The 111,235-nt window shown below is 65.4% G+C and carries 110 protein-coding genes and 1 tRNA gene (1 of these 111 cut by a window edge); 63 read left to right on the top strand and 48 right to left on the bottom strand.

The genetic code is table 11. The features are described from left to right. The 3 genes in view from NDN16_RS16950 to lipB are tightly spaced (at most 19 nt apart) and all read right to left on the bottom strand, a layout consistent with a single transcriptional unit that may run on beyond the window. On the bottom strand, window positions 1-523 hold the 5' portion of the coding sequence (locus tag NDN16_RS16950; protein ID WP_251114649.1) for a cytochrome b/b6 domain-containing protein. It extends 290 nt beyond the left edge of the window; the window shows 523 of its 813 coding nt (coding positions 1-523); its start codon is at window positions 521-523; its stop codon lies beyond the left edge, outside the window. A 19-nt stretch (window positions 524-542) separates the two neighbouring features. Then, the gene (locus tag NDN16_RS16945; RefSeq protein ID WP_251114648.1) at window positions 543-983 is read right to left on the bottom strand and encodes a YaiI/YqxD family protein; all 441 of its coding nucleotides are present in this window, start codon (window positions 981-983) and stop codon (window positions 543-545) included. After that, window positions 980-1,717, bottom strand: a complete 738-nt coding sequence (gene lipB / locus NDN16_RS16940) for a lipoyl(octanoyl) transferase LipB (RefSeq protein WP_251114647.1) — start codon at window positions 1,715-1,717, stop codon at window positions 980-982. Before lipB ends, NDN16_RS16945 begins: the two co-directional genes overlap by 4 nt. Window positions 1,718-1,880: 163 nt before the next feature. Here lipB and NDN16_RS16935 point away from each other — a divergent pair. After that, window positions 1,881-1,965, top strand: a tRNA-Leu gene (locus NDN16_RS16935). A gap of 188 nt (window positions 1,966-2,153) precedes the next feature. After that, a complete protein-coding gene (locus tag NDN16_RS16930; protein ID WP_251114646.1) occupies window positions 2,154-3,614 on the top strand; it encodes a PAS domain-containing protein in 1,461 nt (486 codons plus the stop codon). 3 nt (window positions 3,615-3,617) lie between these two features. Here the strand turns inward: NDN16_RS16930 and NDN16_RS16925 are convergent, their stop codons facing one another. From NDN16_RS16925 to NDN16_RS16915, 3 genes are all read right to left on the bottom strand, one after another. Further along, window positions 3,618-3,917, bottom strand: coding sequence for a DUF982 domain-containing protein (locus tag NDN16_RS16925; protein ID WP_251114645.1), 300 nt, complete (start codon window positions 3,915-3,917; stop codon window positions 3,618-3,620). Window positions 3,918-4,011: 94 nt separating this feature from the next. Continuing rightward, window positions 4,012-4,713 (bottom strand): anti-sigma factor, encoded by a 702-nt coding sequence (locus tag NDN16_RS16920; protein ID WP_251114644.1) that lies wholly within the window; start codon window positions 4,711-4,713, stop codon window positions 4,012-4,014. Further along, window positions 4,710-5,270, bottom strand: a complete 561-nt coding sequence (locus NDN16_RS16915; protein ID WP_251114643.1) for a sigma-70 family RNA polymerase sigma factor — start codon at window positions 5,268-5,270, stop codon at window positions 4,710-4,712. Before NDN16_RS16915 ends, NDN16_RS16920 begins: the two co-directional genes overlap by 4 nt. Before the next feature lie 245 nt (window positions 5,271-5,515). Between NDN16_RS16915 and NDN16_RS16910 the strand changes: the two genes are divergently transcribed. Further along, window positions 5,516-6,037 carry a fasciclin domain-containing protein gene (locus NDN16_RS16910; protein WP_251114675.1) on the top strand — a complete coding sequence of 174 codons (522 nt, stop codon included), beginning with the start codon at window positions 5,516-5,518 and terminating at the stop codon, window positions 6,035-6,037. Between the two features lie 41 nt (window positions 6,038-6,078). On the opposite strand, the gene NDN16_RS16905 is transcribed toward NDN16_RS16910, so the two are convergent. Continuing rightward, on the bottom strand, window positions 6,079-6,468 hold the full coding sequence (locus NDN16_RS16905; protein WP_251114642.1) for a hypothetical protein: 390 nt from the start codon (window positions 6,466-6,468) through the stop codon (window positions 6,079-6,081). 177 nt (window positions 6,469-6,645) lie between these two features. Between NDN16_RS16905 and NDN16_RS16900 the strand changes: the two genes are divergently transcribed. Beyond that, complete coding sequence (locus NDN16_RS16900; RefSeq protein WP_143190113.1) at window positions 6,646-6,807, top strand: Thivi_2564 family membrane protein; 162 nt, start codon at window positions 6,646-6,648, stop codon at window positions 6,805-6,807. A gap of 39 nt (window positions 6,808-6,846) precedes the next feature. Here NDN16_RS16900 and NDN16_RS16895 read toward each other — a convergent pair whose 3' ends face one another. Next, window positions 6,847-7,848, bottom strand: a complete 1,002-nt coding sequence (locus tag NDN16_RS16895) for a 4-hydroxyproline epimerase (protein ID WP_251114641.1) — start codon at window positions 7,846-7,848, stop codon at window positions 6,847-6,849. Window positions 7,849-7,852: 4 nt separating this feature from the next. Then, window positions 7,853-9,124, bottom strand: a complete 1,272-nt coding sequence (locus NDN16_RS16890; RefSeq protein WP_251114640.1) for an NAD(P)/FAD-dependent oxidoreductase — start codon at window positions 9,122-9,124, stop codon at window positions 7,853-7,855. A gap of 159 nt (window positions 9,125-9,283) precedes the next feature. Here NDN16_RS16890 and NDN16_RS21130 point away from each other — a divergent pair, with 159 nt between their 5' ends. The 4 genes from NDN16_RS21130 (at window position 9,284) to NDN16_RS16870 (ending at window position 13,884) form a co-directional block, all read left to right on the top strand. Then, a complete protein-coding gene (locus tag NDN16_RS21130; RefSeq protein ID WP_251114639.1) occupies window positions 9,284-10,630 on the top strand; it encodes a methylmalonyl-CoA mutase family protein in 1,347 nt (448 codons plus the stop codon). Beyond that, window positions 10,627-12,789, top strand: a complete 2,163-nt coding sequence (scpA, locus tag NDN16_RS16880) for a methylmalonyl-CoA mutase (protein ID WP_251114638.1) — start codon at window positions 10,627-10,629, stop codon at window positions 12,787-12,789. The genes NDN16_RS21130 and scpA overlap by 4 nt, the downstream gene beginning before the upstream one ends. Window positions 12,790-12,854: 65 nt before the next feature. Next, window positions 12,855-13,067, top strand: coding sequence for a hypothetical protein (locus NDN16_RS16875; protein WP_251114637.1), 213 nt, complete (start codon window positions 12,855-12,857; stop codon window positions 13,065-13,067). Window position 13,068: 1 nt separating this feature from the next. Beyond that, the gene (locus NDN16_RS16870; RefSeq protein ID WP_251114636.1) at window positions 13,069-13,884 is read left to right on the top strand and encodes a nucleotidyl transferase AbiEii/AbiGii toxin family protein; all 816 of its coding nucleotides are present in this window, start codon (window positions 13,069-13,071) and stop codon (window positions 13,882-13,884) included. Between the two features lie 12 nt (window positions 13,885-13,896). Here NDN16_RS16870 and cysG read toward each other — a convergent pair whose 3' ends face one another. After that, a complete protein-coding gene (cysG, locus tag NDN16_RS16865; protein ID WP_251114635.1) occupies window positions 13,897-15,396 on the bottom strand; it encodes a siroheme synthase CysG in 1,500 nt (499 codons plus the stop codon). A gap of 286 nt (window positions 15,397-15,682) precedes the next feature. On the opposite strand from cysG, the gene NDN16_RS16860 reads away from it, so the two are divergent. From NDN16_RS16860 to NDN16_RS16845, 4 genes are read left to right on the top strand one after another with little or no spacing between them, the layout of a single operon-like run. Continuing rightward, a complete protein-coding gene (locus NDN16_RS16860) occupies window positions 15,683-16,549 on the top strand; it encodes a siderophore ABC transporter substrate-binding protein (protein WP_285292792.1) in 867 nt (288 codons plus the stop codon). 45 nt (window positions 16,550-16,594) lie between these two features. Next, window positions 16,595-17,563, top strand: coding sequence for an ABC transporter permease (locus tag NDN16_RS16855; RefSeq protein ID WP_251114634.1), 969 nt, complete (start codon window positions 16,595-16,597; stop codon window positions 17,561-17,563). 46 nt (window positions 17,564-17,609) lie between these two features. Further along, window positions 17,610-18,530: an iron chelate uptake ABC transporter family permease subunit gene (locus NDN16_RS16850; protein WP_251114673.1), complete on the top strand. Its 921-nt coding sequence runs from the start codon at window positions 17,610-17,612 to the stop codon at window positions 18,528-18,530. Then, window positions 18,527-19,285 carry an iron ABC transporter ATP-binding protein gene (locus tag NDN16_RS16845; protein ID WP_251114633.1) on the top strand — a complete coding sequence of 253 codons (759 nt, stop codon included), beginning with the start codon at window positions 18,527-18,529 and terminating at the stop codon, window positions 19,283-19,285. Before NDN16_RS16850 ends, NDN16_RS16845 begins: the two co-directional genes overlap by 4 nt. Before the next feature lie 13 nt (window positions 19,286-19,298). On the opposite strand, the gene NDN16_RS16840 is transcribed toward NDN16_RS16845, so the two are convergent. From NDN16_RS16840 to NDN16_RS16830, 3 genes are read right to left on the bottom strand one after another with little or no spacing between them, the layout of a single operon-like run. Beyond that, the gene (locus tag NDN16_RS16840) at window positions 19,299-20,045 is read right to left on the bottom strand and encodes an SDR family NAD(P)-dependent oxidoreductase (RefSeq protein ID WP_251114632.1); all 747 of its coding nucleotides are present in this window, start codon (window positions 20,043-20,045) and stop codon (window positions 19,299-19,301) included. A gap of 49 nt (window positions 20,046-20,094) precedes the next feature. Further along, window positions 20,095-21,090, bottom strand: coding sequence for a GntR family transcriptional regulator (locus NDN16_RS16835; protein ID WP_251114631.1), 996 nt, complete (start codon window positions 21,088-21,090; stop codon window positions 20,095-20,097). A 4-nt stretch (window positions 21,091-21,094) separates the two neighbouring features. Continuing rightward, window positions 21,095-22,633, bottom strand: a complete 1,539-nt coding sequence (locus tag NDN16_RS16830) for a UxaA family hydrolase (protein WP_251114630.1) — start codon at window positions 22,631-22,633, stop codon at window positions 21,095-21,097. A gap of 234 nt (window positions 22,634-22,867) precedes the next feature. On the opposite strand from NDN16_RS16830, the gene NDN16_RS16825 reads away from it, so the two are divergent. From NDN16_RS16825 to NDN16_RS16795, 7 genes are all read left to right on the top strand, one after another. After that, window positions 22,868-23,551 carry an amino acid ABC transporter permease gene (locus NDN16_RS16825; protein ID WP_251114629.1) on the top strand — a complete coding sequence of 228 codons (684 nt, stop codon included), beginning with the start codon at window positions 22,868-22,870 and terminating at the stop codon, window positions 23,549-23,551. A 16-nt stretch (window positions 23,552-23,567) separates the two neighbouring features. Further along, window positions 23,568-24,218: an amino acid ABC transporter permease gene (locus NDN16_RS16820; protein ID WP_251114672.1), complete on the top strand. Its 651-nt coding sequence runs from the start codon at window positions 23,568-23,570 to the stop codon at window positions 24,216-24,218. 3 nt (window positions 24,219-24,221) lie between these two features. Next, window positions 24,222-24,998 (top strand): amino acid ABC transporter ATP-binding protein, encoded by a 777-nt coding sequence (locus tag NDN16_RS16815; protein WP_285292777.1) that lies wholly within the window; start codon window positions 24,222-24,224, stop codon window positions 24,996-24,998. Window positions 24,999-25,047: 49 nt separating this feature from the next. After that, on the top strand, window positions 25,048-25,848 hold the full coding sequence (locus NDN16_RS16810; protein ID WP_251114628.1) for a transporter substrate-binding domain-containing protein: 801 nt from the start codon (window positions 25,048-25,050) through the stop codon (window positions 25,846-25,848). 112 nt (window positions 25,849-25,960) lie between these two features. After that, window positions 25,961-26,890 (top strand): dihydrodipicolinate synthase family protein, encoded by a 930-nt coding sequence (locus NDN16_RS16805; RefSeq protein WP_251114627.1) that lies wholly within the window; start codon window positions 25,961-25,963, stop codon window positions 26,888-26,890. Between the two features lie 97 nt (window positions 26,891-26,987). Next, complete coding sequence (locus NDN16_RS16800; protein ID WP_251114626.1) at window positions 26,988-27,836, top strand: fumarylacetoacetate hydrolase family protein; 849 nt, start codon at window positions 26,988-26,990, stop codon at window positions 27,834-27,836. Beyond that, window positions 27,829-29,001, top strand: a complete 1,173-nt coding sequence (locus tag NDN16_RS16795) for a fumarylacetoacetate hydrolase family protein (RefSeq protein ID WP_251114625.1) — start codon at window positions 27,829-27,831, stop codon at window positions 28,999-29,001. The genes NDN16_RS16800 and NDN16_RS16795 overlap by 8 nt, the downstream gene beginning before the upstream one ends. 42 nt (window positions 29,002-29,043) lie before the next feature. Here the strand turns inward: NDN16_RS16795 and NDN16_RS16790 are convergent, their stop codons facing one another. Next, a complete protein-coding gene (locus NDN16_RS16790; protein ID WP_251114624.1) occupies window positions 29,044-29,604 on the bottom strand; it encodes a polysaccharide biosynthesis/export family protein in 561 nt (186 codons plus the stop codon). Between the two features lie 65 nt (window positions 29,605-29,669). Further along, window positions 29,670-29,879 (bottom strand): DUF2842 domain-containing protein, encoded by a 210-nt coding sequence (locus NDN16_RS16785; RefSeq protein ID WP_251114623.1) that lies wholly within the window; start codon window positions 29,877-29,879, stop codon window positions 29,670-29,672. Between the two features lie 140 nt (window positions 29,880-30,019). Here NDN16_RS16785 and NDN16_RS16780 point away from each other — a divergent pair, with 140 nt between their 5' ends. Then, complete coding sequence (locus tag NDN16_RS16780; RefSeq protein WP_251114622.1) at window positions 30,020-31,117, top strand: COX15/CtaA family protein; 1,098 nt, start codon at window positions 30,020-30,022, stop codon at window positions 31,115-31,117. Here the strand turns inward: NDN16_RS16780 and argC are convergent, their stop codons facing one another. The 5 genes from argC to NDN16_RS16755 form a co-directional block, all read right to left on the bottom strand. Beyond that, window positions 31,118-32,038, bottom strand: coding sequence for an N-acetyl-gamma-glutamyl-phosphate reductase (gene argC, locus NDN16_RS16775; protein WP_251114621.1), 921 nt, complete (start codon window positions 32,036-32,038; stop codon window positions 31,118-31,120). It lies immediately after the preceding gene. Continuing rightward, window positions 32,035-33,012, bottom strand: coding sequence for an agmatinase (gene speB, locus NDN16_RS16770; RefSeq protein ID WP_251114620.1), 978 nt, complete (start codon window positions 33,010-33,012; stop codon window positions 32,035-32,037). The genes argC and speB overlap by 4 nt, the downstream gene beginning before the upstream one ends. 81 nt (window positions 33,013-33,093) lie before the next feature. Beyond that, the gene (gene rpsI, locus NDN16_RS16765; RefSeq protein WP_251114619.1) at window positions 33,094-33,567 is read right to left on the bottom strand and encodes a 30S ribosomal protein S9; all 474 of its coding nucleotides are present in this window, start codon (window positions 33,565-33,567) and stop codon (window positions 33,094-33,096) included. Then, complete coding sequence (rplM, locus tag NDN16_RS16760) at window positions 33,567-34,031, bottom strand: 50S ribosomal protein L13 (protein ID WP_039196146.1); 465 nt, start codon at window positions 34,029-34,031, stop codon at window positions 33,567-33,569. Before rplM ends, rpsI begins: the two co-directional genes overlap by 1 nt. Window positions 34,032-34,256: 225 nt before the next feature. Further along, window positions 34,257-35,300, bottom strand: coding sequence for an SOUL family heme-binding protein (locus tag NDN16_RS16755; RefSeq protein ID WP_251114618.1), 1,044 nt, complete (start codon window positions 35,298-35,300; stop codon window positions 34,257-34,259). 234 nt (window positions 35,301-35,534) lie between these two features. Here NDN16_RS16755 and NDN16_RS16750 point away from each other — a divergent pair, with 234 nt between their 5' ends. Beyond that, window positions 35,535-36,359 carry a polyphosphate kinase 2 family protein gene (locus NDN16_RS16750; RefSeq protein ID WP_251114617.1) on the top strand — a complete coding sequence of 275 codons (825 nt, stop codon included), beginning with the start codon at window positions 35,535-35,537 and terminating at the stop codon, window positions 36,357-36,359. A gap of 39 nt (window positions 36,360-36,398) precedes the next feature. Here the strand turns inward: NDN16_RS16750 and metC are convergent, their stop codons facing one another. Continuing rightward, window positions 36,399-37,580, bottom strand: a complete 1,182-nt coding sequence (gene metC, locus NDN16_RS16745; RefSeq protein WP_251114616.1) for a cystathionine beta-lyase — start codon at window positions 37,578-37,580, stop codon at window positions 36,399-36,401. Window positions 37,581-37,776: 196 nt separating this feature from the next. Here metC and NDN16_RS16740 point away from each other — a divergent pair, with 196 nt between their 5' ends. The 5 genes from NDN16_RS16740 (at window position 37,777) to NDN16_RS16720 (ending at window position 43,796) form a co-directional block, all read left to right on the top strand. Beyond that, the gene (locus NDN16_RS16740; RefSeq protein ID WP_251114615.1) at window positions 37,777-38,796 is read left to right on the top strand and encodes an amino acid ABC transporter substrate-binding protein; all 1,020 of its coding nucleotides are present in this window, start codon (window positions 37,777-37,779) and stop codon (window positions 38,794-38,796) included. A gap of 79 nt (window positions 38,797-38,875) precedes the next feature. Next, window positions 38,876-40,066 (top strand): amino acid ABC transporter permease, encoded by a 1,191-nt coding sequence (locus tag NDN16_RS16735; protein WP_251114614.1) that lies wholly within the window; start codon window positions 38,876-38,878, stop codon window positions 40,064-40,066. Between the two features lie 56 nt (window positions 40,067-40,122). Next, the gene (locus tag NDN16_RS16730) at window positions 40,123-41,622 is read left to right on the top strand and encodes an amino acid ABC transporter permease (protein WP_251114613.1); all 1,500 of its coding nucleotides are present in this window, start codon (window positions 40,123-40,125) and stop codon (window positions 41,620-41,622) included. A 70-nt stretch (window positions 41,623-41,692) separates the two neighbouring features. Continuing rightward, the gene (locus tag NDN16_RS16725) at window positions 41,693-42,466 is read left to right on the top strand and encodes an amino acid ABC transporter ATP-binding protein (protein WP_251114612.1); all 774 of its coding nucleotides are present in this window, start codon (window positions 41,693-41,695) and stop codon (window positions 42,464-42,466) included. A gap of 139 nt (window positions 42,467-42,605) precedes the next feature. Beyond that, window positions 42,606-43,796, top strand: a complete 1,191-nt coding sequence (locus tag NDN16_RS16720) for an AI-2E family transporter (protein WP_251114611.1) — start codon at window positions 42,606-42,608, stop codon at window positions 43,794-43,796. A gap of 30 nt (window positions 43,797-43,826) precedes the next feature. Here the strand turns inward: NDN16_RS16720 and NDN16_RS21125 are convergent, their stop codons facing one another. From NDN16_RS21125 to NDN16_RS16705, 3 genes are all read right to left on the bottom strand, one after another. Then, complete coding sequence (locus tag NDN16_RS21125; RefSeq protein ID WP_251114610.1) at window positions 43,827-45,611, bottom strand: OmpA family protein; 1,785 nt, start codon at window positions 45,609-45,611, stop codon at window positions 43,827-43,829. Window positions 45,612-45,708: 97 nt separating this feature from the next. After that, on the bottom strand, window positions 45,709-46,881 hold the full coding sequence (locus NDN16_RS16710) for an FAD-dependent oxidoreductase (protein WP_251114609.1): 1,173 nt from the start codon (window positions 46,879-46,881) through the stop codon (window positions 45,709-45,711). Between the two features lie 4 nt (window positions 46,882-46,885). Beyond that, complete coding sequence (locus tag NDN16_RS16705; RefSeq protein ID WP_251114608.1) at window positions 46,886-47,140, bottom strand: zinc-finger domain-containing protein; 255 nt, start codon at window positions 47,138-47,140, stop codon at window positions 46,886-46,888. Window positions 47,141-47,287: 147 nt separating this feature from the next. Between NDN16_RS16705 and NDN16_RS16700 the strand changes: the two genes are divergently transcribed. The 4 genes from NDN16_RS16700 to NDN16_RS16685 all read left to right on the top strand — a co-directional run bounded on the left by NDN16_RS16700 (window position 47,288) and on the right by NDN16_RS16685 (window position 49,378). Continuing rightward, window positions 47,288-48,073, top strand: coding sequence for an alpha/beta fold hydrolase (locus tag NDN16_RS16700; RefSeq protein ID WP_251114607.1), 786 nt, complete (start codon window positions 47,288-47,290; stop codon window positions 48,071-48,073). Window positions 48,074-48,151: 78 nt separating this feature from the next. Beyond that, window positions 48,152-48,988: a serine O-acetyltransferase gene (cysE, locus tag NDN16_RS16695; RefSeq protein ID WP_251114606.1), complete on the top strand. Its 837-nt coding sequence runs from the start codon at window positions 48,152-48,154 to the stop codon at window positions 48,986-48,988. 41 nt (window positions 48,989-49,029) lie between these two features. Beyond that, window positions 49,030-49,245 (top strand): DUF3126 family protein, encoded by a 216-nt coding sequence (locus NDN16_RS16690; RefSeq protein ID WP_251114605.1) that lies wholly within the window; start codon window positions 49,030-49,032, stop codon window positions 49,243-49,245. Window positions 49,246-49,252: 7 nt separating this feature from the next. After that, window positions 49,253-49,378: a DUF3126 family protein gene (locus NDN16_RS16685; protein ID WP_435301118.1), complete on the top strand. Its 126-nt coding sequence runs from the start codon at window positions 49,253-49,255 to the stop codon at window positions 49,376-49,378. 75 nt (window positions 49,379-49,453) lie between these two features. Here the strand turns inward: NDN16_RS16685 and NDN16_RS16680 are convergent, their stop codons facing one another. Next, a complete protein-coding gene (locus NDN16_RS16680) occupies window positions 49,454-50,053 on the bottom strand; it encodes a transglutaminase-like cysteine peptidase (protein ID WP_435301117.1) in 600 nt (199 codons plus the stop codon). Window positions 50,054-50,516: 463 nt separating this feature from the next. Between NDN16_RS16680 and NDN16_RS16675 the strand changes: the two genes are divergently transcribed. After that, window positions 50,517-51,245 carry a rhomboid family intramembrane serine protease gene (locus NDN16_RS16675; protein WP_251114603.1) on the top strand — a complete coding sequence of 243 codons (729 nt, stop codon included), beginning with the start codon at window positions 50,517-50,519 and terminating at the stop codon, window positions 51,243-51,245. Between the two features lie 71 nt (window positions 51,246-51,316). Next, window positions 51,317-51,754 (top strand): CBS domain-containing protein, encoded by a 438-nt coding sequence (locus tag NDN16_RS16670; RefSeq protein WP_251114602.1) that lies wholly within the window; start codon window positions 51,317-51,319, stop codon window positions 51,752-51,754. Between the two features lie 6 nt (window positions 51,755-51,760). On the opposite strand, the gene NDN16_RS16665 is transcribed toward NDN16_RS16670, so the two are convergent. From NDN16_RS16665 to NDN16_RS16630, 8 genes are all read right to left on the bottom strand, one after another. Beyond that, the gene (locus NDN16_RS16665; protein ID WP_251114601.1) at window positions 51,761-52,699 is read right to left on the bottom strand and encodes a patatin-like phospholipase family protein; all 939 of its coding nucleotides are present in this window, start codon (window positions 52,697-52,699) and stop codon (window positions 51,761-51,763) included. A gap of 86 nt (window positions 52,700-52,785) precedes the next feature. Beyond that, window positions 52,786-53,664: an SMP-30/gluconolactonase/LRE family protein gene (locus NDN16_RS16660; protein WP_251114600.1), complete on the bottom strand. Its 879-nt coding sequence runs from the start codon at window positions 53,662-53,664 to the stop codon at window positions 52,786-52,788. 34 nt (window positions 53,665-53,698) lie between these two features. Continuing rightward, window positions 53,699-54,652 (bottom strand): 3-keto-5-aminohexanoate cleavage protein, encoded by a 954-nt coding sequence (locus tag NDN16_RS16655; protein WP_251114599.1) that lies wholly within the window; start codon window positions 54,650-54,652, stop codon window positions 53,699-53,701. A 25-nt stretch (window positions 54,653-54,677) separates the two neighbouring features. After that, window positions 54,678-55,625, bottom strand: a complete 948-nt coding sequence (locus NDN16_RS16650; RefSeq protein WP_251114598.1) for a 3-hydroxyacyl-CoA dehydrogenase — start codon at window positions 55,623-55,625, stop codon at window positions 54,678-54,680. After that, complete coding sequence (locus NDN16_RS16645) at window positions 55,625-56,410, bottom strand: SDR family oxidoreductase (protein WP_251114597.1); 786 nt, start codon at window positions 56,408-56,410, stop codon at window positions 55,625-55,627. The genes NDN16_RS16650 and NDN16_RS16645 overlap by 1 nt, the downstream gene beginning before the upstream one ends. A gap of 4 nt (window positions 56,411-56,414) precedes the next feature. Then, a complete protein-coding gene (locus tag NDN16_RS16640) occupies window positions 56,415-58,508 on the bottom strand; it encodes an ABC transporter permease (RefSeq protein WP_251114596.1) in 2,094 nt (697 codons plus the stop codon). Further along, entirely contained in the window at window positions 58,505-60,055 is a 1,551-nt protein-coding gene (locus NDN16_RS16635; protein WP_251114595.1) for a sugar ABC transporter ATP-binding protein, read from the bottom strand. Before NDN16_RS16635 ends, NDN16_RS16640 begins: the two co-directional genes overlap by 4 nt. After that, entirely contained in the window at window positions 60,052-61,143 is a 1,092-nt protein-coding gene (locus NDN16_RS16630; protein ID WP_353050225.1) for a sugar ABC transporter substrate-binding protein, read from the bottom strand. Before NDN16_RS16630 ends, NDN16_RS16635 begins: the two co-directional genes overlap by 4 nt. 180 nt (window positions 61,144-61,323) lie before the next feature. Here NDN16_RS16630 and NDN16_RS16625 point away from each other — a divergent pair, with 180 nt between their 5' ends. Beyond that, complete coding sequence (locus tag NDN16_RS16625; protein WP_251114593.1) at window positions 61,324-61,986, top strand: GntR family transcriptional regulator; 663 nt, start codon at window positions 61,324-61,326, stop codon at window positions 61,984-61,986. 21 nt (window positions 61,987-62,007) lie between these two features. Here NDN16_RS16625 and hisI read toward each other — a convergent pair whose 3' ends face one another. Next, complete coding sequence (hisI, locus tag NDN16_RS16620; RefSeq protein ID WP_353050224.1) at window positions 62,008-62,406, bottom strand: phosphoribosyl-AMP cyclohydrolase; 399 nt, start codon at window positions 62,404-62,406, stop codon at window positions 62,008-62,010. Then, window positions 62,403-63,023, bottom strand: coding sequence for a GTP cyclohydrolase I FolE (gene folE, locus NDN16_RS16615; RefSeq protein WP_251114592.1), 621 nt, complete (start codon window positions 63,021-63,023; stop codon window positions 62,403-62,405). Before folE ends, hisI begins: the two co-directional genes overlap by 4 nt. Window positions 63,024-63,153: 130 nt before the next feature. Between folE and NDN16_RS16610 the strand changes: the two genes are divergently transcribed. The 3 genes from NDN16_RS16610 to thrS all read left to right on the top strand — a co-directional run bounded on the left by NDN16_RS16610 (window position 63,154) and on the right by thrS (window position 65,970). After that, on the top strand, window positions 63,154-63,594 hold the full coding sequence (locus NDN16_RS16610; RefSeq protein WP_251114591.1) for an iron-sulfur cluster assembly scaffold protein: 441 nt from the start codon (window positions 63,154-63,156) through the stop codon (window positions 63,592-63,594). A gap of 3 nt (window positions 63,595-63,597) precedes the next feature. Next, window positions 63,598-63,888: a membrane protein insertion efficiency factor YidD gene (gene yidD / locus NDN16_RS16605; RefSeq protein ID WP_251114590.1), complete on the top strand. Its 291-nt coding sequence runs from the start codon at window positions 63,598-63,600 to the stop codon at window positions 63,886-63,888. Between the two features lie 117 nt (window positions 63,889-64,005). Beyond that, window positions 64,006-65,970, top strand: a complete 1,965-nt coding sequence (gene thrS / locus NDN16_RS16600; protein WP_251114589.1) for a threonine--tRNA ligase — start codon at window positions 64,006-64,008, stop codon at window positions 65,968-65,970. Between the two features lie 18 nt (window positions 65,971-65,988). On the opposite strand, the gene NDN16_RS16595 is transcribed toward thrS, so the two are convergent. Together NDN16_RS16595 and NDN16_RS16590 are read right to left on the bottom strand one after the other, a co-directional pair. After that, the gene (locus NDN16_RS16595) at window positions 65,989-67,161 is read right to left on the bottom strand and encodes a winged helix-turn-helix domain-containing protein (protein ID WP_251114588.1); all 1,173 of its coding nucleotides are present in this window, start codon (window positions 67,159-67,161) and stop codon (window positions 65,989-65,991) included. A gap of 10 nt (window positions 67,162-67,171) precedes the next feature. Beyond that, entirely contained in the window at window positions 67,172-68,350 is a 1,179-nt protein-coding gene (locus NDN16_RS16590; protein WP_251114587.1) for a hypothetical protein, read from the bottom strand. A 149-nt stretch (window positions 68,351-68,499) separates the two neighbouring features. Between NDN16_RS16590 and NDN16_RS16585 the strand changes: the two genes are divergently transcribed. The 4 genes from NDN16_RS16585 (at window position 68,500) to NDN16_RS16570 (ending at window position 70,499) form a co-directional block, all read left to right on the top strand. Then, window positions 68,500-69,069, top strand: a complete 570-nt coding sequence (locus NDN16_RS16585) for a nitroreductase family protein (protein WP_251114586.1) — start codon at window positions 68,500-68,502, stop codon at window positions 69,067-69,069. A 5-nt stretch (window positions 69,070-69,074) separates the two neighbouring features. Then, the gene (locus NDN16_RS16580) at window positions 69,075-69,695 is read left to right on the top strand and encodes a flavin reductase family protein (RefSeq protein ID WP_251114585.1); all 621 of its coding nucleotides are present in this window, start codon (window positions 69,075-69,077) and stop codon (window positions 69,693-69,695) included. Window positions 69,696-69,844: 149 nt separating this feature from the next. Then, the gene (locus NDN16_RS16575; RefSeq protein WP_251114584.1) at window positions 69,845-70,093 is read left to right on the top strand and encodes a DUF4160 domain-containing protein; all 249 of its coding nucleotides are present in this window, start codon (window positions 69,845-69,847) and stop codon (window positions 70,091-70,093) included. Beyond that, window positions 70,080-70,499, top strand: coding sequence for a DUF2442 domain-containing protein (locus tag NDN16_RS16570; RefSeq protein ID WP_251114583.1), 420 nt, complete (start codon window positions 70,080-70,082; stop codon window positions 70,497-70,499). The genes NDN16_RS16575 and NDN16_RS16570 overlap by 14 nt, the downstream gene beginning before the upstream one ends. A 41-nt stretch (window positions 70,500-70,540) precedes the next feature. Here NDN16_RS16570 and NDN16_RS16565 read toward each other — a convergent pair whose 3' ends face one another. Both NDN16_RS16565 and NDN16_RS16560 read right to left on the bottom strand, forming a co-directional pair. After that, complete coding sequence (locus tag NDN16_RS16565) at window positions 70,541-71,302, bottom strand: NAD kinase (RefSeq protein WP_251114669.1); 762 nt, start codon at window positions 71,300-71,302, stop codon at window positions 70,541-70,543. Between the two features lie 59 nt (window positions 71,303-71,361). Beyond that, entirely contained in the window at window positions 71,362-71,979 is a 618-nt protein-coding gene (locus NDN16_RS16560; protein WP_251114668.1) for an alpha/beta hydrolase, read from the bottom strand. Between the two features lie 123 nt (window positions 71,980-72,102). On the opposite strand from NDN16_RS16560, the gene NDN16_RS16555 reads away from it, so the two are divergent. The 7 genes from NDN16_RS16555 to NDN16_RS16525 all read left to right on the top strand — a co-directional run bounded on the left by NDN16_RS16555 (window position 72,103) and on the right by NDN16_RS16525 (window position 79,669). Further along, window positions 72,103-73,023 carry a LysR family transcriptional regulator gene (locus tag NDN16_RS16555; RefSeq protein ID WP_251114582.1) on the top strand — a complete coding sequence of 307 codons (921 nt, stop codon included), beginning with the start codon at window positions 72,103-72,105 and terminating at the stop codon, window positions 73,021-73,023. An 87-nt stretch (window positions 73,024-73,110) separates the two neighbouring features. Next, window positions 73,111-73,596 carry a formate dehydrogenase subunit gamma gene (locus NDN16_RS16550; protein WP_251114581.1) on the top strand — a complete coding sequence of 162 codons (486 nt, stop codon included), beginning with the start codon at window positions 73,111-73,113 and terminating at the stop codon, window positions 73,594-73,596. Then, window positions 73,593-75,185, top strand: coding sequence for a formate dehydrogenase beta subunit (locus NDN16_RS16545; protein WP_251114580.1), 1,593 nt, complete (start codon window positions 73,593-73,595; stop codon window positions 75,183-75,185). Before NDN16_RS16550 ends, NDN16_RS16545 begins: the two co-directional genes overlap by 4 nt. Before the next feature lie 20 nt (window positions 75,186-75,205). Continuing rightward, window positions 75,206-78,082, top strand: coding sequence for a formate dehydrogenase subunit alpha (gene fdhF, locus NDN16_RS16540; protein ID WP_251114579.1), 2,877 nt, complete (start codon window positions 75,206-75,208; stop codon window positions 78,080-78,082). Next, window positions 78,079-78,384, top strand: a complete 306-nt coding sequence (locus tag NDN16_RS16535) for a formate dehydrogenase subunit delta (RefSeq protein WP_251114578.1) — start codon at window positions 78,079-78,081, stop codon at window positions 78,382-78,384. The genes fdhF and NDN16_RS16535 overlap by 4 nt, the downstream gene beginning before the upstream one ends. 74 nt (window positions 78,385-78,458) lie before the next feature. After that, the gene (locus tag NDN16_RS16530; RefSeq protein ID WP_251114577.1) at window positions 78,459-78,716 is read left to right on the top strand and encodes a hypothetical protein; all 258 of its coding nucleotides are present in this window, start codon (window positions 78,459-78,461) and stop codon (window positions 78,714-78,716) included. Window positions 78,717-78,904: 188 nt separating this feature from the next. Then, on the top strand, window positions 78,905-79,669 hold the full coding sequence (locus tag NDN16_RS16525; RefSeq protein WP_251114576.1) for a Crp/Fnr family transcriptional regulator: 765 nt from the start codon (window positions 78,905-78,907) through the stop codon (window positions 79,667-79,669). A gap of 37 nt (window positions 79,670-79,706) precedes the next feature. On the opposite strand, the gene ilvD is transcribed toward NDN16_RS16525, so the two are convergent. Continuing rightward, a complete protein-coding gene (gene ilvD / locus NDN16_RS16520; RefSeq protein WP_251114575.1) occupies window positions 79,707-81,536 on the bottom strand; it encodes a dihydroxy-acid dehydratase in 1,830 nt (609 codons plus the stop codon). 239 nt (window positions 81,537-81,775) lie between these two features. On the opposite strand from ilvD, the gene NDN16_RS16515 reads away from it, so the two are divergent. Next, on the top strand, window positions 81,776-84,469 hold the full coding sequence (locus NDN16_RS16515; protein WP_285292773.1) for an HAD-IC family P-type ATPase: 2,694 nt from the start codon (window positions 81,776-81,778) through the stop codon (window positions 84,467-84,469). A 29-nt stretch (window positions 84,470-84,498) separates the two neighbouring features. Next, complete coding sequence (locus NDN16_RS16510) at window positions 84,499-85,347, top strand: universal stress protein (RefSeq protein ID WP_251114574.1); 849 nt, start codon at window positions 84,499-84,501, stop codon at window positions 85,345-85,347. 15 nt (window positions 85,348-85,362) lie between these two features. Here the strand turns inward: NDN16_RS16510 and NDN16_RS16505 are convergent, their stop codons facing one another. Beyond that, entirely contained in the window at window positions 85,363-85,923 is a 561-nt protein-coding gene (locus NDN16_RS16505) for a hypothetical protein (protein ID WP_251114573.1), read from the bottom strand. Between the two features lie 347 nt (window positions 85,924-86,270). Here NDN16_RS16505 and NDN16_RS16500 point away from each other — a divergent pair, with 347 nt between their 5' ends. The 6 genes from NDN16_RS16500 to NDN16_RS16475 all read left to right on the top strand — a co-directional run bounded on the left by NDN16_RS16500 (window position 86,271) and on the right by NDN16_RS16475 (window position 97,080). After that, on the top strand, window positions 86,271-87,827 hold the full coding sequence (locus tag NDN16_RS16500; RefSeq protein ID WP_251114572.1) for a phospholipase D family protein: 1,557 nt from the start codon (window positions 86,271-86,273) through the stop codon (window positions 87,825-87,827). A 137-nt stretch (window positions 87,828-87,964) separates the two neighbouring features. Beyond that, entirely contained in the window at window positions 87,965-91,648 is a 3,684-nt protein-coding gene (gene putA, locus NDN16_RS16495; RefSeq protein WP_435301116.1) for a trifunctional transcriptional regulator/proline dehydrogenase/L-glutamate gamma-semialdehyde dehydrogenase, read from the top strand. A 4-nt stretch (window positions 91,649-91,652) separates the two neighbouring features. Beyond that, window positions 91,653-93,023, top strand: coding sequence for an FAD-binding oxidoreductase (locus tag NDN16_RS16490; RefSeq protein WP_251114570.1), 1,371 nt, complete (start codon window positions 91,653-91,655; stop codon window positions 93,021-93,023). A gap of 83 nt (window positions 93,024-93,106) precedes the next feature. Next, on the top strand, window positions 93,107-94,540 hold the full coding sequence (locus NDN16_RS16485) for a mannose-1-phosphate guanylyltransferase/mannose-6-phosphate isomerase (protein WP_251114569.1): 1,434 nt from the start codon (window positions 93,107-93,109) through the stop codon (window positions 94,538-94,540). A 5-nt stretch (window positions 94,541-94,545) separates the two neighbouring features. Further along, the gene (locus NDN16_RS16480) at window positions 94,546-95,952 is read left to right on the top strand and encodes a phosphomannomutase (protein WP_251114568.1); all 1,407 of its coding nucleotides are present in this window, start codon (window positions 94,546-94,548) and stop codon (window positions 95,950-95,952) included. 51 nt (window positions 95,953-96,003) lie between these two features. Further along, window positions 96,004-97,080, top strand: a complete 1,077-nt coding sequence (locus NDN16_RS16475) for an acyltransferase family protein (RefSeq protein WP_251114567.1) — start codon at window positions 96,004-96,006, stop codon at window positions 97,078-97,080. On the opposite strand, the gene NDN16_RS16470 is transcribed toward NDN16_RS16475, so the two are convergent. Next, window positions 97,070-97,222, bottom strand: a complete 153-nt coding sequence (locus NDN16_RS16470) for a hypothetical protein (RefSeq protein ID WP_251114566.1) — start codon at window positions 97,220-97,222, stop codon at window positions 97,070-97,072. The genes NDN16_RS16475 and NDN16_RS16470 overlap by 11 nt on opposite strands. Window positions 97,223-97,324: 102 nt before the next feature. Between NDN16_RS16470 and NDN16_RS16465 the strand changes: the two genes are divergently transcribed. Continuing rightward, the gene (locus NDN16_RS16465) at window positions 97,325-98,179 is read left to right on the top strand and encodes a sugar phosphate isomerase/epimerase family protein (protein WP_251114565.1); all 855 of its coding nucleotides are present in this window, start codon (window positions 97,325-97,327) and stop codon (window positions 98,177-98,179) included. On the opposite strand, the gene NDN16_RS16460 is transcribed toward NDN16_RS16465, so the two are convergent. The 3 genes from NDN16_RS16460 to NDN16_RS16450 are packed head-to-tail and all read right to left on the bottom strand — an operon-like array spanning window position 98,180 to window position 101,172. Further along, window positions 98,180-98,911, bottom strand: coding sequence for an SDR family oxidoreductase (locus NDN16_RS16460; protein WP_251114564.1), 732 nt, complete (start codon window positions 98,909-98,911; stop codon window positions 98,180-98,182). 45 nt (window positions 98,912-98,956) lie between these two features. Beyond that, window positions 98,957-100,117: a Gfo/Idh/MocA family protein gene (locus NDN16_RS16455; protein ID WP_251114563.1), complete on the bottom strand. Its 1,161-nt coding sequence runs from the start codon at window positions 100,115-100,117 to the stop codon at window positions 98,957-98,959. Next, window positions 100,114-101,172: a sugar phosphate isomerase/epimerase family protein gene (locus NDN16_RS16450; RefSeq protein ID WP_251114562.1), complete on the bottom strand. Its 1,059-nt coding sequence runs from the start codon at window positions 101,170-101,172 to the stop codon at window positions 100,114-100,116. Before NDN16_RS16450 ends, NDN16_RS16455 begins: the two co-directional genes overlap by 4 nt. Before the next feature lie 133 nt (window positions 101,173-101,305). Here NDN16_RS16450 and NDN16_RS16445 point away from each other — a divergent pair, with 133 nt between their 5' ends. The 5 genes from NDN16_RS16445 (at window position 101,306) to NDN16_RS16425 (ending at window position 106,868) form a co-directional block, all read left to right on the top strand. Next, window positions 101,306-102,340: a LacI family DNA-binding transcriptional regulator gene (locus NDN16_RS16445; RefSeq protein ID WP_251114561.1), complete on the top strand. Its 1,035-nt coding sequence runs from the start codon at window positions 101,306-101,308 to the stop codon at window positions 102,338-102,340. Window positions 102,341-102,445: 105 nt separating this feature from the next. Continuing rightward, window positions 102,446-103,420 (top strand): substrate-binding domain-containing protein, encoded by a 975-nt coding sequence (locus NDN16_RS16440; protein WP_435301120.1) that lies wholly within the window; start codon window positions 102,446-102,448, stop codon window positions 103,418-103,420. Between the two features lie 54 nt (window positions 103,421-103,474). After that, window positions 103,475-104,971 (top strand): sugar ABC transporter ATP-binding protein, encoded by a 1,497-nt coding sequence (locus tag NDN16_RS16435; RefSeq protein ID WP_251114559.1) that lies wholly within the window; start codon window positions 103,475-103,477, stop codon window positions 104,969-104,971. Beyond that, a complete protein-coding gene (locus NDN16_RS16430) occupies window positions 104,968-105,912 on the top strand; it encodes an ABC transporter permease (protein WP_251114558.1) in 945 nt (314 codons plus the stop codon). The genes NDN16_RS16435 and NDN16_RS16430 overlap by 4 nt, the downstream gene beginning before the upstream one ends. Beyond that, window positions 105,909-106,868: an ABC transporter permease gene (locus NDN16_RS16425; protein WP_251114557.1), complete on the top strand. Its 960-nt coding sequence runs from the start codon at window positions 105,909-105,911 to the stop codon at window positions 106,866-106,868. The genes NDN16_RS16430 and NDN16_RS16425 overlap by 4 nt, the downstream gene beginning before the upstream one ends. A gap of 165 nt (window positions 106,869-107,033) precedes the next feature. Here NDN16_RS16425 and NDN16_RS16420 read toward each other — a convergent pair whose 3' ends face one another. The 3 genes from NDN16_RS16420 to NDN16_RS16410 all read right to left on the bottom strand — a co-directional run bounded on the left by NDN16_RS16420 (window position 107,034) and on the right by NDN16_RS16410 (window position 109,152). Continuing rightward, window positions 107,034-107,849: a cyclase family protein gene (locus NDN16_RS16420; protein ID WP_251114556.1), complete on the bottom strand. Its 816-nt coding sequence runs from the start codon at window positions 107,847-107,849 to the stop codon at window positions 107,034-107,036. Window positions 107,850-107,941: 92 nt separating this feature from the next. Beyond that, window positions 107,942-108,517 (bottom strand): DUF3841 domain-containing protein, encoded by a 576-nt coding sequence (locus NDN16_RS16415; RefSeq protein WP_251114555.1) that lies wholly within the window; start codon window positions 108,515-108,517, stop codon window positions 107,942-107,944. 308 nt (window positions 108,518-108,825) lie between these two features. Further along, window positions 108,826-109,152, bottom strand: coding sequence for a glycine zipper domain-containing protein (locus NDN16_RS16410; RefSeq protein WP_251114554.1), 327 nt, complete (start codon window positions 109,150-109,152; stop codon window positions 108,826-108,828). Window positions 109,153-109,311: 159 nt separating this feature from the next. Here NDN16_RS16410 and NDN16_RS16405 point away from each other — a divergent pair, with 159 nt between their 5' ends. Together NDN16_RS16405 and NDN16_RS16400 are read left to right on the top strand one after the other, a co-directional pair. Then, window positions 109,312-110,613, top strand: a complete 1,302-nt coding sequence (locus NDN16_RS16405; protein WP_251114553.1) for a PQQ-dependent sugar dehydrogenase — start codon at window positions 109,312-109,314, stop codon at window positions 110,611-110,613. A gap of 59 nt (window positions 110,614-110,672) precedes the next feature. Next, window positions 110,673-111,041 (top strand): hypothetical protein, encoded by a 369-nt coding sequence (locus NDN16_RS16400; protein WP_251114552.1) that lies wholly within the window; start codon window positions 110,673-110,675, stop codon window positions 111,039-111,041. Window positions 111,042-111,235: the final 194 nt, after the last annotated feature.

The following is a 111,235-nucleotide window of genomic DNA, read 5'->3' as shown; positions in this document are numbered from 1 at the left end:
GGCGATGGCGCAGGCGCAGGCGCGCATGGTCGGCGATGTCCTGCGGCAAGGCGCGCGCATCGCCGGGCCCCGGTACGATATCGCGCCAGAGATGTCTGTTGACGAGGCTCGAGACCAACCACAGCGCAAGCGCCGCGACGAGTATCCAGGCAAAGAAGAAATGGACGATCCGTCCCGTGGCGAGATCGCGATAGGAGGGGATCGTCATCCAGCCGGGGAACGATTTCGCCGTCATGCGCCCGCCTTCGTCCACCGTGCCGAGCCAGCCGGTCGTGTCGAAGGCATGCCCGAAGATTTCCGTTACGCCGCGCAGCCGGCCCCCGTCGACCACGGCTCCGATGGACAGGATAGTGTTGTCGAAGGCGAAGCCCGATTGGCGGCCGACATACAGGTCGGGCCGCGCCATGAAGATCTGCAGGCCGGACAGAAGCAGGAAGAAGAGGGCTATGGCCCAGATCCAATGCGTCAGCCGCGTCATGGCCGCATGGCGGTAAACCGTTCTGGTATCCTTGCCCTCGGCCATGTCCACTCCCGGCGCCACTCTAAGCGCGACGCTGCAACACCCTGTTCAGTTCCTGCCTGAAACGCGAACGATCCGCCGCCGAGAAGGCGGCATTATGTCCCTTGCTTTCGCCCGTTTCGCGCAGGTGCTGGTTGAAGGCGCGGTAGGAAAGGGCCGCGCCGATGCTTTCCGGGGTGAAGGGCCGGCCATTGACGTTCAGAACCGTAGCGCCCCTGGCCAGACTTCTGTCGGCCAGCGGTATGTCGGCCGTCACCACCACGTCGCCCGTGCCGGCATTGTCGGCGATCCAGTCGTCGGCCGCGTCGGCGCCGGCCGCCACCGTCACGAGCCGGGCACCGGGAAACTTCGAGGGCATGAGGCCGCCGTTCGAAACGTAGGTGACGTCCACACCGAACCGGCGTGCGACGTCCAGGATGTCGTCTTTTACCGGACAGGCGTCGGCATCGACATAGACGATCATGCCAGTGGCCCGAAAACGGTCTCGAAATTGCGGCGCAGCATCGAATCCACTTCGGGCATGGATACGAGCAGGCCGAGATCGGCAAGACTCGTCACCCCATGGCCGCGTACGCCGCACGGCACGATGCCGGAAAAGTGCGACAGGTCCGGATCGACGTTCAGGCTGATGCCATGAAACGTCACCCAGCGGCGGATGCGGATGCCGATGGCCGCCACCTTGTCCTCTGCCGGCGCTCCGTCCGGTCCGGGCGGCCGCTCGGGCCGCGAAACCCAGACACCAACCCTGTCCTCACGCCGCTCTCCCTTGACCTGCATGTCGGCAAGGGTTGCGATGATCCACTGTTCGAGGGCGGCGACGAAGGCGCGAATGTCCGGCTGCCGGCGCTTCAGATCCAGCATCACATAGGCAACGCGCTGGCCGGGGCCGTGATAGGTATATTCTCCGCCGCGCCCGGCATCGAAGACCGGAAACCGGTTCGGATCGGTCAGGTCGTCGGTGCGCGCGCTGGTGCCCGCGGTATAGAGCGGGGGATGCTCCACCAGCAGAACCGCTTCGGGTGCTTCGCCGGCGGCGATGGCCGCCACGCGTGCCTCCATCCATGCCAGCGCTTCGGGGTAGGGCGTCAGCCCGCCACGAATCAACCAGTCCACCGGGGGCGTGCCGGAGACGGCGGGAAAGTGAGCGCTTCGGGTCGAAAGGCGCGCCGGGGCGGATTGGGCGATAGGCTGGTCCATGCTGACTATGTAGCGTCGAGCCGTCTTTTCCGGAAGTGTTCCAGATCGCCGGCCGAAAAAACGCCGGGGCGTGCGAAATGGGCTTGTGCGCAACACGGTGCTTTGTTACATGCCCGCCACCGGTCGCAAGATCGGCCTGCCGGTTTCGACCGGCACACGGCGTGCGGTCGTGGCGGAATTGGTAGACGCGCAGCGTTGAGGTCGCTGTGGGGCAACCCGTGGAAGTTCGAGTCTTCTCGACCGCACCATTCGTGACTTGTCCTCCTCATTCAGCTCCGATGATTGTCGCTCCGGCATGATCCGTAGGGCGCCAAGCATATCGTTTTGGGTGACGTCGTCACCTGTGACGCAGCGTCTGGATAAAGACGCGTTCAACCGCTAATAACGTCCACTTTCGATGGCGCGCGGAACTCGCACGCATTGGTTGCGAGGTGAGATGGACCGACAGGAAGAGCGCCGGATCGAAGGCGAGATCCACAAGGCATCGGCCTCCACCGATCCGTTCGCGGCCGCGGTGCGTACGACGCGCATGCCCATGCTGATCACGGACCCCCATCAGCCGGACAACCCGATCATCTTCGTCAACGATGCCTTCAGCAAGCTGACCGGCTATGGGCGCCACGAGATACTCGGCCGCAATTGCCGCTTCCTGCAGGGTACCGGCACCAACGCCGATGACGTCACCCGCATACGCAACGCCGTCGCACGGTGCGAGGCCATCGAGATCGACCTGTTGAATTACCGCAAGGACGGATCATCCTTCTGGAACCGCCTGCTGGTCTCCCCAGTGTTCGACGAGGATGGAAACCTCACCTATTTCTTCGCCTCCCAGTTCGACGTTTCGCCCGATCGCAGGCGTGTGTCCGAATTGCAGAGCGCGCATGGGGAGATGGAATCCGAGGTCGAGCGGCGCATGCTCGACCTGATGCAGAGCGAAGGCCGGATGCGCTTCATCCTGAACGCGGCAGGAATGGGGGTCTGGACGCTCGATCTCAGGAATCAGCGGCTTGTGGCTTCGCGGCACTGCAAGGCGAATTTCGGCCGCGAGGCGGACGAGCCCTTCACCTATGCCGACCTGCAGGAGGCCGTCGTTCCGGAAGACAGGGTGCGGTGGCGTGCGACGATCGATGCGGCGATCGCGTCGGGCAACGAATTCGATATCGAGTATCGTATCAGGACGCCGCTGGGCGAAACGCGCTGGGTCGAAGTGCGAGGTCAGGTCAGCGCCGACATCACCGACCAGCCGACCGGTATGGCCGGAATTTCGGTCGACATCACCGCGCGCAAGGAGGCGGAGGAACATCGCAAGCTGCTGGCGCGTGAACTGAACCACCGGGTCAAGAACTCGCTGGCGACCGCTCAATCGGTGTTCGCCCAGTCCATGCGCTCGGCGAAGACGCTGGAAGAGGCGCAGGAGATCGCCTTTGGACGCATGCAGGCCCTTTCCATGGCGCAGGATCTGCTGACGCAGGACGGATTCTCCGCGGCGCAACTGGAGGATGTCGTCTCTTCTGCCATCAAGCCATTCGACGGTGGGGCCTTCCGCCTTGGCGGACCACGGGTGGTGCTGGGCGCGCGCTCGGTCTCGGCATTCGCGCTCGCCCTCCATGAACTGGCGACAAACGCGTCCAAGTATGGCGCCTTGTCCACCCCGAACGGCACGATCACGATTGCCTGGACGTTGGAGGAAACGGCCGGCGACCCGTTATTGCGATTCCATTGGAGCGAGCAGGGCGGACCCCCGGTCCGAAAGCCCGAACGCCGCGGCTTCGGGACACGGATCATCGAGGGCGCATTGGCGGCCGAAATCAACGGTACCGCATCGATCGACTTTCGCAGCAGCGGCATCGCCTTCGAGGCGGTTGCGCCGCTGAAGGATCTGACCGAAGACGCCTGACGGTCAGGCCGTAAGGCGCGGGGGCGTCTTGATCCCGGCCGTGGCGGGCGCGACGTCCATATCCGGCACCATCAATCCGGACCGCTCGGCGAAACGGGCGACCGAGCGGCGCACCGTTTCCGCATTGACCTGCTTTGCGAAGGCCGCCTTGCAGGCCTGCACGGCGGCCACGTGGACTTCGGTTCGATGCACCGTCCGGCAATTCTGAAGCCAGGCATAGGCCTGCGTCACGGTTACGATGTCCCGCGGCACGCCGATGCCGAAGAAGACTCGAACCGGAACCTGGAAGACATCGTATTCCATCGTTGAACCTCCCCGAATCTGCATGTCATCAAGATGGCGCAGCTCACGGATTTTTCAACGCTCTCGTAGTGATCGGGTGCCTGCCGGGGGTGCGTCAAACAGCGCCGAGGGCACCTTGGCCGATAATCGGTCCGGTGGGCAGGCCCGTCGGCGAGCCGCCCGCCGGCTCGTCCGACAAGGCGAAGGCATCTCCCTGCGCATCGGCCGGCAGCGGAGTGTCCAACGTCATGGCATAGGTGCTCCCGGCCTCGACGACGCCCATTGAGCGCGGCGTCCTGCCGGCCGGCACATACCACAGCTCCGCCACGCGCCCGGCCGTCCGGGGCAGGGAAAGCGGTGTCACCGTCACCGACCGTCCATCCGGCGAAAGGGTAACCACCGCCAGGGGCTGGCCCGATTGCGCGGCGACGACGGAACTGAAGGCGGGGCCGGCCGGCCGCTCTGCCGGCTGCACCAGAACGAGCAGGACCGCCAGGCTGGCCGCTGCAACGGCCATGCTGCCGATGGCCAGCCAACGCCATGTCGCGGAAACCAGGTGCGTGGCGGCAACCGCCACCGGCACGGGTTTGCGCGTGCGATCGGATATGCGTTGCCACAGCTCCGCAGGCGGTTCGACGGATACTGCGTCGGCGGCCAGCGGTGCAAGAATGCGGCTCCATCGATCCACCTCGGCGGCGAAGGCGGGGTCGCTCGCGTAGCGGTGCGCAGCGCGCGAGCGGGCCGCTTCGTCCAGTGTGCCGAGCGTAAATTCGGCCGCAAGGAAATCCTCGTCGTCGAAGTCGTCCACCGCGCTCATGGCTCCATGCACCCCCGCAGCTTCATCAGGCCCCTGCGGATGATGCTTTTCAAGGTGCCGACAGGCATTGCCGCGCTGCGGGACAGTTCGTCATGCGTCCGCCCCGTCAGGAACGCGGCACGGATGGCCCATCTGGCCCGCTCCTCCAGTTGCTCCAGACACCGGCCCAGCCGTGCCAGATCCTCTCCGAACAGCAGCGTCGAAGCGGCATCCGGGCGGTCGTCGGCGATGTCGTAAGCGGCGTCCTCCGCCACTTCCGCGCGCCGCGACGCATTCGCGGCGCGCAAACGATCGATCGCCCGGTGATGCGCGATCGCGGCCAGCCACGTAATCGCGCTTGCCCGGCTGGAATCGAACTGCGACGCCTTCTGCCAGACGCTGACATACACTTCCTGCAAGGTCTCTTCCGCCTCCTGTCGTGTCGGCAGGATACGGAGGCAGATGCCGAACAGTTTCGCGCTCGTCATGCGGTAGACGGTCGCAAAGGCGGCGTGGTCGCCATGCGCGGCCTGCTCCAGAGCCCTGGTCAGGATCATGCGTGCGTCTGGTTGGGCCATGCCCGTGCGGCTCCCATGCAGGTCCATGCGTATCCGGCAAACTAGTGCCGATGCCCGTTTCAGGGAGTGGCGGCATCCTGGCGGTTTTTTTCGCCGCCGATGCATCCGCCAGGCCGAAGGCCTCGTAGCTGCCCACCGTACAAGCAAACCATGGGGAGAAAACCATGAAGACGATTTTTTCTGCGGCCGTGATCGGCCTGGCCCTGACCGGTGTCGCGCTGGCAGAGGCCGACAAGGGCAGTTCGATGCCCGTCGAAAGCATGGCCATGTCGCAGGAGGGCGGCAGCGTGACCGTGGGCGGCGCGCCGATGTACGCCAACAAGACCATCGCGGAAAATGCGGTCAACGCCTCCAATCTCACGACGCTGGTGGCCGCGGTCAAGGCGGCCGGGCTGGTCGAGACACTCGGCGGGCCGGGACCCTTCACCGTTTTCGCGCCCGATGACGCCGCGTTCGCGAAGCTTCCCGCCGGTACCGTCGACGCGCTGGTGAAGCCCAAGAACAAGGAGAAGCTGACGCAGATCCTGACCTACCATGTGGTCCCGGCCCGTGCGACGGCCGAGGCCGCGATGGGGATGATCCGCGACGATGGCGGCGCCCATAAGGTCAAGACCGTCGAGGGTGAGGAACTGACGCTTGGCATGGCCGGCGACAGGATCACCGTCACGGACGCCAGCGGCAATGTGGCGACCGTCACGCAGGCCGACGTCCTGCAATCCAACGGCGTCGTACATATCGTCGATACGGTGCTGATGCCGGCAATGTAATGCGTCGGCGCCGGGCGCACCCTTCGCCCGGCGCCTCGGCCTCAGTTCGTGCAGCCGTCGCGCGCCTGCGCGGCGGCTGTCTCGTCGCCTTCCTGCTGCGCCGCGACATCCGCAGGCGACGTCGCGACCGACGTGTCCGCCTGGCCCGGCTCGCTCGCCATGGGCATGGTGCTGCCGTCCTTCACGATCCCGCTGCCCTGGCCGTTGCCGTCGGAGGCGCCGGCCATCGCTCCGGTTTCCATGTTGGTGGTGGTGCCGCCGTCGGGCTGTTGCTGCGTCAGCTGGTCCGGCGCCTGCATCGGCGCCGTGGACCCGTCCTTGGAAATCGCTCCCGCCGCCTCTGCCGCAGTGTCGTGGCAGTCCGCAAGGGCGACAGCCGGCGTCATCAAGAATGCGGACGCTGCGATGACGATGATCGTTCGCGTGTTCATCCCGAACCTCCCTGTTCGTTTCCGGCGCCCGCTGGAAAAACTTCCCGGGCCGCCAAGCGTTCCTCCGCCCGTGCGACCCCTCGCCGCGCCGCGTGTCTGCGCTAGATGACAGCCCTGTGAAGGCCCTTGGACAGCAAGGGTCGGTAAGCCGCATTGGCGGCAGGGAGTCTCAAGCGGATGGGCGTACTCATCAGTATATTGATCACGTTCCTGGTCGTGGTCCTCGTTCTTTGGCTCGTCCAGCAACTGCCGCTGGATGGCCGGATCAAGCAGATCGTCCAGGCCATCGTCATCATCATCGGGATCATTTCGCTGCTGCGTTATCTCGCGGTGTTTTGACCGACGTCGGGCGCCGGGGCAATCCCGGCGCTCGTCTTCTCAGATTACCTGGAATCCATGCGCAAAGGGGTCGCGATCCTCTATGAAGATCGTGTTGTAGCCCGTCAGTCGCGCCCAGCCCGAAACCGACGGTATGATCGCGGGCCTGCCGGCGACGGTGGTTTCCTCCTCGACCCGCCCCCTGAAAAGCGAGCCGATGATGCTTTCGTGCACGAAGTCGTCGCCCGCCTTCAGCCTTCCCCTGGCCGCCCACTGCGCGATCCTTGCCGAGGTGCCTGTTCCGCAAGGCGATCGGTCGATGGCCTTGTCCCCGTAGAAAACCGCGTTTCGCGCATGGGCTTCGCCGTGCCGGGGCGCTCCGGTCCAGAGAATATGCGACAGGCCCGATATTTCCGGTTTCTCCGGATGGATGAAGGCGTACCTGTCGTTCAGCGCGCGGCGTAGCGGACCGGACAGGGCCACGAGCTGTCCGGCGGTGAAGTCCGCCATGTCCCGGAAGTTCTCCTGCGGATCGACGATGGCGTAGAAGTTGCCGCCATAGGCCACGTCGACCGTGAGCCTGCCGAGCCCGGGGCAATCCACCTCCAGCCCTTCGGAGTGCAGGAAGGCCGGGACATTGACCAGCCGCACCTCCTCGATATGCGCGCCCGCTTGGCGATAGGTCGCGACAACGAGCCCGGCGGGCGTGTCAAGGCGCAGCGTCCCCGGCACTTTCGGTGTCACCAATCCGTGCTCCAGCGCCATCGTCACCGTGCCGATGGTGCCGTGCCCGCACATCGGCAGGCAGCCCGACGTTTCGATGAACAGGATGGCGATATCGCAGTCCGGCCGTGTCGGCGGGTAGAGGATCGAGCCCGACATCATGTCGTGTCCGCGCGGCTCGAACATCAGCCCCGTGCGCACCCAGTCGAACTCGGCCAGGAAGTGCGCGCGCTTCTCGATCATGTTGGCGCCGGACAGGAGCGGGCCTCCGCCGGCCACGAGCCGCACGGGATTGCCGCATGTATGTCCGTCGAGGCAGAAGAAGGAATGTCGGGCCATGTCGCTACCGTGTCTCTTTGAAGCGTCGGGGTGAGAAGGGGGCGAGGTCGATGGCGGGCGCCCGGCCTGCGGCCAGTTCCGCCACCAGGCGTGCGGTTGCGGCAGATTGCGTCAGGCCGAGATGTCCGTGGCCGAAGGCATGGATGATGTTCTTGCCGGCTGCGCAATAGCCGATGACGGCGAGCGTGTCGGGCATGGACGGCCGGAACCCCATCCAGCGCGTTCCGCCATCCGTCCGGAGGCCCGGCAGAAATTCCCGGGCCTTGGCCAGCATGGCGTCCGAGCGCTTCCAGTTGGGGGGCAGGGCCAGCCCGCCCAGTTCCACCGCCCCGCCGATCCGGACGCCGCCGGCTACAGGCGTCGCGACGAAGCCATGGCCGTTGAAGTAAAGTTGTCGGCGCAGATCGAATGCGCCGGGCGGCAAGGTGGTATTGTATCCGCGTTCGGTATCCAGCGGCACGGCGTCGCCCAGCCAGCCGGCAAGCCGCTTCGACCAGGCGCCGGCCGCGATGACGACGGTTCGCGCGCTCAGGCGCCGGTTGCCCGGCAGGATCAGGTTGGCGCCGCCGTCGGCCGCCTCGACCTTCAGGACCTCGTCGCGGCTCAGGATGCCGCCCTCGGCCTGAAACTTTTCGGCCAGTGCCAGAGTGAAGTCGCGGGGGTCCACGATCTGGCGTCCCGTTTCGGTGTAGACGGCCTTGTGCCTGAAGCGCTCGTGAAGCCCGGGCTGCAGCGCCTCGATCTCGTCGCCGCCGACGATGCGGAAGGCGAATCCCGCCTGCTCCTTGGCCGTCCGGTCGCGGCCGGCGGCATCGAAGGCGGCGCCATCGTCGTAGAGGTCGAGCGTACCGGTGGTCACGGCGTGTCGGCCGAGGGCGGGATCCTGCAGGACCCGGCTCATCTCCACCTCGGCAAGCCGCATGATGGCCGCCTGGGCAGCCAGGATCCCGGCGTAGCGTGCGGGGCGGCTCGCGGCGGCGAAGCGCAGCAGCCATGGCGCGATCCTGAGCGCATAGGCGGGGCGAATCGCCAGCGGCCCGAGCGGATCGGCCAGCCAGCGCGGGGCCTGCCGCAGGATACCGGGGGAAGCGAGCGGCATGATCTCCGGAAAGGCGAGGATACCGGCATTCCCGGCGCTGGCGCCGGAGGCGGGGCCGCCTTTGTCGAGCACCAGCACCTGCCGCCCCTCGGCGCGCAGCGCCCGGGCGGCCATCAGGCCGACGACGCCGGCGCCGATAACCACGACATCCGCTGCGTCCTGATTTGCCGGGCTCATGATCCGCCTTTCGATGCCTGATTGCATGTTCCATGGCACGCCGCCCTGCTTGCGGCAAGGTCGGGCACGAGGCACTACTGAGCGCAGATTTCACACATGGGTGGAAAGGCTTTAATCTGACACTCGGATTGCAGCCGCAAGCCCGGCGGGGAGAGATGCGTGACGTCGAATTTGGATAGCGCCGGAGACGAGTGGCAAAGGCGCGTTGCCAAGGTACTGGGCGAGCAGGCTTTCGATGCGCTGCGCTCGCGGACGATCGAGGGGCTGATCCTCGAGCCGCTCTATGGCCCGGCGGCGGAAGCGCGGCCGCGTGCTTTCCGCCAGGCCGGCGCCGCGCCGTGGCGGATCGTGCAGCGCATCGACGACACGGACCCGGCACGAGCGGCCGGACAGGCGGCGGAGGACATCGCAGGGGGCGCGGACGTGCTGCGCCTCTGCATTGCCGGCAGCGACGCGGCCTTCGGCTTCGGCATGCCGGCAACGCAGGCGGGCGATGCGCTGGCGGGTCTGGAACTGGACCGCCGGCCGGTCGAGATATGCAGCGCGAATGGCCATGGCCTGGATGCCGCCGATGCCGTGCTGCGCTGCCTGGAGGCGGCATGGCTGCCGCCGTCGCTGTCGAAGGTGTCGTTCCGGCTGGATGCCGCCTCGGTCCACGTACCGATGATCGCGCGGTTGCTGGAGGCGGGTTTTCAGGGCCCGTTGGCTTGTGCATCGGGGCGCGCGCACCACGATGCCGGCGCGGATGCCGTGCAGGAGATCGCGGCCGTGCTGTCATCCGCCGTCGCCGCGTTGCGGACGATGGAGCGGGCCGGTCTGCCTGTGGACCGGGCGGCCGAGCGCCTGACACTGGAACTCTGCGCCGATGCCGATGTGTTCATGACGCTGGCGAAGTTCCGGGCGGTGCGGCTGCTGTGGGCCGAGATCGCTTCGGCCTGCGGCCTGCCGGCCGCCGGCATCCGCGTCGATGCGGAAACGTCGTTCCGCATGCTGGCCCGGCAGGATGTGCCCACCAACATGCTGCGCAACACGCTTGCCGTCTTTGCCGCCGCGGTCGGCGGTGCGGACGCGGTATGCGTTCTGCCCCATACGCTGGCCTCGGGGCTGCCGGATGCCTTCGCACGCCGCATGGCGCGCAATTTGCAGATCATCCTGATGGATGAAAGCCATCTGGCCTCGGTGGCCGATCCGGCAGCGGGGGCGGGCGCCTTCGAAAGCATGACGGACGAACTCGCCGAGGCCGGCTGGCTGGCCTTCCAGCGCCTCGAGGCGGCAGGCGGCCTTACGGCGGCGTGCGATGACGGCTCCTGGGGGCAGGCGCTGGCGCAAACGCGGCACCGCAGGGCCGCGGCGATCGCCGATGGGCACGCCGCCATATTGGGCGTGACGCGTTACCCCGATGCCGGCGAGCGTCCGTCCGCCACTATTCCGTCGCCGCGCGGCGCATTCGCCTTCGATGTCTTCCGCGATGCTGCCGCCTTCGAAGCCGGGGAGACCGCGGCATGACCTCCATCCCCGATTTTTCCACCCTGTCCCGGCGCTATCCGGCTTCTGGTGACGCAGGGCAGGGAACAGCCTGGCAGACGCCCGAGGGTATCATGGTCAAGCCGTGCTACGGCACGGACGACCGCGTCGGACTGGAGGCGGTCGGCGGCTATCCGGGCATGCCGCCCTTCCTGCGCGGTCCGTATCCGACGATGTACGTGAACCAGCCCTGGACGATCCGGCAGTATGCGGGCTTTTCCACGGCTGAAGAGTCCAACGCCTTCTACCGGCGCAACCTCGCGGCGGGCCAGAAGGGCCTGTCCGTAGCCTTCGACCTTGCAACGCATCGCGGCTACGACAGCGATCATCCGCGCGTCGCCGGAGATGTCGGCATGGCGGGCGTCGCCATCGATTCCATCTACGATATGCGCACGCTGTTCGAGGGCATCCCCCTCGACAGGATGAGCGTATCGATGACGATGAACGGCGCCGTCCTCCCGATCCTGGCGCTGTACATCGTGGCGGGGGAAGAGCAGGGCGTCCCGCCCGAAAAACTGTCGGGCACCATCCAGAACGATATCCTGAAGGAGTTCATGGTCCGCAACACCTATATCTACCCGCCGGCGGGGTCGATGCGGATCGTTTCCGACATTTTCGGATATACCTCGCGGCTCATGCCGCGGTTCAACTCCATCTCCATTTCCGGCTATCACATGCAGGAGGCCGGCGCGACGGCCGACCTGGAACTGGCCTACACGCTGGCCGACGGGGTCGACTATATTCGCGCCGGCATCGCGGCCGGCCTGCCGGTCGATTCCTTCGCTCCACGCCTGTCCTTCTTCTGGGCCGTCGGCATGAATTTCTTCATGGAGGTGGCCAAGCTGCGCGCCGGCCGGCTGTTGTGGAGCAGGCTCGTCTCGCGGTTCGACCCGAAGAACGAGAAGTCGCTGGCGCTGCGCGCACATTGCCAGACCTCGGGCTGGTCGCTCACCGCCCAGGACGTGTTCAACAACGTCACGCGGACGGCCATCGAGGCGATGGCCGCGACGCAGGGGCATACCCAGTCGCTGCACACCAACTCGCTGGACGAGGCCCTGGCGCTGCCGACCGATTTCTCGGCGCGGATCGCGCGCAATACCCAGCTTCTGCTGCAACTGGAAAGCGGAACGACGCGCATCATCGATCCGTGGGGCGGCTCGGCCTATGTCGAGCGCCTGACACAGAATCTCGCCGACAGGGCGATGGCGCATATCGACGAGGTGGAATCGCTCGGCGGGATGGCGCGCGCCATCGAAAGCGGCGTGCCCAAGTTGCGGATCGAGGAGGCCGCGGCCCGCACGCAGGCAAGGATCGATTCCGGCCATCAGACGGTCGTCGGCGTGAACCGTCATGTGGTTGACGAGGAGCAGGAGATCGAGGTGCTGAAGGTCGACAATTCGGCCGTGCGCGCCCGCCAGATCGAAAAGCTCCGGCGGCTTCGCGCCGAGCGCGACGAGGCGGACGTGGCCCGTTCGCTGGCGGCGCTTACGGCGGCGGCGCGGGGCCAGGGCAACCTTTTGGAACTCGCCGTCGTGGCGGCCCGCGCCAAGGCGACGGTCGGCGAGATTTCCGAGGCGCTGGAAAAAGCCTGGAACCGGCATCGGGCCGAAATCCAGGTCAACAAGGGCGTCTATGCCAGGGCCTTCGGAGAGCCGGACGCGGCAACCGTCCGTGCGACGGCGCTTGTCGAGGATTTTCGTGAGCTGGAAGGAGCCCCGCCGCGCATCCTGGTGGCCAAGATGGGGCAGGATGGGCACGACAGGGGCCAGAAGGTGATCGCATCGGCCTTCGGCGATCTCGGCTTCGGCGTGGTCATCGGCCCACTGTTCGCAACGCCGGACGAAGTCGCCGAACAGGCCATCGGCGAGGATGTCCATGTGGTCGGGGTCTCTTCGCTGGCGGCGGGCCATTTGACGCTGGTGCCGGAACTGCGGCAGGCGCTGGAGCGGCTGGGGCGGCCGGACATCATGATCGTCGTGGGCGGCGTCATCCCGCCGCAGGACGAGCCGGCGCTGCGCGACTTCGGCGCAGCGGCGATCTTCCCGCCGGGTACGCCCATCGCACGCGCCGCCATCGAGGTGCTGGATGCGTTGAAAGCGCACCACGGGTACCGGCAGAAGGAACCGTCGGACTATATCTGAAGGCCGCATGATATTGCCGCGAGTGGCTACACTCGCTATTTTCAGGCGTGTAAGGGAGTAAGGCGATGGCGCGGTTCGCTGACAACATTTCAAGAGGTGAAGAGCTTCTGGAAGAGGCGCTTTATCTTTATCGCGACCGTGTTCTCGACAATCTCGATCTGTCCGCGATCGACTCGATGCCGGCGCGCGCGCGCGTCGTTGCGACCGCCTTGATGGAACGGGGCGACGCTCGTGCATTTGCCATCGGGCGTGAGCTGCGCGCCATCTATCGTCCCTGAGATGGCGCTGACGGATTTTCAGCGCCGGATCCTGAGGCACCTCGCCGTGAACCGTTCGGCCTCCAGCTATGTCGCTGGCGGGGTCGTGTTGAACAAGGATTGGCCACGGCTATCGGACGATATTGATATCTTCCATGATACCGACGAGGAAATAGGGTCTGCTGCGGACCGGGATATGGCCGTCCTCCTTGACGCTGGTTTAAACGTTCGTGTCGATGTAGACGTTTACGGTGTAGTCGAGGCGTCGGTAAGCGATGCGGCTGACCACGCCCAAATCCAATGGATGAGCGAGTCCAGGCGACGGTTTCTTCCCCTGATCCGCGATGCCGAGTGGGGCGCTCGCCTGATGCCTGCCGACCTCGCCGTCAACAAGGTGCTGGCCGCAGCCACCCGGACGAAGGCTCGCGACTTCATCGATCTGGTCTCGATTGGAACCTATCTATGTCCGTTGGGGCCTATCGTGATGGCTGCTGCAGGCAAGCCGCCATTCTACTCGCCGCAGCGGCTGATCGATGAGATCAGACGCAGAAGCATGTCCATTTGGGACGAGGATTATCTGTCTGTGAGGGGGGTGCCGACGAAGTGGACACCAGCGGAAATCCGCAACTCGGTTGCTCGGCTTGGCGACGAGGCGGAGGCCTATATACAAATGGCGCCATTGGATCTGGTCGGTAGGCTAGCCATCGGAAACGATTGCGTGCCACTCGAGATTTCGAGCATTGACCAAAGCGGCTTTCAACTCCGTGCCCCGACGGAGGAACCGGATGCGATCCCGGAGTTCAAGGACACTGTATCCTTCGCTCCACCAAAAAGCTGAATTGTAAGGCGCTCAGGCGACGCGGGCAGGCAGGCGGGACATGCCCACCGGCTCGTAGCCCTCGGTGACGTTGGCCTCGCATTCGGCAAACACCCGCCCGACGCCGATCAGGATCGGGCGATCGACGCCGACCCGTTCCACCAGCGCGCCGAGGCTCGCAAGCGTACCGACGCCGCGCGTCTCGTCCTCGCGCGAGAGGTTCGCCGCCACCGCAACGGGCGTTGCGGCCGGCAGGCCCTCGGCGATCAGCCTTTCGGAGATACGGGGCGCCATGCGGCCCCCCATGTAGAAGATCGTCGTGGCGTTGTCGTCGGCCAGGGCGTGCCAGTCGAGGTCCTCCGGCAAGCCGCCCTTGCGGGAATGCGCCGTCACGAAACGGACCTGCTGGGCGCAGTCGCGGTGCGTCAACGAAACGCCGAAGCCTGCCGCAAGCGCGGATGCGGCCGTTATGCCGGGCACGATCCGCACCGGAATGCCTTGCTGCCGCAATTCCGCGATCTCTTCGCCGGCCCTGCCGAAGATGGAGACATCGCCGCTCTTCAGCCGCACGACGTGCTTTCCGGCCTTGGCGAACTGGATCATCATCCGGTTGATGTCTTCCTGCCGGCAGGAATCGCGCGAGGCGCGCTTGCCGACCAGCATGCGCTTGGCCTCGCGGCGCGCCAGTTCCAGGATGTCGTCCGACACGAGATCGTCGAACAGGATCACGTCGGCCGCCTGAAGGGCGCGAACCGCCTTCAGCGTCAACAATTCGGCTTCGCCGGGCCCTGCGCCGACAAGCGTGACCCGCCCGCCGGCCGACGGCGACCGGGCAAGGTCGCCGACCCATCCGCGCGCCTCCGCCTCGGCCGCATCGTCCGGCGCCTTGCGCGTGAAAGCGTTGTCGGAAAACCGTTCCCAGAAGCTGCGGCGCTGCGGACCGGGCAAGAGATTGTCCATCACTTCGCCGCGCAACCGCGTGGCAAGCCGAGCCCATCCGGTCAGCGAAAGCGGCAACAGCGTCTCTATGCGTCGGCGGATCGCCTGGCCCAGGATCGGGGCCGCACCATCGGTCGAGATGCCGACGACGACCGGGGACCGGTTGACGATGGTGCCGAAGCGGAACTGGCAATAGGCGGGCTTGTCGATGACGTTGACGGGCACGCCTGCACGATTGGCGGCCAGGGCGAATCCTTCGGCCTCGGCATCCGTCTCGCAATCGGCGACGGCCAGCGCCGCGCCGTGAAAGTCGGCTTCCGTCCATCCGCGCGCCACATGCACGATGCTGCCGCGTTCAAAGCCGGCTTCCAGCACCGCGCGCATCTCTTCCGAAATCTCGTCCACCTCGGCGTGCAGGGTCACGGCAGCGCCCGCCGCCGCCAGAAGCTCGGCCTTCCATGCCGCCGCGTCGGAACCCCCCGCCATGATGACGGGCTTGCCGGAAAGATCGAAGAAGACGGGCAGGGTTGCCAGGTCGCCCATGCGCTGGGGGCGTTCCCGATCCTGTCGCGTGTCGTCCGTGCCTGCCGCCATTGTCCAGTACGCCTTCCCAAAACCTTCAGGCCAATGTCGGCGATTTGCCGGTGCGATACAAGAAAGCCGCTTTTGCGGCGGGGGCCACGGGCGGGCATTTGCCCTCAATACCGAGGCGAGGCCGGAAAATCCTTCCCGGATCACGAAAGTTTAATCTTGAATTTTGCAATCATAATTTTAAAGGTGCCGTCAGATTCGACCCTGAATTGAAGGAGCATCCATCGTGCAGCCGCAATCCCGTCGCTTGTCCACCCCTCTGGTCGCCGGCCTCCTGGCCGCCTGCGCCATGAGCTTCGCAGCGGTCGCCCACGCGCAGGAGACGATCTCGGTCGAGGATGCCCGTGGCGCCCAGGAGGTTCCGCTGAAGCCGCAGACGGTCGTCGTATTCGACATGGCGAGCCTGGATACGCTGGGCGCGCTCGGTGTCGAGGTGGCGGGCGTGCCTCAGGTGACCCTGCCGGATTACCTGCAGCCCTTCGCCGGCGTCGAGAAGGTCGGTTCGCTCTTCGAGCCGGATCTGGAGGCGGTCAACGCCTTGCAGCCGGACCTCATAATCGTCGGCGGCCGATCGGGGCCGAAGGCGGAAGCGCTTTCGGCGATCGCGCCGACGCTGGACATGACCGTCGATCAGAAGAATTTCGTCGCCAGCGCCGAAAAGAACGTGAAGACGCTTGCGACGGTGTTCGGCAAGGAGGCGGAAGCCGATGCCGCGCTCGAAAGGCTCGACGCCTCCATCGAGGCCCTGCACACCAAGGCTGGCGAGGCCGGCAAGGCGCTGATCGTGCTGACGACGGGCAACAAGATGAGCGCCTATGGCAAGGGATCGCGCTTCGGCGTGCTGCATGACGCCTTCGGCTTCGAGCCCGCCGATCCGAACCTCGCGGTCGCCAACCATGGCGAGGCGATCTCGTTCGAATATATCGCGGAGACGAACCCGGACTGGCTCTTCGTCATCGATCGCGACGCCGCCATCGGGCGGGGCGCGGCTGCCGCCATGCTCGACAACGAACTCGTCGGCGGAACCAAGGCCTGGAAGGACGGGCAGGTCGTCTATCTGACGCCGGCCAACTGGTATCTGATCGGCGGCGGCCTGCAGGCGATGCAGCAGAATGTCGACCAGATCACGCAGGCGCTGGACAAGTCCGGCCAGTAACGGGCCTGTCGCGTGGCGCCTGCCGCGCCGCGCCTGGAACTTGCGATGCAGCGACATCTCTTCCCCTACATGGTGCTGGCGGTGGCCCTTCTGGCCGCCGCCAGCCTTTTTATCGGCGTCAGCGAGGTATCCGTCCTCGATGTCCTGACCGGCCGGGCGGCCCCGGCCGCGCTGGAGGTCCTGGCCGTGAGCCGCTTGCCGCGGACCCTTTCCCTGCTGCTGGCGGGCGCGGCGATGGCCGTGGCCGGATTGCTGATGCAGATGCTGGCGCGCAATCGCTTCGTCGAGCCGTCGACGGCCGGCACGGTCGAATCGGCCAGCCTCGGCCTGCTCGTCGTCCTGATCTTCGCGCCGGCCCTGCCCGTCATGGGCAAGATGCTCGTGGCCAGCCTGTTCGCCCTGGCCGGTACGGCGCTGTTCATGGCGATCCTGAGCCGCATTCCGCACCGCTCGACCCTCGTGGTGCCCCTGGTCGGCATCATGCTGGGCGGCGTCATCAATGCCGGAACGACCTTCTTCGCCTACCGCTACGATCTCATGCAGTCGCTCGGCGCATGGACGATGGGCGATTTCTCGGGCGTGCTGCGCGGCCGCTACGAACTGCTCTGGCTGGCCCTGGCCCTGACGGTGGCCGCCTATGTGGCCGCCGACCGCTTTACCGTCGCGGGCCTCGGCCGCAGCTTCACAACCAATCTGGGGCTGCATTACGGCCGCGTGCTTGCGCTTGGCCTGACCATCGTCTCGCTGGTCACGGCCGTCGTCGTCGTCACCGTCGGCTCCATTCCGTTTCTGGGGCTGATCGTGCCGAACCTCGTCTCCATGGCAATCGGCGACAATGTCCGCCGCGGCCTTCCATGGGTGGCTTTGACGGGGGCGCTCTTCGTCCTCGTCTGCGACATCGTCGGCCGCGTCATCCGCGCGCCTTACGAGGTTCCGCTCGGCACCATCGTCGGCGTTCTCGGCTCCGGCCTGTTCCTGTACCTGCTGCTGAAGGACAGGAAGCGTCTTGGCTGAATCCCTGACGAAATACCGCGTTTCGCCGTCGCTGGTCCTGTGCCTGATGGCTGCCGGGGCGCTCCTGTGCATCGTCCTCTTCCTGACGCTCGGTGCACGGGGAAGCTGGAGTTTCGTGCTGCCCTATCGCGGCTTGCGCCTTGCCGCCCTCATCGTCGTCGCCGGGGCCGTGGCCGTTTCGACTGTCCTGTTCCAGACGGTCACCAACAATCGCATCCTGACCCCCTCGATCATGGGGTTCGATTCCCTGTTCGTGCTGATCCAGACCTGTATCCTGTTCTTCTTCGGCGCCATCGCGCTGTCCGGGCTCGATCCGCGTCTGCTCTTCATGGTGCAGGTGGCGGTGATGGCGGGCTTTTCCATCCTGCTCTACCGGCTGCTCTTCTCGGGCGGGATGCGCAGCCTGCATCTGATGCTGCTGGTCGGCGTCGTCTTCGGTGTGTTCTTTCGCAGCCTGTCGGGCCTCATGCAGCGGCTGATGGATCCGAACGAGTTCGTGGTGCTGCAGGATCGCCTGTTCGCCAGCTTCAACACGGTCGATCCGCAATTGCTGGGCATCTCCGCGATCATGCTCGTCGCGGTGTCCCTGCTTGCCCTGCGAAATCTCCACGTCCTGGACGTCCTGGCGCTGGGCCGGGATACCAGTATCGGCCTCGGCGTGGATCATCGACGCGCGGTGCGCAGCGTCCTCCTGTGCGTCGCGCTGCTGGTGGCGACATCCACGGCGCTCGTCGGCCCCGTCACCTTCTTCGGCTTGCTGGTGGCCAATCTGGCCTATCTCGCCATCCCGTCGCACCGCCACCGGCATACCGTGCCGGCAGCGGTGCTGATCGCCATCATCTGCCTCGTCGGCGGGCAGATGATCGTGGAACGCCTCTTCGCCTTCGATACGGCGCTCAGCATCGTCATCGAGTTCGCCGGCGGAATCATGTTCATCATCATGCTCTTGCGGGGTGCCGCCCGATGATCGAAACGGGACAACTCACCAAGGCCTACGGCGATGTGCTGGTGGTCGACGGGGTGTCGCTGCAAATACCGGCCGGTGGCGTTACCGCCATCATCGGGCCCAACGGCGCGGGCAAATCGACCTTCCTGTCGATGGTCGCGCGGCTCACTCCGATGAGCTCGGGCGTGGTGACGGTCGGCGGGCTGGACGTGTCGGGCACGCCGGGCGACATCCTGGCGAAACGGCTGTCGATCCTGAAGCAGGACAACCAGATCGCCATGCGCCTGACGGTGCGCGATCTCGTATCCTTCGGACGCTATCCCCATTCGAAGGGGCGGCTGACGGCTGCCGACGCAGCCAAGGTGGACGAGGCGATCGGCTTCCTGAACCTCGGAGACCTTTCCGAACGGTTCCTCGACGAATTGTCCGGCGGCCAGCGGCAGCGCGCCTTCGTGGCCATGGTGCTGGCGCAGGATACCGACTACGTGCTTCTGGACGAGCCGCTCAACAATCTCGACATGAAGCATGCCGTGGCGATGATGCAACTGGTGCGCAATGCAGCCGACAAGCTCGGCAAGACGGTCGTCGTCGTGCTGCACGACATCAACTTCGCCTCATGCTACGCCGATCACATCGTGGCCATGCGCGATGGCCGGCTGGCGATGCAGGGGCCACCGTCGCAACTGATCACGACGGAAGCCCTCGCCAAGGTCTACGACATGGAGATTCCGGTCGAGATCATCGGCGGCCGACGCATCTGCGTCTATTTCGGTTAGGGCCGGAGACGCTCTAATAGACGGCGCGCCCGCCCGAAAGGTCGAAGACCGCCCCGGTCGAGAACGAGCACTCCTCGGACGCGAGCCAGGCGATCATCGCGGCCGCTTCCGAAGGCTCCAGGAACCGGGCGAGGGGGATCTTGGAGAGCATGTAGTCGATATGCTCCTGGCTCATCTGGTCGAAGATCGGCGTACGCGCCGCCGCCGGCGTGACCGCGTTGACGATGACGCCACTGCCCGCGAGTTCCTTGGCCAGCGACTTCGTCAGTCCGATCAGGCCGGCCTTCGAGGCCGAGTAGTGCGAGGCGTTGGGATTGCCTTCCTTGCCGGCGATGGAGGCTATGTTGACGATGCGGCCGTAACCGCGCCTGACCATGCCCGGCACGACGGCGCGGCTGGTCAGATAGGGCGCGACGAGGTTGACCTCGATCACCTTGCGCCAGACATCGGGCGCCAGCTCCCATGTCTTGCCGTTGCCGCCGGTGATCCCGGCATTGTTGACCAGGATGTCCACGCTGCCGGCTTCGCGTTCCAGCGCCTCGGCCGCCTCCCTGACGGCCTCGTCGTCGGTCAACTCAACGACGCGGCCTTCCGCGCCTTCGCCCAGCATCGAGACGGCCTCCTCGATGGCGGTGGCGTCGATGTCCCAGATGGCCACTCGTGCGCCGCTGTCGATGAAGCGGCGCGCCGTCGCCGCCCCAAGGCCGCGGGCCCCGCCCGTGACGATGGCCACGCGCCCCTGAAGGTCGATCCTGTTCATGTCCCCTCCCACAATCATATGACTTTTAAAGCCCGCAGGCTGAATGCGGTCAATCGACGATGTAGTCAACCGCCGTCGCACTGAACCGCCGGTGAAATTCGGCGAGGCGTTCCACGCCCTTTTCGCGCGAGATCACCAGATGGTTCAGCAGGGCGTCCGCGGCCTCCGCCGGCCGCCCCTGCGCCAGCCGCGTCACGACGGCAGCGTGTTCGTCCAGGAAGGCGTCCGTCCGCGGCGTGCGCATGAGGATGCTCTGCATGTGCTTGCCGGATATGATGGATGCGCGGCTGCGGCCCAGCGCCTCCAGGATTTCGCGGTTGGGGCAGAAGGCGAGGCAGTCGGTGTGAAGGTCCTTTTCCAACTGGTCGAGCTCGGCGATGCCAAGGTCGGGAAACCGCTGCATGGCGCGATCCAGCCTGCCCTGGATTTCTTCGAGGGCGGTAGCCGGCAGCTGCGCCGCCGCCGCCTGCAGCGCCACCGGTTCCAGCAGCTCCCGAAGCTGGTACAGGTTGCGGAGCCGTTCCTCGTTGAGGGGAACGATCCACCAATGCGCCTTTTCTCCCTTGGTCACGATCCCCGCCAGCTGCGCCTTCAGCAGGATTTCCCGCGCAACCGTGCGGCCGACGCCGTAATGCCGGGCCAACGCCAGTTCGTTGACGCGAAACCGGCCGAACAGCGAGCGCTTCAGGATCTCGCGCTCGACCTCGTAGTAGTAGAGGTCTGCGGTGGCGGTGCGCTCGTCGGCGAGCCTATCGTCTCCGATCGCCAGATGTTCCTGCGTCAGTTCCAGGCGCAGCGGGCGGTCCGTACCGCTGACCATCAGGCCACGGCCCTGGAAGCGGCACAGAAGCCCCTCGGATTCGAGCTGCGCGAGCGCCTGCTTCACGGGCGACCGGCTGGAGTTGAACAACTCCGCCAAAGGCCCTTCCAGAAGCACGGCGCCGGCCGGCAGCGTGCCCCGCTCGATGCCCGTTCGCACGGCATCGCAGATCCGCGCATAGGCCGGCCTCCTGCCGGGTCCTGTCGTCTCCGCCGCCGCGCTCATCGGGTCAGGTCACGGCGCCGAGCTGCCACGGCACGAATTCGTTGTCGCCGTAGTCGTAGACTTCGCTGAGGGGCTTGTCGCCGGACGCCACCGCCAGAATCTTTTCGAATATGCGACGGCCGGCTGCCTCGATCGTATCCTCGCCGGTGACGATGCCCCCGCAATTCACGTCCATGTCGTCGCTCATGTGCTCGTACATCTCGTTATTGGTGGCCACCTTGATGCAAGGCGCCGGCTTGAAGCCGGACACGGAGCCACGACCCGTCGTGAAGACCACCACCTGGCAACCGCCGGCGACCTGCCCGGTTACGGCGACGGGGTCGTAGCCCGGGGTATCCATGAAGACGAAACCCGTCCTGTCGATGGGCTCGGCATATTCGTAGACCGCCTCGAGCGGCATCGTGCCGCCCTTGGCCACTGCGCCCAGCGATTTTTCGAGGATCGTGGTCAAGCCGCCCGCCTTGTTGCCATGCGACGGGTTGTTGTTCAGCTCGGCCCCGTGGCGCGCCGTATATTCACGCCACCAATCGATTCGGTCCATCAACTTCTGCGCAACCGCCGGCGATACGGCGCGCCGCGTGAGCAGATGTTCGGCGCCGTAGATTTCCGGCGTCTCGCTCAGGACCGCCGTACCGCCGTTCTCGACGATGAGGTCCGCCGCGTAGCCGAGCGCCGGATTGGCCGAGATGCCGGAATACCCGTCCGAGCCGCCGCACTGCAGGGCGACCTTGAGCTTGGATACCGGCTGCGGCGTCCGGCGTGCGGCATTCACCTCGGGCAACATCTCGCGGATGATTCCGGAGGCGATCTCGACGGTTTTGCGTGTGCCGCCCAACTGCTGGATCGTCATGGTGCGCAGCAGCGGCCCTTCCTCGAGGCCGTATTTTTCGGTGATGAAGGAAATCTGGTTGGTCTCGCAGCCGAGCCCGATCATCAGTATGCCGCCGAAGTTCGGGTTGCGCGCATATCCGCTCAAGGTACGGATGAGGAACTGGTAGCCTTCCGTCTTCATGTTGATCGCGCAGCCTGTGCCGTGCGTGAGCGCGACGATGCCATCGACATTGTCGAACCCGGCCAGCCCGCCACCGCGGTTGAAGTGATCGGCGATGGCGCGGGAGACGGTCGCGGAGCAGTTCACCGAAGAGATGATGCCGATATAGTTTCGCGTGCCCACTTGGCCGTCGGTGCGCAGGTAACCGTCGAAGGTGCGACGCTCCGCCTCCGGCAGAAGAGGGGTCTCCCGCGCATCCGCAGCGAATTCGTGGGTGGCGCTGGAATCCTGCATGGCGAGGTTCTGCAGATGGACATGCTCGCCGGGCCGGATGTCGCGCGAGGCGATGCCGATCACCTGGCCGTATTTCAGCACCGGTTCGCCGGCGGCGATGGCGCGGATGGCGACCTTGTGGCCGCTGGGCACCGCTTCGAGCGTGACGACCCCCGCCCCGAGGCCGACGCCCGCATCCAGGGCTTCCCGCGCCACCGTCACGTTGTCTTTCGGGTTCAAGAGGATCGTCGGGACAATCGTGTCGATCGCTTCGGACATCACGCCACCTGGTTCTAAAATTGGTCATTGCACGCAATAGCCATTCTATGATAGCCGTCCTGAAGTCAAGATTATTCACTCGCGCCGCGCAAGTGAATTCGGGAGGGGTGAAGCACTTGTCGATGGTCAAGGTGGCTTAGGGTCACGGGCAGGGGGCCCGGCGGCACGCAACACACACGCATAACCCAGTAGTGAGAAACCCTGCGGAAGTCTTTCGCAGGGGCGGGAGCTCTCATGTCTTACGAATTCGACTTCTCGTTTTTATGGGAATACATGCCGGACATCTGGGTAGGAATCCGGCAGACGGCCTGGATGACGCTCGTTTCCATCGTGCCCGGCTTCATCCTCGGCACCGCCGCCGCGGTAGCGCGGCTGTCCGGCCCGGCCTGGGCGCAACGCATCGTCACCATCTATGTCGAGGGCATCCGCAATACGCCGCTCGTCATCCAGGTGTTCTGGCTGTTTTTCGGGCTCGCCGTACTCGGTGCCCGGATCGGGCCTTTCAATGCCGCCGTCATAGCGCTGGTCATCAATGTCGGCGCCTATACGGCCGAGATCATGCGTGCCGGCTTCCAGTCGATCCCGCGCGGGCAACTCGAAGCCGCCTCCTGCCTTGCCATGTCGCGCAGCCAGATGTTCTTCAGCGTGCAACTGCCGCAGGCCGTGGAACGCGTCTATCCCGCGCTGGTCAGCCAGTTCATCCTGATGATGCTCGCCACCTCCATCATGTCGCAGATTTCGGCGAACGAACTGACGGGCGTCGCCTACCAGATCCAGTCCTTCACCTTCCGCGGCTTCGAGGTCTATCTCGTCATCGCCGTCATCTACCTCGCGCTCGCCTCGGCCTTGCGGCTGTTGTTGCACGGCGTGGCTCAGGCGGCGTTTCCCCGCCTGCGCAAACTGAAGACCCCGCTTTGAGGAGGCGCGATCCATGTTGCTCGGCCTGACTTTTCCGCAGTACTGGTTTCTCGTCCAGGGCGCCGGCTGGACCATCCTTCTGTCGCTGCTGGGTTTCGTCGGCGGTACGATCGTCGGCCTTCCGGTGGCGCTGGGACGCAGCGCCCGCAATCGCTGGGTGGCGAGGGCCTTCAGCCTCTACGTCCAGCTGATCCAGGGCGTTCCGCTGCCCGTCATCATGTTCGTGGTCTATTTCGGCCTCAGCATCTACGGCTATTCGCTGTCGGCTCTCGTGTCGGCCGGCATCGCCATGACCCTTTATTCCAGCGCCTATCTCGGCGAAATCTGGAAAGGCTGCATCCTCGCCGTTCCGAGAACGCAGTGGGAGGCCGGGGAGTGTCTCGCCCTGACGAGCACTCAGCGTTTCGTCTACGTGATCCTTCCGCAGGCACTGCGCATCGCCGTACCGCCGACGGTCGGTTTTCTCGTGCAGATCGTCAAGAACACCTCCTACTCGGTGGTCATCGGCTTTTTCGACCTGACCTACTCGGCCAAGATCCTCAACAATGCGACGTTGCAGCCCTTCGTGGTCTTCACCTTCGCGGCGCTCCTGTACTTCGCGGTCTGCTATCCGCTCTCGGTCTATGCCCGCCGCTTCGAGCGTCGCCTGAACCGTTCGGAGGCCTGACCCATGAACGCCCAGACAATCCCCGAAAGGGCAGATTCCATGACCGACCAGTCGGCGCCACTCGTGCGTTTTCGCGATGTCCGGAAGAGCTTCGGATCGCTCGAGGTCCTCAAGGGCATCACCCTTGACGTCAAACCCGGCCAGGTGGTCGCCCTGATCGGCAGGAGCGGGTCGGGCAAGAGCACGGCGCTGCGCTGCATCAACGGGCTGGAGAAGATCAATTCCGGAGAGTTGAATGTCTGCGGCCGCAGCCTGCACGGCAGCGACTTCGACCTGCGCGATCTGCGCAAGGATGTCGGCATCGTCTTCCAGAGCTACAATCTCTTTCCGCATCTGACGGTAGAGCAGAACGTCACGCTGGCGCCGCGCAAGGTCAATGGCGTCAAGGGCGAGGCCGTCCGTGCGCTCGCGGCCGAGGTGCTGGCCGAGGTCGGGCTGTCGGACAAGGCGCAGGCCTATCCCGAGCAGTTGTCCGGCGGACAGCAGCAGCGCGTCGCCATTGCCCGGTCGCTGGCCATGCGGCCGCGCCTGATGCTGTTCGACGAGGTGACCTCGGCGCTCGACCCTGAACTGACGGGCGAGGTGCTCCGCGTCATCGCGCGCCTTGCATCCGAAGGCATGACGATGGTGCTCGTCACCCATGAAATGGCCTTCGCGCAGAAGGTCGCCGATCTCGTCGTGTTCATGCACCAGGGCAAGGTCTGGGAGACGGGCCCCGGCGACATGCTCGCCAATCCGCAGACGGAGGAGCTGCGGCAATTCATCGGCAACGGTCTTTGATCGCCGCCGACATCCATCGAACCTCAAGTCGACTTAAGGGAGAGACCATATGATGAAGAAGTTTCTGGCCGGCGCACTGGCCTTCGGAGTGACCCTAGGAGCCCTTGCGGCTTCGGCAAACGCCGACACGCTGGCGGACATCAAGTCGCGCGGCCGGATCGTCGTCGCGGTAGACCTCGGCCATCCACCATATGGGATGCTGGACGGCACGGCGCAGCAGACCGGCTCCGACATCGAGACGGCGAAGCTCCTCGCGGAAGATTTGGGCGTCGCGCTCGAAGTCGTCGCGGTTTCCGGCGCAAACCGCGTGCCCTTCCTCATCTCCAACCGGGTGGATGTCGTGATCGCCTCCTTTTCCATCACCGAGGAGCGCAAGAAGGTCATCGATTACTCGCGTCCCTATGGCGTGATCCCGGTGGTCATTGCCGCTCCGGCCTCGATGGAGATTTCCGACGCTGCCGGACTTGCGGGACAGTCCATCGCCGTTGCCCGCGGCACCACGGCGGATATCGAGCTGACGCGCACCGTCAAGGAGGCAGGCTCCGATGCCGAGATCGTGCGTTACGAGGACGAGGCGACGGCAACCACCGCCGTCGCCACCGGCCAGCAGGAACTGTTCGCTGCGGCGCTTTCCACGGCGCAGGCGCTGGCACAGCAGAACCCCGGCCTCGACATGGAGGTAAAGCTTGAGATGGCCGCCTATCCGATGGCCATCGGCCTGCGGAAGAACGACGACGCGCTCAAGTCCTATCTGGACGAGTGGGTCGGCACCAACCTCCATAACGGCAAGCTGAACGCGATCTATGAAAAGTATTTCGGCCAGAGCCTTCCAGCCGACATGCTCGATTAATCATACTTTTCGCTTTGCAAGCCGGGCGGGCCGCGCTACAGCGCCATTTCGGCGGCTGTCGGCATGGGCCGCCCGCAGCCACGCCGTACGATCCCAGGGGAGGGAATAGAGAATGAGTTCACCCGCGCGCCAGCCGTTCACCGGCCTGTTCCCGGTCGCACCGACGCCGTTTCTCGAAGACGGCGCGCTCGACCTGGAGGGTCAGCGCCGCGTCATGGATTGCATGATCGACCAGGGTGTCGACGGGATCTGCATCCTCGCCAACTATTCCGAGCAGTTCCTGCTGTCCGATGAGGAGCGGGAGACTCTGACGCGGCTATGCCTGGAGCATGTCGCCGGTCGCGTACCCGTCATGGTGACGTGCAGTCACTTCTCCACGGACATCGCCGCAGCGCGGGCCAAAAGCGCGGCCGGGCAGGGCGCCGCCATCCTGATGATGATGCCGCCCTATCACGGCGCCGCGCTGCGGGCCGACGAGAAGCACATCTTCGAGCATTTCCAGCGCGTTTCGGAAGCGGCCGGAATTCCGGTCATGGTGCAGGATGCCCCGCTGTCGGGCGTTACGCTTTCGGCGCCTTTCCTCGTGCGTATGGCCTGCGAGCTGGAACTGGTCCGCTACTTCAAGATCGAGACGCCGCAGGCGGCCGCCAAGTTGCGGGCCCTCATCGAGGCCGGCGGGGACTTGATCGAAGGGCCGTTCGACGGCGAGGAGGCGATCACGATGATGGCGGATCTCGACGCCGGAGCCACCGGAACCATGTCCAGCGCATTGCTGCCCGACCTTCTGCGTCCCGTGTTCGACAATCACCGCGCCGGCAACCGTGCCGAGGCGGCGAAGGCCTATGCGCGCGTGCTGCCGCTGGTCAATTACGAGAACCGGCAGTGCGGCCTGCGCGCGGCCAAGACGGTCATGCAGGAAGGCGGAGTCATCGGCTGCGACCGCGTGCGCCATCCGATGGAGCAGATGCACCCCGCCACGCGCGAAGGCTTGCTGGAGCTTGCGCGCGACGTGCAGCCGCTTGCATTGGCCTGGGGCAAATAGGCCTGTCGCTTGTCCGTAACCTGTGTTACGGCGGACATGTCCTGTCGAAAGCGGGTGCGGCGCTGCGCGCCCACAAGGAAAAGAGGATTATTTTCAGATGAAACTCGTACGCTTCGGCCCCGCCGGCCAGGAAAAGCCCGGCATCCTCGGTGAAGACGGCATCGTCCGCGACGTCTCGTCCATCATTGTCGACTTCACGCCGGACAATCTCTCCGATGCCGCGCTGGACAAGCTCCGCAAGGCCGATCTGGCCTCTCTGCCGGCAGCCCCCGAGGGCGCGCGGCTGGGCGCGGTGGTGCCGCGGGCAGGCAACTTCCTGTGCATCGGCCTCAACTATGTCGACCATGCGCATGAATCGAACCTGCCGATCCCGGAGGAGCCGATCGTCTTCAACAAGTCGCCTTCGGCGCTGAGCGGTCCGTTCGACCCCGTTATCGTGCCGGCCGGCTCCGAAAAGACCGACTGGGAAGTCGAGATCGCCATCGTGATCGGCAAGGATGCGTACAACGTCTCGGAGGCCGACGCGCTCTCGCATGTCGCGGGCTACACGATCTGCAACGACGTGTCCGAACGCGCCTGGCAGATCGAGCGCGGAGGCCAGTGGACGAAGGGCAAGAGCGCGCCGACATTCGGACCGCTCGGCCCCTGGCTGGTCACGCGCGACGAGATCGCCGACCCGCAGAATCTCGACATGTGGCTGGATGTCGACGGCGAACGTATGCAGACGGGCAATACGTCGACCATGATCTTCACCATCGCCCATATCATTTCCTATCTCTCGAAGTTCATGAAACTCGAGGCCGGCGACGTCATCACCACCGGCACCCCTCCCGGCGTCGGAATGGGCAAGAAGCCGCCGCGCTACCTCAAGGCCGGCGAAACCGTGGCTCTCGGCATCGAGGGGCTCGGCCGGCAGGAGCAGGCCGTGGTGAGCTCCAATGGCTGACGGCGCGGCTGGCCTGTCGCCCCTGCCGGAGGATGCCGGCGCGGCCGCACTTGCCGCGCGCATCTGGCGGCCGGATATCGGCCCGTGCGTTGCGGCGATACGCGATGGCGATGTGGTGGACCTGTCCGGCACCTTCGCCACCATGCGCGACCTGTGCGAAAGCGAAGACCCGGCGGCCGCGCTGCGCGCCGCCGCGGGCGACGTCGTCGGCCGCTTCGAGGATATCCTCTCCAACGCCCATCCCGACACGCGGGATGCGTCGCGGCCATGGCTGATCGCCCCGATCGACCTTCAGGCCGTCAAGGCGGCAGGCGTCACATTCGCCGTCTCGATGCTGGAGCGGGTGATCGAGGAGCGCGCCAAGGGCGATCCGACGGCGGCGCGCTCCATCCGCGAAGAGGTCGGCCGCCTGATCGGCGACGACCTGCAGGCGTTGAAGCCCGGCTCCGCCGAGGCGATGGAACTGAAGCGCGTTCTGACGGAAAAGGGTGTCTGGAGCCAGTATCTGGAGGTCGGCATCGGCCCCGATGCCGAAATCTTCACCAAGGCGCAGATCCTGTCGTCGGTGGGCTCCAACCAGCTTGCCGGCGTGCGCCCGGATTCCGCCTGGAACAATCCGGAGCCGGAGATCGTGCTGGTGATCGCCTCGGAAGGGACGATCGTCGGCGCCACGCTCGGCAACGATGTGAACCTGCGCGATTTCGAGGGGCGCTCGGCGCTGCTCCTGTCGAAGGCGAAGGACAACAACGCAAGCTGCGCGATCGGCCCGGTGATCCGCTTCTTCGATGCGAACTTTACGCTGGACGATATCCGCAATGCGCGCCTCGACCTGACAGTAGAGGGGAGGGAGGGCTATGTCCTGTCCGGTTTCTCGCTGATGGACAAGATCAGCCGCGACCCGGCAGACCTCGCGGCGCAGGCGCTCAACAGCCATCACGCCTATCCCGATGGCCTCGTCCTGTTCCTCGGCACCCTCTTCGCCCCGACGGACGATCGGGACGTGGCGGGGCAGGGCTTTACGCACAAGGAAGGCGATATCGTCGCCATCCATTCGCCGCGCCTCGGCACGCTCGTCAACGAAATCCGTGCGACGGATGCGTGCGAGCCATGGACTTTCGGCGTCAGCCACCTGATGCGCAACCTGGCGCGCCGCGGCCTCATCTGATCGCCATGCATCGCGGTGGCGCGCAAGCCGCCGCGATCCGCTCTAGAAACGCTCGCGCACCATGATCGTGTCGCCCGGGATGACAGGGTCGGTAATCAGGACGCGGCCCGTCATGACCTGCCCGTTCACGGCCCGCGTCAGGTCGACGCTTGCCTGATCGGCAGAGGGACGGAAGCCGCCGGCGGCGGCAATGGCGTTCTGCACGGTCATGCCCGGCAGGAAGGCGTGGCGGCCCGGCCCGCCGACGCTTCCCATCACGAAGACGGGGCGATATTCCGCCACCTCGACCGCGACGCTCGGATGCAGCAGGAAGCCATCGCGGAACCGCGCCTCGATCGCTCCCTGCAATTGACTGGTGGTCTGGCCGCGCGCCGGCACGTTGCCGATCAGCGGCATGGAAAGATAGCCGGCCTGGTCCACGGCGTACTGGCTGGAAAGATCGTCCTCACCGTAGACGGTGATGCGCAGCCGGTCGCCGGAATCCACGTAATGCTCGCCTGTCAGGGCAGGGTGAAAAGCCGGGGCGGGTGGCTGATACGTCGTGCAGGCGGTGGCCAGCGCAGACGCGCAGAATGCCACAGCCAAACCACCGAAACGTGCCATCTTGTCCGCCGATCAAAACCCCTGGTTAACCATAGGCGGATCATGGTTAACCAATCGCTAAGCCCTCAGCGGCGGGGCGGCGTTTCCATCCACTTGATGATGAACATCGCCGGCAGGATCCAGACGAGGCCGGTCAGAAGGAAATACAGCAGTTGCACCCAACCGCTTGCATTGGCCAGCGTGGCGGAAGCGATGGCGGTCGCCACGATGGCGTAGAGGATCACGATCACGATCAGGAGCACGGTGCCGATCAGTTTCTTCAGGCGGACGGGCATTCGGCGATCCTGTGCTGACCGCAATTTGACCGGCCCGGTGGGTGGCCCGCTTGCGGCATCATCGATTTGGGTCCAAATGATCGCTTTGTGCGCCGGACGCAAGGCCGGATGCGCGACACCGTATCTGGAATGGCATCCCCATGGTCGACACGCAGGCAATCTCACGGCAGCCGGCCGGCATTCGTGCCGGAACGAATGGATCCAACCGGGCGATCCGGCTCTGGCTTTATCTGGCTGCGGCAATGGTGTTCGCCCTCGTGGTGGTGGGCGGCGCGACGCGTTTGACCGAATCCGGGCTCTCGATCACCGAATGGAAGCCGATCCACGGCGTCATCCCCCCATTGTCCGCCGCCGAATGGCAGGAAGAGTTCGACCTCTATCGCCAGATACCGCAATATCAGCTCATCAACCGAGGGATGAGCCTCGATGAGTTCAAGACCATCTTCTGGTGGGAGTGGGCGCATCGTTTCCTGGCGCGGGGCGTGGGCGTCGTCTTCGCGCTCGGGCTCGCCTTCTTCTGGGTCACCGGCCGTCTGGAAAGCCGCCTGAAGCCGCGTCTCCTCGGCATCCTCGCGCTTGGCGGACTGCAGGGGGCCATCGGATGGTGGATGGTCGCCTCCGGCCTGACGGAGCGGACGGACGTCAGCCAGTACCGGCTGGCGGTGCATCTCACCACTGCCTGCATCATCTTCATCGCAACCTTGTGGGTTGCCGAGGGGCTGCGCCCCCTGCGGCCCGATGCGCCGCCGTCGCGGAGCAGCCGGCGCATGGCGCTGGCCATCGTATTCCTATGCCTCTTCCAGATTTATCTGGGCGGGCTCGTCGCCGGCCTCAACGCCGGTCTCGCCTACAACACCTGGCCGCTGATGGACGGCGCGCTGCTGCCGTCCGGCCTGTTCTCCATGCAGCCGGTCTGGCACAATTTCTTCGAGAACGTGAAGGCAGTCCAGTTTTTCCACCGGCTTGGCGCCTATCTGCTTCTGACGGTGGTGGTCGTTCATGCCGTGCGCTGTCTGCGCGAAGCGCCGTCCGCGCATTATTCGATGGGTGCGCTCTGGCTGGTGGGCGCCGTCCTGGTGCAGGCCGGCCTGGGCATTGCCACGCTTCTGATGCACGTACCGATCGAATGGGCTCTGCTGCACCAGGCTGGCGCCATCGGCGTGCTGATGCTTTCGGTGGTGCACGCGCGGCCGATGTTTCCGCGCGTCGGGACGCCCGATGGGGCGCTTGCTGCCTGATCAGGAAGCGAGCATCAGGTCCATGTTCTGGACGGCTGCGCCGGAAGCGCCTTTGCCGAGATTGTCCAGCAAAGCCACGAGGTTGACTCGGCTTCCGTCCTTTGACGAGAAGACGTGCAACTTCATGCGGTCGGTACCTGCCAGTTCCGTCGGGTCCAGGCGCTTCAGCCCGGCGCTTTCGGTCAGCGACGCCACCGTCACGATATCCTGCCCCTCGTAATGCTCGGCCAGCGCCGCGTGGATCGTCTCGGGCGAGACGCCCTCCAGATGCAACGGCACCTGCACGAGCATCCCCTGTGCGAAACGCCCGACCGAAGGCGCGAAGATCGGATCCTTCGGCAGCCGGCCATAGGTTCGCATCTCGGGCAGGTGCTTGTGCTGCAGGTCCAGCCCGTACAGGAAGTGCGGGGAGGCAATGGCGTCCTGGCGCGAAGGATCTTCCATCTGGGCGATCATCTGCTTGCCGCCGCCCGTATAGCCCGACACCGCATTGACCGACACGGGATAGTCGGCCGGCAACAGGCCGGCATCCCGCAGCGGCCGCAACAAGGCGATCGCACCTGTCGGGTAGCACCCCGGGTTGGCGACGAAGCGCGCCTCGCGGATACGCCCGGCCTGCGCGGGCTCCAGTTCGGCAAAGCCGTAGACCCAGCCCTCGGCGGTGCGGAACGCGGTGCTGGTGTCGATCACCCGCGTGGAATTATCGCCGCCCAGAAGGGTGACGACGTCGCGCGACGCATCGTCCGGCAGGCACAATATGGCGATATCGGCGGCGCGCAGCATCTCTTCGCGCAAGGCTGCGTTGCGCCTGTCCGCCTCGGGAATCGACGTCAGCTCGATATCGTCGCGGCCGGCCAGGCGCGCGCGTATCTGAAGGCCCGTCGTGCCATGCTCGCCGTCGATGAAGATGCGCGGTTTCATGCCTGCCTTACTCCGCTTCCAAGCCTTTCGGCCCTCAGGCCGAGCATATACATAGCCACCGTTGCGGCGGCAATCGCGGTCATGTCCGCGTGGTCGTAGGGCGGCGATACCTCCACGATGTCGGCTCCCACGATGGGAAGGTGTCCGAGCTTGCGCAGCACCGCCAGCATCCGCGCGCTGGAAGGCCCCCCGGCCACGGGCGTTCCGGTGCCCGGCGCGAAGGCCACGTCGAGGCAGTCGATATCGAATGTCAGGTATGCAGGGCCCGCGCCTGCGCGGGCCGCGATGCGCGCGGCGATCTCGGCGGCGCTCATCTCGTCCAGCGCGTCGCCATGGATGATCTCGATGCCGCAGCTTTCGGGCGCATGGGTGCGGATGCCGACCTGGATGGACCGCCGGGGATCGACGATGCCGGCCTCGACCGCCGCGAGCAGGAAAGAGCCGTGGTCGACGCGTCGCGTTCCGTCAGGCGCGACGGCGATGGGCCAGGTGTCTTGATGCGCGTCGAAATGGACGAGCCCGAGGGGGCCGTGCCTGTCCGCATGGGCCCGCAGCAGCGGCCAGGTGATCGAATGGTCGCCGCCGAGCGTCAAAAGGAATTCGGTTTTCGCCAGAAGGGCGGATGCCTCCTGGTGGATGAGGTCGTGCGCGGTCTCGGGCAGGCGATAATCGATGAGGCAATCGCCATAATCCACGACGCTCATGCGCTCGAACAGGTCGAGGCCGAAGGGATATTGCGGATCGTTGTCGAAGATCGCCGAGGCGCGGCGGATGGCCGCCGGACCGAAGCGCGCGCCCGGCCGGTTCGATACGGCGCTGTCGAAGGGTATGCCCCAGACGGTGGCGTCGGTGCCCGATACCTCCTTGGTGAAGCGGCGACGCAGAAACGAGGGTACGCCCGCATAGGTCGGGTCGGATGCCGCACCGAGATTGCCGGTGGCGGTGAACGCGTGGTCGATCGATTTTCCGGCCATGGCCATGCTCCGCTCGCAAGAATGAAAAAAGGGCCGCAGTTTCCTGCGACCCTCGTAAGTCCTGAATGAAACGCCTGAATGTCAGCGCTTCGAGAACTGGAACGAACGACGGGCCTTGGCCTTGCCGTACTTCTTGCGCTCTACCGTACGGCTGTCGCGCGTCAGGAAGCCGCCCTTCTTGAGAACCGAGCGCAGGCCCGGCTCGTAGTAGGTGAGGGCGCGCGAGATGCCGTGGCGCACTGCGCCGGCCTGACCGGAAAGACCGCCGCCGGCAACCGTGGCGACGACGTCGAACTGGCCATCGCGCGCTGCCGCGACGATGGGCTGACGCAGCACCATCTGCAGCACCGGACGGGCGAAATAGTCCGAAAAGTCACGGTTGTTGATGGTGATCTTGCCGCTGCCCGGCTTCACCCAGACGCGAGCGACGGCGTCCTTGCGCTTGCCGGTCGCGTAGGCGCGGCCCTGGGCATCCAGCTTCTGGACGTGGACGGGCGCTTCCGGCTGCGCGGCCGGGCTGGCGCCGAGATCCTGGAGGGAGTTCAGATCGGCCATTATGCAGCCCTCGTGTTCTTGGCGTTGAGCGCCTTGACATCCAGCGTTTCGGGCGTCTGGGCCGTGTGCGGATGCTCGGCGCCGGCATAGACGCGCAGGTTCTTCAACTGGCGGCGGCCAAGCGGACCACGCGGCAGCATGCGCTCGACGGCCTTCTCGAGCACGCGCTCGGGAAAGCGGCCTTCGAGGATTTCGCGCGCCTTGCGCTCCTTGATGCCGCCGGCATAGCCGGTGTGCCAATAATAGGTCTTGTCCTGGAACTTCTTGCCGGTGAACACCACCTTGTCGGCATTGACGATGATGACGTTGTCGCCGTCGTCGATGTGCGGGGTGAAGGTCGGCTTATGCTTGCCACGAAGGCGGAGCGCGACGAGCGACGCGAGGCGGCCGACGACAAGCCCTTCGGCGTCGATCAGGATCCACTTCTTCTCGACCGTCTCGTTCTTCTGCGAGAAGGTTTTCATCTCAATGCCCTTTGGAAAGGTGCGTTCGGGGGCCGGGGTCAGCCCCCGACACATGAAAAAGGCGACCGATCGGCCGCTTTCGACGCATTCCATAACGGCAAACCGTGCGGCAATCAAGCCGCGGACGGCAGAATTCTGCAGTACCGTAGCGCATGAAACCCCCGGAAAACCGGGGGTTTCGCTGTGAGGTATCATGAAACCACACGCGGTGGTATCATTTTACCATCAAGATTCGACTTCGATGAGGATCTCGTTCCGGCGAAGGAAGCCGGGGGTCCATGGCGGATTGTAGAAGGCGTAGACCGGATCGCCCTTCTGCTTCAGGTTTTCGTCCGCGAGATAGTTGTAGAGCGCCATGAGCTTCTTGCTGGCGAGCGACGCGTTGAATACGCCGCCGAAGCGGATGGCCACCATCCGGCGCGCCGGAACCTCCTCGATGCGTACATCGTCCGTCTCGGGGGCCGGCAGGCTCGATTTGGAATACTTGCTCGGCATGATAAAGCGGATCGCCCATCCTTTGGCCTTTCCGTCACCCTCGGAAAGCTGCTGCAGGACCGGCGTCGTCATGGCGATTTTCTTTCCGGACCTGTTATGAGCCCGGATGAAATTGTAGAGCGCCTCGAAACCGAGGCGGCGCGCCTTTTCGTGGTAACCGCCCTTGACGGTCTCCGCCACGAGCATCGCCTCGTAGTCGCGGATCTCGATGTCGCCTTCCTTCCGGACGACATCGTAGTCCGGTTCCTCGGCGTGCTCTGCGATCTTGTTGCTGGCATAAAGCGCCGCACCGGCGGCAAGGACGACGCCGCCCACCACCACGGCGGTCGACAGGCCGGGATTGTTGCGCACATGGTCCAGCAGCCCCTGCGGGCGGTGGCGGCGGCGCAGCGCCTTGATGTCCGAGGCGCCGGGCAGGCGAAGGCTGCCCAAAGCGGGCGTGATCGCCGGCAGGTACGAGCGCAGGGTGCCCGCGCCTTCCCTCACATGGTCGCCGACCTCATGGGCGCCGGAGCGCAGCGAGCGCTGGGCCCGATCGAGATGGTCGCGCGCGTCGTCGGCGCTCGGCAAATGCAGGTTGGACAGGAAATCCCACCGGCCGCGCTGATGCGGCAGGCCGGGAAGACGGGAGACTTCTCGCTTGAGGCGCTCGAACGTGCTCGGCTTGGGGTTGACCCGGTCGGCTATCTGGCTTTCGAGCTCAACGATCCGGTCACCGATATCGCTGATGGCGTCCGTCAGCCTGTCATAGGCCGTGGGCTTGTCGCGGAACATGCATAATCTCCTGCGCCTGGCTTTTGTCTTTTGTCGGGGCAACTGGCAGCGCCTCGCCACGCCGGTCGGGCGTTCCGGTCCTAAACGTCGCAGGCGACGCTTGGTTGCGATGCGATCGTCATGCGGCAACCAAATCGACCCATGCGCATTCTACGATCATCGGGTTTCGTGACCTGATACTCCAGCCAGACTTGAGAGCGGCCTCGTGCCGCTCTCTTTTTTCGAGGGTACGGCATGGACACGACCATTTCCGACAATGGGGGAGCGCCCCGTCTCGACCGGCTCGACATGGCGCTGCGCCTGGACAAGACGGAATACAAGCGCCGCATGAAGGCCGTGCAGAAGACCTTCGTGCAGATACAGCAGGCGTATCTGAACACGGGCGATAGCGCCGTCGTCGTCTTCGAAGGGTGGGATGCCGCCGGCAAGGGCGGCACGATAAGGCGGATGTCGACGGTGATGGATCCGCGCGGCTTCAAGGTATGGCCGATTTCCGCGCCTTCCGAGGCCGACAGGCAACGTCACTACATGGCGCGCTTCTGGGAAAAGCTGCCGCAGAAAGGCGGCATCGCCGTCTTCGACCGCTCCTGGTACGGCCGTGTTCTGGTCGAGCGGGTGGAAGGCTATGCAAGCGAGGCCGAATGGCGCCGCGCCTATGACGAGATCGTCGCGTTCGAACGGTCCCTCACCGACGACGGTATCCGCGTCGCCAAGGTTTTCCTTTATATAACCGCGGAGGAGCAGTTCGTGCGCTTCCGCGACCGCATGGAAGATCCGCTGAAGCGGTGGAAGCTGAGCTACGAGGATTTTCGCAATCGCGACAAATGGTACGACTACGAGGATGCCGCCAACGACATGCTGTCGCGGACCGGCGTCGGGAACGCCCCATGGGTTCTCGTGCCGGCCAACGACAAGCGCTACGCCCGCATCACGGCGTTGGAGGCGATCGCGGAGCGCCTGTCGCACGGGGTCGATCTGAAACCGCGTCAGCCGCCTGAAAAGCTGCGCAAGCAGTTCGACAAGATGAAGCAGGATATCGCCCCACGCCACCGGTCGTGACGTGGGCAATGCCAGGAGGACGCACGCCGCTCCCAAGAGTTACGCGCGCGCCGCCGCCACGGCGGCAAATCCGCGCTCCAGATCCTCCTGAAGGTCCGAAACGTCCTCCAGGCCGATCTGCAGCCGGATGACGGGGCCTTCCGTCGGCGCCTTGGCGGCGACGCGGTCGGACAAGTCCGGCTGAAGCGCGAGGCTTTCGAACCCGCCCCAGGAATAGCCGAGTCCGAACAGCTCCAGCGCATCCAGGAATGATGCCGCCTCACGGTCGCCGCCGCCGTTCAGCACTATCGAGAAGAGGCCGGTGGAGCCGGTGAACTGCCGTTCGAAAAGTGCGTTGCCGCCGAAGGACGGCAAGGCCGGGTGAAGAACGCGCGCAACGCCGGGATGGCTTTCCAGCCATTCGGCGATGGCCAGCGCGGAGCGGCCGTGGCGCTCGATCCGGGTGGGCATGGTACGCAGCCCGCGCAGCGTCAGGTAGGCATCGTCGGGCGCGGCGTTGACGCCGAGTGCCATCTGCGCCTCGCGAAGGCGACCGTAGGTTTCGCGCGTGGCCGACACGCTGCCCAGCATCACGTCGGAATGGCCCGCAGGATATTTGGTCAGGGCGTGGATCGACAGGTCCACCCCGTGTTCCAGAGGGCGGAAATACATGGGCGTCGCCCAAGTGTTGTCCATCATCGTCACGGCGCCCCGCGCATGGGCGATCTCGCAGGCGCGGGCTACGTCGAGCATTTCGAATGTGTTGGAGCCTGGCGCCTCGAGAAAGACGACCCGAGTCTCGGGCCGAATGTGTGATTCGAGGTCGTCGTCCGGGTGGAAGTAGGAGATATCCACACCTGTGCGCTGCAACATCTGTGCGCAGAAGCGGCGCGTCGGTCCGTAGACGGAATCTACGCATAGTAGATGATCCCCGGCGCCGAGGAACGCCAGAAGAGGTACGGTTATCGCCGCAAGTCCGGACGGGACGAGGATCGTTCCGGCAGAGCCTTCCATGGCGTCCAGCGCCGCCTCCAGCGCCTCGGTCGTCGGTGTGCCGCGAAGCCCGTAAGTATATCGCTGTGCGCCCCTGCGCATGGTTTCGGTGTCCGGAAACAGAACCGTGGACGCATGGACGACAGGCGGATGGATGAAGCCATCGTGGGTCGCCGGGTCCCACCCCGCGTGAGCGGCCTGCGTGTGCAGATGACGATTACGTGTTGAAGACTTCTGATTGTTGCTCAAGTTTACGTCCTTTTGATCGCGGAACGTGCAGTAATTTCGAGTACACCTTTCGCTCTTGCAAAAAATGCGGCGGAAGCTTGACCTGCCAATTTTTATCGCATGTGATTGTCGCCAGTCGAAGTCATGGCGTGGATACCGCGTGGCCTGAAAGTCGGCAATGATTTCGATACGTTCATATTCAAACGGAAGGTGTTCCATGAAATTGAAGCTTCTGACTGCCGCCCTCTGCCTCTCGGCTCTGGGTGTCGCGGCGGGGACCGCATCCGCACAGACGCTCGCTGCCACCAAGGAGCGCGGTACGGTCCGCTGCGGCGTCAACACCGGCCTTCCGGGTTTCGGCTATCAGAAGGACGACGGCGAGTGGGCCGGCCTCGATGTCGATTACTGCCGGGCCATCGCAGCCGCCATCTTCGGCGACGGCACGAAGGTGACGTTCACGCCGCTGTCGGCCGTGCAGCGTTTCCCAGCCCTGCAGAACAATGAGGTCGACGTCCTGGCCCGCAACACCACCTGGACCATGAGCCGCGATACGGCGCTGGGCCTGGATTTCGCAGGCATCAATTACTATGACGGCCAGGGCTTCATGGTGCGCGAGGCGCTCGGCGTCAATTCGGCGCTGCAGCTTTCGGGCGCCACGGTCTGCGTGCAGAGCGGCACCACCACCGAGCTGAACCTCGCGGACTATTTCCGCGCCAACAACCTCGAATACAATCCGGTCGTCATCGAGTCGCAGGCCGACGTGAACGCCGCCTACGACAGCGGCCGCTGCGACGTGCTGACGACGGACGCTTCCGGCCTTTATGCCTCGCGTCTCGAGCTGGCCAACGCGGACGAGCACATCGTGCTGCCGGAAATCATCTCCAAGGAGCCCCTTGGCCCGGCGGTGCGCCAGGGTGACCCGCAGTGGTTCGACGTCGTCAAGTGGGTGCACTTCGCCCTGCTGAACGCCGAAGAGTTCGGCATCACGCAGGCGAACGTCGAAGAGATGAAGAACTCCGACAACGTCGAGATCCGCCGCCTGCTCGGCACCGAGGGCACGTTCGGCGCCGATGCCGGCCTGCCGGCCGACTGGGCTGCCCAGGCCGTCAAGGCCGTCGGCAACTACGGCGAGATGTTCGAGCGCAACGTCGGCGCGGGTTCGCCGCTGGGTATCGCCCGCGGCCAGAACGCGCTGTGGACGAACGGCGGATTGCAGTACGCGCCGCCGGTTCGCTGAGCAACGGCACGACAATCGACCGCGGGCCCCGAGTGGCCCGCGGTTTCTTCATTTCGCTTTAAAAATTTGACGGAACCTCATGACGGCAGACATACAGTCGTTGAAATCCGCTGAGGCTCGCGAAAGCCTTTGGACAAATCCCACGGTGCGAGGCCTGGTCATCCAGGTTCTGCTCGTCGGCGCCATTTTCGCCTTCGGCTGGTGGATCGTTCATAACACCGCGACCAACCTTCGCTCAGCCAACATCGCTTCCGGATTCGGCTTCCTCGAGGGGAGGGCCGGCTTCGACATCTCGCAGGTGCCGATCGGCTACACCAGCGACTCCACCTACGGCCATGCCCTTCTGGTCGGTCTCGTCAACACGCTCATCGTGGCGGCAACCGGAATAGTCTTCGCGACGATCCTCGGTTTCATCGTCGGGCTGGGCCGGCTGTCTCACAATTTCGTCGTGCGCAGCATGGCGACGGCCTATGTCGAGATCTTCCGCAACATACCGCCGCTGCTGGTGATCCTGTTCTGGTATTTCGGCGTGCTTGCGGTGCTGCCGCTGCCGCGCCAGGCCATCGAGTTTCCGTTCGAAGTCTACCTCTCGAACCGCGGCCTGCAGACGCCCATCGCCATCTGGGGTGACCTGGCCTGGCTGACAGGTGTCTCACTGCTGCTCGGCATCGTGCTCACCGTCGTCCTTGGCCGGATGTTCCGTGCACAGCAGATGAAGACGGGCAAAAGGCGCAAGCTGTGGCCGATCGCACTCGGCCTGATCGTCGGACTGCCCCTCGTCGTCTTCCTTGCAACCGGCATGCCGGCGACACTGGAAACTCCGACGCGCGGCACCTTCAACCTGACGGGCGGCTTCCAGGTCCGGCCGGAATTCCTGGCCATCTTCCTCGCCCTCTCGGTCTATACGGCCTCCTTCATCGCGGAGATCGTGCGCGCCGGCGTGCTGGCCGTGTCCAAGGGGCAAAGCGAGGCCGCAGCCTCCCTCGGGCTGCGACGCAATCTCGCGTTGCGCCTCGTGATCGTGCCGCAGGCCCTTCGGGTCATCATCCCGCCGCTGACGAGCCAGTATCTCAACCTGACCAAGAATTCGTCGCTGGGCCTCGCGATCGGCTATCCGGATCTCGTCGCCGTCGGATCGACGGTCCTCAACCAGTCGGGCCAGTCCATCGAGGTCGTGATGATCTGGATGACGGTCTACCTCGGATTGAGCCTCACCGTGTCCATCGTGATGAATTGGTTCAACCGTCGCATGCGACTGGTCGAACGCTGAGGACCCCCCCATGAACCGCACTTCTCTTCAGTTCTTCGATCGGGGGAAATAACCGCATGGAAGAACAAGTTTCCGCATATGTCGCACGCGAGCCGAAGGTGGCCTTGCCCCCGCCTGGCAGCGAAAGAGGCGCTTTCGGCTGGATGCGCACGCATCTGTTCGCCACGCCGTTCGACAGCGCGCTGACCATCGTCCTGTCGCTTTTCGTCGCCTGGCTGGCATGGAACATCTATCTGTGGGGCTTCGCCACGGCCGTATTCAGCGGCGAGGACCGCACAGCCTGCCTTGCGCAGGACGGACAGCCCGTCGGGGCCTGCTGGGCCTTCATCCGGGCGCGCTTCAGCCAATTCGTCTATGGCCTTTATCCGGTGGATCAACGCTGGCGCGTGGACTGGGTGTTCGGTCTCTTCGCCGTGCTGCTTGCCGCCGTCGCCATTCCGCGCGTGCCGTTCAAGAAGCTGACGGCCATCCTGCTGCTTGCCGTCCTGCCGCCTGTGGCGCTGGTACTGCTGACGGGCGGGCGGTTCAGCCTCGGCGGCGGCGCGATCGCGCTCTTCTTCTTCCTCGCCGCAGCCATCGCGGTGGCGCAGGCCGTCACGAAGAGCCCGCTCGTCAACCGGCACGTGATGATGAAGGCGGCAAAGGTGCTGCTGGCCGTTTCGCTGGTTGCGATCCTTGCCAACTATTTCCTGAGTTCCGGCCGGGTCGGGATCCTGACCTACCGCTTCACGCAACTGTCGGCGGTCGCCCTGTTCGCCGCGCTCGGGGCAAACCTCCTGGCTCTGGCGGCAACGGCAGCGACGGCAGAGCGCAAGTCTTCGGCTCTGTCGCTGGCCGTACCGCCCATGGTGGCGGCGGCCCTCACGCTGGTGCTGACAACGCATTTCGGCCTTTCCCACGTACCCACGAACCTGTGGGGCGGCCTGCTGGTAACTTTGGTGGTCGCCGTGGTCGGCATCGCCGCATCACTGCCCATCGGTATCCTGCTGGCGCTCGGGCGGGTCTCGTCCATGCCGGCGGTGCGGCTGCTTTCGGTGATCTTCATCGAGTTCTGGCGCGGCGTGCCGCTGATCACCGTGCTGTTCATGGCCAACTTCATGCTGCCGCTGTTCATGCCGGCGGGCACGAGCTTCAACCAGCTCCTGCGCGTCCTAGTCGGTGTGGCCCTGTTCTCCGCCGCCTATATGGCGGAGGTGATCCGCGGCGGGCTCCAGGCCATTCCGAAGGGCCAGTACGAAGGCGCCGATGCGATGGCGCTGACCTACTGGCAGAAGATGCGCATGATCATTCTGCCGCAGGCCCTGCGTCTGGTGATCCCGGGTATCGTGAACACCTTCATCGGCCTGTTCAAGGATACGAGCCTGGTCTACATCATCGGTATCGCCGATCTGCTCGGCACGGTCCGCCGCGGCTTCAACGACCCGGCCTGGATCACGCCATCGACACCGGCAACGGGCCTCGTCTTTGCTGGTTTCGTGTTCTGGTTGTTCTGCTTCGCCATGTCGCGCTACTCCATCTTCATGGAGCGGCGGCTGAGTACCGGCCACAAGCACTAGCCGAATAATTGATCCCATGGCGGCCGCCTGTGCGGCCGCCGGACTTCCCCCAATTTCTCGGAGTTTCGGCATGAGCGTTGAAACAGCGGCCAAGGTGGCCACCAAGACCGGCGAAACCGCCATCGAACTCATCAACGTCAACAAGTGGTACGGCGAGTTCCATGTGCTGCGCGACATCAACCTGAAAGTCCGTACCGGCGAGCGTATCGTCGTCTGCGGTCCTTCCGGTTCCGGCAAGTCCACGATGATCCGTTGCATCAACCGGCTGGAGGAACACCAGAAGGGCCAGATCATCGTCGACAATGTCGAGTTGACGAACGACCTCAAGAAGATCGATGTCGTGCGCCGCGAGGTCGGCATGGTGTTCCAGCACTTCAACCTGTTCCCGCATCTCACGATCCTGGAGAACTGCACCCTTGCCCCCATCTGGGTGCGCAAGATGCCGAAGGCCAAGGCCGAGGAGATCGCGATGCACTATCTGACCCGGGTCAAGATTCCGGATCAGGCGCTTAAATATCCGGGCCAGCTCTCGGGTGGCCAGCAGCAGCGCGTGGCGATAGCGCGTTCGCTCTGCATGAGCCCCAAGGTCATGCTGTTCGACGAGCCGACTTCGGCGCTCGACCCGGAAATGATCAAGGAAGTGCTGGACGTGATGGTGGGCCTGGCCGAAGAGGGCATGACCATGATCTGCGTCACGCACGAGATGGGCTTCGCACGCCAGGTTGCGGATCGCGTCATCTTCATGGACGCCGGCCAGATCGTGGAGCAGAACGTACCGGAAGAGTTCTTCCGGAACCCGCAGCACGAGCGAACCAGGCTTTTCCTCTCGCAGATCCTGCATTAGACCGGCAGGAATAATACGAATTGACCAGGGACGGCGCATTGCGCCGTCCTTTTTTTGTCGGGCCAGGCGGCAGGCCGTTGTCGGCGGAACGACCGTGCCTGCGACACGTTAGCTCACCAGATCGAGGGGTGAGAATACGATGGCAGACAACAGGTCGTCAGACGAGGGCAAGACCATCGTTGCGCCCAATATCGGGCTGGTTACCAAACAGACTGTACAGGTCGGCCCCCGTTGGGCCGTGATCGGCATCTTCCTCATCCTCTTCGGGGGCATGTTGTACCTGACCGCCAGCTTCATCCTGCCGGTCGTCTTCGCCCTTCTGTTCGCCCTTGTGCTCAGCCCCATCGTCCGCTTTCTGCGTCGCCGCCTGAAGGTGCCCGAGCCGATCTCCGCGATCTTCCTCGTCTTCGGCACGCTGGTCGGCCTGACGGCCATGTTCTACGCGCTCAGCGATCCGCTTACGCAGATCGTGCGCAACGCTCCGAGCTATGCGCAAGCCGTCGAAGAGGAGGTGTCGTCCGTCCGGGAGCAGTTCACCCGACTTACGCGGTTGCGCCAGGGCACGGACGATGCAACTGCGATCACGGTACCGCAGAGCGAGGTGCAGGGGCCGCAGCAGGAAGAGCCGCGCGAGGTGGTGGTGCGTTCGCCGACGCTGCTGGATACGGCAGCCAACAGCGCGCCCCAGATGCTGGCGGGCATCGGCTTCGCACTCATATTCCTCTTTTTCCTGCTGGCGTCGGGAGACCTGTTCCACCAGAAGCTCGTTCAGTCCATGCCGACCTTTTCGGACAAGAAGCGTGCGCTTTCCATCGCGCATGAGATCGAAAAGGAGTTGTCGCGCTACCTTTTCACCATCACGCTCATCAATATCGGGCTGGGCGTTGCCGTGGGTTTCAGCCTGTGGCTCGTCAACATGCCGACGCCCGCCGTTTTCGGCGCGCTGGCCACCGTCCTGAACTTCATTCCCTATATCGGCGCGATCGTCGGCATGGCGCTGGTCGGGGTCATCGCCCTTGCCGAGTTCGGCGACGTTGCCGCGGCATTGATACCGGTGCTCGTGTACCTGGCTTGTACAAGCCTCGAAGGGCAGTTCCTGACGCCCATGATCGTCGGGCGGCGGCTGGAGATGAATGCCGCCGCCGTGTTTCTGTCGGTGGCGTTCTGGGGCTGGATCTGGGGTGTTACCGGCATGTTCCTGGCAGTGCCGATCATGGTCGGCGTGAAGATACTGGCCAGCTATGTTGAAAGCCTGCAGCCGCTCGGGAACTTCCTGGCGTCCGACAGGGGGCCGCCCGTGCAGGATGCCCAGACGCCGTCCGCGGGCTAGAAGGGGCCGCGCAAGCGGCCCCCATGGAGTTCATCGCTGGCTGGTGACGACCGGCTTGACCAGCGGAGTGATGCGCCGAAGCGTCACGCGACGGTTTTCCCGGTTCGGCTCCTGCGTATTCACCTTCAACTGCTCCTCGCCATACCCTTGCGTGATCAGGTTCTCGGGCGGGATATCGAAGTACTCGGTCAGCGCCACGGCCACGGACTCCGCGCGTCTGTCAGACAGCGCAAGGTTGGCGACATTGCTGCCGACGGCGTCCGTATGCCCCTCCAGCAGGAAGGATTCCGATGGGTTCTCCTCAATCACGCGGGCAACCGCGTCGGCCAGAGCCTGCAGGTTGCGTACCTCGTCCTGCTCAATATCGGCAGAGCCGAAGGCAAAGTTGATCGTCGCGAGGTCGATGCGCCGCACCTTGTCGCGGATACGCGCCGAACGCCGCACCTCGTCGACCGAATAGATGCGCTCGACCGTTTCGACCGGCGGCGCGACGATCGTATCGTAATACAGGTCTTCGTCCGGCTGCATCACATCCACGATGTAGCGGTCGCGAGGGATGGCGACGCGCAGGGGCGGCAGGTCCGCACCCGCGTCGTAGGCATAGCCGGCCCGTGTGTCATCTTCGGCATAGGGGTCGTAAAACAGGACGTCCTCGCGCCCGTCCGGAGTAATGCGCGAACGCTGGATGACGTCGCCATACTCGTTCGTGATGGTCACCACCTGCACGCCGTTGTCGCGTACCACCGTTTCACGCGTCAGTCCGCGCGGAAGCTGCTCCACATAGTAGTCGCGGGAATCGCGTTGCAGCCGCTCCCGGTCGTCCGGCCGGATGAAATAGGACGCCGCCGCGCCCGCCGCCGCACCGGCAAGTCCCGCGCCGACGATGGTCAGGATATCGCGGTTGCCCGATCGTTCGACAATTTCGACGTCCGGGGGCAACTGCGGTTGCGGTGCGGCCTCGATCCGCTGGCCGGTCTGCCGCGTGATCGGCTCGATTTGCACCGGCTCGACCAGGCGTTGCACGCGGGCATCGCTGGCGCCGACCTCTCCAGGAGCGACGGGTGCGGTCTGGATCGCCGCATCGACCGGCTGCGGCTGTTCTGCCGGAGGCGCGGGCTCGACCGCAGGCGGTGGCGGTGCGGCAGCCTCCGGTGCGGGCTCATCAACTCCCGGCGGCGGAGTCGGCGGCGATGGCGGAACGGGCACGGGCTCCGTGGCGCCGTCAGGGGCCGGCGGCGATTCCGGAGCCGGCGCCGGCGGTGTCGGGGGAGGTGCAGCTTCTTCCGGTTGGGCCGGCACGTCGCTCTCCGTTCCCTGGTCAATCGGCAGGTCCTCCGGGTTGCCGACCGGCGCGTTCGGGTCCGGCCGCGTTTCGGACGCCGGCGGTACGGGCGAGGGCGGCGGCGGGGCAGGCTCGGCCGGAACCGGCTCGGATGGGCCGGGCCCGTCAGGGGCCGGTTCCTCGACCGGGGCAGGTGGGGCCTCCTCGGCGGGAGGCGCGATCTCCTCTGCCGGTGTGGGGGGCGCTTCTGCCGGAGGTTGCGGCATGGGCTCGGGTTCGGGCTCGGGCTCGGGCTCCTCTACCGGGGGCGGAGCGGGCTCCTCCACCGGAGGCGGCGGGGCGATTTCTGCCGGCGGTTCGGCCGGTGGCTCCTCCACAGGCGGGGCCGGCTGCGGCTCGGGCTCCGGTGGCACATCCTGCTGCGTTTCGGGAGCGGGCTCCTGCGCAATCGCGGACAGCGGGCCTGCAAGCGCCGTCGATGTCACGAGCGCTCCGATACAGGCGAGGCGGGCGGCCTTTTTGATTTTCGACACGGATCGACCTTTTCTATCTGTCCCTTACAGATATCGGGGGCATCGCCTAGCGCTGCGGCTTCTTGATGGCCTGCTGCATGGCGCGCCCGGTCGGCGGTCAGCTAGCGTTTCTTTGCGTTGTTTCAAAGGCGGAGGCCGGCAATTCGGGAGGCGTCCAATCGTAGAGCCACGACAGGGACGCCGCCAGCCGGCCCGGAGGCGTCAGCCGCATGACCGCGTCGCGCGCCAACGAAAAGGGGCGTGGCAGGTGGTAGACCCGGTCGTGAAACCGTACTCGTTTGAGCACCTTGGCGATGCGTGGCCGCCGAAGCGCTTCATAGCGTTGCAAAGGAGACGGCCCGCCGTCTCCGAGGCACGCGGCCAGCACCGCCGCATCCTCGATCCCCATGGCCGCACCTTGCGCCGCGAAGGGCAGCATTCCGTGCGCCGCATCGCCGACAAGCGCGATGCGGTCGCCTTTCGCGTAGGACCTGGCCGCCGGAACGGCGGACATGGGCCAGCAGCCGACGAAGCCGCCATCCTGGATGATATCGACAAGGCCGGAAGCGGCTTTACCCATAAGGGCTCTGGCCAATCGGACGGGAGACCCATCGTCCGGCGGCACCAGATCGGTCCGCGCGATGACGACGAGGTTGACCGAGGCCCCGGCATGGACGGGATACGTCACCGCGTGCCAACCCGCGTCCAGCCAGGCCTCTATGCCGCCGGTATCGCCCTTGCCCGCAGGCTGCAGGAAGCGCCAGGCCGCATAGGGGGAAAGCCCCGGCGCAGCGAAGTCCAGGGCGGATGCGACGGCAGAGCGGACGCCATCGGCGGCCACCAGCAGCTCGAAATCCTGCGTGTCCCGGCCGAGGCGCAGCGATACCCCGGCCGCGGTTTCTCGCATTGCCGTCAGAGAGCGGCCGAAATGCAGGCTGATCGCGTTGGTCCCGAGGGCCGCGTCCATCAGCACGGAATGCAGGTCGGCGCGGTGGATGGACAGGTAAGGCGTTCCATCGGCAGAGCGCACCGGCACCTCGGCCAGCATGCGGCCCGTACGCCCGTCGCGCAACGTCACCGCCGAGGCGAGCGTGCCACGCGCTGCCAACGCCTCCAGACAGCCGAGCCGGTCCATGACCCGCAGCGCATTGGGGGAAAGCTGGATGCCGGCGCCGACGGGCTGCGCCTCTGCGGCGCGCTCGAACAGGCTGACCTGGAAGCCGGAACGGGCCAGGCACAGGGCTGTCGTCAGGCCGGCGATGCCGGCGCCGATAATGGCGATGTCGCGCAAGGCCTCAGGCAGCGCGTGCGCGCGGATCCTGGTAGTAGCAGCCGGCCGGCACCGTCTCGTCGTAATGCAGGGCGGCGTTGAAGCGATAGAGGGTCGAGCAGTACGGGCAGACCTTCTCGGTCTCGTCGCCCATGTCGAGATAGACATGCGGATGGTCGAAGGGCGTCGTGGCGCCGACGCACATGAACTCCTTCACGCCGATCTCGATCGTGGCGTGTCCGGCGTCGTTCTGGAAATGGGGCGTTGCGTGCGCGGCCATGAGACCGTCTCCGTTCATTCAGCGTGTCGGCGCGGACCATATTGGAAAGGGGGGCGGTAAGGCAATGCTCGGATTGTATCGCACGGGGGTAGCCTTGTGCGAAGCGGGTAGGGTAACAGGCAGGGACTATCGACACGGGAACGCGGCATGGACACCTTCGAGAACGATGGATTGAGCTTCGCCTATCTGGACGAAGGGCCGCGCGACGGCCTGCCGATCCTGCTCGTGCACGGCTTCGCCTCGTCCGCCAGGGTCAACTGGGTAGAGCCGGGCTGGGTGCAGACCCTCGGCGATGCCGGCTACCGCGTCATCGCGCTCGATCATCGCGGCCACGGCGCCAGCGACAAGCCGCACCAAGCCGCCCTCTACACGCCGCCCGTCATGGCGGGGGACTGCATAGCCCTTCTGGATCATCTGTCGCTCGAGAAGGCGGTATGGTTCGGCTATTCCATGGGAGCGCGCATCTCGGTCTTCGCGGCGCTGGAGCATCGGGCGCGCGTGGCGGCGCTTATCCTCGGCGGTCTCGGCTACGGCCTGGTGGAAGGCGTCGGTGACTGGGACCCGATCGCCGAGGCATTGCTGGCCCCGTCGCTCGACGATGTCGTCCACGAGCGCGGCCGCATGTTCCGCAGCTTCGCCGACAAGACGCGCAGCGACAGGCTGGCCTTGGCCGCCTGCATCCAGGCCAACCGGCAGGAGCCGTCGCGGCAGGCCGTCGCCGCGCTCGACATACCGACGCTGATCGGCGTCGGCACGAAGGACGATATCGCCGGATCGGCGCAGAAGCTGGCCCAACTGATGCCGGATGCCGAAGCTCTTGCGATCGAGGGGCGAGACCATATGCTGGCCGTCGGCGACCGCAACTTCAAGTCGGCGGTCCTGCGGTTTCTCTCCGAACGCGGGTTCACGCCCGGGGCTTCCTCGTTTAATTGAAGCGCCTGGGCTGACGTGAACCGCGCGTCAGAGTATCTATTTCCGGTGAACCGGCATTCAGGGCATGCAGGAGCTTTCATGAGCGTCATCGGCAACAAGACACGCGAGCGCCTCCAGGCGGTAGACCCGATCTGGCTCGGTATCCGCGACGAGGCGCTGGCGATCAGCGAAAGCGAACCTGCGCTCAGCGGTTTCATCTACGCGACGATCCTGAACCACGAGACGCTGGAGGCGGCGCTTGCGCACCGCATCGCATCGCGCCTCGGCCACCCGGACGTGCCGGCCGCGCTGATCGTCCAGGCCTTCGGCCAGATGGCGGCCACCGAGGCGGCATTCGCAGATACTCTGCGCATCGACCTGCAGGCCGTCTTCGACCGCGACCCGGCCTGCGAGCGTTACGTAGAGCCGCTCTTGTACTTCAAGGGTTTCCACGCGATCCAGACGCACCGGCTGGCGCACTGGCTCTGGCATCAGGGCCGACGCGACTTTGCATTGTATCTGCAATCGCGCTCGTCTTCGGTCTTCCAGACCGACATCCACCCGGCCATGCACATGGGCCGCGGCATCTTCCTCGACCATGCGACGGGGCTCGTCGTGGGCTTCACCGCGCGGATCGGCGACAATGTCTCGATCCTGCAGGACGTGACCCTGGGTGGAACAGGCAAGGAGTTCGGCGACCGGCATCCCAAGATCGGCGACGGCGTCCTCATCGGGGCCGGCGCGAAGATCCTCGGCAATATCGAGATCGGCCGTTGCTCGCGCATCGCGGCGGGCTCGGTCGTCCTGAAGGAAGTTCCGCCCAATTCGACCGTGGCAGGCGTGCCGGCAAAGATCATCGGGACATCCGGCTGCTCCGAGCCGGCCCGCAGCATGGACCAGTGTACCGGCTGCGACGGCGAGGAGCCGACCCGATAAAACCGTCCGGACATGCGGACCATACAATCAAGGAGATGCCCGTGAAGGGTGATGAGATCAGAAAGCTCGAATCCTACCTGAGGAAGACCTTCAAGGGTGGCGACATCGAAGTGCGGGCGCTGCCGAAAAAGAGCGGCGATACCGCGGAAGTCTATGTCAACGACGAATTCGCCGGCCTGATCGCCAAGGATACGGACGAGGGCGAACTTTCGTACCATTTCACCATGACGATCCTGGATATCGACCTGGAAGATTGATCGCCCAATGCNCGATACCGCGGAAGTCTATGTCAACGACGAATTCGCCGGCCTGATCGCCAAGGATACGGACGAGGGCGAACTTTCGTACCATTTCACCATGACGATCCTGGATATCGACCTGGAAGATTGATCGCCCAATGCGGTCGCCCGAAACCGGAAAAGGCCGCCGCGGCGACGCGGCGGCCTTCTCGTGTCTGGTCCCCGGTCAGCGGACGCTGCCGACCAGCATCATGTCGCGGTCGTCGGCGATGCCGGCCCATTTGCCCGAATTGGCCTCCGCCTGGCGCTTCAGGAAGCGGTAGGGCGTGTCGGTCCAGCGCAGCACCCGCTCGTCCAGGTTGTCGAGGATGTAATCGCCGGCGTCGGTGCGGACGGTCAGCACGGCATGGCCTTCGCCGTTCGGCTGCTGGACGACGGTAATCAGCAGGGACGAGCGCGGCAGGCCGGCCTTTTCCAGCATGTACTGCTTGAGCAGCGCGAAGTCCTCGCAGTCGCCCTCGGTGGTCGGATAGGACCAGAGCTCCGGCACGCCATGCATTTCCAGATCGGTCTTCGGCGTGATCGCCGTGTTGACGATGTTGTTCACCTCGACCATCAGGCGCCATGTGGCGTCGTCCAGTCGGTTCAGCCGCACCTGCCGGTTCGGCTGGCATTGTTCGGGGTAGGACTGGCAGAACACGTAGTGGCCGACTGGCTGGCTGGTCGGTCCCGTTACCGGCATGTCCGCCTTGGCAGGGGCGGTCAGGGCCCCCAGTACGAACCCGATTGCCACAGTGCTGATGGTCAGAAACTTGTTCACGGCCATGTCTCCCGTCTTCGGGAATGACAATGGCAGCGCCTTTTTACCGGCATTCCAAGACGCGGACGACAATCTGTCTCAAATCTGTGGCAGGACGTTCAGACCTCTTGCTTGCGGCGGCCTGAAGCCTTTTCGGCGCATTTCAGGGGGGTCGGTAACGTCCTCGCAAGCTTAAGGGAATGCGAATTCAAAGAGGTTTCCGGCAGCCGCCGTGGCGCCTGCAGTTGCCGGGCCAAAGGTTAATGCGGGCATGGACCGACGCGGCCATTGCGTTAACCTGTCCGGCGGCGCGCGAAGTCGGCAATCGTAAATCCCGCTGCAAGGTCGCTTAACGGCGCGTGAGGGCCGGGTTAACACAGGCGGGGGATAACACCCCGAAAAGGGCGGCTCCTGCCATGAAATAATCTGGTTGGCGGTGAAAACAGGCTTTATCAAAGGTTTATCCGCTCCCTTCGAGGACACCTCCCGCGTGACGCCAGAGTATCGGCCCGTACGGCCATCCAATCCGCCAGCCTTCAACATACCAGGCATCGTGCTGGCCGCGATCGCGCTTCTGGTCGCCATCCACCTCATCAGGATGAACATCCTGAGCGAGGATGCGGATTTCAGGGTGCTGCTGGACTTCGCCCTGATTCCGGCCTGTTATTCGCTCCCCATACCCGAATGCCTGTCGCGGCCCGCCGGCGCGGACCTGTGGGCGCCGTTCACGCATGCCTTCCTGCACGGAAGCTGGGGCCATCTCGGCGCCAACACGCTATGGCTCGTCGCATTCGGCACGCCCGTCGCGCGGCGTCTGGGCAATGGCCGCTTCATTCTGTTCGCGCTGGCCGGCGCGCTGGGCGGCGCGGCGCTGTTCTACATCACCAACCCGGATCTGCTGCAGCCGATGATCGGCGCCTCGGGCGTCGTTTCGGCGCTGATGGGCGGGGCCTGTCGCTTCGCCCTGGGGGCGCCCGGCCAACTGACCTCGGGGGCCATCGCGCTCGCACCGCGCATGACGGTGGGGCAGGCGCTGGCCAACCGCACCGTCCTCATCTTCACGCTCATCTTCTTCGCCACCAATATCGCCATAGGGTCCATCGGTTTCGGCGGTGACGGCGCGTCCGTGGCCTGGGAGGCGCATCTCGGCGGCTTTGCCCTCGGCTTCCTGACCTTCGGCTTCTTCGACCCCGTTCCCTGGCGCAACACCCGTCATTGATCGCGCCCAGTCTTGCCGAACGGCTGCGTCTGGCGCACCATCCGGCGGGCACGATCATTGTGGAGGAAACGATGACGGTCAGGCAGATACTGGAAACGAAGGGCCGGGCGGTCGAAACGATCAGCCCGGACGTCACGGTGTCGGACGCCGTGGCGATTTTGTCGGAGCGGCGGATCGGCGCGCTGGTGGCCTTGTCCGAGGGCGGACGGGTGGCCGGCATCCTTTCGGAGCGCGATATCGTCCGCGTCATCGGGGGAGATGGTCCGGAGGCCTTGGCGCGCAAGGTGGCCGACGTGATGACGACGAAGGTGGTGACCGCACGCGAAGACATGACCGTGGACGAGGTGATGGATCTCATGACCCGCGGACGCTTCCGCCACCTGCCTGTGTGCGAGGATGGTGTGCTGGTGGGCGTCATCTCCATCGGCGACGTGGTCAAGCGCCGGATCGAGGATGTCGAGCGCGAGGCCGAGGACATGCGCGCTTATATCCACACGGCTGCCGGTTAGAGTGTTTCAGCGCCGGGGCAGGCTTTCCGCCAGCCGGGCGATTTCCGGCAATTGGCGTTGGGCCTCGGCATAGCCGAGGTCTATCGCCTCTCTTGCGCGAAAGAACTCCGACATGCCGATGTCGCGGACGCGGGGATGCAGCGACAGGTCCGGCGGGTCGCCGGCCAGCCGGGCGCGCGATATGCGATCCTGTATGATGCCGAATGCATCCACCATGGAGCGGGCGATGCCCACCTTGTCGCGCCTGGCATCCTCGTCGCGCGCGGACTCCTCGCCGCTCCCATCGGCGCCGGCGCGCAGGCGCAGCACGGCCGCGCGCCCGAACAGGTCGTAGTTCAGGTTCACGGCCACCACCAGCGGTTCTTCATAGGCGCGGCACACCGCAACGGGGACAGGGTTGACGAGGGCTCCGTCCATCAGCATCCGCCCGCCGCATTCCACGGGCAGGAAAACGCCGGGTAGCGCGTAGGACGCACGCATGCCGGTGACCAGCGAGCCGGAATCGATCCACACCTCGTGCCCGGTGCGCGCTTCCGTCGCCACGCAGACCAGGCGTTTCGGAAGGGCTTCTATCTGCGTGTCGGAAAGGGCTTCCACCAGCCGGCGGTTGAGGCGCATGCCGCCGATCAGCCCGGCGCCGCTGATGCTGAAATCCAGGAAGCGGATGATGCCGCGCCGGGTGAGGGAGCAGGCGAAATCTTCCAGCGCATCCAGTTTGCCGGCCAGATAGCAGCCGCCGACGAGCGCGCCGATCGAGGTTCCGGCGATCATGGCGATCGGGATGCCGGCCTCGTCCAGCGCGCGGAGCACGCCGATATGGGCCCAGCCGCGCGCCGCACCCCCGCCGAGGGCCAGTGCGACGCCGCTGCGGGTTCGTTCCTGCACGGCAATGGTTTCGTGGCCGCCCCGGAAGGGTTCGTTACGCTTGAAGACCCGTTGGAACATGCCGAGACCATCTGATTCCGCCGGCCCGCCGGCCGCCTTTGCGGAAACACTAGATCATCGCGCCGCCGAACGTAATCCTTATCCGGTCAGGCGCCGAAACGCGGCTCCGGAAGGCCGCGTACGCCGAGGTCGTGGACGGCGAACAGGCTGCCGCGCTGGACGCCGTCATCCGGGAAGCGCGGCAAGGGCGGCTTCGCCATCGAGGTCACGAACAGGATGTCCAGGTTCGGCCCGCCGAACATGACGCTCGTCACCTTCTTGACCGGCATGTCGATGATGCGCTCGACGCTGCCGTCGGGCGCATAGCGAACCAGCCGTCCGTCATAGACGAGCGCGTTCCACAGGCACCCTTCCGCGTCGACGGTCGAGCCGTCGGCGGCTCCGCCTCGCGACGTGTCCACGGAAACGAACGTGCGGCGGTTGGTGGCCGAGCCGGTTTCGATGTCGTAATCGTAGGCCCAGATCTCACCCGTCCAGGTATCCGCGAAGTAGAAGGTGCGGTCGTCCGGGGCGAAGCAGGGCCCGTTGGAACAGATGATGCCGGTGTCGACCGTATGGACGCTGAAATCCGGATCGAGCCGGTACAGCGCGCCGGAAGGGCCTTCCTCCATCGTGTCCATGGAACCGGCGAAGAACCGGCCGCGCCGATCCACCTTGCCGTCGTTGATGCGGTTGGCCGGCCGGTCCGGCTCCGGATCATGGACGAGGTCGCAATCTCCGGTCCGGAAGTCCAGCGCGTGGAATCCGTTCTGGAGAGAGACGATCGCGCCTTGGCCATCCTTGCGCAGCGCCATGGAGCCGATCTTGCCCGGAACGTCCCAGGCACGAAGCTCCCGTCCGTCGACCGTCGTGCGGAACACGCGCCCGTCGAAACTGTCGATGAAATAGAGCCGCTCCTGCTCCGCGTCCCAGAGCGGGCCTTCGCCCAGCGTCGTCTTGACGTCCAGAAGAACCTCGATACGCATGTAGACCTCCCCTTCCTTTTGCCGGGCCGCTTCGTCAGAACCCGACCTTGTCGCCGCCCTTGAGTTGCAGGATCTGCCGGGCTTCGTCCGGCGTCGCCACGGCGAGGCCCAGCCCCTCGATGACCTGCCGCACCATCCGCACCTGGTCGGCGCTGGACGTGGCGAGCCTGCCCCTGCCAGCCCAGAGCGAATCCTCCAACCCGACGCGGACATTGCCGCCCATGGCCGCGGCCTGCGTGGCAATGCGCAACTGGCTGGAGCCCGCCCCCAGCACCGACCAGCGATAATCCGCGCCGAACAGGCGGTCCGCCGTGCGCTTCATGTGCATCACGTCTTCCGGATGGGTGCCGATGCCGCCGAGAAGCCCGAATACCGATTGGACGAAGAACGGCGCCTTGACGAGACCGCGGTCGGCGAAATGCGCGAGGTTGTAGAGATGCGCGATGTCGTAGCACTCGAACTCGAAGCGCGTACCGTTGTCGTAGCAGGTTTCCAGAATGTACTCGATGTCCTTGAACGAGTTTCGGAACACCAGGTCGCGCGTTGCCTCGAGGTGCGGCTTTTCCCATTCGAACCTGAAGGTCTCGTAGCGCGGGGCGAGGTGGTACAAGCCGAAATTGATCGACCCCATGTTGAGTGAGGCGACCTCCGGCTTGAAGGTGGCCGCCGGCAGCACGCGCTCCTCGACCTTCATGTACGGGCTGCCGCCTGTGGTGATGTTGATGGCGGCGTCGGTGGCCTGTTTCACGCGGGGCAGGAACCTTGCGAAGGCTTCCGGCGTCTGGTCGGGCTTTCCGTTCTCCGGGTTGCGGGCATGCAGGTGCAGAATGGCTGCTCCCGCCTCGGCTGCGCCGATGGCATCCGCTGCGATCTCCTCCGGCGTGATCGGCAGATAGGGCGACATGGTCGGCGTATGGATGGCGCCGGTGACGGCGCAGGTGATGATGACTTTGCCGGCTGGCGTGGCGGCGGAGGCGTTGATGGACATCTTCGTTTCCTTGGAAAAAGACAAGTCAGTTGCCGAATTGCGCGTCGGCGTTACGCTTGCGGGCCCGCAAGGCCATCAGGCGCGCATCGCGCCAGCGCTGCCGGTCCGAAAGGCGTTCGGCGGGCAGGGCGGCGCGGCGCTCCGCCTCGATGCCACCCGCCGTGATCGCGGCCCAGTCCGGCTGGCGGCGCATGCTGTCCGCAAGCCGCGCGTACATCGGCCCGTAGCGGGCGACATAGTCGGCGATGCCGGCCGGAGCGTTCAGGTCGATCGTCTCGAACGGTCCGATGAAGCTCCAGCGCAAGGCGATGCCGTCGGCGATGCCACGGTCCACATCGGCGGCGCTGGCATAGCCGCCCTCGACCAGCCGGAACGCCTCGTCCAGCAGTGCGCCCTGCAGCCGGTTCATGATGAAGCCGTCGATCTCACGCTCCATGACCAACGGCACCTGTCCGATACCCCTCAGGAAAGCCGCCGCACGGTCCATGATGCCGGCATCGGTCCATGGCGCAGGCACTAGCTCGACGGCAGGCACAAGGTAGGGAGGATTGATCGGGTGGGCCACGACGCACCGGCGACGACCTGCGAGCCCCTCCGAAATCGCTGATGGCAGCAGCGCGGAGGAAGAGGACGCCAGTATGGCGTCCGGGTCCGCCGACGCGTCCAGCCGGGCGAACGTCTCCCGCTTGGTTTCGATGCGCTCCGGGCCGCATTCCTGCACCCAGGACGCACCCTCCAGCGCGGCGGTGAGCGTGTCGCGCCCCTCGATGGCCTTCAGCAGGGTATCGCGGTCGCGCCCCCCGGCAAGATCGTTGCGCACGAGGTCGTCTGCCACGGATGCGATGTAGTCCATCGCTTCCGGGATGGCGCTCGGCACCGGATCCCACAGGCGCACGCGGCACCCCGCCCGCGCGAAGGTGATGGCCCAGGCGCGGCCGATCAGACCCGCGCCGATAACGGAGACGGAGTCCATCACAGGGTCTCCACATTGCCGTCGACGTTGAACGACATTGCCGACAGGTTGCGGCCGGCATCCGACATCAGAAACGCGATGGATGCCGCCACATCCTGCGGCGTCACCATGCGCCTCAGCGAGACTGTTTGCAGGTACTGGGCCTTCATGTCCTCGAAGGACAGGTTCAGCCGTCCGGCGCGGTCGCGGATGACGCCGTCCATGCGTGGCCCCTCGACGATGCCGGGCAGCACGGCGTTGACGCGGATATTGGCCGGGCCGAGCTCCTTGGCGAGCGATTGGGTAAAGCCGATGACGCCCCACTTCGCCGCCGCATAAGGGGTGCGGTAGGCATAGCCGTGGCGTCCGGCGGAAGACGACATGTTGACGATCGATCCGCCGCCGGCGGCCTTGATCTGCGGCACGGCAAGACGCGCGCACAGGAACTGACCGGTCAGTCCGATATCCAGGCAGCGCCGCCAGTCGGCGATGGAGATGTCCTCCACGCCGCCGGTGGGCCCAGCGATGCCGGCATTGTTGACGAGGGCGTCCAGCCCGCCGAGCGACGACAGCGCGGCGTCGAAGAAGCCGGCGACGTCGCTTTCGTCGGATACGTCCGCGCGCAACGCGGTGACGCCGGGCAGTTCCGCCGAGAGCCGTTCCAGCGATTCCGCCGAGACATCGCACAGGGCGATGCGGCAGCCCTGTGCATGCAGCAGCCTTACGGTCGCTTCGCCGATCCCGCCGGCGCCCGCCGTCACGATGACCCGCTGGCCTTCCAGACCGCTCATGATGTTCTGCGACATGCGTTCAGCTCCGTTTCTCTCGAAGGGCGATCACGGCGGCCAGCACGACGCAGCCGAAGAAGATGGCCCGGAAGGCGTAGGGAAGGGTCGTGCCGGCCAGGAGCGTCTGCAGGGCCGTCAGCAGCAGCGCGCCGCCCACCATGCCGAGGAAGTGCCCGCGTCCGCCCGTGATGAGCGCACCGCCTACGACCACGATGGCGATGGAGGGCAGAAGATAGTCGTCGCCCATGCCAAGGCTCGCCTGGCCGGAAAAGCCGGTCAGGAGAATGCCCACGAGCGCGGCGCAAAGTGCCGACAGGATATAGACGCCGACGACGACCCGCCCGGTCCGCACGCCGGACAGGCGTGCCGCTTCAATGCTGTTGCCCACCGCATAGACCCGCCGGCCAAAGGCGGTACGCCCCAGCAGCAATGTCCCTGCGAAGAGAAAGACCGCCAGGAGGATGAGAACAGGGGTGATGGGGCCAAGGCGGCCTGTCATCAGCCAGCGCAACCATGGCGAAGCGAACCCCGAGGGCGTCCCGTTGGAGTAGATCAGGGCGATACCCTGCAATATGCCGTTGGCCGCCAGCGTGACCACGATGGGCGACAGGCCGAGCGCGACGACGCCGAGCCCGTTGAGAAGGCCGATACAGGCGGCGGTCAGCAGCACAAGGGGAACGGCGTAGAGAAGGGCGACGTCCGAGCCCTGGACGATGCCGGCGAGAAGTATTCCGGACAGTCCGATCGTCCAGGGAACCGAAAGGTCGAGGCCGCCTGTCAGGATGACGGAACCCTGCCCGAGCGCCAGGATCACGAGGAAGGTGGACAGGACAAGCAGCGAGTTCCAGAAGCCCCAGCTCGTCAATGTGTTGCCCAGCAGGACCTGCGTGGCGATCAGCACCAGGGCCAGGCACACATAGGCGGGCAGCGCGTAGCGCAGGACCGCGCCGTGCCGTTGCAGGAACCCGGGTTCCGCAAGCCGGTCGGATGGCGCGCGTGGCCGCGCGCTGGCTGAGGCAAAAGGCAGCTTGCGGTCGCCGCCGCCGCGCTGCGACACATGGGTGCCCGCACGCCGGGCCGAGGCGATGCCGGCCAGGCGCCGCAGTTGCTCCATCAGGACCTGGTCCCGCGCGAAGGAGCCGACGAGAACGGCGGCCAGCAGCACCCCGCCTTCGGCGATGGTGGAGTAATAGGCCGAGACGTTCAGCGCCAGAAGGATGTTCACGACGATCATCAGCACGAAGGCGCCGAAGATAGTGCCGATGAGGCCACCTTTGCCGCCACCGAGGCGCGTTCCTCCGATCACGACGGCCGCAAACATGGACAAGAGCAGCGAGTTGCCGACGAGCGGATCGCCCGAGCCGGTCTGCGCGCTGACGAAGACGCCGGCGAGCCCGTAGAATCCGCCGGCCAGCACATAGGCGCCGAAGCGCACCCACGGCACGCGCACGCCGGTCGCTTCCGCGGCGGCCGGGTCGCTCCCCGCCGCATAGAGGCTGACGCCGAAGCGCGTCTTCTTCAACCAGAGCCAGAACAGTGCCGCCGCGCCCAGGAGGACCAGCGAGGCGGGAACCAGTTCGGGAATGGCGTCGCCCATGTAGAGGTTGCCGAGCGATGGAGACACGAAGCCGCCCGGCTGGTTCAGCACCAGCAGCGTGAGCCCTTGCACGATGAACATGGTGGACAGGGTGACGACGATGGGTTGGAGTCGAAGGAAGGCGACGAACAGCCCGTTGACGGCGCCGACGCCCATGCCGACGGCGATGCCGACGAGAGTCCAGAGAAGCACGGAGGCTTCCATCTGCGCTGGGTCCATGCTGGCCGCCAGCACCGCGTTGACCAACGAGATGACCGCACCGGCCGAAAGGTCGAATCCGCCGGACACGACGACCAGCGTCTGTCCCATGGCGGCGAGCGCCAGCGCGGTGCCGCCGCTGGCCTGGAACGAGATGTCGAAATAGGTCATCGGGCCTGGGCTGATCCAGTCCACGAAGGCGAAAAGAAGCGCGAAGACGGCAAGCGCCGTCAGCGCTGCGCGGTTGCGCGCAAGCCAGCGCAGTGGGGCGGGGCGCGCCGGCGCGCGGGGTGATGCCGGCAATGTCGTGGCCTGGCTCATGCTGCCGCTCCCGGGCGATCGGCCGGGTGCTGCGCGCCGCCCAGCGCGGCATGCATGATGGCGCGCTCGTCGATCTCGCGAGCCTCCAGCCGGGCCGCGACGCGGCCTTCGTAAAGGACGACCATCCGGTCGCAGAGATGGACGAGTTCCGGAATCTCGGTGGAATGGAACAGCACCGCGCCGCCGGCATCCGCGAAGGCGCGCATGAGCTCGTAAAGCTGGTGCTTCGTGCCGACGTCGATGCCGCGCGTCGGATCGAACAGGAGCAGGATGCGGCTTTCCGCAACCAGCCACTTGGCTATGGCGATCTTTTGCTGATTGCCACCCGAGAATGCGCCCGCCTCGGTGTAGGAGGCAACGGGCGAGACGTCGACGATGTTGAAGACCGTTTCGGCCGCGGCGCGCTCCGCACCACGGTCTATCAGCCCGCCGCGCGTGAAGCGGTCGATGACTGGCAGGCTGGCATTGGTGGTGCCGTCGAGCTTCAGAAACAGGCCTTGCGTCTTGCGATCCTCGGGCAGGAAGCCGATCCGCAGCGACGGGTGCAGCGCATCCGCCGGAGCCGAAAGGTGAACCGGCTGACCGTCGACCAGAAGCTCTCCCCCGCGCACGGCGGTCGCGCCGAAGCAGGCCGAGAAAAGGTCGAGCTGGCCCATGCCCTGCAAGGCCGCGACGCCGAGAATCTCGCCGGGCCGCAACTGCAGGTCGATATCCTTCAGCTTGCCGCCAGCGCACAGGCCACGCGTTTCGAGAACCGGCTCCGGTGGACGCTTTTCGGCATTTTCGCGCCGTGGCGGGAAGGTCTGATCCAGCGAGCGCCCGATGATCATCTCGATTACCTGCCCGTCGGTAAATCCGGCAACGGTGCCGCTGGCGATATGTCGGCCGTTGCGCAGGATGGTCATCGTGTCGCAGAAGGCGCGCACCTCGGGCATGCGGTGCGAGATGAACAGCACCGTGACGCCGCGCGCACGGGCATCGGCGATGATGCGGCCCAGCCATTCGACATCGCTTCCCGTCAGGGCCGAAGTTGGTTCGTCGAGCAGCAGCAGCGTCGGCTCGCGGAACAGCGCGCGGGCGATCTCGATCTTCTGGCGCATGGCGAGGTCGAGGCTGCCTGCCTCGGCATGCAGGTCGAGCCGCATGCCGAGGCGTTCGAAATGGGCTTCCACGCGGTCGGCCACAGCACGTCGACGCAGGGTGCCGAGAAGGCTGGTCGGCGCACTCGGCAACAGCATGTTGTCGAGGACCGACAGGTCGCGCACCAGCGTCAGTTCCTGGAACGCCGTGCGGATGCCGGCCCGGTGCGCATCGCGCGGGCTGGACAGCTTCACCTTGCGACCGTCGATCGCGATGGTGCCGCTGTCCGGCGCGATCAGGCCGGACAGAAGCTTCATGGTGGTGGATTTGCCGGCGCCGTTCTCTCCGAGAAGAGCGTGGACTGCGCCCCGCTCGACCCGGAAGCTCACGTCGCTGACGGCTTTCGTCGCCCCGAACGCCTTGGAAATCGAATCGAAGGCGACGGCGGCCGTGCCCTCCGCGCTCATTGCTCCGGCTGGCCCACGAGGGCGGCGTTGAGGCCGACTTCCGGGGTTTCTTCCGAGAAGATGGAAGCGAACCACCCCGGATTGGCGACGATGGCGGGCTTGAAGGCGTTGCAGCCGTTTTTCATTTCTTCCCAGCTGCCGGTTTCGCAAAGCTTGACCGTCTCGTTGGTCACGATCGGCAGCGGAAGGGTCGTGTGTTGCGGAACGTCGGTCTTGCCGTCGAGCATCTCGACCGCCAGCTTCAGCGCATAGGCGCCGGAGTAGGGGGGCGAGGCATAGGAGATGCGCGGCGCGCCCATCGGCGCATAGGGGCCGTCCGCACCCTCTACCTCGGTGCCGGCGGGCAGCATCTGGATGCGACCGCCGTTCGAGCCTTCGCCGGCGCACGGCTTCAACTGCTCCGCCGTGTGCCCGGCTTCCAACTGCATCGCATTGGCCGTATAGCAGCCCACCTGCATCCACAGGCCGTCGATGCCGTCCCAGTTGCGCGTGGCCAGGAGCTTGGACAATTCGGTGCGCGCAACGGCCTGGCTCCACATGCCGACGGCCTCGCCCACGACCTTGATGTCGGGGAACTTCGCAAAGACTTCCCTTGCCGCGCTGGTGCGGGCCGTATCGACCGAAGTGCCGGGAACGCCCGTCACAAGCACGATGTTGCCCTTGCCGCCCAGCTTGTCGGCCAGCCATTCCGCCGTCCGGCGGCCGGCTTCGGCCTGGTCGATGGTGACGTTGTAGGCGCAGGGCTCGGTGATCTCGGCGTCGTAGGCAACGATCTTGACGCCCTTGGCGCAGGCATTCTTGACCACCTGGTTCAGGGCCGTCGGCGAGATCGGATAGACGACGATCGCGTCGGCACCCGCTTGCACCATGGCGTTTATCTGCTGAATCTGCCGCTGGGCGTTCGGTCCGGCAACCTGGACCTCCAGGTCCACCTTGTCCTTCAAGCCGGCCGACGCCGCCATCGCCTTGACCATGTTGGAAGCCTCGGCCTGCCAGTCGTTGCCGATGTAGCTCATCGACAGGAAGACCTTGTGCTTCTCCTGGGCGGCCGCGAGTGGCGTCATCACGGCCGAAAGGCCGAGCGCCATCGCCAGCGTCCCGCATCGGGTCGCGAACGTCATGATTTCCTCCCTGGGGGCGCGTGGATCACATCTCCCCGTGACCATTCGAAGCGCCATGAATTGATATTAGATCAAAAATCGAAAAGACTTCAAGTGTGTCTCTTCAGGCGCTATTCTTTTGACTGAAGATCCCATGTGGAGTTGTTTATGTCCGCCATTCGCGACCGCGTCCTGCCTTTGCGCAAGGAAACCCTGCAGGACGGTGTGTTCCGGCGCCTCTGCGAATTGATCCTGGAAGGGGGCATTGCTCCGGCGCAGTCGATAACCGTTGCCAGCCTTGCCAGCGCGTTCGAAGTCAGCCCCATGCCGGTGCGGGAGGCCCTGACGCGGTTGACGGAAGCGGGTGCGCTGACGGTGATCTCCGGACGGACGATCGGCATTCCGCAATTGACGCGCGAGCGGCTGGACGATCTTCGCAATGTGCGGCTGGACGTGGAGTCGACCGCCGTGCGCTGGGCTGCGGCCCGGGCCGATGGCGCGTTCCTGTCGGATCTGGGCTTGCCGCTGGACAGACTGAGGCAGGCGGAGCGGACCAGCGATCCGAAGCTCTATGTCGCGGCCAATTACGATTTCCATTTCCGGATCTATCGGCAGGCCGGGTCGCCGATCCTGCTGGGCATGATCGAGAAGCTCTGGCTGCAGATCAGCCCCTATTTCCACCTCTTGAGGGAATCGGGAAACTTCCGGATTTCAAACACCTGGCACCAGGCGATGCACGATGCGCTCGGGCGCGGGGACGCGGAAGCGGCGACGGCCGCGCTTGTGGCCGATATCGACGGAGCCTATGGCGTGCTGTGCGACGCCATATGAGGTGGTGGGCGAGGGGCGGCGCTATGCCTTAGCGATGACTTGCGTCAACTCGCCGGCCGGTTTGCCCAGTTCCACGCGCCGATAGAAGCAGGAGGTGCGGCCGGTGTGGCATGTTTCCTGCGGCCGGGCGACATGCACTTTCAGCCAGACGGCATCCTGGTCGCAGTCTATCCGCATCTCCTGGATGGTCTGCAGTGCGCCGGACGTCTCGCCCTTTTTCCACAATGTCTGCCGCGAGCGGCTCCAGTAATGCGCGATGCCGGTGGCGATGGACAGGTCCAGCGCCTCGCGGTTCATGTGCGCGAGCATGAGCACGTCGCCGCTGGCGCCATCCGTAACCACGGCCGTGATCAGGCCCGCTTCGTCGAAGTGCGGCATCAGCCGCGCGCCTTCTTCCCGCTCGAGGGTCACGTCGGTCACCGGTTCAGGATCATGGACAGGAAGCGGTCGCGTTCGGACTTGTCGTCCTTGAACACCCCGTAGAAGGAACTCGTGGTGGTTATGGAGCCCTTGCTGCGGATGCCGCGCATGGACATGCACATGTGCTCCGCCTCGATCAGAACGGCGACGCCGCGCGGAGCGAGGGCGCCGTCGATGATGGCCGCGATTTCCTCGGTCATGGTTTCCTGCGTCTGCAGGCGGCGCGCATAAAGGTCGACGACGCGGGCGATCTTCGATAGCCCGAGAACGCGTCCGTCCGGGAAGTAGGCCACATGCGCCTTGCCGATGATCGGCACCATGTGATGCTCGCAATGCGAGATGAAGTCGATATCGCGCACGAGCACCATGTCGTCGTAGCCCGACACCTCCTCGAAGGTGCGTGACAGGACGTCGGCGGGGTTTATGCAATAACCGCCGAAGACTTCCTCATAGGCCCGGACGACGCGTTGCGGCGTATCCACCAGGCCCTCGCGGCGCGGATCGTCTCCAGCCCAGAGGATAAGGGTCTTAACGGCGGCTTCCGCCTCCTCGCGCGTCGGGCGCGGAGGGCTGCCCTGGCCGGTCGGCCCGGAAAACTTTCTGACGGTGGCGTCCATTCCTCAACCCTTGCCGCCGCGTCTTGTCGTCTTCGGCTGTCGGAGGCGCGGCTTCACTCCTATATACGGATTCGATCCGCAGATGGGTAGATGCTCCCGCGCGGATGAATCCGCGCGAAGATGGTGCCCGATGATCGACGACGTCTACAACACCCGTATCCTGGAACTGGCAGGCAATATCGGACGCATCGGCCGGCTGCCGGCTCCCGATGCCAGCGCGACCGCCCATTCGCGCCTGTGCGGTTCCACCGTCACGGTGGACGTCTGCGTTGCCGGCGGCGTCGTGTCCGATTTCGCCCATGAGGTCCGTGCCTGCGCGCTCGGCCAGGCATCCTCGGCCATCATGGCAAAGGCCATCGTCGGCGCGACACCGGAAGAGCTCCGTTCCGTTCGGAAGGCCATGCAGGCCATGCTGAAGGACGGCGCGCCGCCTCCGGAAGGCCGGTTCGCGGAGTTGCGCTTCCTCGAGCCGGTCAAGGACTACAAGGCGCGCCATGCATCGACCATGCTGACTTTCGATGCGGTCGTGACCGCGCTGGATGAGATCGACGCGCGCGAACGGGCTGCCTGAGCGATGGCTGGCGCGCCGGGGCGCAACTACGACGGGCCCTACCGCAAGACGCCCGGCCGCCTGTTCGGCATGGGGTTCGTGCGCCTTTACCAGTTGACCTTCTCGCCGCTGGTGGGCGGCAACTGCCGGCATGTGCCGACATGCTCCGAATACGCTTACGAGGCCATTGCGCGCCATGGCCTGTGGCGCGGCGGCTGGCTGTCGGCCCGGCGCGTGTCCCGTTGCGGCCCCTTCGGCAGGGCGGGCCACGATCCGGTGCCCGACGATCCCCATACGCACCGCCATCCTCACTAATCCATTCCCGTTCGTGCCGCGATGGGCTAGAAGGCTGCGGTCCGAGCCCTTGGTGCCCGGCGTTCGATCGATAAGCTTTCCCGCATGGTAGGCGGGGGTGAGCGGAAAGGACATGACATGATCGACCTTCAATTCCCCGATGGTTCCATACGCCAATATGCCCCGGAGACGACCGGGGCGGACATTGCCGCGGGTATCTCAAAGTCGCTCGCCAAAAAGGCCGTCGCCTATGCGCTCGACGGCGAACTGCGCGATCTTGCCGATCCCGTGGGGCGTGGCGGCAAGCTGGAGATCGTCACCCGCGAGGACCCGCGCGCCCTGGAACTGATCCGGCACGACGCGGCGCATGTCATGGCGGAAGCGGTTCAGGAATTATGGCCCGGCACGCAGGTGACGATCGGTCCGGTCATCGAGAACGGCTTCTATTACGATTTCGCGCGCGACACGCCCTTCACGCCCGACGACCTGCCGGTCATCGAGAAGAAGATGGTGGAGATCATCCGCCGCAACGCGCGCTTCTCCAAAGAGGTATGGACACGCGACAAGGCGCGGCAGGTGTTTGCCGACAAGGGCGAGGCATTCAAGGTCGAGCTCGTCGATGCCATTCCCGAGGGGCAGGATCTGAAGATCTACAGCCAGGGCAACTGGTTCGACCTGTGCCGCGGGCCGCACATGGCGTCGACCGGCCAGATCGGCGAGAACTTCAAGCTGATGAAGGTCGCCGGGGCCTATTGGCGCGGCGATTCCAACAACCCGATGCTGACGCGCATCTACGGCACGGCCTGGGCTACGCCGGAAGAGCTGAAAGCCTACCTCCACATGTTGGAGGAGGCCGAGAAGCGCGACCATCGCCGCCTTGGCCGCGAGATGGACCTGTTCCATTTCCAGGAAGAGGGGCCGGGCGTCGTCTTCTGGCACGGCAAGGGCTGGCGCATCTTCCAGACCCTGGTCGCCTACATGCGCCGGCGCCTGGCGGGCACCTATGAAGAGGTGAACGCGCCGCAGGTGCTGGACCACTCGCTGTGGGAGACGTCGGGCCACTGGGGCTGGTATCGCAACAACATGTTTGCGGTCACCGTGGCTGACGAGGAATCGGACGACGACAGGGTCTTCGCGCTCAAGCCGATGAATTGCCCGGGCCATGTGATGATCTTCAAGCATGGTCTAAAGTCTTACCGGGAACTGCCTATCCGGCTTGCCGAATTCGGTTCGGTTCATCGCTACGAGCCGTCCGGCGCCCTGCATGGGCTCATGCGGGTGCGCGGCTTCACGCAGGACGACGCGCATGTGTTCTGCACCGACGAGCAGCTTGCTGCGGAATGCCTGCGGATCAACGATCTGATCCTGTCGGTCTACCGCGATTTCGGCTTCGAGGAAGTCGTCGTCAAATTGTCGACGCGGCCGGACAAGCGTGTCGGTTCCGACGCGCTCTGGGATCGGGCCGAAGGCGTGATGGGCGAGGTTCTGGAAACCATCCGGATGCAGTCCGGCGGCCGCATCAAGACGGGTATTCTGGAGGGCGAGGGCGCGTTTTACGGCCCGAAGTTCGAGTATACCTTGAAGGATGCCATCGGGCGTGAGTGGCAGTGCGGGACGACGCAGGTGGATTTCAATCTGCCGGAGCGGTTCGGGGCATTCTACATCGACCAGTCGTCCGAGAAGCGGCAGCCGGTCATGATCCATCGCGCCGTCTGCGGCTCGATGGAGCGGTTCCTCGGCATCCTTATCGAAAACTTCGCCGGGCATTTCCCGCTGTGGCTCGCCCCGGTACAGGTGGTCGTCGCGACCATCACGGACGAGGCAGACGACTACGCCCGCGAGGTGGCGCAGCGGTTCCGCCGGGCCGGCCTCCATGTGGAGACCGACCTGCGGAACGAGAAGATCAACTACAAGGTCCGCGAGCATTCGCTGGCCAAGGTACCGGTGATCCTCGTCTGCGGACGCCGCGAGGCGGAGGAGAACACCGTCAACCTGCGGCGTCTGGGCTCCCGCGACCAGCAATCCCTGCCGCTGGAAGAGGCGCTTTCGCAATTGGCGGAAGAGGCCGTCCCGCCTGACCTCAAGCGCGAGCGCGCGGCCTGAGGCGGCAGGCGCGGCCCGTCATTCGTGATCCACGATGTCGGGCCGCGTCACGTCGTCGAGTTCGAGCCATGCTGCAAGGGCCGAAAGTTCGGTCTCCAGCGCTTCGACGGCGCCCGCCGGCGCGCCGCGCTCGTGATGGATGGCATGGACGCGCAGAACACGAGCCTGCCTGTCGGCCTTGAGGTCCACGCGCGCCACCAGCCTTTCGCCGAACAGGAAGGGCAGTACGTAATAGCCGTGCTGCCGCCTTTCGGCCGGAACGTAGATTTCGATCCGATAGCGGAAGCCGAACAGCCGCTCCGCCCGCGCCCGCTCCCAGACGATCGGGTCGAAGGGCGCCAGCAGGGCCGCCGCGTCGACGCGCCGCGGCTTGCGGGCCTCCGGATGGACGTAGGCGACCGGCCAGCCATCAACCGCAACGGGCAGCAGGGCGTCATCCTCGACCAGTTCGGCGATGGCGTTACGCGTTTCTTCGGGCCCGAGCCGGAAATAGTCCCGCAACTCGCCTGCGGTGGCGATCCCCAGTGCCTTCGCCGACCGCAGGACCAGCGTGCGGTGGGCTTCTGCTTCCGGCACGGGCGGCAGCGCCATGACCGCTGCCGGAATAACCCTTTCAGTCAGGTCGTAGACGCGCTCGAAGCTGCGGCGCCGCGTGGCGGTGGTGATATGGCCGGCATGGAACAGCCATTCCAGGATACGCTTGGACTCACTCCATTCCCACCAGCCGGTGCGGCTGGACTCGAAGTCCGACGCGGCCATCGGGCCTTCGGCCCGGATGCGATCCAGAAGCGCCATGGCTTCGGATCGCCGCTCTCCGGCGAAGGAGCGCAGGCCCTTGTAGCCGGCCATGCCGCGATCGGCCCGCTCCATCCTCCAGCGCAGTAGGGGGAAGAGATCCATGGGCAGCAGCGAGGCTTCATGCGCCCAGTATTCGAAGACGCGGCGCTCGCGGCGGGGGCCCCAGGCGGCGCGGTCGAAGAGGGTGCGGTCATAGGCGCCGAGGCGCGAGAAGGCGGGCAGGTAATGGGCGCGCGCCAGCACGTTGACGCTGTCGATCTGGTGCAACGCCAGCCTGTCCAGCAAGCGCCGCAAATGCCCCTGATGGACGGTGTCCGGGCGCGCCGATCCAAAGCCTTGTGCGGCCAGCGCCATGCGCCGCGCGAGCGGCAGGCCGATGCGCTGTGCCGTCATCCGTGTCCGCTCAATCGCCGGAGCCCATCTCGGCATCGCCCGAAGCGTCGCCGGCGCCAGGCTCCGCCGCTTCGCCTTCCAACTCCTCGAAGCTCGGCACCGGACCGGACGAGATCTCGTCGCCGCTGCCGTCGGCCGGCGCCTGAGGCGCAACATTGCCGTTGGCCACCAGCTCGACCTCCTCGTTCTGGCCGGCGGCGACATTGTAGACGCGCTGGTAGATGCGATCTTTGTTCTTGGCGACGATGAGGTATTCGCCCTCGGCCAGCACCATGGACGAGAAGGCGCCGACATTCTCGCGGATGAGGTCGCCCTGCGACGAGGAGATGGACCAGGCCGTGTCGGCCAGCGCTTCGCCTCCGGCCTCCCGCACCAGCTTCAACGTCACCTCGGCCGCGCGTTGCGTCAGACGTGCGTCGGTGACGCGCGCGGTTTCGACTTTGATGTCGGCGCGCGCCACCGCGTTGACCGCGCCATAGTTGGAAACGACGTGATAATCGCCGGCGTTCAACCGCACCACCGTTCCGGGATGGACATCCTCGGCCACCAGGCGCCGGTCCGGCGCGGTGGGCCCCTGCGTATAGATGTCGAAGGTCAGGAGCTTTGAGGTGATCGGCTCCCCGTTGCCGGTGGTGGCGCTGAGCCGCAGCCCGCCTGCCTCGAGTACGACCGTGTCCGTCAGGCGCTTTCCGTCGAAATCGATGCGCTTGGTGACGCCGGCGCGGCCATAGCCGACATGAAGGAGGTAGGAGCCGGCCGGGACGTTGAACCGGACGCTGCCGCCCCGCTGGATGCCGATGAGCTGCAGCTTGCCTTCCCGGTTGAGTCGGTTGGAGAACAGCCGCCAGACCAACCCGTCCGGGATGGCCTCGCCGTCCTCGCCCATGCGCGCGTTGAAGGTCAGCTCGCCGCCGCGCGCCGTCTCGTCAAGCTGTGGCAGGATATCGCCCGGAATGGCAGGCAGGTTCGGCACCGCATAGGAGGACAGGCCGTCGGCCGGCGTCGGCAACTCGATCCGGTCCTGCGGTCCGCGTCCGTTGCCGAATGGGATGCCGAGCCGCTCGTTCTGCATCGCGTCGGGAATGCCGGAGGGAGAGGCATAGGCGCCGCCGCCATCGTCGTCGCCCGGAGGTGGGCCGCCTTGCGCAAACGCATTCGACGCGGCGGCTGCGAGTACAAGAAGCAACATGGCACTCGACTTTCTCACGCGCAGCCCTTCATCCCATTCCGCATTGGCAAAGTTTCGTCGCCCCGATATGGCTGACGATCCGGTCGCGGCGCAAGGTGCGCCGCCAAATCGGGCCGAAAAGTGATGAAGTCAGAGGAAGATCGACGAAGATGACCGAACTGAAGCACCATCTGGCTACGCGGCGCTCGATTTCGATCCCCGATATCAAGGCGCCGGCGCCCGAGGGTGAGGAGCTGGACTCGATCCTGCGGCTTGCGGTGCGTGTGCCCGATCACGGCAAGCTTGCTCCATGGCGCATGATTCTCATTCGTGGCGATGCCGCCGCAAAGCTTGGGGAGACAATGGCCGACATCGCCGAAAACAAGGAAGGGCCGCTCTCGGAGGCGCGCCGCGCCTTCGAGCTGGATCGGTTTACCCGGGCGCCGCTCGTCATCGCCGTTGTGTCCCGCGCGGGCCCGCACTTCAAGATACCGGAGTGGGAACAGGTTCTGTCCGCCGGCGCGCTGACCATGAACCTGATCCACGCGATGGGCGCCCACGGCTATGCCGCGACGTGGCTGACGGAGTGGCCCGCCTATGACGACGAGGGCAAGGCGGCGCTCGGGATTTCCGAGGACGAGAAGGTTGCCGGATTCCTTTATGTGGGGACCCCGGCCGACGAGCGGTCGGAGCGTCCGCGCCCCGAACTGTCCGATATCGTGACGCTGGCAAAGGCCTGAGGCTCATGTTCTACGAAACGTCCGACAATCGCCACGGCCTCGCGCACGACCCCTTCAAGGCCATCGTGTCGCCGCGGCCCATCGGCTGGATCTCCACGAGATCACGCGGCGGCGCGGTGAACCTGTCGCCCTACAGCTTCTTCAACGCCATCTCTGACGAGCCGAAACTGGTCATGTTCTCGTCCGGAGGCATGAAGGATTCCGCCGCCTTCGCGATCGAAAGCGGCGAATTCGTCTGCAATTTCGCGACGGCAGAGCTGGCCGGGGCGCTGAACCGCAGTTCCGCGCCGGCACCCCGCGGCACCAGCGAGTTTCCCTTTTCCGGGCTTACCGAAGCGCCGTGCCGTCTCGTTTCGGCGCCGCGTGTTGCGGAAAGCCCCGCCGCACTGGAATGCCGGGTGACGGAATGGTTTCACCCGAAGGATATCGATGGCGGGCATTCCGGCAATGTGGTGGTGATCGGGCAGGTGGTCGGCATCCATATCGACGACACGCTCGTCCGCGATGGCCGGATCGACATGGCGCTGGCCGCGCCGCTGTCGCGCCTCGGCTACACGGACTATGCCGTGACGCGCGACGTGTTCGAGATGTTCCGGCCCAAGGCGCCCGACGCCAGCGACATCTAGAGTATCGGACCGAAACTCGGAATCCGGTACTCGGACCGGGCAAGAAATTGCATAGCGTTCGGTCGTCGTGGAAATTTCGAGTTGTGCGACAGATTCGTCCCTGCCGGAACTACCTTTCCTAAGCGCTTGGGTTTTGGTATAATTCGCTCATGCCGACTGTCTTGCGCCTCGATGGCCTGCGCGTGGTCATCTACCCCAATGATCATCGCCCCGCGCACGTTCATGTCAGGGGAGCAGCCAGCGAAGCGGTGTTCATCCTGCATTGCCCGGACGGCCCGCCGGCGCTGCGCGAGAGTTTCGGCTTCAACACGCGCGAGCTGAGCCGGATCGAAATCGAGCTTGCCGGCGCGCTGGTGACCCTATGTGCGGAATGGAGAGCCTTTCATGACCGTTACTGAAAAGGACGTTCAACAAGCCGAAAAGCGGATGGCGACGCTGCGGGAAAACGGCTTTGCCGTTTCCGCGCGCTACGATCGCCGCTCGGGTCGCGTTGCCGTCAACCTGAATACCGGCGTGCAGATCGCTTTCCCGTCGCGCATGGTGGAAGGTCTTGCCGACGCCTCACCGGACGACCTTGCTGACATTGAAGTCAGCCCGGCCGGCCTTGGCCTGCACTGGCCGAAGCTCGACGCCGATGTGTATGTGCCGGCGCTCCTGCAAGGAGTCTTCGGCTCCAAGCGCTGGATGGCCGCGCAGCTTGGTGCGGCAGGCGGTCAGGCTCGATCGCGCGCCAAGACGGCGGCAGCTCGGGAGAACGGCCGCAAGGGCGGGCGGCCGCGACAGGCTGCAGGCGGCGGCCTGTAGCCTGTCGAAAACCGGCTCGGAAACGGAACCGGCATGCCGTTCTAATAGCGGAACTGTTCCGCCAGGATGCGCTCGTCCCAGCTGTGATCCCGGTCGAACAGGATCGCGCAGCTCGAGCCGCGCTCCTCGTTTATGCGGATGCGCAGGATGGACTTGACCTCGAAATGGTCGGCCACCGCGTTGACGGGCCGCTTCTCCGGTTCCAGCACCTCGATTTCCACCGCCTGGCGGTTGTGCAGCACTGCGCCGCGCCAGCGGCGGGGGCGGAACGGGCTGACCGGCGTCAGGGCCAGCAGGGGCGCATCGATGGGAATGATGGGGCCGCCGGCCGAAAGGTTGTAGGCCGTGGATCCGGTGGCCGTCGCCACCATGACGCCGTCGCAGGCAAGTTCGTCCAGCCTGACCTTGCCGTCGATGGAGATGCGCAGCCGCGCGATCTGGAAGGATTGGCGGAACAGCGCGACCTCGTTGATGGCCAGTGCTTCGTAATCACGCCCGTTCTTGTCGCTCGCGACCATGCGGAGCGGGTGGATGGTGCTGCGAAGCGCGACGCCGAGGCGCGCCTCCAGCCCTTCCTCGCGGTAGGCGTTCATCAGGAAGCCGACCGTGCCCCGGTTCATGCCGTAGATGGCCTTGCCGCTGTTCATGAAGCGGTGCAGCACCTGCAGCATGAAGCCGTCGCCGCCCAGCGCCACGATCACGTCGGCTTCTTCGGCAGGCACGCCCTCGTAAAGCGCGGTCAGCCGCGACAGGGCCGACTGCGCTTCCGGCGTATCGGATGCAAGGAATGCGAAGCTTGGAATGAGACCTGCCCCCGGCTCGAATCTGCGCGGTCTCTTTCGTAAGCCATCGCGCCTTCAAGTCAAAGGGCGAGGAATTCCGCCGAATGGCGAAGGTCCGCCTGCGTCAGCCCGTGCGAGGCCGGCAGGTTGCGATAGGTGACATCTGCGCCGCAAGCCTTGAGGTGCTCCGCCAGCATAGCCGCGTTGGCCGCCGGGATGATCGGATCCATGGCGCCCGACAGCATCAGGATCCGCTTCCCCGAGAGATCGGGCGAGGGCATCTGCCGCAAGGGCACCATGGCCCGCAGCAGCACCGCACCGGCAAGAGCTTCCGGACGCAGAAGCAGCAGCGCCGCCGCGATGTTGGCGCCGTTGGAGAAACCGAAAGCCATCGGCGTATCCAGCCCGTAGGCCAGGCGCGACTCCGCAACGAAGTCGGCCAGCTCGTAGGCCCGGAACTTTACGTCCTCCTCGTCGAAGACGCCCTCCGCGAGCCGGCGAAAGAAGCGTGGCATGCCGTTTTCGCTGACCTTGCCACGCGGCGACAACAGGGCGGAGCCGGGCGATACCGTCTGGCCGAGATCGAGGAGGTCGTCCTCGTTGCCGCCCGTGCCATGCAGCAGCAGAAGCGGGCGGCGGCTTGCGTCCCGCCCCGGATTGTAGCGGTGGATGAAGCTGCCCGGTCCTGTCTGTGTCATCATCTTCGTCCTCCGACGTGTCTCGTCCGCCCAAACGTAATGCCGCGCGGCGCTTGTACCATGCCGATCCCTGTTGACGGTGCTTCCACGCGTCGGGCCATATGCGCTCGGCAAGGAGGGCGCATGCAGATCCGCACCATCGAGTATTTCGTCGCGCTGGCGCGTGAGCGGCATTTCGGCCGCGCAGCGTCTGCCTGCGGCGTCACGCAGCCGACCCTGTCCGCCGGTATCGGCGCGCTCGAAGACGAGCTTGGCGTACGGCTGGTTCTGAGGGATCGGCGGTTCGCCGGCCTGACCGCGGAGGGCGAGGCCGCGCTGCCTTGGGCACAGCAGCTCCTGGCCGATGTTTCGGGCCTGCGCGATGCAACGGAAACGCCGCCCGGCGGCGATGTGACAGGGTCGATGCGGCTGGGCATCATCCCGGCGGCGATGCCTGTATGCGGGGCGTTCGTCGCGGCGCTGCGCGGCCTTCATCCGGCGGTTGCCGTGCAGATCCATGCCCTGACCTCGCGCGAAATCGATCGCGCGCTTGCCGGATACGAAATCGACGTCGGCATGACCTATCTCGACAACGAGCCGCTGCCCGACGTCATTTCGGCGACGCTGTACCGCGAAACCTACATTTTCGCCACGCCGGCCGGCGGGCCGTTGGCCGGCCGCGCCTCGATCGGCTGGGCGGAGGCGGTCGCGACGCCCCTGTGCCTCCTGGCGCCCGACATGCAGAACCGCCGCATCCTCGATGCCCATCTGGCGGGCATCGGCCTCGATGTCCGGCCGGCGGCCATGGCCAACTCCTATGCCGCACTCCTGTCCATGGTGCGGGTGGGGGAGTTTTCCTGCATCATGCCGCAGACCTATGCGCAGACGGTCGCCTGCGATCCGGCCATCTCCACGATGCCGCTCGATCCGCCGGCGCGGCCGCAACCCGTGGGCCTCGTCGTACCCAATCGCCATCCCAGTTCGGTCATGGCGCGGGTTGCCCTGTCCTGCGGGCGGTCCGCCCAACTGCGGCAGGCTCTTGCCGACATGCTCGGCCCATCCTGATAGATATCGTCTATCAATCAGTGATGCCGGCTATTTGACTGGTTCTAAATTTGGACCGACTCTTCCGCATTACAGGAGGAGTGCGCAATGCTGGAAAGGGTAGGCGGCAACCACGGGTACGATGCCGGGCGGCTGGCCGAGATACTGGCCGCGCATGACGGCCGCAAGGGTGCGCTGCTGCCCATACTGCACGATGTGGTCGGCGCGTTCGGTTTCGTGGACGACGCCATGGTTCCGGCCATCGCCGAAGCGCTCAACCTGTCGCGCGCCGAGGTGCACGGCGTCGTCACATTCTATCACGATTTCCGCCGCCGGCCTGCCGGCCGCCACGTCGTCAGGCTGTGCGTCGCGGAAGCCTGCAAGTCCCGCGGGGCCGACGCGCTGGCCAAGGCTGCGGAGCGGCAACTGGGCATACCCATGCACGCAACCGGCGCCGATGGCGCCGTGACGTTGGAGCCGGTCTATTGCCTCGGCCTGTGCTCTCTTTCCCCGGCCGCCATGGTGGACGGACGGGTGCATGCGCGCCTGACGCCGCAGCGGCTGGCCGCCTTGCTGGCGGAGGCAGGCCTATGAGCAGGAAACGCTCTAGGGTTTTCGTTCCGGGGGACGCCGCGGCCGTCAGCGTCGGCGCAGACGAGGTCGCCCACCGCATCGCAGAGGCCGCCGACAGGCTGGGTATCGACATCGTCCTGATCCGCAACGGATCGCGCGGGGCGCATTTTCTGGAGCCGCTGGTCGAGGTGGAAACCCCCAGCGGCCGCATAGGCTATGGGCCGACCGCACCCGAAGACGTTGCCGGGCTCGTGGATGCGGGGCTTTTCGAAGGCGCGGAGCACCCCTTGCGCATCGGCCGGCCGGAGGATCATCCATTCCTGATGGGGCAGGTGCGCAGCACCTTCGCCCTGTGCGGTATCGTTGATCCGCGCTCGGAGGCCGACTACGCGGCGCATGGCGGCTGGAGCGGGCTGAAGGCGGCGCTGGCGATGCAACCGCAGGAGCGCATCGACACGGTCAAGGCCTCGGGCCTGCGCGGTCGTGGCGGAGCCGGCTTCCCCACCGGCATCAAATGGGAAACCGTCTTCAGGGCCGGCGGCGATGAAAAATTCGTCGTCTGCAACGCCGACGAGGGCGACAGCGGCACCTTTGCCGACAGGATGCTGATGGAGGGCGACCCCTTCCGCATGGTGGAGGGCATGGCGATCTGCGGGGCCACCGTGGGTGCGCGATACGGCTATATCTACATCCGCTCCGAATATCCCCATGCGATCGCCGCGATGGAACGCGCCATCGTGCAGAGCCGCCGCGCCGGCTGGCTCGGCCCGGATATCGGCGCGTCCGGAGTAGCCTTCGACATGGAAGTCAGGGTCGGGGCCGGTGCCTATGTCTGCGGCGAGGAAACGGCGCTGCTGAACTCGATAGAAGGCAAGCGCGGGCTGGTGCGGGCCAAGCCGCCGCTGCCCGCATTGCAAGGCCTGTTCGGCAAGCCGACCGTCATCAACAACGTGCTGAGCCTCGCCACCGTGCCGGCGCTCTTCGCCGACGGCCCGGAGAGCTACAACGCCATGGGTATCGGACGCTCACGCGGGACGATGCCGGTGCAACTGGCCGGCAATATCCGGTATGGCGGGCTCTACGAGGTGCCTTTCGGCATCACGCTCGGCGAGCTGGTGCTCGGGGTGGGCGGCGGCACCGCCAGCGGACGGCCGGTCCGCGCGGTGCAGGTGGGCGGGCCGCTGGGCGCGTACTTTCCGCCGCATCTGTTCGACACGCCCTTCGATTACGAGGCCTTCGCGGCGAAGGACGGGCTGATCGGCCACGGCGGCATCACCGTCTTCGACGATACCGTCGACATGGCCGAAATGGCACGCTTCGCGCTGGAATTCTGCGCGGTGGAAAGTTGCGGCAAATGTACGCCCTGCCGCATCGGCGCGGTGCGCGGCCAGGAGGTGCTGGACCGCATCCTCGCCGCGCGGCAGACGCAGGCGCCCGTCGGCGCCGACCTCGGCCTCCTGGCGGATCTGTGCCAGACCATGAAGTTCGGCTCGCTCTGCGCGCTGGGCGGTTTCACGCCTTATCCGGTGTCCAGCGCGATGACGCATTTTCCCGAAGATTTCGACCTGACCCTGCGCGCCTTGCCGGCGTCGCTGGAATCGGCCGGCTGAAGGCAGAGGAGGCGACCCCCATGTCCCTGATCCGCGAACAGGATTTCGGCACTCCGCCCAGCACGTCGGGCCAGACGGTATCGCTGACGATCGACGGCGTACGCGTGACCGCCCCCGCAGGCACGTCGATCATGCGGGCGGCCTCGGAGATGGGAACCGCCATCCCGAAGCTTTGCGCGACCGACAGTCTCGAGCCGTTCGGCTCGTGCCGGCTCTGCCTCGTCGAGGTGGAGGGGCGGATGGGCACGCCGGCCTCCTGCACGACGCCGGTTACCGAAGGCATGGTCGTGCGCACCCAGACAGAGCGCCTGAAGACGCTGCGCAAGGGGGTGATGGAACTCTACATTTCGGACCACCCGCTGGACTGCCTGACATGCGCCGCCAACGGCGATTGCGAGCTGCAGGACATGGCCGGCGCCGTGGGCCTGCGCGAGGTCCGTTACGGTTATGAGGGCGCCAACCACGTCAAGGCGCGACAGGGCGGTGTGGACAATTTCGCCTATAGCCCGAAAGACGAGTCCAACCCGTATTTCACCTACGATCCGTCCAAGTGCATCGTCTGTTCCCGCTGCGTGCGCGCCTGCGAGGAAGTGCAGGGTACATTCGCCCTCACCATATCTGGGCGCGGTTTCGACAGCCGCGTTTCGCCTGGCCAGTCGCAGGATTTCTTTTCGTCGGAATGCGTTTCGTGCGGCGCCTGCGTCCAGGCTTGCCCGACCGCCACGCTGACGGAGCGCAAGGTGATCGAGATCGGCCAGCCGGAGCATTCCGCCGTCACGACCTGCGCCTATTGCGGGGTCGGCTGCACGTTCAAGGCCGAGATGCGGGGCGAAGAGCTCGTGCGGATGGTGCCGTGGAAGGACGGCAAGGCCAATCACGGCCATTCCTGCGTCAAGGGGCGCTTCGCCTGGGGCTATGCCAACCATCGGGAACGTATCACGACGCCGATGATCCGCGCCTCGACGTCCGATCCGTGGCGGGAGGTCAGCTGGGAGGAGGCGATCGCCCATGCCGCTTCCGAATTCAGGCGCATTCAGGCCGCGCACGGCGTGGGAAGCGTCGGCGGCATCACATCGTCGCGCTGCACCAACGAGGAAACCTTCCTGGTGCAGAAGCTGGTGCGCGCCGGTTTCGGCAACAACAACGTCGATACCTGCGCGCGCGTCTGCCACTCTCCGACCGGTTACGGCCTGAAGACCACCTTCGGTACGTCGGCCGGCACCCAGGATTTCGATTCCGTGGACCACGCCGACGTCATCATGGTGATCGGCGCCAACCCGACCGACGGCCACCCCGTGTTCGGCTCCCGCATGAAGCGGCGGCTGCGTCAGGGCGCGAAATTGATCGTGGTGGATCCGCGCCGGATCGATCTGGTGCGCACGCCGCATGTGGAGGCGGCCTTCCACCTGCCGCTGCGCCCCGGCACCAATGTCGCGATGCTGACGGCTATGGCCCATGTGATCGTGACCGAAAATCTCGTCGACGAGGATTATGTCCGCACCCGATGCGACCTCGATGCCTTTGCGGAGTGGGCGTCCTTCGTTGCGCAGGAGCGCCATTCTCCCGAAGCCGCGGAGGGCCGTACCGGCGTCCCTGCGGCCGATGTGCGGCAGGCGGCGCGCCTGTACGCCACGGGCGGCAATGCCGCCATCTATTACGGGCTCGGGGTAACGGAGCATAGCCAGGGCTCCACCACCGTCATGGCGATCGCCAACCTGGCGATGGCCACCGGAAACGTCGGCAAGCCAGGCAGCGGCGTCAACCCGCTGCGGGGCCAGAACAATGTGCAGGGGGCCTGCGACATGGGCTCCTTCCCGCACGAACTCTCGGGCTACCGGCACGTCTCTGACGCCGGGGCGAGGGCCCTCTTCGAGGAGGCGTGGGGCGCATCCCTCGACGCCGAGCCGGGGCTGCGCATCCCCAACATGCTGGACGAGGCCGTGGCCGGCCGCTTCAAGGGAATATACATCCAGGGCGAGGACATCCTCCAGTCTGATCCCAATACCCGCCACGTCGCTGCCGGGCTCGATGCGATGGAATGCGTCGTCGTGCAGGACCTGTTCCTGAACGAGACGGCCGTCCACGCCCATGTCTTCCTGCCGGGGTCGACCTTTCTGGAAAAGGACGGCACGTTCACGAATGCGGAGCGGCGCATACAACGTGTCCGCCGGGTGATGGCCCCGCGCAACGGCTATGCCGACTGGGAGATAACCCAGATGCTGTCCAATGCGCTGGGCTATCACATGTCCTACGACCATCCGTCCCGGATCATGGACGAGATCGCGGCCCTGACGCCGACGTTCCGCGGTGTGACCTACGAACGGCTGGAACAGGCCGGCTCGCTGCAATGGCCGGTCAACGAGGCGGCGCCCAACGGCACCCCGACCATGCACATGGATGGCTTCGTACGCGGCAAGGGCCTCTTCGTCCTGACGGAATACGTGCCGACCGACGAGCGGACGGGCCCCCGCTATCCGCTGTTGCTGACCACGGGCCGCACACTCAGCCAATACAATGTCGGGGCACAGACGCGGCGCACGGAAAACGTCCTCTGGCACGAGGAAGACCTGCTCGAGATCCACCCCCACGACGCGGAAGAGCGCGGCATCAAGGAGCGCGATTTCGTGCGCGTCGCCAGCCGGGCCGGGGAGACGGCCCTGCGCGCCCGCATTACCGACAGGGTCGCGCCCGGTGTCGTCTACACGACGTTTCACCACCCGCTCACCCAGGCCAACGTGGTGACGACCGACTATTCGGACTGGGCCACCAACTGCCCCGAATACAAGGTGACGGCAGTACAGGTGTCGTTGTCCAACGGCCCCAGCGACTGGCAGGAGCGTTATGAGGCCCTTGCCAGCCGCAGCCGCAGGATCGCGCCGGCGGAGCCGGCGGAATGAGCGGGCGCGCCGATACGCTGGATACGCTGGTGCGGATGGCCAACCAGATCGCGCGTTTCTTCGAAAGCCAGGGCCACGAGCCGGGCGCGCTCGGCATGGCCGACCATCTGGCCACGTTCTGGACGCCGCGCATGCGGGACGACATCCAGCGCCACGCCGATGCAGGCGGGGCGGGGCTGACCCCGCTGGCCTCGGCCGCCCTGATCATCCTGCGGAAACGGGCCGCGCCGGATGTCGCCCGCGCGCTGGAAGATGCCGGCGGTGTTTCCGTCGCCACGGAGCGCGGCAGCGACGCCGGCTGATACGTCGCTGCGGACTTGCGGCAGGCCATGAGCGGGTGCAGTGTCGTCCCGTCTCGTGGAGGAGACCGACCGCCATGCCGATTCCCATCAAGATCATCCTCGTGCCGCTTCTGGCGTTGTCGGCCAGCCTGGCAGCCTGTCGGACGCTGACCCCGGAAGAGCTCCGCGCCTCGGACGAGGCGCAGTGCACGGATTACGGCTTCCGCCGAGGCACCGATGCCTTCGCGGCCTGCCTGCAGCGGATAGACCTGTCGAGGCGGGCCGACCGGCGCGAGATGCTGCGTGACCTGGATGAGCCGATCGTGATCTACAGGCCCGTCTATATCCGCTAGGATTTCGGAATGTCCTTTCGAAAGACGTATCGTGGCCTTAAGCAAAAAGGGGTATATTGGCGGCGGCCTTATGCTTTTGGTCCCAGTCTTCAAGGGGTGTAATATTCCTGCGGGGAGCCACATGACGAGGCCGCCACGGTAACGGTATGTGCTTTCCGGGGCTTCGTCATGCATGCGGAGAGGACTGGATGCATATGCTCTACCAACCGACGGGTGCCCAGATGCTGGCGCGCAAGCTGTCCGGGATCGGCAATCTCCTGCCGGAGGACGAGGCGGCGATCGCCTCGCTGGAAATGACCGTCATGAATGTCGGGGCCGGTCATCTCATCGCGGAAGAGGGGTCCAGCCCGCGCCACTGCTGCGTGATCATCGGCGGCCTCGCCTGTCGTTACAAGATCCTCGTCGATGGCAAGCGGCAGATCATGTCCTTCCACACGCCGGGCGACTTTCCCGATTTCTACAGCCTCCATGTAGACGTGATGGACCACAGCCTCGCGGCGGCGACACCCTGCCAGCTCGGCCTCGTGCCGCATTCGACGTTCCGGCAGTGGGTGCGACGGCATCCGCATTTGGCCAACCTGTTGTGGCGCGACACGCTGATCGACGGGTCGATGTTCCGGGAATGGATCGTCAATGTCGGCCGCAGGCCGGGCCCGCGCCGCATATGCCATCTCCTGTGCGAGCTTGCGGTCAGGCTAGAGAATGTCGGCCTGGCTGAGGCGGGGCGCATCCCCTTTCCGCTGACGCAATCGGACCTCAGCGATGCCGTGGGCCTGTCGGTCGTGCACGTGAACCGTGTGCTCCAGGACCTGAAGTCGCAGAACATCGTGCTGTTCCACAACAAGGAGGCCGTCATTGCCGACTGGCCCAAGCTGCGGGCCATGGCGCAATTCGACGGCGCCTATCTGCATCTGAAGGATGGCGGACGGCAGTTGCGGCATTTCAAAATCTAGATGGCGGGCGGCGATGCAGGGCACCGCCGCGCCCCGATCAGATGTTGCGGACGGCGCCCTTGGCAGCGCTGGTCGTCATGGATGCGTAGGCCCGCAACGCCGCCGTGACGCGGCGCTTGCGTGGCTCTGCGGGCTGCCAGCCATGCTTTTCCTGCTCGGCGCGGCGATGGGCCAGTTCGTCGTCGGCCACCGCCAGATGGATGCTGCGGTTGGGGATGTCGATCTCGATCCGGTCTCCGTCCCGCACCAGGCCGATCGTGCCGCCTTCCGCCGCTTCCGGCGAGACGTGGCCGATCGACAGGCCGGAAGAACCGCCCGAGAAGCGCCCGTCCGTAACGAGTGCGCAAGCCTTTCCGAGGCCCTTCGACTTAAGGTAGCTCGTCGGATAGAGCATTTCCTGCATGCCGGGGCCGCCGCGCGGACCCTCGTAGCGGATCAGCACCACATCGCCGGCCTGCACCTTGTTGTTGAGGATGCCGTAGACGGCGGCGTCCTGGCTCTCGAAGATGCGCGCCGTGCCGTGGAACTTCAGGATGCTATCATCCACACCCGCGGTTTTGACGATGCAGCCGTACTCGGCAAGGTTGCCGTACAGCACCGCGAGGCCGCCATCCTTCGAATAGGCATGCTCGACATTGCGGATAACGCCCTTTTCCCGGTCGATATCCAGATCGGCGAAGCGACGGTCCTGGCTGAACGCGACCTGCGTCGGGACGCCGCCCGGCGCGGCGCGGAAGAATTCGCCCACGGAACGGCTGTCGGTCCGCACGACATCCCAGCGGTCGAGCGCGTCGGCCATGCTTTCGGCATGGACACAGCCGACGCTGGTATCCAGCAGTCCGCCTCGATCCAGCTCGCCGAGGATCCCCATGATACCGCCGGCATGGTGCACATCCTCCATGTGGACGTTGGCGACGGCGGGAGCCACCTTGCACAGGACGGGCACGCGGCGGGACAGGCGGTCGATATCCTCCATGGTGAAGTCGACCTCGGCCTCGTGCGCCGCTGCTAGGAGGTGCAGGACCGTATTGGTCGAGCCGCCCATGGCGATGTCCAGCGTCATCGCATTCTCGAAGGCGGCGAAGGTGGCGATGGAGCGCGGCAGGACGGACGCATCGTCCTGTTCGTAATAACGCCGCGCCAGATCCACTACCAAATGGCCGGCCTCGACGAAGAGGCGGCGACGGTCGGCATGGGTGGCCAGCGTGGAACCGTTGCCGGGCAGCGAGAGCCCGAGAGCCTCGGTCAGACAGTTCATGGAATTGGCCGTGAACATGCCCGAGCAGGAACCGCAGGTGGGGCAGGCCGACCGCTCGATCACCTGAACCTCCTCGTCGGAGATGCGGTCGTCGGCTGCCGCCACCATGGCGTCGACGAGGTCGAGCTTCTTCTCGGTGCCTTCCCAGGTCACCTTGCCGGCCTCCATCGGGCCGCCGGACACGAAGACGACGGGGATGTTCAGCCGCATGGCGGCCATCAGCATGCCGGGTGTGATCTTGTCGCAGTTGGAGATGCAGACCATGGCGTCCGCACAATGAGCGTTGACCATGTATTCCACGCTGTCGGCGATCAACTCGCGCGAGGGCAGCGAATACAGCATTCCGTCGTGCCCCATCGCGATGCCGTCATCCACCGCGATGGTATTGAATTCCTTGGCGACGCCGCCGGCAAGCTCGATCTCCCGCGCGACGAGCTGGCCGAGATCCTTCAGGTGCACGTGCCCCGGCACGAACTGCGTGAACGAGTTGACCACCGCGATGATCGGCTTGCCGAAGTCGCTGTCCTTCATGCCTGTGGCGCGCCACAGGCCACGGGCACCGGCCATGTTGCGGCCGTGCGTGGTCGTGCGTGAGCGATATGGGGGCATTTCCCGCTTCCTCTGGTTTCGTATCTCCGGCTCGGCTGGCCTGCGCCGCTCGATCGTGCCGGGCCGTTCCACACATATGACATGGATTGGAACGAGTACAAGTTATCCGTAACGCATGTTACGCCTTCCGGCAAACGATGGCCAGCCCATGCTTTTTTGATTTCGATCAATTCCTGCTTGCCCCGAATCATTCATCAAGCAACCGTAGGTTCACAGATACGGAAAACGGGAGCGCGGGCATGACGAAAGCGCCGGATGCCGAAGCCGGGGACACGGCGCTCGACCACGCCTATTCGCTCCCCGTCCCCGAAGTCATGCGCGCCCTCGCCACCCGAACCGACGGCCTGACGGGCGACGAGGCGCGCGAGCGCCTGGCCGTCCATGGCCCGAACCGTCTGCCCGAAAGGCGCCGCAAGCACCCGGCCATGCGCTTCCTGGCGCAGTTCAACAACGTGCTGATCTATTTTCTGCTTGCTGCGTCGATTGCGGCCTTCGCGCTCAATCACGTCATAGACGGCGCCGTGATCGTGGCGGTCGTCGTCATCAACGCCGTCATCGGCTTCGTTCAGGAAGGCAAGGCGGAGCGGGCGCTGGATGCGATCCGCGACATGATCGCTCCGCACGCCTTTGCCCTGCGAGACGGAAAGCGGACCGAACTGGCGGTCGCCGACCTCGTGCCGGGTGACATCGTGCTGCTGGAAGCCGGCGACAAGGTGCCGGCCGACCTGCGCATCGTCGAGGCGCGCGCCGCGCTGGTCGATGAAGCGGTGCTGACCGGCGAATCCGTACCGGCGCAGAAATCCGCCGAGCCCGTGTTGGATGCCGCCGCACTGGGCGACCGGGCCTCCATGCTCTACTCCGGGACGCTGATGGCCACGGGGCAGGCGCGCGCCGTCGTGGTGGGTACCGGTGGCCGCACGGAAATCGGCCGGATCAGCGCGCTGATGGGGGCGGTCGAAACGCTGCAGACCCCGTTGCTGCGACAGATCAACCATTTCGGCACGCTGTTCACCTATTTCGCGCTGGCGCTCTCGGCGCTGCTGTTCGCCTTCGCCACACTGGTGCGCGGCTACAGCATGGTGGATGCGCTGATGGTCGTGGTTTCGCTGGCGGTGGGCGTCGTGCCGGAAGGGCTTCCCGCCGTCATCACCATCACCCTGGCCATCGGCGTTCAGCGCATGGCGACCCGCCACGCCATCGTGCGCCGCCTGCCGGCGGTGGAAACGCTTGGCGCGACATCCGTCATCTGTTCGGACAAGACGGGTACGCTCACCCGCAACGAGATGACCGCGCGCCACCTGGTCACCCCCGGTCTCGCAGCGGCCGTGGAAGGCGCGGGGTATCGGCCCGAAGGCCGTGTAGGAGAAGGTTACGTTGCCGGAGCGCCGCTTCCCGAGGGCGAGACCGACCTTCTTCTCTATTGTGCGGCGCTCTGCAACGATGCCGAACTGGTCCACGAGGACGGCGACTGGCGCGTTCTGGGCGATCCGATGGAGGGCGCGCTTCTGGCGCTGGCGCGCAAGGCGGGCCTGACGCCCGACGGCCTGGCCGCATGGAAACGGCTGGACACGATCCCGTTCGATGCGGAACACCGCTTCATGGCGACACTCCATGCCGGACCGGACGCGGAGCGCTGGGTGTTCGTGAAAGGCGCGCCGGAGCGGCTGCTGGCGATGGCCGCCGGCGCGGACGCGGCGCGCTGGGAGGGCGAAATCGCCGATGCAGCCTCGCGCGGCGAGCGCGTCCTCGGCTTTGCCGCAAGGCCCGCCGCCGCGGGGGAGACGACACTTTCCATGGAGCGGCTGGGCGAGGAGCTGACATTCGTGGGCATCGTCGGCCTGATCGACCCGCCGCGGGACGAAGCCGTCACCGCCATCGCCGACTGCCGCACGGCCGGCATCACCGTCAAGATGATCACCGGCGACCACAAGGACACGGCGGCGGCGATCGCGCGGCAACTGCGGCTGGCCGACGATCCGAAGGCGATGACGGGGGCGGAGCTCGATGCCGTGGCCGAAGCCGATCTTCCGGCCGTGGCGCGGTCGGTCAGCGTTTTTGCGCGGACCAACCCGGAGCACAAGCTGCGCATAGTCCGCGCCCTGCAATCCAATGGGCAGGTCGTCGCCATGACGGGCGACGGCGTCAATGACGCCCCATCGCTCAAGCAGGCCGATGTCGGCGTGGCCATGGGCCGAAAGGGTACGGAGGCCGCCAAGGAAGCGGCGGAGATGGTTCTGGCGAACGACGATTTCGCCTCCATCGTGGCCGCCGTGCGGGAAGGGCGCACCGTCTATGACAATATCCGCAAGGTGATCGCCTGGACGTTGCCCACCAATGGCGGCGAGGTCCTTGCCGTGGTCGTTGCCCTGTTCATCGGTACGACGTTGCCGATGACGCCGGCGCAGATCCTGTGGATCAACATGATCCTCACCATCACACTCGGCCTCGTGCTGGCCTTCGAGCCGCCGGAGCCCCGCGTGATGGAACGTCCGCCGCGGCCCGCCGGCGCGCCCCTCCTGTCGCCATTTCTGCTCTGGAGGGTCTGCTTCGTCTCGCTGCTTTTCACGGTGGGCGTCTTCTTCATCTTCAACTGGGCGATCTGGCGCGGCCTCGGCGTCGATACCGCCCGGACCATGGTGGTCAACCAGCTCGTGGTGATGGAAATCTTCTATCTCTTCAACGTGCGCTACCTGCACCAGGGCTCGATCAGCCTGCGCGGCATTCTCGGCACACCCGTCCTTCTGCTGGCGCTGGCGGCGGTCACGCTCGCGCAGTTCGCATTCACCTACCTTCCGGTCATGCACACGCTGTTCGCCAGCGCGCCGGTGCCCTTTGCGGACGGGGCGCTGATCCTTTTCGTCGGCATCGTGTTGCTGCTGATACTGGAAGTTGAAAAGATGCTGATCGGCAAAACCGGACTCGGACGGGAATGACCCTGTCCGCAACAACAGGAAACCAGTTCATGTCGCCTGCCTACAAGACCGTAATGCTCACGCTCCTGCCAGAAGCGGAGGCGCGCAGCGCCGCCAGCCCGGCAACGGCGCTGGCCATCGCCATCACCAGGCAGTTCGGGGGACGTCTGACCATCGATTTCCTGTCGCCGCAGCCGGCCTGGATTCCGTACAGCCTGATCACCGACATGCCGGGCCAGATGCTGGCGGAGCAGGCGCGCAAGCTGGAAGGGCAGGCGCACGCCAGCATGGAACTCGCGGCCGAGGCGGCGCGTCAGGCGGGCATCGAGCCGGAAACGCAACTGATCTCGCTCGATTTCCTCGCCCTTGTGGGCCGCGCGGCCCTGCGTGCGCAGTTGCAGGACGTCGTGGTGGTGGATGCCGGTGGCAGCAGCCTGCGCGACGAGCGCGAAATCGTGGAGGCGCTGCTGTTCCGCAGCGGCCGGCCGGTGATCCGCGTTCCCGCCGGAAGCCCCGGCGGCCTGCCTGCGAAGGTCCTCGTCGCCTGGGATGGCAGCGTGCCGGCCGTGCGCGCCGTGCGCGAGGCGCTGCCCATGCTGCACCAGGCCGGAGAGGTTCAGGTCGTTACGGTGCGCGGAGAGAAGGACGTCTCCAACATCCAGCCCGCCGAAAAGCTGGTCCGCTATCTTTCGGCCCATGGCATTTCAGCGTCGGAAACGGTGTTGACCGCGGCGCGCCGCAACGTCGCCGATGCGCTGCGCAATCATGCGCTGGATCAGGGGGCGGGGCTGCTGGTGATGGGCGCCTATGCGCATTCCCGCATGCAGCAGGCGGTTCTGGGTGGCGTCACGAGCGATCTTCTGAACGACAGCCCGATACCGCTTCTGCTGGCGCACTGACCCCGCGACGGGAGCCTACTTCCACGTCGGCGCATACATGTTGCGCGACGTGCAGTCGGCTTCCTCGCGCTGGAGCGCCGTCAGGTCGCCCGCCAGTCTCTGCGGGCGGCCGTTGCGCAGGTCCAGGAGGGCGTCCGATACGGCAAGACAACGTTCGCGCGCGACGTAATACTGGAACGTGTCGGATGCGCCGAAGGAGCCGCCATAGGCCCAGTGCGCGAAAAGCCCCAGGGCGACCAGAAGCGCCATTACGGCGGGGATGGATCCGAAACGCGGCCGGTCGGCATCCCAATCGCTGTAGGTCGGGCTCTTCTCTGCCCTGGACGGCGCTTCCGGCTGCCGGGGCGGCGGGCTCATCGCGGGGATGATCGGCGCCGGCAATGCGAACGGGCCGCCGACGCCCCTGTCCATGATCGCGGCTTCCAGATCGTGGCGCGCCTGCTGCATCCGACGCTCGAACTCGGTCCGTACGGAAGGGTCCGCATCGGCATCGATTTCGCAGATCATCTCGGCCTTGCCGAGCATGCGCGCAGTGGCGACAAGCTGGAGAATATGAGATCGCAGATCAGGTGACATCGGCTCCGCGTGCAGCGCGGGACCGACCGGTTCGGCATCCTTCGGGGGGCCGGACAAATGCACCGTCGAAACTCCAGATCGGTATAAACGTTAATATTAATACTTTGAACGCAATTTTATAGCGGACTGTAGTCGAGAATCGCGGTTCGGTTCAAGCCTTCACGAGGGACGGAACGCCGTTGCCTTTTATCCCTAATGCGATAACTGAGGCATGAAAGGCTGGCAATCATGACAAAGGCGTAGGCGTAGCCATACTTTGCGCCCGACATCGTTGAAACGGCCCTAACAAGACTTCCGTCCCATGCGGCATTCCGCCTCATGGTGCGATAATCGGATATCATCGGTTCATGATGCGGTTTCTGGCGATCGTGCTCGTCGTCGTTCTGGTGTTCGCCGCGGCTTCCATGGTCGCCGCCTACGCCTTCGGTCGCTTCGCGGAGGGCGCGCGGGGCGCACCCAGCCACGCCTTGTCGCGCGACGGGGCGCCGACCGTGCTGGACGCCTATGTGGATGGGCTGCGCAAGGGCCACGACGCGGAGAGCGGGCTTGTGCTCGTATCGTCCAACCTCGACGCGTTCGCTGCCCGCGCCCTTTCCGCACGGATAGCCGGCCGCAGCCTTGATCTCATGTACTATATCTGGAACGACGATCTGACCGGCCGTCTCATCCTGCGCGAGGCCCTGGCAGCAGCGGACAGGGGCGTGCGCGTCCGTCTGCTTCTGGACGATATCGGCGTATCCCTGTCCGACAGGACGTTCCTTGCGGTCGACAGCCACCCGCTGATCGAGGTTCGGCTGTTCAACCCCACCCATGCCCGCGAGAATCCGATCCGCCGCGGAATCGAGATGGCGCTGCGCATGGTGAGCGTGAACCGGCGCATGCACAACAAGGCCTGGATCGCCGACGGTCAGATCGCAATCGTCGGTGGCAGAAATATCGGCGACGAATATTTCGACGCCGCGGAAGCGTCCAATTTCCGCGACCTGGACATCATCGCCATCGGCGAGATGGCCGGCCAGGCGGAGGTGATCTTCGACGAGTACTGGAACAGCGGCCTCGCACTTCCGGTGCAGGCCCTGGCCGAGCGCGAGACGCCGCCGCTGGACGAGCTGCGGCAGGCGTTCGGCCGGCTGGCGGATACAGCTGCCGCCAACCCATATATCGCGCGTCTGCGCGAACGTCTGACGGTCGCCTCCCTGTTCGACGATGCCGACGTGCACTGGACGCAGGAGGCACGGCTGGTCTCCGACCCCGCCGAGAAGGCCGCCGGCAAGAGCGGCCGCAATTCGCTGCTGGAGGAGCTGGTGCCGCTGCTGGCATCCAGCGAGCGGCAGCTCAACATCTCGTCCCCCTACTTCATACCGGGCGACGAGGGCACGCAATTCTTCTCGCGGCTGGTGGAAAAGGGCGTCGACGTCACGGTGCTCACCAATTCCCTTGCCGCCACCGATGTGGCCGCCGTCCATGGCGGCTACGCGCCCTACAGGGAGCCGCTGCTGAAAGGCGGCGTGACCTTGTACGAGTTGAAGCCGACGGCCGCCTCCGGCGGGATCAGCCTGCGCGGCTCCAGCCAGGCGAGCCTGCATACGAAGGCCTTTACCAGCGACGGAACGGCAGGCTTCGTCGGCTCGCTCAATTTCGATCCGCGCTCCGTTTCCCTGAACACGGAGATGGGCGTATTGTTCGCCGTTCCGGCGCTCGTCGAAGAAATGGATCGCATCTTCGCGGAGGAGATATCGCCGGCGATGAGCTATCGGGTCACCCTGGATGCCGACGGAGCCATGATGTGGAGCGCGACGGAATCGGGCGTGCCTGTCCGGTTGACGCAGGAGCCGGAGGCAGGCCTCGGTCGACGGATTCTGGCAAGGATCGTTGGCTGGTTGCCGCTGGAATCGCAATTGTAGGTGTACTCATTCGGCCGAAAGGCGCTTACGCCGAACATAATTCGGAGACCTGTTCAAAGATCGGCATTTAAGTCCGCGCGCCGGCCGATTAAGTGAATACCGGCAGTGGGCGCGGCGTGCGCTCCATGGAGACAGAGATGAGCGCAGCCAACCGGATCGCGGATCATGCGGAACAACCTCAGCCGTTCGGCGCGTTCGATGCGCGGGTGACGGCGGAAACGCCCTTGCGGCGCGCCATCACGCAGGCAACGCGCCGGCCGGAACCGGAGTGCCTGCCGCCGCTGCTGGATGCCGCGCGTCAGGCGCCTGCCGCCGCCGACCGTATCCGCACCCTGGCCGGGCAACTGGTGCGCGGCTTGCGCGCCAAGGCCGGCAACAGTGGCGTACCGGGCCTGATCCACGAATACTCGTTGTCGAGCCAGGAAGGCATTGCCCTGATGTGCCTGGCGGAGGCGTTGCTGCGCATCCCGGACAGGGCCACGCGGGACGCGCTCATTCGCGACAAGATCTCCAAGGGGGATTGGCGCGCCCATATCGACGACGACAACTCGCTTTTCGTCAATGCGGCGACATGGGGCCTCCTGGTGACGGGCAGGCTGACGGCGACCGTCAGCGAGGCCGGCCTTTCGCGGGCGCTGACGCGGCTTGTCGGCCGTTTCGGAGAACCTGTGATCCGGCAGGGGCTGGACATCGCCATGCGGTTGATGGGCGAGCAGTTCGTGCGCGGCGAGACCATCGAAGAGGCGCTCAAGCGCAGCCGCGCGATGGAGCGCAAGGGCTTCCGCTACTCCTACGACATGCTGGGCGAGGCCGCCATGACGGCGGCCGATGCCGCGCGCTACTACGACGAATACGAAAAAGCCATTCACGCCATCGGCGCGGCTTCGGGCGGCAAGGGCGTGCAGGAGGGGCCGGGCATCTCCATCAAATTGTCGGCCCTGCACCCGCGCTATGCGCGGGCCAAGGCCGGCCGCGTGATGGCGGAACTCTATCCGCGCCTGGCGGCATTGGCGCTTCTGTGCCGGCGCTACGACATCGGCCTCAACATCGACGCGGAGGAGGCCGACCGGCTGGAGCTTTCGCTCGACCTTCTCGAAAGGCTGGCCTTCGAGCCAGAGTTGAAGGGCTGGGACGGCATCGGCTTCGTCGTGCAGGCCTATGGCAAGCGCTGTCCTCTCGTCATCGACTGGCTGGTGGACCTGGGGCGGCGCAGCGGCCATCGCCTCATGGTGCGGCTGGTGAAGGGCGCCTACTGGGATGCGGAGATCAAGCGCGCGCAGGTGGACGGCTATTCGGACTTCCCGGTCTATACGCGCAAGGTGCATACCGATGTCGCCTATCTCGCATGCGCCCGGCGCCTTCTGGCTGCGCCGGACGCGGTCTTCCCGCAGTTCGCAACCCACAATGCGCAGACGTTGGCCAGCATCTACGTGATGGCCGAACCGGCACGCTATGGGCGCGGCCAGTACGAATTCCAGTGCCTGCACGGGATGGGGGAGCCGCTCTACGAGGAAGTCGTCGGGCCGGAGCGGCTGGACAGGCCCTGCCGGATCTACGCTCCGGTCGGCACGCACGAGACCCTGCTGGCCTATCTGGTGCGCCGCCTCCTGGAGAACGGCGCCAACTCGTCCTTCGTCAACCGGATCGCCGATGAGGCGGTCCCGGTGGAGGAACTGGCGGCCGACCCTGTCGACGTCGCATCGGCCTTCGAACCGCTCGGCAGCACCAACCCGGCCATTCTGCTGCCGGGGCGGCTCTACGGCGAACGTCGGAGAAATTCCTGCGGCGTGGACCTTGCCGACGAAACGGTCCTGGCGTCGCTGGGCGACCGGCTGAGGGGCACGGCGACGGAAGGCTGGACGGCGCGCGCGCCACATGGCAGCGGCACCGGCAATCCGCAGACGGTTACCAATCCGGCCGATCGGCGTGAGGCGGTCGGCACCGTCGAGACGGTCGATCCCGGCAGGATCGCCGATCTCGTCCGGCATGCCTCCGGCGGCTTGTGCGCATGGGCTGCCCGCTCGACCGACGAGCGCGCCGCGATACTCGAGCGCGCGGCAGAATTGTTCGAGGACAATACAGCACGCCTTCTCGGCATCACCGTCCGGGAGGCCGGCAAGAGCCTGCCCAACGCGGTGGCGGAACTGCGCGAGGCGGTGGATTTCCTTCGCTACTACGCCGCCGAAATCCGCGAACTCGGATCGCAGGCAGAGTGCCGGCCGCTGGGCGTCATCGCCTGCATCAGCCCATGGAACTTTCCGCTGGCCATCTTCACGGGGCAGGTGGCGGCCGCGTTGGCGGCCGGCAATGCCGTGCTGGCCAAGCCGGCCGAGGAAACGCCTCTCGTTGCGGCCGAGGCCGTGCGCCTGATGCACGCGGCGGGCGTCCCGGACGATGTGCTGATCTTCACGCCCGGCGCCGGCGATGTCGGCGCGGCGCTGACCGCCGCCCCGGACGTATGCGGCGTTCTGTTTACCGGGTCCACCGAAGTCGCCCGGCTGATCGAGGCCAGCCTTGCCGGCCGCCGCACGCCGGATGGGCGCATCGCGCCCCTGATCGCCGAGACGGGCGGCCAGAACGCGATGATCGTCGACTCTTCGGCGCTGACCGAGCAGGTCGTGGCGGATGTCGTCGCGTCGGCCTTCGACAGTGCGGGCCAGCGCTGTTCGGCACTTCGCATTCTCTGCGTGCAGGAAGAGGCCGCCGACCGTACCCTCGCCATGCTGCGCGGCGCCCTGGAAGAATTGACGATCGGACGCACCGACCGCCTTTCGGCCGACATCGGCCCCGTCATCACGCACGAGGCGAGGAGCACCATCGAGGCGCATGTGCAGGCCATGCGCGAAAGGGGCCATGCGGTCAGCCGCCTGGCCATGCCGGCCGAGACGGAGCACGGAACCTTCGTGGCGCCCACCATCGTCGAGATCGACGATATCGCGGCCCTGAAGCGCGAGGTCTTCGGGCCCGTTCTGCACGTGCTGCGCTACCGCCGCGCCGACCTGGCGCCGTTGATCGAGGCGATCAACGCGACGGGATACGGCCTCACCTTCGGCTTGCATACCCGCATCGACGAGACCATCGAAACCGTTCTCGGCCGAATTGCGGTGGGCAATGTCTATGTCAACCGCAACGTCATCGGTGCGGTCGTCGGCGTACAGCCCTTCGGCGGACGGGGCTTGTCCGGTACCGGGCCCAAGGCCGGCGGGCCGCTCTATCTGCGGCGGCTTCTGGCCGTGCAGCCGGAGCCGGCCTTCCGCGGCGAGGCACCGGCGCGCCTGAGCGACTATGCCAACTGGCTGGTCCAGATCGGGCAGGCCGCCGCCGCCGACAAGGTTCGTGCACAGGCCGAAGGATCGCTTCTCGGCTATTCGACCGAGCTGCCGGGGCCGGTGGGGGAAAGGAACGTCTACGATATCCATCCGCGTGGGCGGGTGCTGCTTCTGGCGGAGACGGAAGAAGGGCTCGCCGTGCAAATGGGCGCGGCGATCGCAACGGGAAACTCTGCTGCGATCCCGGCGCGCGACTTCGACCGCTTCGCGCTCGACCGCCTGCCGGTGGACCTGCAGCCCGTTCTGCTGAGGGACGGTGCGATCCCGGCCGACATTGCCGCCGTTCTGGTCGAGGGCGACGCGCAGCGCGTCGCCAACGTGCAGCGGCGCCTGACGGAAAAGGACGGAGGCATCGCCCTCGTGCAGGCGCTGACCTCGGCCGAGATCGCCGATGGTGGCCGCTATCGTCTGGAATGGCTGGTGGAAGAGCGCTCGACCAGCATCAACACGGCGGCCGCCGGCGGCAATGCCAGCCTGATGGCGATCGCCTGACAGCATGCAGGCGGCGCTCGACGAACTGCTGGCCTGCCTGGGACCCTCCGGCTGTCTTGTCGGGCCGGATGTCCCGGAGGCATCGCGCACGGACGAGAGCCGCACCGGCGGCCATCTGCCCGCAGCGCTTTTGCGGCCGGCGAATGTGGAAGAAACATCGAGGGCGATGGCGATCTGCCATCGGCATAGGCTTCGCATCGTTCCGCAGGGCGGCATGACGGGCCTCGCCGGCGGCGCCAACGCCTCGCCGGGCGAGGTGGCATTGTCGCTGGTCCGTTTCCACGGCGTGGAAGAGGTGGACCGGCAGGCCGGAACGATGTGCGTCCGCGCAGGCACCCTGCTGGCCGTCGCACAGCAGGCGGCCGAGGAGGCCGGCCTGGTGTTTCCCATCGATTACGGAGCGCGCGGCTCGTGCCAGATCGGCGGCCTCGTGGCCACCAATGCGGGCGGGCCGCGGGTCATCCGCTACGGAACCACGCGGACGAACGTGCTGGGGCTGGAGGTCGTGCTTGCCGACGGGACGGTGCTGTCGCATCTCGGCGGCCTTATGAAGGACAATACGGGCTACGACTTGAAGAGCCTGTTCGTCGGTTCGGAGGGGACACTCGGCGTCGTGACGCGCGCGGTGTTCCGTCTGTGGCCGAAACCTGCGGACATCGTCACGGCGTTCTGTGCGCTGCCGGACGCCGCCGCGGCAACTGCCCTCTTGGCCGCGGCACGCTCCGCTGTGGAATTGTCCGCGTTCGAGGCGATGTGGCCGGCCTATTACGACATCGGCTGCCGGCTGGCAAAGACGCGCCCATTCGATGCCACGCCGGCCATGTGCGTGCTCATCGAGTCAGAGCAGCCGCTGGAAGCGTTTCTGGAAGCCGCATTCGAGGACGGCCTTGTCGAGGATGCGCTGCTGGCGCGCTCGCATGCCGATGCGCAGGCATTCTGGGCGGTTCGGGAGGCGGCCGGGCTCGACGACGCGTTGCCGGGCCTCCTGAACTTCGACGTCAGCGTCGAGCTGCTCGCGATGCCGGCCTTCGTGGACGGTACGAGCGCCGCCATCGCGGCCGCTTTCCCCGGCACACGCAGCCTCTTCTTCGGCCATATGGGCGATGGCAACCTTCACCTGATCCTGCATCGCGACCGGATGGATGAGCGGACGGCCCATGCGCTGGAAAGGTTGGTTTACGAGCGCGTACGCAGGGAAGGTGGCTCCGTCTCGGCAGAGCATGGCATCGGAACACTGAAGCGCGAATGGCTCGGTTTCTCGCGCAGTCCCGCTGAAATCCGAACAATGCACGCAATCAAGTCCGCGCTGGACCCGAACGGCATCATGAACCCGGGCAAGCTTTTGCCGCCCCACCATTCATCGACTGCGAGTTGATCTGCGAACGGAAAGCACATAATCACCCGGTTCCCGAGCCTTGATATCGCTTGTCTGCGCGCGACAGGCAATTGGAGCATGAGATGAGCCTCGACGACGGCCTGGAAACGAAGATCACGCCCGTCATCATGGTGGGGGGCGCCGGAACGCGTTTATGGCCGATCTCCCGCGAAACGATGCCCAAGCAGTTCATCGCGATCATGGACGACGGCTTGTCCACCTTCCAGGGCACCCTGACGCGCGTCACCGGGCCGGATTTCACCCAGCCGATCATCATAACGTCCAACGACTTCAGGTTTGTCGTGGCCGAGCAGATGCGCGCCATAGGTGTGGAGGGCGAGATCGTTCTTGAGCCGGAGAGGCGCGACTCCGCCGCCGCCGTGGCCGTCGCGGCCCTGATGGTGGAGGCGCGGCAGACGGGCTCCCTCTGCCTCGTCCTGGCAGGCGACCATGTCGTGGACGACGATCAAGCTTTCGTGCACGATTGCAAGGTCGCCGCTTCGCAGGCTGCCGCCGGCAGGATCATGACGATCGGCATCGTGCCGACATTCCCTGCTTCAGGTTATGGGTATATCGCGGCCGGCAACGCATTGGCGACGCACGATACGTTCGTCGTCGATCGGTTCGTCGAGAAACCCGATGTCGATACGGCGGCGCGCTACGTTTCGGAAGGCCTCCTCTGGAACAGCGGAAACTTCCTCTTCCGATCGGACGTGATGATCGAGGAGATGGAGCGGCGTTGCCCGGACATTATCGAGGCCGCTTCTGCCGCCGTCGACGGTGGCAAGCGCGATCTCGACTTTCTTCGTCTCGACGCCGAAAGCTTCTCACGGTCGCCGAAAATCTCCATCGATTATGCGATCATGGAGAAGACCGATCGCGCCGGGGTGGTCAGGGCCAGCTTCGGCTGGTCCGATATCGGCGCGTGGGATTCGGTCTATGACGTCAAGAAGCACGATGATGCGGGCAACGTCATCGAGGGCCCCGTTTCGACGATCGGGGTGACGAACAGCCTCGTGATGTCGGACGGTCATCTGACGACTGTCGTCGGACTGGATGGGATCGTCGTCGTGACGACGCCCGATGCGGTGCTCGTCGCGTCCAAGGACCAGGCATCCAAGGTCAAGGATCTCGTCACCCAACTTCGCACCGAGGGTTTCGGCGAGGCGACGGATCATCTGAGGATCCATCGTCCCTGGGGCTGGTACCAGCGCATCGATATCGGCGATCGATTCCAGGTCAAGCACATCTGCGTCAAGCCGGGCGGTACGCTTTCACTGCAACGCCACTATCATCGGGCCGAACATTGGGTGGTCGTCAAGGGCACCGCCGAAGTTACGATCGACGATGAGGTGAAGCACTATCACGAGAACGAGGCGGCCTACCTGCCTATCGGCTGCGTTCATCGTATGCGCAACCCGGGCAAGATCGACCTCAAGATCATCGAAGTGCAGGTGGGCAGCTATACCGGCGAGGACGATATCGTACGGCTCGACGATGTGTATGCACGGACCTGATGGACATGGCTGCAAGCGATCTCAAGTTCGGAACAAGCGGCCTGCGTGGATTGGTCGTCGATCTTCAGGGTCCCGCTGCGCGCCAATGGACATCCGCCTTTCTGAGCATCATCGGCGACAGGTCGTCCGGAGAGGTGCTGATCGGTCGCGATCTCCGCGATAGCAGCCCGGCGATTGCCAGGGACTGCGCGGACGCGGCTTGTGCGTCGGGCTGGCGTCCGTTGGATGCCGGCGCCCTTCCGACGCCTGCGCTTGCCATGGCTGCCATGTCGCGCAGCTGCCCGGCGATCATGGTTACGGGAAGCCACATCCCCGAAGACCGCAACGGACTGAAATTCTATCTTTCGTCGGGAGAGATAACCAAGGCCGACGAGGCGTCCATACGCGCTGCATACGCGGCCGCCGAGCCGGTCGGTGACCCGGTACGGTGCGAATTTGCGGCCATCGGTGTCGTGGAAGCCTATCTGGACCGATATCGCGCTTTCTTCGGAACTGATGCCCTGGCAGGGATGCGTATCGGCGTTTACCAGCACAGCGCCGTCGGGCGCGACATTCTCGTAGAGCTGATCGGGGCGCTCGGAGCCACGGCCGTTCCGCTGGGGCGGTCGGAGCGCTTTATTCCGATCGATACGGAAGCCCACCATCCACGGCATATCAAGCTTGTCAAAGGGTGGGCGGAAGCGAGCCCGTTCGATGCGATCGTATCAACCGATGGCGACGGCGATCGGCCGCTTGTGGCCGACAGCGAAGGGAACTTCGTTCGTGGCGATCTTCTCGGCCTGATGACCGCCATGCATCTCGATATCGATCGTATCGTCACGCCTGTCACCTCCAGCACTGCCGTAGAGCGGTCCGGCGTGGCCAGGTGCATACATCGCACGCGCGTCGGTTCACCTTACGTGATTGAAGGCATGGAACGGCTGATCGACGGACACCCCTCGAGCGTACTCGGTTTCGAGGCGAATGGCGGCGTGCTGCTGGGCGGCGATCTGACCCGCGCCGGGCGGACCTTGTCGGCGCTTCCAACGCGGGATGCCATTCTGCCGATCATCGCCGCGCTGGTTCATGCGCGGCATAAGGGTTCGCTCAAGGACGCCTTGGAGGCTATTTCGCCTGGCCATGCCTTGGCAGACAGGCTGGAAAACGTGGCGCCGGACAAGAGCGCGGCGTTCCTGGCCCTTCTCGGCACGGACACAGCCTTCGCTACGGCGCTGTTTGCCGAACAGGGTGGAGCCGTCAGCCGCGATGCGATCGACGGCGTCCGCTTCGTTTTGACCGATGGTTCGGTGGTGCATTTCCGTGCATCCGGCAACGCGCCCGAGTTGCGCTGCTATGTGGAAGCCAAGGATTCGGCCCGCGCTTCTGCCCTTTTGGCGTGGGGACTCTCCACGGCTGAACGCAACGTATCTTAAACCGCTGATGATAAGTTTGCTCTATCTTCCCGCCAACCAGGGGGAGACGAAGTGCAAACCATCGGCCGCGGAAAGCATAGAAACGTCAATATCCAATGGATGCGCGCCCTGGCAGCGCTGTCCGTAGCTATCTATCATATATCCCATTACATCGCATTTCGGTTCGACGATGTCCGGTTTGCAAACATCTTCGACGGAAAATTCGGACTTGTCGGGGTTGCGATCTTCTTCGCGATCTCAGGTGCGTTGATGGCGGATCTGTTGCACCGTACACCTCCGACGCTCTTCCTGGCTCACCGCCTTGTCCGCATCTACCCGTTGTTCATCCTGATTTTCGTCATCGTGGCTTTCCTGCGGACGGGAGAGCTCAATGCCGATATTCGGGCGATGTCGTTGGCTCTCGTCGGTACGCGGGTCGTGTTCGAGCTCAATGTCGAATGGACGCTCGTTCTCGAGGTGTTCTTCTACGTCCTTTTGTTCCTGCTGGCTTTTGCATCGGGTTCGCGGTTCGTGGTTCCATTTGCGATCGTCTGGCTGGCCGCAATCGGTTTCGCTGCCTTCATCGATCCCCAGCAGATGGGCAGCACCTTGTCGCCTACGCTGTTGCAGGCTTTTTTTCTGCCTGGAAACGCGGCTTTTGCCGGCGGGCTGATCATCCCGACGATACTGCGCCGGGGTCGCATCCAACCAATCTGGGCGGTGATCGCCCTCGGATTGGGCGCGGTGACCATGTCGGTCGACCTCGCCTGGGGGCGCATTCTCGGTTCGCTGGCGGCCGTCATCCTTGTGGCGTTGTTGTACGGCATCTCGACGGAACCTCCCAAGCGTGGTGGCTTCGGCTGGGCCGCCGAACGGCTCGGGGATTACAGCTATGCCTTATATCTCGTCCATGTACCGGTAACGCATCTCGTGTTGAGCAACCTTGATGCATCGCCAGCAATTCTTTGGGCAGTGTGTGTCGGTGCTGCGCTGGCGGTATCCGTGCCGCTCGGCATGTTGGATATCCGCATCTACAGAAAGCTGCGGGCGCGCGTTGATCGCGCAGGGGCACATCGTCTTGCCGCAGCAGTCTGGATCTATGTGGGGGCCTACATCGCCGTTGGCGTAATCTTCATTTTCAAGCAGTAGTCCTGCGCGAAAGCGCGGCAAGGCGGTTACCAACCAGTTCCTTGGCGGTATCGTCATGGGGATGGGGCTCGCGCTCATGGGAGAAACGCTCTTCGACGAGCGCCATGGACGCACCGGAGATCGACGCGATCCGGACGGACATTCCCGACCTGCATACCAACCGGAAAACGCATAAGAGACTTGCCCATCACCCTCGACAAGTTGATGTAATATCCAGAGATCTAGCCTTGGGAGGGGCCGGGCGATGGGCGTAAGCGGGTTCGGCGTGCATACCGCAATGTGGGCGATGGAGTGGAACCGCGATGCGGCAAGCTACGCCATACCCGAGGCGGTACGCCATGGGATCGACTTTCTGGAAATCACCATGCTCGATCCGGAAGGCGTCGATGCAGACCATACGAGGCGCCTTCTCGAAAAGCACGATGTGGAGTGCGTCTGCTCACTCGGCATGCCGCTCGATCGCCTTCCGACGAACGATCCGGAAGGCGCGCTGGCTTTCCTGCAACTTGCCCTGGATCGCTCCCATGCCATCGGGGCCAGGGCGATGAGCGGCGTGATCTATGGCGGTATCGGCCAGCGCACGGGCTTTCCACCCACCCAGGCCGAAATCGATGCGACGGCACGCGTCGTGCGCGATGCCGCCGCCTATGCTGCAAGTCTCGGCATGGACTACGGGCTGGAGGCGGTGAACCGCTACGAGAACCACATCCTGAACACAGCCGAGCAAGCCGTCGCCATGGTGGAGAAAGTCGGCGCGGACAACGTTTTCGTCCACCTCGATACCTACCACATGAATATCGAGGAGAAGGGGATCGCCAACGGAATCCTCAAGGCGCGCGACCACCTGAAATACATTCACCTGTCGGCGAGCGACCGAGGCACGCCCGGTTGCGACACCGTGCAGTGGGACGAGGTATTCGCCGCACTTGCCGCTATCGGCTTCAAGGGCGGCATGGCGATGGAAAGCTTCATCAGCGTGCCGCCGCAGATCGCCAGCGCCTTGTCGGTCTGGCGCCCGGTCGCGCCCGACCGGGAGGAGGTGCTGGGGAAGGGCCTGCCGTTCCTGCGCAACAAGGCGCGGCAATACGGCCTGATCTAGCTAGACGCGGTCGAAATTGGTGGGCAGCACCAGTATATCGCGAATGGTCACGGTGCGCTTGCGCGTGAGCATGTAGACGACCGCGTCGGCAACCTCGGACGGGTCGATGAGGCTGCCGGATTCCTTCGCCTTGCGCAGGTTTTCCTCCGGCCAGTCCGCCAGAAGGGCGGATACGACCGGCCCCGGCGAGACCTGGCCGACGCGAATGCCGTGCGGGATCATCTGCCGGCGCATCGTTTGCACGAAGCATGTCATCGCCCATTTGGACGAGGCGTAGACCGGTTCCCACCATGTCGGATAGTGCCCTGCAACCGAGGACGTCACGACGATGTCGCCGGTCCTGCGTTCGATCATGTGCGGCGCTACGTCGTGCACGTTCTTCATGACGGCGTTGATGTTGAGGTTCAGCATCCTGTCGATCGCATCGGAGGTCGTCTCGGTCAGGTCGCCGCCGATATAGGTGCCGGCGTTGCAGTACAGGATGTCGATCTGCGGCACCCGGGCAAGGATCTGCGGCACCATGGCGTTGCAACTGGCCGGGTCCAGAAGATCCGTCACCTGCGGGATCGCATTGCCTCCGAGCCGGCCGGCCAGCTCGTGCAGGCTTTCGGCGTTGCGGTCCACCATCACGACGTGCGCGCCATGCTCCAGAAGCGCCTCGGTGGTGGCCAGGCCGATGCCCGATGCCGCCCCCGTTATGACCGCGACCTTGCCGTCAAGTGATTCAGCCATCGTAGTTCCCCCTCCCTGTACCGACGCCATCATTCGTCCGAACGTTCAGCGGCGCAAGGCGACGAACGCTCCGTTGGATCTGGAGGAACGCACGCAGGCCTCGACGAAGGCGACGCCTTCCACCCCGTCCTCGATGCCGGGCAGCACGGCATCCGGCCTGTCGCCCTTGCCCTGGGCGGCGCGGATCAGCGCCGCGGCGTCGGAGTAGATATTGGCGAAAGCCTCGATATAGCCCTCCGGGTGCCCGGCCGGCACGCGCGATGCCGCGGCAGCGGCGGCGTCGGACCCTGCGCCATTGCGCGTAATCAGCCGCGTCGCCTTTCCATGCGGGGTATGACGCAGCACGTTCGGCTGCTCCTGCTGCCAGTCGAGCCCGCCCTTTTCGCCGAACAGGCGGAGGCGCAATCCGTTCTCGTGCCCCGGGGCCACCTGGCTGCACCAAAGCATGCCGCGTGCGCCGCCCTCGTAACGCAGAAGGACATGGGCATTGTCGTCCAGGGCGCGGCCGTCCCCGAACGACTGGAGGTCGGCCGCCACCCCCTCGATGGCAAGCCCGGAAACATAGGAAGCCAGATGAAAGGCATGCGTGCCGATATCGCCCAGCGCTCCGCCGAGGCCGGCGCGTTCCGGGTCCGTGCGCCATTCGGCCTGCTTGGAGCCGGATTTCTCGACGCTGTCGGTCAGCCAGTCCTGCGCGTACTCGACCTGCACCACGCGCAATCGGCCCAGCGCACCCTCGGCGACCATCTGTCGTGCCTGACGGATCAGCGGATAGGCCGAGTAGTTATGCGTCAGGACGAACAAGGCCGCTCCACGCGCCACAGCCGCGCGCATGCGGCGCGCCTCGGCAAGCGTTCCCGTCAGCGGCTTGTCGCAGATCACGTGGATGCCGCGTTTCAGAAATTCAGCCGCAGCCGGAAGGTGCATGTGGTTGGGCGTCACGATGGCGACGGCCTCTATACCGTCCTTCAACCGTGCTTCCCTCTGCGCCATCCTGCGGAAGTCGTCATAGGTCCGGTCGGGCGCAAGCCCCAGCGCCAGGCCGCTCTCCCTTGCCTTCTCGGGCGTGGAGGACAGCGCGCCGGCGACCAGTTCGTAATGGCCGTCCAGCCGGGCCGCCATGCGGTGGACGCCGCCGATGAAGGCTCCGCTGCCTCCGCCGACCATGCCGAGGCGGATGGGGGTCGTGTCTGTCTTCAATGTCATCTCCCAAGGCCGAGGATCTGGCGGTTGCGCGCATCGTCCGTGCCGGCCGCCGCGAAGTCGTCGAAGGCGCGGTCGGTGACGCGGATGATATGATCGCGCACGAAGGCCGCGCCCTCCCGTGCACCGTCGTCGGGATGCTTCAGGGCGCATTCCCACTCGACCACCGCCCAGCCCGCGAAATCGTACTGCGCGAGCTTGGAAAAGACGGAGTTGAAGTCCACCTGTCCGTCGCCCGGGCTGCGGAACCGTCCGGCGCGGTCAACCCAGGACTGATAGCCGCCGTAGACGCCCTGGCGGCCGGTCGGGTTGAACTCGGCATCCTTGACGTGGAACATCGAAATCCGCTCGTGGTAGATGTCGATGTTCTGCAGATAGTCCAGCCCCTGCAGCATATAGTGGGAAGGGTCGTAGAGCATGCGGGCCCGCCGGTGACCGCCGACCCGCTCGAGGAACATCTCGTAGGAGACGCCGTCATGCAGGTCTTCGCCGGGGTGGATCTCGAAGCAAACGTCGACTCCCACATCCTCCGCATGGTCGAGAATCGGTTTCCAGCGTTTTGCCAGTTCGTCGAACGCCGCCTCGATCAACCCGGCGGGACGCTGCGGCCAAGGGTAGACGTAGGGCCAGGCCAGCGCCCCGGAAAAGGCCGCGATGGCCGGCAGCCCAAGGTTTGCCGCAGCCGACAGCGTCTTTCGAAGCTGGTCCACCGCCCAGTCCTGGCGCGCTTGCGGCCGGCCGCGCACGGCCTCCGGAGCAAATCCGTCGAACAATAGATCATAGGCCGGATGAACGGCGACGAGCTGACCCTGCAGATGTGCCGACAGCTCGGTGAAGACCGTTCCGTGCGCCGCCAGCCGGCCGGCAAGCTCTTCAGCGTAGTCGCGCGAGGTGGCGGCCAGCCCGACATCCATCAGCCGCTTGTCCCCGGTCGGCACCTGCAGGCCGACATAGCCGCAATCGGCCGCCCACCCGGCAAGACCGTCCAGCGTGTCGAAGGGGGCGTCGTCCCCGACGAACTGGGCAAGGAACAGGCCCGGCCCCTTCAACGTCTTCATCTGCAACCTCCCAGCAGCGAGCCGGATTGACAGCGGCTTCTGTAATCGATTGCATGAAAAGATCGCACAGGGCGTTTTGCTTTACAAGCGGCGCAAATTCGGCATTAAGGCGCTTTTGGCGGGACGAGCGGTCATGACGGTGCGCAGGGCAAGGGCAGGCGAAGCGGCCAAGCCGCCGGGAGTGCGGGACGTCGCCCGGCTTGCAGGTGTTTCCACGGCAACCGTCAGCCGTACCCTGTCGAACCCCGCGCTGGTGTCGGAAGCGACCCGCCTGATGGTCGAGCGGGCGATCCGCGATTCCGGCTATACGGTCAATCTGGCAGCGCGCAACCTTCGGCAAAACCGGACGGGCGGCGTATTGGCGCTGGTGCCCAGCATTGCCAACCCGTTCTTCTCCCGCATCCTTGCCGGCATCGGTGCGGTTCTGCGGGCGGAGGGGTTGAACCTTTTGATCGCCGACACGCGCGTCATGCCCGACGAAAGGGGAAGGCTGTTCGGCCTGGCAAGCCGATCCAGGACCGACGGGCTGATCGTCCTGGACGGTTCCATCCCCGCCGAGGTCCTTGCTGCGGAAACCGCGCCTCCGGTGGTGCAGGCTTGCGAGTGGATCGAGGGGTTGTCCGCGCCCAGCGTCAAGGCCGACAATTTTGCCGGTGTGTCCCTTGCGGTAGGGCATCTGGCGCAGCTTGGGCACCGCCATATCGGCCATCTCGAAGGGCCGCCCGACAATCGGCTGACGGAAGCGCGCACGCAAGGTTTGCTCGCAGGGCTGGCGGCGAACGGCCTTGCGCTCGATCCGCGATGCAGCTTCGCCGGCGATTTCTCGCTGGACAGCGGACGGGCCGCGGCACATCGGATCGCAGCGATGCCAGATCGCCCAACCGCCTTGATCTGCGACAACGACGAAATGGCCTGCGGTTTCATCGCGGAATTTCAGCGGCTGGGCTTCTCCGTGCCGCACGACCTTTCGGTCGTGGGTTTCGACGATATCGAGTTTGCCGCCCATGTGACGCCCGGTCTCACCACCATACGCCAGCAGCGCGAGGAAATCGGCTCTGCCGCGGCGCGCCTGATGCTGGATCTTCTGGCCGGGCGGGATGCGAAGGCCGAAACGATCCTATCCGTGGAACTGGTGGCCCGTGCCTCCACCGCCGCCATGCGGAGTTGATTGCATCGGCTGATGTTATCGATTACATTTTCACCCTGGGTTGGGAGATCTCGGGAGGAAATCATGCTCGGTAAACTGGTTGGCGCCGCCGTTCTGGGTGCGCTCATGGCAGGTGCGGCCCATGCGGAGACGTTCCGCATCGGGCTGTCGAACAGCTTCGTCGGTTCGGAGTGGCGAACCCAGATGATCGAGGAGGCGCAGGCCGCCGCGGCTGCCTGGAAGGACAAGGGCGTGGATGTGGAGGTCGTCGTGCAGAGCGGCGATGTCGACGTCCAGGGCCAGATCGGCCACATCCGCAACTTCATCAACCAGGGCGTCGACGCCATCATCATCAATCCGGGCAGCCCCACGGCCTTCAGCCCGGTCTTCGCGCAAGCCAAGGCCCGCGACATACTGGTGATCGCAACGGATGCCGAGGTTGCGTCGAAGGATGCCATCTATGTCGGCATCGACCAGAAGGCCTGGGCGGCACAGTCGGCCGAATGGCTGGCCGAGACGCTGGGCGGCAAGGGCAAGGTCGTCACCATCAACGGCATCGCCGGCAACCCGGCCAACGAGGCGCGGGTCGCGGGCTATCGCGAAGTCTTCGCGCAGCATCCCGATATCGAGATCCTGAACGAGGCGAACGCCAACTGGGACCAGGCGCAGGGCCAGCAGACGATGCAGAACCTGCTTGCTACCTATCCCGACATCCAGGGCGTGTGGGTGCAGGACGGGATGGCAGACGGTGCATGGCGCGCCATCGAGGCGGCCGGCAAGAAGGAGTCCATCGCGGCTACCGGCGAGATCCGCAAGGATTTCATGACCCGCTGGGAAAGCGAGGGACTCAATTCTGCGGCGTCCGTCAACCCTCCGGGCGTCATGGCAAGCGCGCTCAACGTGGCGGTGCTGGCTCTGCAGGGCAAGGAGTTCAAGGACGGCGTCTTCGGCGGTCCGAACGCCAATGCCATCTACATCCCCATTCCCTTCGTCGACAACGACAACCTCGCCGAAAACCTAGAGGCCGCGGAGGACAAGCCCGGTTACTGGTCGGTGACGGCGACCGTTACTCCGGAAGAGGCAGAGGCCTTCTTCAAGTAGGGCGAACGGGCCGGGTTTCGTCCCGGCCCGATCCCGTTGCGGCAGGGAGCTTTCATGGCGGCCATACTGGAGGCGACGGGCGTCGCCAAATCCTTCGGCGCGGTCAAGGCGCTGGCCAAGGGCGATCTGATCGTGCAGCGCGGCGAGATCCACGCCCTTTTGGGCGCCAATGGCTGCGGAAAGAGCACGCTTTGCAAGGTCGTCGCAGGGGCGCTGGCCCCGAATGGCGGAACGCTGCGCATCGACGGGCAGGCGCGCAGCTTCGCCTCGCCGCGCGAGGCCGAGCGCGCCGGCGTATCGTTGTTCTATCAGGAGCTCAGTCTGATTCCGCAGCTATCGGTCGAGAACAACATCTTTCTCGGGCACGAGCCCCGCCGCTTCGGCTTCGTCGACAGGGCGGCGCTGCGCCGCGAGGCGGACCGCCTGATCGGCCTGTTTTCCGGTGTCGTCGGTGCTTCCCTGACCCCGCAAGCGACGGTGGCCGACCTGTCGCCCGACGAGCGGCAGATCGTGGAGATCCTGAAGGTCTTCGCCACGCGGCCGAAGCTGATGATCATGGACGAGGCGACCGCCGCCCTCGACGGACGTCAGGCGGCGCGGCTCTTCGACATATTGCGCGCGCAGCGCGGCGAGGGTGTCTCCACCATCATGATCTCGCACCGGCTGGACGAAGTCTTCGCCGTCTGCGACCGCATTACCGTCATGCGGAACGGAGAGAGCGTGGCGGCGCTCGACGTTGCCTCGACCGACCGCGCCGCCGTGGTGCATCACATGGTGGGGGACGTCCTCGTGCCGCCGAGGCCGGCGCATGCCGCAGTCCGTTCCGGCCAGCCGTTGCTGGCGCTCGACACCGTGTCCGGCGGCCGGTTCCGCGACGTCTCGCTGAAGGTTTGGCCGGGCGAGGTGGTCGGCCTTGCCGGCTTACAGGGGCAGGGGCAATCGGCACTGCTGCGCAGCCTGTTCGGCGCAGAGCCCGCCGGAGAAGGAACCATGGCGCTGGACGGCGCCGAATTGGTCATCCGCAGGCCGGGTGATGCCGTGCGGCGGGGCATCGCCTATGTTTCGGGGGACCGCGGACGCGACGCCGCCCTGCATGGACGCTCCATCTTCGAAAACGCCGTGTCCGGCATTCTCGCGCGCGAAGCGCAGCTTGTGCTTCGCGTAAAGCCGTTGCGCCGGCGCGCCGAGGCCGCCGCCGCCGATCTCGGGACGCGCTACGCCAGCCTGGACGCTCCCATCGGCTCGCTGTCGGGCGGTAACCAGCAGAAGATATTCATCGCTCGCTGGCTGGCCACGAAGCCGCGGCTGCTGCTTCTGGACGATCCGACCAAGGGCATCGACCTGGGCGCGAAGGCGGACCTCTTCGCGCTGATGCGCCGGCTGGCCGACGAAGGAGCGGCCATCCTGTTCTATTCGTCGGAGGATTCCGAAGTGCTCGACCAGACCGATCGCTGCCTCGTCTTCAACGGCGGCCGCGTGGTGACGGAGCTTTCCGGCGCGCGCATGACGGCGCTGGACCTGACGCGCGCCGCCTACGGGGAGGCCGCATGAAACGGCTGCTCCACCAACGCCCCTGGCTGATAACGCTGACGGTCCTTGTCCTGTTGGCTGCCGGCAACACGGTCCTGCAGCCGTCCTTCATCCAGCCGGCCGTCCTGCAATCCAACCTGACGACCTTTCTTCCGCTGATCCTCGTGGCCATCGGCCAGACATACGTCATCCTGGCCGGCGATATCGACCTGTCCGTCGGCAGTATCGTCGCGCTGAGCAACGTGGTGACGGTTTCCGTCTTCGCGGCGCTCGGCAACGGACCGGACGCCATTCCCTACGGCATGGCGGCGGGCCTTGCGACAGGGCTCCTGGTCGGGCTCGCCAACGGTGTCCTCGTTTCCGTGCTGCGGCTGCAGCCGATCGTCACCACCTTCGCCACCGGCATCGTGCTGGCGGGGGCTGCCATCTGGGTGCTGCCGCAGGCCGGCCTTCCGGTGCCGGACGCCTACTGGATGGCGTATTCCGGCACATTCCTGGGCGTGCCGACCGTGCTTCTGATTCTCGCCGCCGCCGGCCTGTTCGTCGCCATCCTGTCGCGCAGCATCTTCCAGGCCCATCTTCTGGCCGTGGGCGGCAATCGCACCGGCGCCTTCCAGACCGGGCTGTCGCTGGTGCGTCTTCGGATCCTGGCCTATGGATTGTCCGGCCTGTTCTCGGCCATCGCGGCGCTCTGCCTGACGGGCGAGACGGCATCGGGCGATCCGCTTCTTGGCGGCGCGCTCGCCCTGTCCGCGATCTCGGCGGTGGTTCTGGGCGGCACTGCGCTGTCGGGCGGGCAGGGCGGAGCGGTCGGCTCCATCCTCGGCGCACTCGTATTGGGGCTGATCGGCAACGTCATCTTCTTCGCCGGGCTGCCCTTCGAGTACCAGACGCTCGTGCAGGGCTTGATCGTGCTTATGGCACTGGCCGGCGGCGTCGTCGTGACGAGGCGCACCGCATGACCCGCCCCGTCAGCACCATCATGGCCGATCCGCTGTTTCTGGCGCTGTGTGCAGCCGTGGCCCTGCTGGCCATCGGCGAAATCCTGTCACCCGGCTTTGCGCGCGGATCGCAGATCGTCAGCCTGCTGACCGTGGCTGCCATCCTGGGCATCGTCGCGGCGGGCCAGAACCTCGTCATCCTTGGGGGGCGGGAAGGGATAGACCTGTCCGTCGGAGCGATGATCTCGCTCGGCGCGGTGCTGGCCGGCAACGTCATGGATGGCAGCAACGGCGCGCTGCCGCTCGCCATCCTCGCGTCCGCCGGCGTGCCGTTCCTGATCGGTCTCGTCAATGGCTGCGGCATAACGCTGCTGCGCATTCCGCCGCTGGTCATGACACTCGGCATGACGGCCGTCATACAGGGCGCGCTGGTCGTCTACTCGCAGGGCGTGCCTTCCGGTAGCGCCGCGCCCATCCTCTCGGCCTTCGTCAACAGGCCGCTTATCCTCGGCATTCCGGGTATCCTCTTCGTGTGGGCAGCCATCGCGGCCCTCATGCTGTTCATGCTGCGCCGGACGCGTTTCGGCTTTTCCGTCTATGCCATCGGTTCCAACGAGCGGGCAGCGGCGCTGACCGGTATTCCCGTACCCCTCGTGCGGATCCTTCTCTACGGCCTGTCGGGGTTCTTCGCGGGCCTGACCGGCCTTTTCGTGATCGGCTATACGGGTACGAGCTTCATCAGCGTGGGCAACCAATATGTGCTGCCTTCCATCATCGCCGTCGTCATCGGCGGCACGTCGCTGGCCGGCGGCACGGGCGGCTATCTCGGCACCGTGGCGGGCGCCATCGTGCTGACGCTCCTTCAAAGCGTGCTCATAACCCTGAACCTCGACGTCTGGGCACGGCAGATCATCTTCGGGGCGACGCTGCTTGCGCTGCTGCTCCTCTACGGTCGGCAGCGTGCATTGCGGGTGTAATGCCGCTCAACGGATCGAAGCGTCGAACCGCTCGTCGACCGGTACCCCGAGTGCTTTAACCAATGCATTCGTCCGGTTGGCGAGCGAGATGACGGCCAAAAGCTCCCTATGCATCTCCGGCGTCGGGGCAGGCTTGGCTGTCGCCGAGCAGCGGAACGACCGCCATCAGACGAGCGCCAGAATGCGGGCGGGGCCACCGGTCCCGCCCCGATGTTTCGGTGCGCCGACTACGATGGTCGCACCGGTGACGGGCAGTTCCTCAAGTTTGGCAAGCCCCTCGATGCCGTAGCGTCCGGCAGGCAACCAGGAATTATGCACGGCGAAATCCGCCGAGTTGCCGGGATCGAGTGACAGCGTATCGACGCCGATGGCCACCACGTCGCGCTCCAGTAGCAGATCGGTGGCCGATTTGCCGAAACCGGGAAAGGCAAATGCTCCGGATTCGTCGCTGCGGAACGCGGTTTCATTAACCTTCGCCGCCCAGCCGGATCGCAGCGCAACAACGGCGCCCGAGGGCAGGTCGCCATTTGCGCTCATCCAGGCTTCGATGTCCGCCGCCTCTACCATCGCGTTCGCCTCTTCCCGGGCGCGATCGGTAATGTCGACGATAGCCAGCGGAGCCACCAAGCTTCGCGGCTCGATTTCATCGACGCTGGTGCCATCGGCGCTGAAGTGCAGCGGCGCATCGATATGGGTGCCGGTATGCTCGAAGATCGTCAGCTTATGCAGCTGATAGCCGCTATCCTCGAACTTGACCGCCCATTCATAGGTGATGCCGGGTTTGCCGTCGAAGGTCGGGAAGTCGGAATCGTATGTGTGCGTCAGGTCTACGACGCGGCCGGCCTGGGCCTGGGCAAGAGCAGGCCGGAGGAATGCGCCCGGCATCGCCGCGGCGGCACCGGCGACGAGGGCGCCGCCCAGAAGCGCCCGGCGCGACAGCATCGACCGCTTCACGCCTTCCATCACGCAATGATTGCACATGCCGCAAATCCCGTAACGATGAAACCAGTCGGTACGGTGATGCTAATTACAAGTTCGCCATGAAGACAAGTCGATACGCCGCCACCGGCAGATCATCGATGCTCGAACCAGTTCTCGTCAACGACGTGCTTTTCGTCGAAATACCAGGCGGTCGCCTGAATACTATCGCTTCCCGCCACATGAAAAATTCGTTGCCAGCTATCGCGAACCTGGCTTCTGAATGGTTCCGGATAGGGGCGATCGCACATTCTTATTCCGGCAGCCGCCAGATCAGCTTCGAATGCTTCGTCCTCCGCCATGCCTCGGTCGCGCGCATGCTCATCCGCCAGATACCAATCGTTCAGAGGCGAGTGCCATGAGTTGAAATCGCTCAGCACCACCGTTTCGTCGGGAACTTCGAGCGAGACGAGGACATGATCGCGCAAGTGGCGGAAGTCCTTATCGTCCATCCGTGGCTTCGGGCGTTTCCGCCACCGTCGCCAGGCCCAGACGGGCCACCGCGGCACGCCATCGGGTGGCGGCCCGATCCGTTCCTCCATGTGGTCGGCAAGCCATTCGTAGGCCGGCTTGAACTCTGGGGAATCAATCAGGTCGGGTCGGCCGATGAAGCGTCCTTCACGCTTCATGAAGTCTCGTCCGTTTTCGCACATGATGACGTGTATGCGCATTCGACGCCTCCCCATCCCATGCCGATAGAGGCACAGGGCAGGCACGGCAATCGGGCTTCTCGTACAGTCGCAGTGAGAATAAACCAGAGGTAACAAGTAAAGAGAGGCTGACGAGAGTCTGAGTTGAGGCTATGCAATGAACCCGTTGAAGATCATGAACCTTAAAAAGTTCGGCCTGCGTTTGTTGGAAATTGTGGAAAAGCATAATTGAACGCACGACGGCGGTACCTGCCGCCGGAGGGCGCAGCGACTGCGCCCTACGTTACGACCGCATGTTCAAGCATCTACCCGCGGGCGCGCCCTGCGGATCAGTAACGACGGCCATCCCGGTAGTACCGGTCGTCGCGGTAATAACGATCGTCGCGGCGGTCATAGCGGCGATCGTCATAGCGACGATCGTCGATGTAGCGGCGATCATCGCGCGGCGCGGTGCTCCGACCGATCAGCGCGCCGCCGCCGGCACCGGCAAGGCCGCCGATGATGGCGCCATCGGTGCCGCCGATGGCATTGCCGACAAGCGCTCCGCCGGCGCCGCCGATGCCGGCGCCCGCCAGCGTCCGCTCGTTGGTCGTGCAGCCGGTGATCGTCAGCGCCGCAAGCCCCAGCCCAAGTACCATTCCAAAAGTTCTGGCCATTCCAGCCTCCCGTTACTCAGGTCACGCGCCCGTCAGGGCACCGTGTTCAGTTTCGAAATGTCCGAAACGCACCGGGCGTCAAGGTGTGCTCAGCATTGCGACGGCGCCGATCCTGTTGTCTATGTCTGTTCGTACGACGCCCAGAAAAGGATACCGCTCGTGACCGAGGCCTCACTCTTCGCCAGATTCGTAGCCTTGGTAGGGCAATGCGCCGTCGCGATCCGGCACTCGGGCCAGGGCCAGCCTGCACCGGTCTTCGGTTCTTCCCCCGCCATCCCGCTCGCCCGGCCGCAGGGCAAGGTGCCGACGCTGAAGATGCCGACGGCGAAAGGCTGGGACGGCGACCGCAAACCCGTAGCTGCGCCGGGGCTGAAGGTGAACGCATTTGCGCGGGGGCTGGTGCATCCGCGGAACATGCACGTCTTGCCGAACGGCGACGTTCTGGTGGCCGAATCGATGGGCGAGCGGGAGACGCCGCGCTCCCTGTTCGACCATGCCATGTCGGCGACCATGCAGCGCGCCCGTGCTTCGGGTGACAGCCCCAACCGGGTCACGCTGCTGCGCGATGCCGACGGCGACGGCATAGCCGAGGAAAGCCACGCCTACATCGAGGGGGTTCGGCAGCCGTTCGGTATCGCGCTGGTCGATGGCACGCTGTACATCGGCGCAAGCGACGCTCTGCTGGCCTACCCATACGTTCCGGGCGCGACCAGGGTGACGGCGACCGCCACCAAGCTGATGGACCTCGTTCCGGGCGGGCACTGGACGCGCAATCTCATCGCCAGCAAGGACGGCTCGAAGCTTTACGTCGCCGTCGGCTCGTTGAGCAATATCGGCGACGACGGCATGGCCGTGGAGGAAAACCGCGCCTGCATCCACGAATACGATCTCGTGACGGGGCAGTCCCGCATCTATGCGGGCGGCCTGCGCAACCCCGTCGGGATGGCCTGGGAGCCGGAAGGCGGGCTGCTGTGGACGGTGGTCAACGAGCGGGACGGACTGGGCGACGAAACACCGCCCGACTACCTGACCTCCGTTCGCGACGGGGCCTTCTACGGGTGGCCTTACTGCTACTGGGATCGCGTCGTCGACGATCGGGTGCCGCAGGATACGGCGAAAGTCGCCTCGGCGACGCAGCCCGACTATGCGCTGGGCGGGCATACTGCGTCACTGGGGCTCTGCTGGCTTCCGGAAGGAACTCTCCCCGGCTTTCCGGCCGGCATGGCCATCGGGCAGCACGGCTCGTGGAACCGGTCGAAACTGTCGGGATACAAGCTGGCCTTCGTGGCCTTCGAGAACGGCAAGCCTGTCGGGATGCCTCGCGACATCCTGACGGGTTTCCTGTCGCCCGACGAAAAGTACTCTTTCGGCCGCCCTGTCGGGGTGGCTCTGGCGGCTGACGGTGCGGTCCTGATGGCGGACGACGTCGGCGACGTCATCTGGCGGGTGACGGGCGTTTAGGGCAGCGTACATCCGTTAACGCTCTAATCCCTGTTCCGTGTCCAGTAGGAAACCACAAGATGATCGTCCCGGTCTACGGCACGGTTCATTCGAAGGTGAAAGCCGCCATCTCGCAGCCTGCGCCGTTTCCGACGATCCTGCGCACGATCGAGCGAAGGCGGCCTTGCTCGGCCGCATACAGCTGTTCGATTTCCAATACGCGCACTGTCATGAAGCGGTCGGTCGATCGGGCGGATTCTCGGATCCGCGATGCGATATCGCAACAGAGGCGGGCAGTCAGAATGGGCCGAACTCAGGCACTTGCGTGTCCGAAAATCCGGCAGCAGCTCAATCCAACCAGACCTAGGCTGCAGCCGCCTGCTGAAGGCTATCAACATGCCGAATTCGCTCGTGCTGTAGAAGTCGCGCCGACGCTCGCGCCACGTTAGATACCAATCGCAGAATGATGGTACGAGGATCATGGCGGAGGTTATTGCCTCGAGCGGAATTCCAGCACCTTTCGACTCTAAAAATGGATCGCACGCCAGAGCTGCGAAAACTCGTCCAAAGTTTCCAACATGGTGCGCGGCCGTTGCAGGGATCGTGTCCCATGGAGTGGTGTAGCTTAGACGACCACGGCTCA

The organism is Aureimonas altamirensis (genome assembly GCF_023702225.1).
Lineage (GTDB): Bacteria > Pseudomonadota > Alphaproteobacteria > Rhizobiales > Rhizobiaceae > Aureimonas > Aureimonas altamirensis_B.
Note: the sequence above shows the minus strand (reverse complement) of the source record. Positions and strands in the feature narration are given on the sequence as shown.

Excerpts from the sequence above, each read along its gene's own strand:
- NDN16_RS16945 (WP_251114648.1), bottom strand. The coding sequence starts at position 983 with ATGATCGTCTATGTCGATGCCGACGCCTGTCCGGTAAAAGACGACATC.
- lipB (WP_251114647.1), bottom strand. The coding sequence starts at position 1,717 with ATGGACCAGCCTATCGCCCAATCCGCCCCGGCGCGCCTTTCGACCCGA.
- NDN16_RS16930 (WP_251114646.1), top strand. The coding sequence starts at position 2,154 with ATGGACCGACAGGAAGAGCGCCGGATCGAAGGCGAGATCCACAAGGCA.
- NDN16_RS16925 (WP_251114645.1), bottom strand. The coding sequence starts at position 3,917 with ATGGAATACGATGTCTTCCAGGTTCCGGTTCGAGTCTTCTTCGGCATC.
- NDN16_RS16920 (WP_251114644.1), bottom strand. The coding sequence starts at position 4,713 with ATGAGCGCGGTGGACGACTTCGACGACGAGGATTTCCTTGCGGCCGAA.
- NDN16_RS16915 (WP_251114643.1), bottom strand. The coding sequence starts at position 5,270 with ATGGCCCAACCAGACGCACGCATGATCCTGACCAGGGCTCTGGAGCAG.
- NDN16_RS16910 (WP_251114675.1), top strand. The coding sequence starts at position 5,516 with ATGCCCGTCGAAAGCATGGCCATGTCGCAGGAGGGCGGCAGCGTGACC.
- NDN16_RS16905 (WP_251114642.1), bottom strand. The coding sequence starts at position 6,468 with ATGAACACGCGAACGATCATCGTCATCGCAGCGTCCGCATTCTTGATG.
- NDN16_RS16900 (WP_143190113.1), top strand. The coding sequence starts at position 6,646 with ATGGGCGTACTCATCAGTATATTGATCACGTTCCTGGTCGTGGTCCTC.
- NDN16_RS16895 (WP_251114641.1), bottom strand. The coding sequence starts at position 7,848 with ATGGCCCGACATTCCTTCTTCTGCCTCGACGGACATACATGCGGCAAT.
- NDN16_RS16890 (WP_251114640.1), bottom strand. The coding sequence starts at position 9,124 with ATGAGCCCGGCAAATCAGGACGCAGCGGATGTCGTGGTTATCGGCGCC.
- scpA (WP_251114638.1), top strand. The coding sequence starts at position 10,627 with ATGACCTCCATCCCCGATTTTTCCACCCTGTCCCGGCGCTATCCGGCT.
- NDN16_RS16875 (WP_251114637.1), top strand. The coding sequence starts at position 12,855 with ATGGCGCGGTTCGCTGACAACATTTCAAGAGGTGAAGAGCTTCTGGAA.
- NDN16_RS16870 (WP_251114636.1), top strand. The coding sequence starts at position 13,069 with ATGGCGCTGACGGATTTTCAGCGCCGGATCCTGAGGCACCTCGCCGTG.
- cysG (WP_251114635.1), bottom strand. The coding sequence starts at position 15,396 with ATGGCGGCAGGCACGGACGACACGCGACAGGATCGGGAACGCCCCCAG.
- NDN16_RS16860 (WP_285292792.1), top strand. The coding sequence starts at position 15,683 with ATGAGCTTCGCAGCGGTCGCCCACGCGCAGGAGACGATCTCGGTCGAG.
- NDN16_RS16855 (WP_251114634.1), top strand. The coding sequence starts at position 16,595 with ATGCAGCGACATCTCTTCCCCTACATGGTGCTGGCGGTGGCCCTTCTG.
- NDN16_RS16850 (WP_251114673.1), top strand. The coding sequence starts at position 17,610 with ATGGCTGCCGGGGCGCTCCTGTGCATCGTCCTCTTCCTGACGCTCGGT.
- NDN16_RS16845 (WP_251114633.1), top strand. The coding sequence starts at position 18,527 with ATGATCGAAACGGGACAACTCACCAAGGCCTACGGCGATGTGCTGGTG.
- NDN16_RS16840 (WP_251114632.1), bottom strand. The coding sequence starts at position 20,045 with ATGAACAGGATCGACCTTCAGGGGCGCGTGGCCATCGTCACGGGCGGG.
- NDN16_RS16835 (WP_251114631.1), bottom strand. The coding sequence starts at position 21,090 with ATGAGCGCGGCGGCGGAGACGACAGGACCCGGCAGGAGGCCGGCCTAT.
- NDN16_RS16830 (WP_251114630.1), bottom strand. The coding sequence starts at position 22,633 with ATGTCCGAAGCGATCGACACGATTGTCCCGACGATCCTCTTGAACCCG.
- NDN16_RS16825 (WP_251114629.1), top strand. The coding sequence starts at position 22,868 with ATGTCTTACGAATTCGACTTCTCGTTTTTATGGGAATACATGCCGGAC.
- NDN16_RS16815 (WP_285292777.1), top strand. The coding sequence starts at position 24,222 with ATGAACGCCCAGACAATCCCCGAAAGGGCAGATTCCATGACCGACCAG.
- NDN16_RS16810 (WP_251114628.1), top strand. The coding sequence starts at position 25,048 with ATGATGAAGAAGTTTCTGGCCGGCGCACTGGCCTTCGGAGTGACCCTA.
- NDN16_RS16805 (WP_251114627.1), top strand. The coding sequence starts at position 25,961 with ATGAGTTCACCCGCGCGCCAGCCGTTCACCGGCCTGTTCCCGGTCGCA.
- NDN16_RS16800 (WP_251114626.1), top strand. The coding sequence starts at position 26,988 with ATGAAACTCGTACGCTTCGGCCCCGCCGGCCAGGAAAAGCCCGGCATC.
- NDN16_RS16795 (WP_251114625.1), top strand. The coding sequence starts at position 27,829 with ATGGCTGACGGCGCGGCTGGCCTGTCGCCCCTGCCGGAGGATGCCGGC.
- NDN16_RS16790 (WP_251114624.1), bottom strand. The coding sequence starts at position 29,604 with ATGGCACGTTTCGGTGGTTTGGCTGTGGCATTCTGCGCGTCTGCGCTG.
- NDN16_RS16785 (WP_251114623.1), bottom strand. The coding sequence starts at position 29,879 with ATGCCCGTCCGCCTGAAGAAACTGATCGGCACCGTGCTCCTGATCGTG.
- NDN16_RS16780 (WP_251114622.1), top strand. The coding sequence starts at position 30,020 with ATGGTCGACACGCAGGCAATCTCACGGCAGCCGGCCGGCATTCGTGCC.
- argC (WP_251114621.1), bottom strand. The coding sequence starts at position 32,038 with ATGAAACCGCGCATCTTCATCGACGGCGAGCATGGCACGACGGGCCTT.
- speB (WP_251114620.1), bottom strand. The coding sequence starts at position 33,012 with ATGGCCGGAAAATCGATCGACCACGCGTTCACCGCCACCGGCAATCTC.
- rpsI (WP_251114619.1), bottom strand. The coding sequence starts at position 33,567 with ATGGCCGATCTGAACTCCCTCCAGGATCTCGGCGCCAGCCCGGCCGCG.
- rplM (WP_039196146.1), bottom strand. The coding sequence starts at position 34,031 with ATGAAAACCTTCTCGCAGAAGAACGAGACGGTCGAGAAGAAGTGGATC.
- NDN16_RS16755 (WP_251114618.1), bottom strand. The coding sequence starts at position 35,300 with ATGTTCCGCGACAAGCCCACGGCCTATGACAGGCTGACGGACGCCATC.
- NDN16_RS16750 (WP_251114617.1), top strand. The coding sequence starts at position 35,535 with ATGGACACGACCATTTCCGACAATGGGGGAGCGCCCCGTCTCGACCGG.
- NDN16_RS16740 (WP_251114615.1), top strand. The coding sequence starts at position 37,777 with ATGAAATTGAAGCTTCTGACTGCCGCCCTCTGCCTCTCGGCTCTGGGT.
- NDN16_RS16735 (WP_251114614.1), top strand. The coding sequence starts at position 38,876 with ATGACGGCAGACATACAGTCGTTGAAATCCGCTGAGGCTCGCGAAAGC.
- NDN16_RS16730 (WP_251114613.1), top strand. The coding sequence starts at position 40,123 with ATGGAAGAACAAGTTTCCGCATATGTCGCACGCGAGCCGAAGGTGGCC.
- NDN16_RS16725 (WP_251114612.1), top strand. The coding sequence starts at position 41,693 with ATGAGCGTTGAAACAGCGGCCAAGGTGGCCACCAAGACCGGCGAAACC.
- NDN16_RS16720 (WP_251114611.1), top strand. The coding sequence starts at position 42,606 with ATGGCAGACAACAGGTCGTCAGACGAGGGCAAGACCATCGTTGCGCCC.
- NDN16_RS16705 (WP_251114608.1), bottom strand. The coding sequence starts at position 47,140 with ATGGCCGCGCACGCAACGCCCCATTTCCAGAACGACGCCGGACACGCC.
- NDN16_RS16700 (WP_251114607.1), top strand. The coding sequence starts at position 47,288 with ATGGACACCTTCGAGAACGATGGATTGAGCTTCGCCTATCTGGACGAA.
- cysE (WP_251114606.1), top strand. The coding sequence starts at position 48,152 with ATGAGCGTCATCGGCAACAAGACACGCGAGCGCCTCCAGGCGGTAGAC.
- NDN16_RS16680 (WP_435301117.1), bottom strand. The coding sequence starts at position 50,053 with ATGGCCGTGAACAAGTTTCTGACCATCAGCACTGTGGCAATCGGGTTC.
- NDN16_RS16670 (WP_251114602.1), top strand. The coding sequence starts at position 51,317 with ATGACGGTCAGGCAGATACTGGAAACGAAGGGCCGGGCGGTCGAAACG.
- NDN16_RS16665 (WP_251114601.1), bottom strand. The coding sequence starts at position 52,699 with ATGTTCCAACGGGTCTTCAAGCGTAACGAACCCTTCCGGGGCGGCCAC.
- NDN16_RS16660 (WP_251114600.1), bottom strand. The coding sequence starts at position 53,664 with ATGCGTATCGAGGTTCTTCTGGACGTCAAGACGACGCTGGGCGAAGGC.
- NDN16_RS16655 (WP_251114599.1), bottom strand. The coding sequence starts at position 54,652 with ATGTCCATCAACGCCTCCGCCGCCACGCCAGCCGGCAAAGTCATCATC.
- NDN16_RS16650 (WP_251114598.1), bottom strand. The coding sequence starts at position 55,625 with ATGGACTCCGTCTCCGTTATCGGCGCGGGTCTGATCGGCCGCGCCTGG.
- NDN16_RS16645 (WP_251114597.1), bottom strand. The coding sequence starts at position 56,410 with ATGTCGCAGAACATCATGAGCGGTCTGGAAGGCCAGCGGGTCATCGTG.
- NDN16_RS16640 (WP_251114596.1), bottom strand. The coding sequence starts at position 58,508 with ATGAGCCAGGCCACGACATTGCCGGCATCACCCCGCGCGCCGGCGCGC.
- NDN16_RS16635 (WP_251114595.1), bottom strand. The coding sequence starts at position 60,055 with ATGAGCGCGGAGGGCACGGCCGCCGTCGCCTTCGATTCGATTTCCAAG.
- NDN16_RS16630 (WP_353050225.1), bottom strand. The coding sequence starts at position 61,143 with ATGGCGCTCGGCCTTTCGGCCGTGATGACGCCACTCGCGGCCGCCCAG.
- NDN16_RS16625 (WP_251114593.1), top strand. The coding sequence starts at position 61,324 with ATGTCCGCCATTCGCGACCGCGTCCTGCCTTTGCGCAAGGAAACCCTG.
- folE (WP_251114592.1), bottom strand. The coding sequence starts at position 63,023 with ATGGACGCCACCGTCAGAAAGTTTTCCGGGCCGACCGGCCAGGGCAGC.
- NDN16_RS16610 (WP_251114591.1), top strand. The coding sequence starts at position 63,154 with ATGATCGACGACGTCTACAACACCCGTATCCTGGAACTGGCAGGCAAT.
- yidD (WP_251114590.1), top strand. The coding sequence starts at position 63,598 with ATGGCTGGCGCGCCGGGGCGCAACTACGACGGGCCCTACCGCAAGACG.
- thrS (WP_251114589.1), top strand. The coding sequence starts at position 64,006 with ATGATCGACCTTCAATTCCCCGATGGTTCCATACGCCAATATGCCCCG.
- NDN16_RS16595 (WP_251114588.1), bottom strand. The coding sequence starts at position 67,161 with ATGACGGCACAGCGCATCGGCCTGCCGCTCGCGCGGCGCATGGCGCTG.
- NDN16_RS16590 (WP_251114587.1), bottom strand. The coding sequence starts at position 68,350 with ATGTTGCTTCTTGTACTCGCAGCCGCCGCGTCGAATGCGTTTGCGCAA.
- NDN16_RS16585 (WP_251114586.1), top strand. The coding sequence starts at position 68,500 with ATGACCGAACTGAAGCACCATCTGGCTACGCGGCGCTCGATTTCGATC.
- NDN16_RS16580 (WP_251114585.1), top strand. The coding sequence starts at position 69,075 with ATGTTCTACGAAACGTCCGACAATCGCCACGGCCTCGCGCACGACCCC.
- NDN16_RS16575 (WP_251114584.1), top strand. The coding sequence starts at position 69,845 with ATGCCGACTGTCTTGCGCCTCGATGGCCTGCGCGTGGTCATCTACCCC.
- NDN16_RS16570 (WP_251114583.1), top strand. The coding sequence starts at position 70,080 with ATGACCGTTACTGAAAAGGACGTTCAACAAGCCGAAAAGCGGATGGCG.
- NDN16_RS16560 (WP_251114668.1), bottom strand. The coding sequence starts at position 71,979 with ATGACACAGACAGGACCGGGCAGCTTCATCCACCGCTACAATCCGGGG.
- NDN16_RS16555 (WP_251114582.1), top strand. The coding sequence starts at position 72,103 with ATGCAGATCCGCACCATCGAGTATTTCGTCGCGCTGGCGCGTGAGCGG.
- NDN16_RS16550 (WP_251114581.1), top strand. The coding sequence starts at position 73,111 with ATGCTGGAAAGGGTAGGCGGCAACCACGGGTACGATGCCGGGCGGCTG.
- NDN16_RS16545 (WP_251114580.1), top strand. The coding sequence starts at position 73,593 with ATGAGCAGGAAACGCTCTAGGGTTTTCGTTCCGGGGGACGCCGCGGCC.
- fdhF (WP_251114579.1), top strand. The coding sequence starts at position 75,206 with ATGTCCCTGATCCGCGAACAGGATTTCGGCACTCCGCCCAGCACGTCG.
- NDN16_RS16535 (WP_251114578.1), top strand. The coding sequence starts at position 78,079 with ATGAGCGGGCGCGCCGATACGCTGGATACGCTGGTGCGGATGGCCAAC.
- NDN16_RS16530 (WP_251114577.1), top strand. The coding sequence starts at position 78,459 with ATGCCGATTCCCATCAAGATCATCCTCGTGCCGCTTCTGGCGTTGTCG.
- NDN16_RS16525 (WP_251114576.1), top strand. The coding sequence starts at position 78,905 with ATGCATATGCTCTACCAACCGACGGGTGCCCAGATGCTGGCGCGCAAG.
- ilvD (WP_251114575.1), bottom strand. The coding sequence starts at position 81,536 with ATGCCCCCATATCGCTCACGCACGACCACGCACGGCCGCAACATGGCC.
- NDN16_RS16515 (WP_285292773.1), top strand. The coding sequence starts at position 81,776 with ATGACGAAAGCGCCGGATGCCGAAGCCGGGGACACGGCGCTCGACCAC.
- NDN16_RS16510 (WP_251114574.1), top strand. The coding sequence starts at position 84,499 with ATGTCGCCTGCCTACAAGACCGTAATGCTCACGCTCCTGCCAGAAGCG.
- NDN16_RS16505 (WP_251114573.1), bottom strand. The coding sequence starts at position 85,923 with ATGTCACCTGATCTGCGATCTCATATTCTCCAGCTTGTCGCCACTGCG.
- NDN16_RS16500 (WP_251114572.1), top strand. The coding sequence starts at position 86,271 with ATGATGCGGTTTCTGGCGATCGTGCTCGTCGTCGTTCTGGTGTTCGCC.
- putA (WP_435301116.1), top strand. The coding sequence starts at position 87,965 with ATGAGCGCAGCCAACCGGATCGCGGATCATGCGGAACAACCTCAGCCG.
- NDN16_RS16490 (WP_251114570.1), top strand. The coding sequence starts at position 91,653 with ATGCAGGCGGCGCTCGACGAACTGCTGGCCTGCCTGGGACCCTCCGGC.
- NDN16_RS16485 (WP_251114569.1), top strand. The coding sequence starts at position 93,107 with ATGAGCCTCGACGACGGCCTGGAAACGAAGATCACGCCCGTCATCATG.
- NDN16_RS16480 (WP_251114568.1), top strand. The coding sequence starts at position 94,546 with ATGGCTGCAAGCGATCTCAAGTTCGGAACAAGCGGCCTGCGTGGATTG.
- NDN16_RS16470 (WP_251114566.1), bottom strand. The coding sequence starts at position 97,222 with ATGTCCGTCCGGATCGCGTCGATCTCCGGTGCGTCCATGGCGCTCGTC.
- NDN16_RS16465 (WP_251114565.1), top strand. The coding sequence starts at position 97,325 with ATGGGCGTAAGCGGGTTCGGCGTGCATACCGCAATGTGGGCGATGGAG.
- NDN16_RS16460 (WP_251114564.1), bottom strand. The coding sequence starts at position 98,911 with ATGGCTGAATCACTTGACGGCAAGGTCGCGGTCATAACGGGGGCGGCA.
- NDN16_RS16455 (WP_251114563.1), bottom strand. The coding sequence starts at position 100,117 with ATGACATTGAAGACAGACACGACCCCCATCCGCCTCGGCATGGTCGGC.
- NDN16_RS16450 (WP_251114562.1), bottom strand. The coding sequence starts at position 101,172 with ATGAAGACGTTGAAGGGGCCGGGCCTGTTCCTTGCCCAGTTCGTCGGG.
- NDN16_RS16445 (WP_251114561.1), top strand. The coding sequence starts at position 101,306 with ATGACGGTGCGCAGGGCAAGGGCAGGCGAAGCGGCCAAGCCGCCGGGA.
- NDN16_RS16440 (WP_435301120.1), top strand. The coding sequence starts at position 102,446 with ATGGCAGGTGCGGCCCATGCGGAGACGTTCCGCATCGGGCTGTCGAAC.
- NDN16_RS16435 (WP_251114559.1), top strand. The coding sequence starts at position 103,475 with ATGGCGGCCATACTGGAGGCGACGGGCGTCGCCAAATCCTTCGGCGCG.
- NDN16_RS16430 (WP_251114558.1), top strand. The coding sequence starts at position 104,968 with ATGAAACGGCTGCTCCACCAACGCCCCTGGCTGATAACGCTGACGGTC.
- NDN16_RS16425 (WP_251114557.1), top strand. The coding sequence starts at position 105,909 with ATGACCCGCCCCGTCAGCACCATCATGGCCGATCCGCTGTTTCTGGCG.
- NDN16_RS16420 (WP_251114556.1), bottom strand. The coding sequence starts at position 107,849 with ATGTGCAATCATTGCGTGATGGAAGGCGTGAAGCGGTCGATGCTGTCG.
- NDN16_RS16415 (WP_251114555.1), bottom strand. The coding sequence starts at position 108,517 with ATGCGCATACACGTCATCATGTGCGAAAACGGACGAGACTTCATGAAG.
- NDN16_RS16410 (WP_251114554.1), bottom strand. The coding sequence starts at position 109,152 with ATGGCCAGAACTTTTGGAATGGTACTTGGGCTGGGGCTTGCGGCGCTG.
- NDN16_RS16400 (WP_251114552.1), top strand. The coding sequence starts at position 110,673 with ATGATCGTCCCGGTCTACGGCACGGTTCATTCGAAGGTGAAAGCCGCC.